Annotated in this window: 82 protein-coding genes, 1 tRNA gene, 7 pseudogenes and 1 riboswitch; of the genes and pseudogenes, 79 read left to right on the forward strand and 11 right to left on the reverse strand. The window is 39.0% G+C overall.

Translation table 11 applies throughout. The annotated features are described in order from the left end of the window. From H8700_RS04830 to H8700_RS04870, 9 genes and pseudogenes are all read left to right on the forward strand, one after another. Positions 1-220, forward strand: a pseudogene (locus H8700_RS04830) (hypothetical protein); the annotation flags it as partial. 28 nt (positions 221-248) lie between these two features. Further along, positions 249-476 (forward strand): annotated as a pseudogene (locus H8700_RS04835) (tRNA (uracil-5-)-methyltransferase); the annotation flags it as partial. A gap of 35 nt (positions 477-511) precedes the next feature. Further along, positions 512-1,405, forward strand: coding sequence for an NUDIX domain-containing protein (locus tag H8700_RS04840; protein WP_249303915.1), 894 nt, complete (start codon positions 512-514; stop codon positions 1,403-1,405). A 21-nt stretch (positions 1,406-1,426) separates the two neighbouring features. Next, a complete protein-coding gene (locus H8700_RS04845) occupies positions 1,427-1,585 on the forward strand; it encodes a class I SAM-dependent methyltransferase (RefSeq protein WP_249303917.1) in 159 nt (52 codons plus the stop codon). 14 nt (positions 1,586-1,599) lie between these two features. Next, complete coding sequence (locus H8700_RS04850) at positions 1,600-1,854, forward strand: methyltransferase domain-containing protein (protein WP_249303924.1); 255 nt, start codon at positions 1,600-1,602, stop codon at positions 1,852-1,854. A gap of 163 nt (positions 1,855-2,017) precedes the next feature. Continuing rightward, the gene (locus H8700_RS04855; protein WP_249303926.1) at positions 2,018-2,356 is read left to right on the forward strand and encodes a helix-turn-helix domain-containing protein; all 339 of its coding nucleotides are present in this window, start codon (positions 2,018-2,020) and stop codon (positions 2,354-2,356) included. 2 nt (positions 2,357-2,358) lie between these two features. After that, positions 2,359-3,216 (forward strand): annotated as a pseudogene (locus H8700_RS04860) (KilA-N domain-containing protein). Beyond that, positions 3,206-3,466: pseudogene (locus H8700_RS04865) on the forward strand (recombinase family protein); the annotation flags it as partial. The pseudogenes H8700_RS04860 and H8700_RS04865, both read left to right, overlap by 11 nt. Before the next feature lie 441 nt (positions 3,467-3,907). Further along, entirely contained in the window at positions 3,908-4,774 is an 867-nt protein-coding gene (locus H8700_RS04870) for an AraC family transcriptional regulator (RefSeq protein WP_249303931.1), read from the forward strand. Between the two features lie 62 nt (positions 4,775-4,836). Here the strand turns inward: H8700_RS04870 and H8700_RS04875 are convergent. Continuing rightward, positions 4,837-5,097: pseudogene (locus H8700_RS04875) on the reverse strand (transposase); the annotation flags it as partial. A gap of 211 nt (positions 5,098-5,308) precedes the next feature. Between H8700_RS04875 and H8700_RS04880 the strand changes: the two are divergent. The 6 genes from H8700_RS04880 to metA all read left to right on the forward strand — a co-directional run bounded on the left by H8700_RS04880 (position 5,309) and on the right by metA (position 12,173). Then, the gene (locus H8700_RS04880) at positions 5,309-6,331 is read left to right on the forward strand and encodes a polysaccharide deacetylase family protein (protein ID WP_249303934.1); all 1,023 of its coding nucleotides are present in this window, start codon (positions 5,309-5,311) and stop codon (positions 6,329-6,331) included. 323 nt (positions 6,332-6,654) lie between these two features. Beyond that, positions 6,655-6,727: transfer RNA gene (locus H8700_RS04885), tRNA-Arg, on the forward strand. A gap of 139 nt (positions 6,728-6,866) precedes the next feature. Continuing rightward, positions 6,867-7,658 carry a hypothetical protein gene (locus H8700_RS04890; RefSeq protein WP_249303937.1) on the forward strand — a complete coding sequence of 264 codons (792 nt, stop codon included), beginning with the start codon at positions 6,867-6,869 and terminating at the stop codon, positions 7,656-7,658. 225 nt (positions 7,659-7,883) lie between these two features. Continuing rightward, the gene (locus H8700_RS04895) at positions 7,884-8,597 is read left to right on the forward strand and encodes a pseudouridine synthase (protein WP_249303939.1); all 714 of its coding nucleotides are present in this window, start codon (positions 7,884-7,886) and stop codon (positions 8,595-8,597) included. Between the two features lie 179 nt (positions 8,598-8,776). Further along, entirely contained in the window at positions 8,777-10,747 is a 1,971-nt protein-coding gene (gene ligA / locus H8700_RS04900) for an NAD-dependent DNA ligase LigA (protein ID WP_249303941.1), read from the forward strand. A 517-nt stretch (positions 10,748-11,264) separates the two neighbouring features. Next, the gene (gene metA / locus H8700_RS04905; RefSeq protein ID WP_022140480.1) at positions 11,265-12,173 is read left to right on the forward strand and encodes a homoserine O-acetyltransferase MetA; all 909 of its coding nucleotides are present in this window, start codon (positions 11,265-11,267) and stop codon (positions 12,171-12,173) included. 170 nt (positions 12,174-12,343) lie between these two features. Here metA and H8700_RS04910 read toward each other — a convergent pair whose 3' ends face one another. Continuing rightward, entirely contained in the window at positions 12,344-14,035 is a 1,692-nt protein-coding gene (locus H8700_RS04910) for a polysaccharide biosynthesis protein (RefSeq protein WP_249303943.1), read from the reverse strand. Between the two features lie 175 nt (positions 14,036-14,210). Between H8700_RS04910 and H8700_RS04915 the strand changes: the two genes are divergently transcribed. Continuing rightward, positions 14,211-15,350, forward strand: a complete 1,140-nt coding sequence (locus H8700_RS04915; protein ID WP_249303945.1) for a cysteine desulfurase family protein — start codon at positions 14,211-14,213, stop codon at positions 15,348-15,350. Positions 15,351-15,499: 149 nt separating this feature from the next. Here H8700_RS04915 and H8700_RS04920 read toward each other — a convergent pair whose 3' ends face one another. Both H8700_RS04920 and H8700_RS04925 read right to left on the reverse strand, forming a co-directional pair. Further along, positions 15,500-16,345: a histidinol-phosphatase HisJ family protein gene (locus tag H8700_RS04920; RefSeq protein ID WP_249303947.1), complete on the reverse strand. Its 846-nt coding sequence runs from the start codon at positions 16,343-16,345 to the stop codon at positions 15,500-15,502. Between the two features lie 116 nt (positions 16,346-16,461). Continuing rightward, positions 16,462-18,246, reverse strand: coding sequence for an Rqc2 family fibronectin-binding protein (locus tag H8700_RS04925; RefSeq protein WP_249303949.1), 1,785 nt, complete (start codon positions 18,244-18,246; stop codon positions 16,462-16,464). 429 nt (positions 18,247-18,675) lie between these two features. Between H8700_RS04925 and H8700_RS04930 the strand changes: the two genes are divergently transcribed. Beyond that, positions 18,676-19,428 carry a lysophospholipid acyltransferase family protein gene (locus H8700_RS04930; RefSeq protein WP_249303950.1) on the forward strand — a complete coding sequence of 251 codons (753 nt, stop codon included), beginning with the start codon at positions 18,676-18,678 and terminating at the stop codon, positions 19,426-19,428. 95 nt (positions 19,429-19,523) lie between these two features. On the opposite strand, the gene nadA is transcribed toward H8700_RS04930, so the two are convergent. Beyond that, a complete protein-coding gene (gene nadA / locus H8700_RS04935; protein WP_022140906.1) occupies positions 19,524-20,429 on the reverse strand; it encodes a quinolinate synthase NadA in 906 nt (301 codons plus the stop codon). 208 nt (positions 20,430-20,637) lie between these two features. Here nadA and H8700_RS04940 point away from each other — a divergent pair, with 208 nt between their 5' ends. From H8700_RS04940 to asnB, 11 genes are all read left to right on the forward strand, one after another. Further along, a complete protein-coding gene (locus tag H8700_RS04940; protein ID WP_249303959.1) occupies positions 20,638-21,846 on the forward strand; it encodes an FAD-dependent thymidylate synthase in 1,209 nt (402 codons plus the stop codon). 110 nt (positions 21,847-21,956) lie between these two features. After that, positions 21,957-23,786 (forward strand): CDP-glycerol glycerophosphotransferase family protein, encoded by a 1,830-nt coding sequence (locus H8700_RS04945; protein WP_249303962.1) that lies wholly within the window; start codon positions 21,957-21,959, stop codon positions 23,784-23,786. Positions 23,787-23,837: 51 nt separating this feature from the next. Beyond that, the gene (leuC, locus tag H8700_RS04950; protein WP_249303965.1) at positions 23,838-25,103 is read left to right on the forward strand and encodes a 3-isopropylmalate dehydratase large subunit; all 1,266 of its coding nucleotides are present in this window, start codon (positions 23,838-23,840) and stop codon (positions 25,101-25,103) included. A gap of 80 nt (positions 25,104-25,183) precedes the next feature. Then, on the forward strand, positions 25,184-25,672 hold the full coding sequence (gene leuD, locus H8700_RS04955) for a 3-isopropylmalate dehydratase small subunit (RefSeq protein ID WP_022140902.1): 489 nt from the start codon (positions 25,184-25,186) through the stop codon (positions 25,670-25,672). Positions 25,673-25,705: 33 nt separating this feature from the next. Further along, positions 25,706-26,422: an IspD/TarI family cytidylyltransferase gene (locus tag H8700_RS04960; protein ID WP_249303967.1), complete on the forward strand. Its 717-nt coding sequence runs from the start codon at positions 25,706-25,708 to the stop codon at positions 26,420-26,422. A gap of 15 nt (positions 26,423-26,437) precedes the next feature. After that, on the forward strand, positions 26,438-27,463 hold the full coding sequence (locus tag H8700_RS04965; RefSeq protein ID WP_022140900.1) for a ribitol-5-phosphate dehydrogenase: 1,026 nt from the start codon (positions 26,438-26,440) through the stop codon (positions 27,461-27,463). 93 nt (positions 27,464-27,556) lie between these two features. Beyond that, complete coding sequence (gene queA / locus H8700_RS04970; protein ID WP_022140899.1) at positions 27,557-28,591, forward strand: tRNA preQ1(34) S-adenosylmethionine ribosyltransferase-isomerase QueA; 1,035 nt, start codon at positions 27,557-27,559, stop codon at positions 28,589-28,591. A 26-nt stretch (positions 28,592-28,617) separates the two neighbouring features. Further along, positions 28,618-29,556: a diacylglycerol/lipid kinase family protein gene (locus H8700_RS04975; RefSeq protein WP_249304032.1), complete on the forward strand. Its 939-nt coding sequence runs from the start codon at positions 28,618-28,620 to the stop codon at positions 29,554-29,556. Between the two features lie 66 nt (positions 29,557-29,622). Continuing rightward, positions 29,623-30,576 (forward strand): tRNA dihydrouridine synthase, encoded by a 954-nt coding sequence (locus H8700_RS04980; RefSeq protein ID WP_022140897.1) that lies wholly within the window; start codon positions 29,623-29,625, stop codon positions 30,574-30,576. A gap of 102 nt (positions 30,577-30,678) precedes the next feature. Continuing rightward, positions 30,679-31,863 (forward strand): phosphopentomutase, encoded by a 1,185-nt coding sequence (locus H8700_RS04985; protein WP_249303970.1) that lies wholly within the window; start codon positions 30,679-30,681, stop codon positions 31,861-31,863. A 75-nt stretch (positions 31,864-31,938) separates the two neighbouring features. Further along, positions 31,939-33,780 carry an asparagine synthase (glutamine-hydrolyzing) gene (gene asnB / locus H8700_RS04990; protein WP_249303972.1) on the forward strand — a complete coding sequence of 614 codons (1,842 nt, stop codon included), beginning with the start codon at positions 31,939-31,941 and terminating at the stop codon, positions 33,778-33,780. A 240-nt stretch (positions 33,781-34,020) separates the two neighbouring features. Here the strand turns inward: asnB and typA are convergent, their stop codons facing one another. Continuing rightward, positions 34,021-35,847, reverse strand: coding sequence for a translational GTPase TypA (gene typA, locus H8700_RS04995; RefSeq protein ID WP_249303974.1), 1,827 nt, complete (start codon positions 35,845-35,847; stop codon positions 34,021-34,023). 331 nt (positions 35,848-36,178) lie between these two features. Between typA and H8700_RS05000 the strand changes: the two genes are divergently transcribed. The 12 genes and pseudogenes from H8700_RS05000 (at position 36,179) to H8700_RS05055 (ending at position 45,876) form a co-directional block, all read left to right on the forward strand. Next, positions 36,179-36,817, forward strand: coding sequence for a single-stranded DNA-binding protein (locus H8700_RS05000; RefSeq protein WP_022140893.1), 639 nt, complete (start codon positions 36,179-36,181; stop codon positions 36,815-36,817). A gap of 245 nt (positions 36,818-37,062) precedes the next feature. Beyond that, positions 37,063-37,563, forward strand: a complete 501-nt coding sequence (locus tag H8700_RS05005) for a cob(I)yrinic acid a,c-diamide adenosyltransferase (protein ID WP_022140892.1) — start codon at positions 37,063-37,065, stop codon at positions 37,561-37,563. A 52-nt stretch (positions 37,564-37,615) separates the two neighbouring features. Beyond that, positions 37,616-38,509, forward strand: coding sequence for a 4-hydroxy-tetrahydrodipicolinate synthase (gene dapA / locus H8700_RS05010; protein WP_022140891.1), 894 nt, complete (start codon positions 37,616-37,618; stop codon positions 38,507-38,509). A 165-nt stretch (positions 38,510-38,674) separates the two neighbouring features. After that, the gene (dapB, locus tag H8700_RS05015) at positions 38,675-39,430 is read left to right on the forward strand and encodes a 4-hydroxy-tetrahydrodipicolinate reductase (protein ID WP_022140890.1); all 756 of its coding nucleotides are present in this window, start codon (positions 38,675-38,677) and stop codon (positions 39,428-39,430) included. Continuing rightward, entirely contained in the window at positions 39,430-39,978 is a 549-nt protein-coding gene (locus H8700_RS05020) for a CvpA family protein (protein ID WP_249303976.1), read from the forward strand. The genes dapB and H8700_RS05020 overlap by 1 nt, the downstream gene beginning before the upstream one ends. A 13-nt stretch (positions 39,979-39,991) precedes the next feature. Beyond that, positions 39,992-40,618: pseudogene (locus H8700_RS12415) on the forward strand (epoxyqueuosine reductase QueH); the annotation flags it as partial. 207 nt (positions 40,619-40,825) lie between these two features. Further along, a complete protein-coding gene (locus H8700_RS12420; RefSeq protein ID WP_249304033.1) occupies positions 40,826-41,242 on the forward strand; it encodes an NUDIX domain-containing protein in 417 nt (138 codons plus the stop codon). 95 nt (positions 41,243-41,337) lie between these two features. Then, positions 41,338-41,465, forward strand: a riboswitch (FMN riboswitch). Between the two features lie 200 nt (positions 41,466-41,665). After that, the gene (gene ribD / locus H8700_RS05035; protein ID WP_249303979.1) at positions 41,666-42,766 is read left to right on the forward strand and encodes a bifunctional diaminohydroxyphosphoribosylaminopyrimidine deaminase/5-amino-6-(5-phosphoribosylamino)uracil reductase RibD; all 1,101 of its coding nucleotides are present in this window, start codon (positions 41,666-41,668) and stop codon (positions 42,764-42,766) included. 4 nt (positions 42,767-42,770) lie between these two features. Beyond that, positions 42,771-43,427: a riboflavin synthase gene (locus tag H8700_RS05040; RefSeq protein ID WP_249304035.1), complete on the forward strand. Its 657-nt coding sequence runs from the start codon at positions 42,771-42,773 to the stop codon at positions 43,425-43,427. Positions 43,428-43,510: 83 nt separating this feature from the next. Beyond that, entirely contained in the window at positions 43,511-44,713 is a 1,203-nt protein-coding gene (locus H8700_RS05045) for a bifunctional 3,4-dihydroxy-2-butanone-4-phosphate synthase/GTP cyclohydrolase II (protein WP_022141224.1), read from the forward strand. A 132-nt stretch (positions 44,714-44,845) separates the two neighbouring features. Beyond that, positions 44,846-45,307: a 6,7-dimethyl-8-ribityllumazine synthase gene (ribH, locus tag H8700_RS05050; RefSeq protein ID WP_022141223.1), complete on the forward strand. Its 462-nt coding sequence runs from the start codon at positions 44,846-44,848 to the stop codon at positions 45,305-45,307. Positions 45,308-45,360: 53 nt separating this feature from the next. Beyond that, positions 45,361-45,876: a YqeG family HAD IIIA-type phosphatase gene (locus H8700_RS05055; protein ID WP_022141222.1), complete on the forward strand. Its 516-nt coding sequence runs from the start codon at positions 45,361-45,363 to the stop codon at positions 45,874-45,876. Positions 45,877-46,077: 201 nt separating this feature from the next. On the opposite strand, the gene H8700_RS05060 is transcribed toward H8700_RS05055, so the two are convergent. Then, positions 46,078-46,884 (reverse strand): hypothetical protein, encoded by an 807-nt coding sequence (locus tag H8700_RS05060; protein ID WP_249303981.1) that lies wholly within the window; start codon positions 46,882-46,884, stop codon positions 46,078-46,080. 321 nt (positions 46,885-47,205) lie between these two features. Between H8700_RS05060 and H8700_RS05065 the strand changes: the two genes are divergently transcribed. The 18 genes from H8700_RS05065 (at position 47,206) to purE (ending at position 68,459) form a co-directional block, all read left to right on the forward strand. After that, positions 47,206-48,375, forward strand: coding sequence for a cell wall hydrolase (locus tag H8700_RS05065; RefSeq protein ID WP_249303983.1), 1,170 nt, complete (start codon positions 47,206-47,208; stop codon positions 48,373-48,375). 202 nt (positions 48,376-48,577) lie between these two features. Then, positions 48,578-50,065 (forward strand): threonine synthase, encoded by a 1,488-nt coding sequence (gene thrC / locus H8700_RS05070; protein ID WP_249303985.1) that lies wholly within the window; start codon positions 48,578-48,580, stop codon positions 50,063-50,065. A gap of 242 nt (positions 50,066-50,307) precedes the next feature. Then, positions 50,308-50,805 carry a ribosome maturation factor RimP gene (rimP, locus tag H8700_RS05075; RefSeq protein WP_022141219.1) on the forward strand — a complete coding sequence of 166 codons (498 nt, stop codon included), beginning with the start codon at positions 50,308-50,310 and terminating at the stop codon, positions 50,803-50,805. A 19-nt stretch (positions 50,806-50,824) separates the two neighbouring features. Beyond that, positions 50,825-51,892: a transcription termination factor NusA gene (nusA, locus tag H8700_RS05080; RefSeq protein WP_022141218.1), complete on the forward strand. Its 1,068-nt coding sequence runs from the start codon at positions 50,825-50,827 to the stop codon at positions 51,890-51,892. 83 nt (positions 51,893-51,975) lie between these two features. Further along, the gene (rnpM, locus tag H8700_RS05085; protein WP_022141217.1) at positions 51,976-52,269 is read left to right on the forward strand and encodes an RNase P modulator RnpM; all 294 of its coding nucleotides are present in this window, start codon (positions 51,976-51,978) and stop codon (positions 52,267-52,269) included. Further along, positions 52,256-52,558 (forward strand): L7Ae/L30e/S12e/Gadd45 family ribosomal protein, encoded by a 303-nt coding sequence (locus tag H8700_RS05090; protein WP_022141216.1) that lies wholly within the window; start codon positions 52,256-52,258, stop codon positions 52,556-52,558. The genes rnpM and H8700_RS05090 overlap by 14 nt, the downstream gene beginning before the upstream one ends. A gap of 16 nt (positions 52,559-52,574) precedes the next feature. Continuing rightward, complete coding sequence (gene infB / locus H8700_RS05095; protein WP_249303987.1) at positions 52,575-55,379, forward strand: translation initiation factor IF-2; 2,805 nt, start codon at positions 52,575-52,577, stop codon at positions 55,377-55,379. 83 nt (positions 55,380-55,462) lie between these two features. After that, positions 55,463-55,837 carry a 30S ribosome-binding factor RbfA gene (gene rbfA / locus H8700_RS05100; RefSeq protein ID WP_249303989.1) on the forward strand — a complete coding sequence of 125 codons (375 nt, stop codon included), beginning with the start codon at positions 55,463-55,465 and terminating at the stop codon, positions 55,835-55,837. Between the two features lie 147 nt (positions 55,838-55,984). Then, positions 55,985-56,935: a DHH family phosphoesterase gene (locus H8700_RS05105; protein WP_249303990.1), complete on the forward strand. Its 951-nt coding sequence runs from the start codon at positions 55,985-55,987 to the stop codon at positions 56,933-56,935. A gap of 18 nt (positions 56,936-56,953) precedes the next feature. Continuing rightward, entirely contained in the window at positions 56,954-57,892 is a 939-nt protein-coding gene (gene truB, locus H8700_RS05110; protein ID WP_249303993.1) for a tRNA pseudouridine(55) synthase TruB, read from the forward strand. Between the two features lie 37 nt (positions 57,893-57,929). Further along, a complete protein-coding gene (locus H8700_RS05115; RefSeq protein WP_249303995.1) occupies positions 57,930-58,808 on the forward strand; it encodes a bifunctional riboflavin kinase/FAD synthetase in 879 nt (292 codons plus the stop codon). A gap of 78 nt (positions 58,809-58,886) precedes the next feature. Further along, entirely contained in the window at positions 58,887-61,541 is a 2,655-nt protein-coding gene (gene alaS, locus H8700_RS05120; RefSeq protein WP_249303997.1) for an alanine--tRNA ligase, read from the forward strand. A 200-nt stretch (positions 61,542-61,741) separates the two neighbouring features. Continuing rightward, positions 61,742-62,932, forward strand: coding sequence for a fibronectin type III domain-containing protein (locus tag H8700_RS05125; RefSeq protein WP_249304000.1), 1,191 nt, complete (start codon positions 61,742-61,744; stop codon positions 62,930-62,932). A gap of 268 nt (positions 62,933-63,200) precedes the next feature. Beyond that, positions 63,201-63,374 carry a 30S ribosomal protein S21 gene (gene rpsU / locus H8700_RS05130; protein ID WP_022142445.1) on the forward strand — a complete coding sequence of 58 codons (174 nt, stop codon included), beginning with the start codon at positions 63,201-63,203 and terminating at the stop codon, positions 63,372-63,374. A gap of 475 nt (positions 63,375-63,849) precedes the next feature. Then, positions 63,850-64,482 carry a rubrerythrin gene (gene rbr / locus H8700_RS05135; RefSeq protein ID WP_283242204.1) on the forward strand — a complete coding sequence of 211 codons (633 nt, stop codon included), beginning with the start codon at positions 63,850-63,852 and terminating at the stop codon, positions 64,480-64,482. Positions 64,483-64,840: 358 nt separating this feature from the next. Next, positions 64,841-66,655 carry a translation elongation factor 4 gene (gene lepA, locus H8700_RS05140; protein ID WP_249304002.1) on the forward strand — a complete coding sequence of 605 codons (1,815 nt, stop codon included), beginning with the start codon at positions 64,841-64,843 and terminating at the stop codon, positions 66,653-66,655. 20 nt (positions 66,656-66,675) lie between these two features. Next, a complete protein-coding gene (gene hemW, locus H8700_RS05145; protein WP_249304005.1) occupies positions 66,676-67,893 on the forward strand; it encodes a radical SAM family heme chaperone HemW in 1,218 nt (405 codons plus the stop codon). 53 nt (positions 67,894-67,946) lie between these two features. After that, positions 67,947-68,459: a 5-(carboxyamino)imidazole ribonucleotide mutase gene (gene purE, locus H8700_RS05150; protein ID WP_022142438.1), complete on the forward strand. Its 513-nt coding sequence runs from the start codon at positions 67,947-67,949 to the stop codon at positions 68,457-68,459. A 394-nt stretch (positions 68,460-68,853) separates the two neighbouring features. Here purE and H8700_RS05155 read toward each other — a convergent pair whose 3' ends face one another. Then, positions 68,854-70,452, reverse strand: a complete 1,599-nt coding sequence (locus H8700_RS05155; protein WP_249304007.1) for a peptide chain release factor 3 — start codon at positions 70,450-70,452, stop codon at positions 68,854-68,856. A gap of 472 nt (positions 70,453-70,924) precedes the next feature. On the opposite strand from H8700_RS05155, the gene H8700_RS05160 reads away from it, so the two are divergent. Then, the gene (locus H8700_RS05160) at positions 70,925-71,881 is read left to right on the forward strand and encodes a hypothetical protein (RefSeq protein WP_249304009.1); all 957 of its coding nucleotides are present in this window, start codon (positions 70,925-70,927) and stop codon (positions 71,879-71,881) included. 253 nt (positions 71,882-72,134) lie between these two features. Here the strand turns inward: H8700_RS05160 and H8700_RS05165 are convergent, their stop codons facing one another. Further along, positions 72,135-73,361, reverse strand: coding sequence for a UTP--glucose-1-phosphate uridylyltransferase (locus H8700_RS05165; RefSeq protein WP_249304011.1), 1,227 nt, complete (start codon positions 73,359-73,361; stop codon positions 72,135-72,137). Between the two features lie 274 nt (positions 73,362-73,635). Here H8700_RS05165 and H8700_RS05170 point away from each other — a divergent pair, with 274 nt between their 5' ends. From H8700_RS05170 to rlmH, 6 genes are all read left to right on the forward strand, one after another. Continuing rightward, a complete protein-coding gene (locus H8700_RS05170; RefSeq protein WP_249304013.1) occupies positions 73,636-74,298 on the forward strand; it encodes a hypothetical protein in 663 nt (220 codons plus the stop codon). Then, positions 74,279-74,677, forward strand: coding sequence for a holo-ACP synthase (gene acpS / locus H8700_RS05175; protein ID WP_249304015.1), 399 nt, complete (start codon positions 74,279-74,281; stop codon positions 74,675-74,677). Before H8700_RS05170 ends, acpS begins: the two co-directional genes overlap by 20 nt. 32 nt (positions 74,678-74,709) lie before the next feature. Beyond that, positions 74,710-76,203: an NAD(P)H-hydrate dehydratase gene (locus H8700_RS05180; protein WP_249304017.1), complete on the forward strand. Its 1,494-nt coding sequence runs from the start codon at positions 74,710-74,712 to the stop codon at positions 76,201-76,203. Positions 76,204-76,327: 124 nt separating this feature from the next. Further along, positions 76,328-77,494: an alanine racemase gene (gene alr, locus H8700_RS05185; protein ID WP_249304019.1), complete on the forward strand. Its 1,167-nt coding sequence runs from the start codon at positions 76,328-76,330 to the stop codon at positions 77,492-77,494. 173 nt (positions 77,495-77,667) lie between these two features. Then, complete coding sequence (locus H8700_RS05190; protein WP_408610848.1) at positions 77,668-78,027, forward strand: type II toxin-antitoxin system PemK/MazF family toxin; 360 nt, start codon at positions 77,668-77,670, stop codon at positions 78,025-78,027. A gap of 190 nt (positions 78,028-78,217) precedes the next feature. Continuing rightward, on the forward strand, positions 78,218-78,697 hold the full coding sequence (gene rlmH / locus H8700_RS05195; RefSeq protein WP_249304021.1) for a 23S rRNA (pseudouridine(1915)-N(3))-methyltransferase RlmH: 480 nt from the start codon (positions 78,218-78,220) through the stop codon (positions 78,695-78,697). 305 nt (positions 78,698-79,002) lie between these two features. Here rlmH and H8700_RS05200 read toward each other — a convergent pair whose 3' ends face one another. After that, positions 79,003-80,298 carry a tyrosine-type recombinase/integrase gene (locus H8700_RS05200; RefSeq protein ID WP_118326635.1) on the reverse strand — a complete coding sequence of 432 codons (1,296 nt, stop codon included), beginning with the start codon at positions 80,296-80,298 and terminating at the stop codon, positions 79,003-79,005. Positions 80,299-80,384: 86 nt separating this feature from the next. After that, entirely contained in the window at positions 80,385-81,014 is a 630-nt protein-coding gene (locus H8700_RS05205; protein WP_004613261.1) for a helix-turn-helix domain-containing protein, read from the reverse strand. A gap of 174 nt (positions 81,015-81,188) precedes the next feature. Here H8700_RS05205 and H8700_RS05210 point away from each other — a divergent pair, with 174 nt between their 5' ends. The 14 genes and pseudogenes from H8700_RS05210 to H8700_RS05275 all read left to right on the forward strand — a co-directional run bounded on the left by H8700_RS05210 (position 81,189) and on the right by H8700_RS05275 (position 89,986). Beyond that, positions 81,189-81,419 (forward strand): helix-turn-helix domain-containing protein, encoded by a 231-nt coding sequence (locus H8700_RS05210; RefSeq protein ID WP_008115699.1) that lies wholly within the window; start codon positions 81,189-81,191, stop codon positions 81,417-81,419. 145 nt (positions 81,420-81,564) lie between these two features. Beyond that, the gene (locus H8700_RS05215; protein WP_118327425.1) at positions 81,565-81,879 is read left to right on the forward strand and encodes a relaxasome subunit MobC; all 315 of its coding nucleotides are present in this window, start codon (positions 81,565-81,567) and stop codon (positions 81,877-81,879) included. Continuing rightward, positions 81,879-82,183, forward strand: a pseudogene (locus H8700_RS05220) (hypothetical protein). Before H8700_RS05215 ends, H8700_RS05220 begins: the two are co-directional and overlap by 1 nt. Next, positions 82,159-83,880, forward strand: a complete 1,722-nt coding sequence (locus H8700_RS05225) for a MobA/MobL family protein (protein WP_118550355.1) — start codon at positions 82,159-82,161, stop codon at positions 83,878-83,880. The pseudogene H8700_RS05220 and the gene H8700_RS05225 overlap by 25 nt, the downstream one beginning before the upstream one ends. Then, positions 83,858-84,568 carry a DUF6040 family protein gene (locus H8700_RS05230; RefSeq protein ID WP_118327427.1) on the forward strand — a complete coding sequence of 237 codons (711 nt, stop codon included), beginning with the start codon at positions 83,858-83,860 and terminating at the stop codon, positions 84,566-84,568. The genes H8700_RS05225 and H8700_RS05230 overlap by 23 nt, the downstream gene beginning before the upstream one ends. A gap of 362 nt (positions 84,569-84,930) precedes the next feature. Further along, the gene (locus H8700_RS05235; RefSeq protein ID WP_249304024.1) at positions 84,931-85,638 is read left to right on the forward strand and encodes a LytR/AlgR family response regulator transcription factor; all 708 of its coding nucleotides are present in this window, start codon (positions 84,931-84,933) and stop codon (positions 85,636-85,638) included. A gap of 1 nt (position 85,639) precedes the next feature. Beyond that, complete coding sequence (locus H8700_RS05240) at positions 85,640-86,896, forward strand: sensor histidine kinase (protein WP_249304026.1); 1,257 nt, start codon at positions 85,640-85,642, stop codon at positions 86,894-86,896. Between the two features lie 95 nt (positions 86,897-86,991). Continuing rightward, a complete protein-coding gene (locus H8700_RS05245) occupies positions 86,992-87,765 on the forward strand; it encodes a hypothetical protein (RefSeq protein ID WP_117947340.1) in 774 nt (257 codons plus the stop codon). 45 nt (positions 87,766-87,810) lie between these two features. Continuing rightward, positions 87,811-88,359: a hypothetical protein gene (locus H8700_RS05250; protein WP_006859190.1), complete on the forward strand. Its 549-nt coding sequence runs from the start codon at positions 87,811-87,813 to the stop codon at positions 88,357-88,359. A gap of 47 nt (positions 88,360-88,406) precedes the next feature. Beyond that, entirely contained in the window at positions 88,407-88,523 is a 117-nt protein-coding gene (locus H8700_RS12425; protein ID WP_243142571.1) for an AgrD family cyclic lactone autoinducer peptide, read from the forward strand. A gap of 85 nt (positions 88,524-88,608) precedes the next feature. Continuing rightward, a complete protein-coding gene (locus H8700_RS05260) occupies positions 88,609-88,767 on the forward strand; it encodes a hypothetical protein (protein ID WP_155177831.1) in 159 nt (52 codons plus the stop codon). 16 nt (positions 88,768-88,783) lie between these two features. Beyond that, entirely contained in the window at positions 88,784-89,611 is an 828-nt protein-coding gene (locus H8700_RS05265; protein WP_117691150.1) for a hypothetical protein, read from the forward strand. 53 nt (positions 89,612-89,664) lie between these two features. Then, positions 89,665-89,802, forward strand: coding sequence for a hypothetical protein (locus H8700_RS05270; RefSeq protein ID WP_249304028.1), 138 nt, complete (start codon positions 89,665-89,667; stop codon positions 89,800-89,802). Beyond that, positions 89,762-89,986 carry a hypothetical protein gene (locus H8700_RS05275; protein ID WP_249304030.1) on the forward strand — a complete coding sequence of 75 codons (225 nt, stop codon included), beginning with the start codon at positions 89,762-89,764 and terminating at the stop codon, positions 89,984-89,986. The genes H8700_RS05270 and H8700_RS05275 overlap by 41 nt, the downstream gene beginning before the upstream one ends. Positions 89,987-90,102 lie beyond the last annotated feature (116 nt).

The following is a 90,102-nucleotide window of genomic DNA, read 5'->3' on the forward strand; positions in this document are numbered from 1 at the left end:
GACACCATCACAGAGACATATGGGATTGGATCAGGAAGTTTTAAGGAAGCGAAAAGAGGTTTACGAAAAAGCGAAAGAAAGACATCCGGAAAGATGGGCAAAAGGAACCAGAGCCTGGAGTTTTTTAGAAGAAGAATGGCTAAATCCAAGACAAGAAGCAGAAACAAAAAAGAGGCGAAAGTCTCGTAAAATTAAAAGAAAGGAAAATCGGGTAGGGTGACAACCACCCGAAAAAATTCCGTTTGGCAGCTGCGGAGAGTAAGGCGACTTATGAGGAGATAAAGAAATATGTTGCTGAACATAATGATGGAATGAAAGTAAGTAATTTATACATTGCGCAGGTGAAGAGAAAGTGTGGAATTGAAGTTGGAGAGAACTTTAATCTGCCTAAGTCGGAGGATTCCAGACAACCACAGTGTCCAAAGGAAAAAGAGGATGCGATTGTAAAGGCGTTAAAAGCATTTAGGATGATTTAACTATTATAAATGATAGATGGGGAGCGGTGTGACGTATGAGAGAAGTATGGGATGTATACACAAAAGATAGAAGACGGACTGGGAAAACTTGCCTTCGAGGAGAACAGGGAACCCTGGAGGAAGATGAATTTCACATGTGGGTCATGGTCTGGATTAAGAATGCCAGGACTGGAAAATACTTGGTATCGCAGCGCTCAGCTGACAAAGACACGGATCCTTTAAAATGGGAAACTGTGGCAGGACATGCGATATCCGGTGACACAAGCTTAGATGCTGCACTTAGAGAAGTTTATGAAGAAGTAGGCATTTCCTTAAAAGCGCAAGATGCCTGTATATTAGCTACGAAGGTTGCGACCGCTTATGATGGTAAGCGTCATAATTGGATAAGAGATTCCTTTTACTTTGAAACAATTGAAGAACCGGATTTAATAAGAGCAACAACCAAGGAAGTTGTACAGACAAAGTGGCTTACTATTGATGAGATTAAGGAAATGTATGATAAAGGCGATTGTTGCCTAAATATGGGGGAGTTGTTTGGATTTGAAGCAAATCCTATACCTGCTGATAGATATAGGAGTATTATTGGTCAGGTTGTAAAAGGAAAAATTGACCGCCCTATGGGTAGTTTCCATCCACGCCATAAGGATTTGTATTATCCGGTCAATTATGGGTATGTTTCCGGGTTATTAGGAGGAGATGGAGCGGAACAGGACATTTATCTTTTGGGGGTAAAATCTGCTGAACAGGAATTTACGGGTAAAGTTATTGCTGTTTATCATCGATACGATGATAATGAAACAAAATGGATTGTAGTTCCATGTGATGATGAAGGCATAGTTCTTGAAGATGTAGAGATTCCTACGGATAATGAAATTTATGCGCAGATTGCATTTCAGGAGCAGTTCTTCTGTGGAGTTTTGGTAAAATGAAGAGAAAAAGGATAGAGAAAGATGCATGATATTACAGATCTTCCCGCATGGGAGAGACTATTTAAGAAAATTGTATGGAAGCAACTTGGAGACATGGAAGGAAAGAAGATTCTTGATTTTGGTAGTGGAGAAGGGATTATGGCGAATCATTTCGCTGAAAAAATGATGTTACTGCTATAGAGCCATCCAAGAAAATGCTTTCTAATGCATGGAAAGATTATGAATACACTCAGATTGTCGGTGATGTTAATGCTTTGTCTGCATTTAAGAATGAGACTTTTGACATGATTATTTGTCACAATGTGCTGGAATATATTGATGATAAATCGGCTGTGGTAAAAGCTTTAGCAAGAGTTTTAAAGAAGGACAGCAAGGGTGTCTATCGTGAGGTAGAATCTGAAGGAAGCTGTAAGCAAATCTCTGGTCCGACGAACAGAAATCACATATAAGGCTAGGTTGCGAGAGATAAGTTGGCACAAAGCAACGAAGTCTAATAATTATCACTTTTGTAGCAGCAGAGTAAATGTGGCGGATATATGGAGAGAAAGAGCGTGCACCTTAAGCGTGGAGGTCTCACAGTATTTTTGTCTTCATAGGGAAAGAATTTTTTATATGATGGAAAAGAAGAACATGACCCAGTTGGAACTTTCAAAAAGGACCGGGATTGCAACAAGTAACATTAGTGACTGGAAGAAGAAAAAGACAAATCCCAAAGCGGACAGTCTGTTGTCTATATGTGATGCATTGGAGATTACTCCCGAACAGCTTTTGACAGGAAAAGGAATTGATCCGGAATATAAAGATGAAGATGCGAATTATGAAGTAACCAGGTCGGATATTAAGATTTTAAAGCAGATTCACAGCCTTGGAGATGAGCAGTATAAAAGACTCATGGCGTATATGAAAGTCTTGCAGAAGTTGGAACAGATGGAGAACGTGGAGGAGGAATAGAGATGGCAAATAAAATAGTTAGGGAAATTATTCACGCAAAAGGAATTGATATTGGGATTTACACGAAAGATTTTGAAAATGAATATATTTCGTTGACAGATATTGCAAAATATAGAAATGATAATGATCCCAGATTTGTCATTCAGAACTGGATGCGAAACAGAAATACAGTTGAGTTTTTGGCTGTTTGGGAAGAACTTCATAATCCAGATTTTAACCGTGTGCAATTCGAGGCGGTTAGAAGTGAGGCAGGATTAAACAGGTTTGTTATGACGCCAACCAAATGGATTGAACAGATCAATGCTATTGGAATAGTGTCAAAAGCAGGCAGATATGGTGGAGGAACTTATGCACATAGCGATATTGCAATGGCATTTGTTACATGGATTTCTCCGGAATTTCAACTGTATATTATGAAAGATTACCACAGGTTAAAACAAGATGAAAATAGTCGACTTTCATTGGACTGGAACTTGAACAGGGCTTTATCAAAGGTGAACTACCGTATTCACACGGATGCGGTGAAGGAAAATCTGATTCCACCAGAGCTAACATCAGAACAGATTGCTTATACATATGCCAGTGAAGCAGATCTTTTAAATGTTGCTTGATTTGGTCAGACTGCAAAGCAATGGAAAAATAATAATCCGGATAAAAAGGGAAATGTGCGTGATGATGCAAATTTAAATCAGTTATTGGTATTGGCAAATATGGAAAGTTATAATACTATTTTAATTGAGCAGGGAAAACCTCAATCAGAAAGACTTATATTGCTTAGAAATTTGGCAATCAGGCAGATGGATACATTAGCTAGTATCAATTTATCAGCGGTTTCAGCACTTCCTGAAGGTGATATATAAATCGAAGAATGAAAAAATCAAAGTATATTTATACACCCGTGTTTCCACAACCACGCAGATAGATGGCTATTCTCTGGACGCACAGAAAACAAAAATGAAAGCGTTCTGCGACTATAATGAATATGAAATTGCCGGTGAGTATGAGGATGCTGGAAAATCCGGCAAATCAATAGAGGGAAGAGTTTCATTTAATCATATGATGGAGGAGATTAAGTCAGGAAAAGATGGAGTATCAAGACAGCTATATTATAATAAAGAGACAATCTTGTCAGATATTTATTCTCTTGATTATGAGGATAAACATTATCAGCAAAGAAAAACAGATTTATGAAGAACGCAAAGAGAATGGTCAGTGGCAGAAATTCATAGAATTTAAATTGCCGATTATAGAAAAAGAGTTTACACTAAGTTTGGACAACGATACACAAAATGAGACTGTGTGCTTATTGTCTAAACTTCATGAAGTGAAGCATCATGTGAATGTGAGACTTCAGACAGCCACAGTGCCCTAAGGAGAATAAAGAAGAAGCAGCTTCTGGAGAGATTTTTATTGGTTGTTGTGAGACAAGAAGTATGTCGATTTTGTCTGACAACATCAAAAGGTTTCGTGGAAACAATAAAATCACTTGTCGAAAAGTCAGCAAACCTTTATAATGAAAGCTGGATTTGTAAAAAGGAGAAACAAAAAGGTATGCGGATTTACAGATTGCGTGAATTTACAAATGAGGAAGATTTTCCTATTTTTGTACAATATGGGTATCATAATGATGATTTTGTGACACATATGCATGAAGACTTCTCGGAGTTAGTGATCATTTTAGAGGGGCATGCTATGCATCGTGTCGGTGAAGAATCTTTTTATATCAAAAAAGGTGATGTATTTGTTATCAATGAAAATACATCGCATAGTTTTTATGATGCGAAGGAATTAAGACTTTGCAATATTATGTTCTCTATGAAAAAAATATTTCAGGGAAGATATGACATTACGCAATGTGCCGGTTTTCATGCACTTTTTCTGTTAGAACCCTATCATGTGCAAAAAGAGCATTTTACAAGCCGTCTGCTTTTAAATGAAAAAGAATTTTTAGAATTAAAATATCATTTAGATGAAATGTTAGAAGAATACCAACAGGACAGGCAGGGAAAAATGACAATGCTACAGGTACAGTTTTTGTATGTTGCCACTTTTTTGTCGCGTTTATATGATTCATCTCAAAAAGAGCAGTCAGACAAGATCATGCCGCTTGCTAATACGATCGTTTATATGGAACAGCATTTTAATGAGAATTTAAGTGTTGAATCGCTGGCTGCATCAGCAGGATATTCGGCAAGGCACTTTACGAGAATCTTCAAAGAAACATATCATGATACACCAAGTGATTATATGATGACATTGCGGATAGAAAAAGCCTGCTATCTGCTAAAGAAAAGTAAGTATCAGATATCTGAGGTCGCAAGGCTTTGCGGATATGACAATGCAAATTATTTCTGGCGTATTTTTAAAAAGAGAAAGGGGATGTCGCCAAGCGAATATATTGCATGTTATCGTATATAAGAATACATTTAGTGATGGTTGTGGATTATTTTATAAAAAAGGAATACAACATAGAGAATCCTGAATTCTCTGAGATGTCTGGAATAATGGAGAAAGATCAGCAAAAGAGAATCTATTGGAATCGAAAAGAGGCGTTGAATAATCAAAGCCCAAAGCATAGCAGTCAAAGGATATTTACGGTTTCTGCCTGTGGATGCATAGTAGTGATGATAAAAAGAAACCGGAATAATTTCATCAAGGTCAATGTGATTTTTGAGCAGAGTAAGGAATTGAGGTTTGTCAGAATCATAAATATTTTTACAATCTTCAAAAATATCTGCCAAAGAGAGTTGTTTTTTGTGGCATCATAGACATGTCTCCTTTCGGGGCGTGGTTTATGGTTTCTGAACAACTCCATGATATCACAAAACGTGAGGAGACTTTTGATTTTAGCAACAAAAAATGCCGTATTCATGCGGCTTGTGGCGTTTCGCAAACGCCTAAAAAGGATATTAGGAGAAAGGAGAATCATCCACTATCTTCAAAAGAGGATGATTGGATTATACGAGAATTATGAGAAAAGAAAATGTATTACGCAAATGTATGATCGGACTGGTGGGCGTACAGGCCGGTCTTACTTTATTTGCTGCGGTTACAACAGTAGGACAGAAAAACAAAAGTTCGATTGATCAAAAAGCAACACAGGCAGTTACAGTGGAAAGCAAACAGTCAGCAAATGAAAAAGAGAATCCAAAAAGTGATAAGAAACATGCGATAAAAGAGAAAGCAGATGTTAATAATAAAGATGCTGTGCCGACACCGGATGCAACTGTGTTGCCTGCAACACAGGCAGGAAAAATGACCAAAAAGACAAACTATAAGAAATATTCGAATACCAGTATCGGCTGGGGTGTGTCTATGCATGCAGACCATACAACACCGGGCGGAAATGTGCCAAAGGGGATATCTTTAAAAAAATATCAGGCATACTATGTAGGAAATACGAAAGAAAAAGTAATGTATCTGACATTTGACTGTGGCTATGAAGGCGGTTATACAAGGAAAATCTTAAAAACATTGAAAAAAGAAAATCTCAAAGCTATTTTCTTTGTGACAAAGCCATTTATTGAGGAAAATCCAAAGCTGGTTAAGAAAATGAAAAAAGAAGGCCATTTAGTAGGAAATCATACCTGCACCCATCCTCAGCTTTCAAAGTGTAATGTTGCAAAGATCAGAAAAGAGATTAACGATTGTGCCAAAACAATGAAAAAACTGACAGGTTATAACATGGATGCATTTATTCGTCCACCGGAAGGCGTTTACAGCCTGAGAGCATTAAAAGTGATCAAAGATATGGGATATAAGACTATCTTATGGAGCATTGCATATTATGATTATGATCCGCAAAACCAGCCATCGGTTGATTATGTTGTAAATAAATTCAAAACCTATTATCATAAAGGAGCTATTCCATTGCTTCATATTGTATCAAAAGCAGACTGCGAGGCACTTCCTAAGATCATCCGTCTGATGCATTCTAAAAAATATCATTTTAAGACGTTAAATGAACTTGATTAGAACAGCTTAACACGAAAAAATTACAAGAATGTTACCGAGGTTTGTCGGTTATAGGCCTGAAAATTCTTGACCATGAATTTTTCTTGTGGTATAATCCCATATGGTTTGTTATCAGTTACACGAATTGATGTAACTATGGTAAATCACCACAAAACTATGGTAAAAGTTTTTTTACCATAATTTTTACCATAATTGCAAGGAATAATAGCGTTGAAAGTCTGATTTTTTTACAAAAATCGGATGAATTATTTGTAGATTATGGAGAAGAAAAAGTTCGTCAAGCTAGGTGAATACCGGATTTATGGCAAATATGGCGGATGTACGCACCTGTAGCTCAGTGGATAGAGCAGTGGTTTCCGGAACCATGTGTCGGGGGTTCGAGTCCCTTCAGGTGTGCTTTCAATATCATTGTATCCCCGAAGTTTGGAAAAGGGGCTAAAGTAAATGGAGTTTATTTATTTTAGATTTGGTGCAAAGACAGAGAAAAATCTGTTATGGATAGTTTGGATTTACTTTGAAAGGATGTGCGCATACAATGCGATTAAAATATAAAAAACTTATTGTTATTTTTTCTTTAGCGATCATGTTGATCGGTCTTGGAACCTTCTCTTTGGTTGCTCCATCGGTTGATTTCTCATTTGGTGGAGGCTCTGCGGCAAACTCAGCGACAGGTAGTGCGATAGCAGCTTTGTCAGATGATGAGATTGAATCCGATATTACCACATTGATCAAGAATTATCTGGATGCGAAACAGAAAGTTTCGATGGACGAGATGAAAGAGTGCGTCAGTGATACAGGTAAAATAGATGAAAAGCGACTCGTTACGGAAGCAGAATATATTGAAGAATATAAAAATATCGAATGTACGATCCGTGATGATGGATTGAGCGATGGTATTTTCCGTGTGTATGTATATTATGAAGCAAAGATTTATGATATTGATACGCTTGTTCCTTCTCTGACGGCTTTGGTCGTAACCGGAACACCGGAAGGAAAATTCCTGATCAATTTAAGTAAGATTGACAGCAAGGATCAGCGTGCGATCGATAAACTGGATAACAGCGATGAGATTAAAAAGAAGATTGATTCGGTACAAAAGAAGTTAGAAGATATCGTAAGCAAGAATGCAGATGTTCGTGATTTCTACCAGATGTTAGAAAGTGCCAATCAGGATTCGAACGAAGAGAATAATGAGAATATCGGTAATGAAGCAGGCAGTGCGGCCCAGCAACAGCAGGCAGCCGATCCAAATCAGGCAGCACCTACTGTTGATCCAAATCAGGCAGCAGCTACTACAGATCCGAATCAGGCGCAGCCTGCACAGTAAAAAGAAAATACAGCTTGCAATCAGATGTAGATGAACAGATACATTTTATGATTTTCAAAGAAATACGAGATGGTTTCAAGAAATATATGGTTTGATAGTATCAAAGCAGAATGTTTTTTAGATCATCTCGGTTTTTCTTATATGGCATGCATGGTGTATGGTTGGAGTATCAAGACATTTATGTGCAGAATGGAATAAAATGTGTGAAAAGAAACGAGGTTTACAATGGAAGGAACAAGAATTAATAAATTTTTAAGTGAAGCAGGAGTATGTTCGCGAAGAGAAGGAGACAGACTATTAGAAAAAGGATGTATTACCATCGATGGTGTAGTTGCTAAAGTAGGAGATCGTGTATTCGAAGGACAGGAAGTGGCAGTAAATGGTAAGGCAGTAACCAAAGAAGAGGAAGAGATCTTTCTTGCTTTTTATAAACCGCGCGGAATTGTCTGTACAACAGCAAAAGAAGAAAATGGAGAAAAAGTATTAAATGTCGTGGATTATATTAACTATCCAAAAAGAATTTATCCGGTAGGACGACTGGATCAGGCTTCCGAAGGACTTCTTTTAATGACAAATCGCGGTGATGTGATGGAAAAGATTTTAAGAAGTCGGTATGATCATGAAAAAGAGTATTACGTCTGTGTCGATCACAAAATAGATGATGCTTTTTTGAAAGGAATGCAAAAAGGCGTGCCTATCCTTGATACAGTTACAAAGCCTTGCAAGATCCGGCAGGAAGATGATAAGAGTTTTCATATTATAATCACACAGGGGTTAAATCGCCAGATCAGACGTATGTGCGAATATTTCGGATATCGTGTTACATTTCTTAGAAGAGACAGGGTGATGAATATTACACTTGGCAATTTAAAAAAAGGCAGGTATCGTCATTTGACAGCAAAAGAAGTTGCAGAATTAAAAAAAGAGATATTGAAATAAAACGTTTTGCAAATGCAAAATGTGCTGAAACGGTAAAAGAGTTGAAATTGTAAAATCGTCAAAACAGCATTAAAATACAAAATTACCGGAAGAAAAAATATCAGAAAGCATAGGAATGTAAGAAAAGCAGAATACATAAACAACATGACATAAGAGCAAGCAATGAAAGGTGAAAAGAAATGGCACAGACAGACAGCAAAAAAAGAATGAAAGAATTGGTAGATCGGTTAAATCTGGCATCCGAGATGTATTATCAGAAGAATAATGAGATCATGAGCAATTATGAATATGATGCACTTTATGATGAACTGAGTGCATTAGAAAAAGAGACGGGAGTGATCTTATCGGGTAGTCCGACACAGCGGGTAGGATATGAGATTTTAAGTGAATTGCCAAAAGAAGTTCATCCAAGTCCGATGTTATCGCTAGATAAGACAAAAGAGGTTGATACACTGGCTGCCTGGCTTGCAGACCAGACAGGCTTGCTTTCGTGGAAAATGGACGGCCTTACTGTTGTATTGACTTACGATAATGGTACACTTGCCAAAGCAGTTACACGTGGAAACGGACAAGTAGGAGAAGTCATTACAAATAATGCAAGAGTTTTTAAAAACATTCCTTTAACGATTCCATGCAAAGAGCATGTCGTATTGCGTGGAGAAGCAGTTATTCCATATTCGGAATTTGAAAAGATCAATGATCGCCTGCCGCAGGAAGAACAATATAAAAATCCGAGAAATCTTTGCAGCGGTTCGGTGCGCCAGTTAAATAATGAGATCACGGCACAGAGAAATGTATATTTCTTTGCGTTTGCGCTGGTAGAAGCACAGGGAGAAGATTTTGCAAATTCGCAGGAGAAAAAATATCTTTTCATGCAAGAGCAGGGCTTCGAAGTCGTTGAATATAAAAAAGTAACAGCACAAAATATTGCCAAAGCCGTGGAATGGTTTTCGGCAAATATTCAAAAGAATGATTTTCCATCAGATGGATTGGTTCTTTTATATGATGATATCGCTTATGGTGAAAGTCTCGGACGTACCGCAAAGTTCCCAAGAAATGCGATCGCTTTTAAATGGGCAGATGAGTTAGCACAGACGACATTGCGTGAGATCGAATGGAGTGCTTCCCGTACCGGTTTGATCAATCCGGTTGCGATATTTGATCCGGTAGAATTAGAAGGAACGACGGTATCGCGTGCAAGTGTGCATAACGTCAGCATTGTAAAGCAGTTAGAACTGGGAATCGGTGATACGATAGAAGTATATAAAGCAAATATGATCATTCCGCAGATAGCAAATAATCTGACAAGATCGGGAAATCCTCCGATTGCCAAAGTCTGTCCGGTCTGTAAAGAAAAAACAACGATCCATAAAGAAAATGGTGTAGAGTCGCTTTTTTGTGAGAATAAAAACTGTCTTGCCAAAAAGATCAAGTCCATTTCTCATTTTGTCAGCCGTGATGCAATGAATATTGATGGAATGTCAGAAGCAACGATTGAAAAGCTGATCGCGATCGGAGCGTTGCACCGTCTTGGAGACCTGTTCCGAATTCAGGAACACAAAGACGAGATCATTGCATTAGAAGGCTTTGGAGAAAAGTCTTATCAGAAACTGCTACAGGCTCTTGTACAGTCAAAGCATACAACAACAGCGCGTTTTCTATACAGTCTCGGAGTGCCAAATATCGGTCCTGCCAATGCAAAAATGATCGTGAAAGCATTAGGACAGGATTTTGAGCGGATTAGGCAGGCATCTGTCGAAGATTTAGTAGAGATCGAAGGTGTTGGTGAAGTGATCGCACAGGCGTTTGTTGCCTTCTTTGAAAATGATGCAAACAAAGAGATGATTGATGATCTTTTAACAGTTGTTACATTAGAAAAAGAAGAGCAGACGAATCAGGTGATGGATATGGAAGGTTTGCAATTTGTCATTACCGGAAGTGTCAATCATTTTGCAAACCGCAAGGAAGTCAAAGAGTTGATCGAACAACATGGAGGCAAAGTGACCGGATCCGTAACCGGTAAGACCAGCTATCTGATCAATAATGATAATCTAAGCCGGTCATCCAAGAATAAAAAAGCAAAAGAACTTGGAATAGAAGTGATCACGGAAGAAGAATTCATCGAAAAATTTCAACTGGATATAGAATAACAGCCAATAGGTTCATCTTTTTTAGAAAAGTCTTTATATTATTTAGAAGAGAAATATCGTATAGATTATTTTTTTAATAGAAAGCTTTCATATATTGATAAAATACCACTTGGCTATTCTTTATAATGGGAAGCCATTATATCGATGGAAAATACTACACAGGCTATTCTTTTTAATGGGAAGCTATTATATCGATGGAAAATACTACACAGGCTATTCTTTTTAATGGGAAGCTATTATATCGATGGAAAATACTACACAGGTTATTCTTTTCAATAGAAAGTTTTCATATATAGAGACGAAATACCATTCGTTTATTTTTTCAGTGGAAATCCATTTTATATAGGAAAAATACCATACAGAACATTCTTTTTATCAGAAAGACTTCATATTCATGATAAAAAGGTGTACAATAAATTTTTAGGACTAAGAGAGTAAATAGGAAAGATTCTTTTGCTAAATGCAAGAGACACTTTCTTAATCTGATCAGAGGATAAAAGTAGAAAGGGGCGATTCGATGCCAATTAAAGTAAAAAATAATCTGCCGGCAAAGAAGATCATGGAAAAGGAGAACATCTTTATGATGGACGAGTCCAGAGCTGTTATGCAGGATATCCGTCCATTGTATATTGCTGTTTTGAATCTGATGCCATTAAAAGAAGATACAGAAGTACAGCTTCTTCGCAGCCTGTCAAATTCTCCGTTGCAGATTGAGATCACTTTTTTAACGACGGCATCTTATATCGGTAAAAATACACCGGCAAGCCATTTAAATGAATTCTATAAAACATTTGAAGAAGTAAAAAACCGTAAATTTGACGGATTGATCATTACCGGTGCGCCAATTGAACAGATGGAATACGAAGAAGTGCAATATTGGGAAGAACTCACAAAGATCATGGATTGGTCAAAGACAAATGTGACGAGTACCATGCACATTTGCTGGGGTGCTCAGGCAGGATTATATTATCACTATGGAGTACATAAACATCTTTTAAAAGAAAAAGTTTTTGGTGTCTATGAGTTTAAAGTACATCACAGAAAAGAACCATTGCTTCGCGGCTTTGATGATGTATTTTATTCGCCACATTCCCGCTATACGGTATGCGATCATGATGAGATCGTCAATAACGAAAACCTTGTTGTGCTGGCAGATGATGAGAAGCTAGGCGAATGCATCGTAATCTCAAAAGACGGAAAACAGATCTTTGTGCTTGGTCATCTGGAGTATGACCGCCTGACATTAGACTCAGAATATAAGAGAGATTTAAAAAAGCATATTCCGATCACGTTGCCTGAGAATTATTATACCAATGATGATCCGAACACCAAACCGCTGCTCCGTTGGAGAGGAGCTGCAAATGCATTGTTTTCCAACTGGATCAATTATTATGTCTACCAGAATACACCTTACGAGTGGGAGTAAATATTGGAAATATGCGATAAAATCGGTGTTCTGGAACATTTTTACTTAAGGAGATTTAAAAGAGAGATGAAACCATTGTGGAATTAAAAAGAATAGGGATCGCCCGCACCCCTAGTGGAGTACGTTCAATTCCTATTCGATTTATTGAAAATGATATAGCATTCCAAAAATCAGGTGTCAAATTTTTCCCGTTTACAAGACGATTTTTTGCCACTCACAAGACAGCCGCTTCCGATTAAAAAGCCAAGATATCCGATCCCAAGAAGAAGCAGCTTGAAAAAGAGCATAGCAATCCGGTGAAGCCGTGACACATTTATCGGTAAAAAGGAAGAGATAAACGGAAAGACAAGCAGGCTTAAAATCAAAAAAAGAAGTGGCAAAAGAAAAGTTTTACAAAAATCGATCCGGATATATGAATGCAAATAGATATATTCGAATAACACCATGATATAATCACTTAATATTGATCCTGCAAGGTAGGCTTTCATGCCATAGACCGGTACGAAAAAGACAAGACTTGCAATATTGATTCCCAGGCTGATGATCGTAATAAAAAAGGTGATCTGTGTAGAGCCAAGTCCATTGATAATGCTTGTAAAAGTAGTTGACAGATATAGGGCAGGACAGATAAAAGAAAGCCATCTGATATACAGCCCGGCTTCTTTGCTTTGAAACAGTAAAGTTCCAAAATCCTGTCCAAAGAGCAGAAAAATACAAGTAAAAAAATAGCCAAGATATAGGCTGTATTTTCCGGAGAGAGAAACGTATTTTTGAATCGTTTCTCTTTTCTTTTGCGCTGCTGCCTGTGCAATGGATGGAAGCAGCATGACGGCAAAAGAGTTTGTGATCGCAGAGGGAAAGAGGATAAATGGCAAAGCGACACCGGATAAAATACCATAGGTACTTAATGCATTGGCAGCAGAATAACCGTATTTCCGTAAGGCGGCGGGAATGAATACAGATTCTGCACTATGTAAGATAGATAGGATTAATTTTGTTCCGGTTAAAGTAATAGCTAAAAAAAGCAAAGAGTTTTTGATAGTATGTTTTTGTTTTAACGTTGCTTTGGCAGGAAAAGAAAGGGAGCGTGAAAGTTTTTGTTTTGTTTTTGGTTCAGTTTCCAAAGGAGTAGTGTCCGGAAAAGAGGATTTTGAAAAAACGGTAGTATGAAATGGTGTATTTTTGTCTGAATGGCACTTTATAAACTCTTTTTGCGCAAGTCCAAAACGGATCATGTTGTAGACAGAAGCCATGATCTCGCCAAATACCAGCCCGCATACAGCAAAATAGGAGTTGATCAAAGCAGAGTATGGCAAAAAAGTACAAAGTAATATCACAATAAAAACGCGGGAAAGCTGTTCAACAATCTGTGAGACAGCTGGGTATTTTGCTTCTTTTTTTCCATAAAAAAATCCGTTGATACAAGCTGAAATTCCACAAAAAGGAAAAAGTGTGCAAAGAATCTTTAAATAGACCGTACAGCTTTTTTCGAGTAACAGATGGCTTGCAATCCGATCGGCAAAGCCAAAGACGAAAAAAGACAGAACAAATGCGAGAAAAAGCGAGGCAAAAAGACCTGTTTTAAAATAAGACAATTCTTTCTTATGACGTTTTATCACAGATGCATCAGAATCTTCTGTGATCGAAGCAATTTTTTGCGAAATAGCTGTCTGGATACCGGAAGCATAAATAGTAAAGCAAATGCCATAAACCGGGAAGATCAGCTGGTACACACCAAGCAGGCGGGAACCGATCGTATCAGACAGATAGACACGATAGACAAATCCGATCAGTCGCGTGATAAACCCGGCAATCGTTAAGATCAAAGTTCCCTGTATGACTTGATTTTTCAGATAACGCATAAAAAGCTCCATTTCCGGAACAGCAGATTGCGTCCTAAACATTCTATAAAAAACATTTTATGCAATTGGGACATAAAAAATCCCTGCTTTTACATACACAAAAATTCCTTGCATTCATAGAATATGATATAGGCATAAAATAATGGTACAAAAAACCAGAAAGAGAGGGATTGTGATGTTATATCTGGACCATGCCGCTACAACAGCGACGCATCCTGAAGTGATAAAAGAAATGCTGCCTTTTTTTCAGGATGTCTATTCCAATCCTTCAGGAAGTTATGAATTTGCAGCTGATTCCCGTCTGATGTTAGAACGTGCAAGGAAAGTGATCGCAGACAGTATTCATGCGAAGCCGGAAGAAATTTTCTTTACCGGTTCCGGTACGGAAGCCGATAATTGGGCATTAGTTGGAATGGCAAGATTAAAAAAAGAACAGGGAAAGCATATCATTACAAGTACGATCGAACATCATGCAATCCTTCGAACCTGCCAATATCTTGAAAAAAAGGGATATGAGATCACATATCTTCCGGTTGATCATGATGGCTGCGTATCGGTAGAAGACGTGGAAAGAAATATCCGGCCGGATACGATATTGATCAGTATCATGTATGCAAATAACGAAATTGGAACACTGCAGCCGGTTGAACGTATCGGAGAATTTGCAAGGAAAAAACATATTGTGTTTCATACAGATGCAGTGCAAGCGTATCTTCATGAACCGATCGATGTCGTAAAACAGTCAATCGATCTTTTAAGTGTAAGTGCACATAAGTTTCAAGGACCAAAAGGAACCGGTTTTTTATATGTAAGAGAAAACATCGCATTGCCTTCACTTTTACATGGAGGAAATCAGGAAAGAAAGAGAAGAGCCGGTACGGAAAATGTAGCAGGGATCGTTGGAATGGCGAAAGCAGTTTCGATCGGAATGCACAATCTGTCAGAAAATCATGAAAAGTTACTTTCGTTAAGAAATTACCTGATCGATCGGATTTTAAAAGAGATACCGGATGTTGTCTTAAATGGTTCATTAGAGAACCGTTTGGATGCAAATGTTTCGTTTGGTTTTCGTGGGATTGAAAGCCAGTCGCTGATTCTTTTTCTTGATATGGAAGGCATCTGTGTGTCAGGCGGATCAGCATGTACTTCTTCTGAAAAAAGCATTTCCCATGTATTACAGGCAATCGGACTCCCTGAAGAGTATGCAAGAGGAACGATCCGTATTTCACTGGGGGTAGAAAATACATTAGAAGAGATGACTTATTTTGTAGAAACTTTAAAAGAGCTTGTTGCACAATTAAGAGAGTTTTCGTAATTGCGTAACAAGCAGAGTGTAGAATCTTTTGCATTGTGAATGCAGGTAAGTAATGATAACTCAAAGATCCAAGTATTGCTTACTTGTCATACGTTGTTCTTAAAAATTGCATTACTTATGTATTCTGCAAAGGAAAACAAGTGAATGTATCATGAGAGTGGCAGGAAGACAGGAGAACGGTCTCTAAAGATCGTATAGTGTGAAAAGCCACATTGCTGTAATAATGCCGGAAGCTTATCAAAAGCATTTCCTAAGTTGATGGCATCGTGGGCATCCGAACCGATCGTTAGAATCTCACCGCCTAAGTCATGATACAAAGCAAGAATCTTTTCATGAGGATTGGGATGAGAAAGACCGGCAAGATAGCCGCCTGAATTGGCTTCAATACCATGACCGCATTTGATCAGTTCTTTTAAAATCTGTTCGATACATTCCATATTATCAGTCATAAACTGCTCGATCAGGGACTCGAGATCTTTCCCTTCTTTTTTCGCTTTTTTTAATGTAGGGGCATAGCGGATCACATAGTCGATATGACCATATACATCAAAATCATAACCACGTAAAACATTTTCGCAAGTAGTTTCGTAATAATGACGTATTCCTTCTTTTTCTCCAAAGTTTTCCCAATAGTCCATATAATAAGGATCGTAATCGTCAATCACATGCGTTGATCCGATCACAAAATCAAAAGGATATTCTTTGGTAAGCGAAAGAGCTTTCGAAAAAATCGAATCTTTTAAGCCAAGTTCGACACCAATCCGGATTTCAAGGTCATTATATTGCTTTTGTAAGTTTCTTAATGTTGCAAAATAATTATCTGGCAAAAAAGTAAATTCAACGTTATTTTCCGGCAAAAAAACCTCATAATCCATATGGTCTGTAAAACAGATGGATGTAAAATGTTTTTCTTTTGCCTTTAGCAAGTGGGATTCGATCGATGCTTCGCTGTCAGCAGAAAAAAATGTGTGTACGTGATTGTCTGATAAGATCATATGCATCCTCTTTTCTATTGGTGTTATCGTGTTATTGTTGCAGTCGAAATTCTTTCGATGTATAGACGATTACTCATGGAGAGTGGATCTTCAATAAAAATGCCTTTTTTGCATTTTTATTCGGCTTCTTCAATTCCGGTAATATCGGTAGAAATCGTCATTGAATAGTTTGTATAATATACAACAAAGCCCGGTTTTGCACCATTTGGCTTCTTAATATGTTTTTTTTGCACGTAATCGATTTCGGCTTTTTCCTGTTCTCTGGCTTTGGAATAATGTGCTGCAAGGCGTGCGGCTTCTTCAAAGGTGCGGTCAGGAAGTTCATTGCCTTCTGTTTTTACAATGACATGAGAGCCGGCAGCCGCTTTCGCGTGAAACCACCAGTCATTACCGGTTGCAAACTTAAAAGTCAACTCGTCATTTTGATAATTATTTTTGCCCACATACATATGAAAACCATCGGAAGAGATATAATGGAGCGGTTTGCTCTTTGGTGCTTTTCTTGTATTTTGTTTTCCTTTTTGGAAATGATGACGGACATATCCGGTATCGCTTAACTCTTTTCGTATCGCTGCAAGATCTTCTTCCTCTCGTGCAATATCCAATGCATTGCTGATCGAGTTTAAGTGGTCAATCTCTTCTTTTGTTTCTTTAGTCTGTTCGGTTAAAGCTTCAAATGTTCTTTTTAATTTGGCGTATTTTTCGAAATAGCGTTTCGCATTTTCAACAGCACTTTTATTTTCGTCCAAAGGAATCGTAATCGGTTCGTTGGTATAATAATTATCACAGGTCAGGCTTTTTTCTCCACCTTTTAATTCATAGCCATAGGTTGTTAAAAGCTCTCCATAAACTTTATATTTGTCCCGCTTTTTCGTATCGTTAAGCTGTTTTAGCTGCAAATCATATTTCTTCTGGCTGCGCTCTAGGGCAGTATGTGTGATACGACGCAGATCGGCTGACTTTTGGTGGATACGTCCTAAAGTTTCTTTTGTATGATAATAATCAAAAAGCATCCGGCTGGCTTCTTGATAAGGATGAATCGTATATTCCCCGGAAGAGGCATATTCTGTCAGGGACAGACTCGCAAACTCAACCGGTGTTTCTTCTTTATAAATGATATTGGGCGAAAAATCACCCGTCTTGATCTGATCGATCATTTCTAAAAAGTTTCGATATAGATGCTTTTTCGCATCGTCGGAAAGCTCAGAAGCATTGGAACAGTCGGATAAAGAAGCACGATATAAAAGTTCATTTGCCATAACAGAACTAAATCCGGTCAATGTCCGATAGATTGCTTTGTCAAGCGGCATAGGACGGGAGAGAACCTTTGCGTAAAAGTCGTCTTCGGAAATCGTCAAAGGATCATATTTATCTAATGTATTTGGAATGAAATACTGTCGTCCCGGAAGTACTTCACGAACTGAGCTGACTAATGCAGAGATATGTTTGATGCTGTCGATGATCTGGTCATTTTCATCGCAAAAAATAATATTGCTGTGTTTGCCCATTAATTCGATATAAAGTTTTTTGCGGCAATAATCCCCCATTTCATTCAGATGCTCTAAATGCATACAAAGGACACGTTCTAAACCGATCTGTTCGATCAGGTTGATCTTGCAATTATTCAAATGTTTGCGAAGTACCATACAAAAAGTCGGTGCCTGTAAAGGAGCATTTTGATTTTCCTGTGTCAGATACAAAAGCGGGAGGCTTGGATTGACAGAGATAACTAAACGGTTCTGTGTACGGATCGTCTTTTGTTCAGGAGAGGAAATACTCTTTTTGATCGTTAAAAGCAGCTTGTCAGATTCTGTCTGTGCGATTTTTGTGATTCGTCCGTCTGCTAATTTATGATTTAACTCTTTTGCGAGATTTGCAATTACAATTCCATCAAATGCCATAAGATTTCATTCAGACATTCCATGTCTGTCCTTTCTGTTACAATATAATTCTTTGCTCATATTATAGCTTTTTTTGAAAGGGAAGTAAAGGAAACCCGGGATATAACAAGGCAGGTTGGTTAGACAATCCGGTTGACGATTGATACAAACGAAAGAATGGCCTGGTAAAAGAGAAAAGAAAATGGCAGATGGTTTTGTGTGTGCTGTATGGAGCGGAATGTAAAAAAAGCGTAAAGAATATGTGATTTGGTTGTAAAAAGGAATGTTGTATGATAGAGTATTCTTTGAGTTTTTTCGGCTTTGAATATTTATTGGCGTTTCTTAAACGGCATTATAGGAGAAGTACGATTCAAAAAGAGTGCGACAGAAGAAAAGAATGCAATATACGTTCAATTAAAAAATGCAAAGAGCAATATATAGAAAGAAAAGGTGAAGAAATTGTTACGTTTTGGTTATGTGATCTTAGGAAATTTATATCGTGCATGGATGATCCCGGTTATGGACTATTATGCAAGACATCCTGAAAAGTATTCTGAAAAGTTTCGATATGAATATGATCAACACGTAATCCGTCTGATGAACCATACAGGCAGAATTCATACAACAGCATATGGCAAAGAGAATATACCTGATTCTGAGAACGGATATGTTATGTTTGCTAATCATCAGGGGAAATATGATGCATTAGGCATTATGCTTTCTCATGAAAAACCATGTTCTGTGGTTATGGATGATGCAAGGTCGCATGGACCGCTTGTTCGCCAGTTTATTGATCTTGTACAGGGAAAACGTTTGAAGTTAGATGATCTTCGGCAGGCTGCAGGGATTATTAATGAGATTGCCAAAGAAGTAAAACAGGGAAGAAAATTTATTATTTTTCCATCCGGTGGATATGAGCATCGTAACCAAAACCGGGTAGACGCATTCAAACCCGGCTGCTTTAAAAGTGCAATGAAAGCAAAAGCACCAATCGTACCGGTAGCATTAGTTGATTCATGGAAGGTATTTGATCTTTGGTCTCTCAGAAAGATTGAAACAAAAGTTGTCTATTTAAAACCGATGTATTATGAAGAATATAAGGAATTGAATTCGAAGACAATATGTCAGATTGTATATAACAGAATATGCAAAGCGGTACAGTATATGGAAAATGGAAATGAAAAAGAGGCATTATTGCAATAAGCAGTAATACCTCTTTTTTGATGGCCATCTATGAATTATAATTCCCTATAGGAAAGCCGGTTTTATGTTTACAATATTTGTGACAGAGAAAAATTTTATTTCGCATAATGTAACATCTGCTCTAAAGGACGTTTTGCAAGATCGGCGATATCCTGATCAAGACAGACTTCCGGTGAAAGATTCCGAAGTGCTAAAAGCACTTTATCTAAGCTGATACGCTTCATATTAGGACAGAACTGTCTGTGACCGACACTGTAAAACTTCTTGTCAGGGTTCTTTTGACCGAGTTCGTAAAAAATACCCATTTCAGTACAGATGATGTAGGTATCATGAGAATCTTTTGTCGCAAAATCAATGATTTCAGAAGTACTTCCGATAAAATCAGAATGTTCTAATACATCCTGTGTACATTCCGGATGTGTTAATATAAGTGCTTCCGGATGTGCTTCTTTAGCAGCAAGCACATTTTCTAAATGAATGCTTTTATGTACATGGCAGAAACCATCATGGAAAATAAATGTTTTTTCGGGAAGCTGCGAGGCAACATAATGACCAAGGTTATTGTCCGGAATAAAAAAGATCTTAGATTGTGGAAGAGCTTTCACAATACGGACAGCATTCGAGGAAGTTACACAGACGTCACTATGTGCTTTGATCTGTGCTGTAGAGTTGACATAACAGACGACACACACATCGGGATTTTCCTGCCGAACCTGTTCAATGGTATCAATATCAACCATATGTGCCATCGGACAGTCAGCATATTCATCTGCCATGATCACTTTTTTCTTTGGATTAAGGAGTTTTGCACTTTCTCCCATGAAATTAACACCGCAAAAGATGATTGTATCCTCAGAAAGCGTTGTAGCAAGTTTGCTTAAATAATAAGAATCGCCCACATAGTCAGCAATTGCCTGTACTTCACCGTCTACATAATAGTGTGCTAAAATAACAGCATTTTTTTCCTTTTTTAACTTTTGGATCTCTTCAATAGTATTCATTATTTTTTCCTGTTTCTTTCCTACATATATATTAATGCAGGTTGTTCCTTTCTGATTCGTTTTTGTATCTTATCATACTTCCATTACACGATAGAGATTATAAAAATTATACATGATTTACAGCGAAAAGCAAGTAAGAGATTGTTGTTAGGGATAAAATTTGATATAATGGAACAATCTTGAGAAAAATTAAGAAGTGAGGATTTGTATGATCAAAATAGAAACAATAGCAGCAACAAAAGAAATCAATAACATGACAGCACAGCAGCTGAATGATGAACAGACTTTGATGAGTGGCAAGTTTGCAGGAACCTGTTATGCAAAAGAAGGATATGCAACGATACGTACCCAGCCGGAAGAAAAAGCCATGAAAAGAGCTTTAGGAACTGCAAAGAACGGACATCATTCCGTTTTTCAGCATGGCATGATCAATATGGAGATCACCTGCCCGAAGATGATTGCGATGCTTTTGAATTCAATTGGTATTTCCAATACATCCGAAAAGAGTGCCCGTTATACAACGATGCATCCTGAGACAAAAGAAGAGAGCCGCCTGTATCAGAAGTGGCATGATATTTTTGTAACCGAGATTACAAATAAATACGGAGAACGCCTAAAAGAAAAAGAAATTGATAAACTGGCATATGAAAATGCACGTTATATGATATCTGTTTTTTGTGAGACAACGATGGTATATTCTTTGCCATTTCGTAATATTTTCTATGTAATGGACTTTGCAAAGAAGATGGAAGCAAAGTTAGAACATATGGAAGGCGGTTTTAACCGGCGTTTGTGTAAAGAAGTGGGTGCTTTATATGAAGCCATGCTTGGTGTTGTAGGAAAAGCGAATTTTCACGATATCAAAAATGATTATTTTCGTTTCCTTCCGGTACAGGCAACCGGAGAATACGATAAGAATGCAGAATATTACGGAGATGTTTATACATCTGTCTTTTATGCAAGTTTTGCACAGGTTGCACAGGAGCAGCGTCATAGGACGACCAGAGTAAAGATCAACTTTGGCGGAAAAGATGCATCCGAATATGGTTTTTTTGTACCACCGATCCTAAAAGGAACCGGCCTTGAGAAAGAATGGCTTGCCGATATGGAACTGATAAAAGAAGTCTATCCGCAGGGAACATTGGTTGAAGTTACCGAGCAGGGACTTTTTGAAGATTTTGTTGTCAAATGCAAAGAAAGAATGTGTGGCAGAGCGCAGCTTGAAATTATGTTAGATACGATGCATATGATCGAGAAGTTTGAAAAAAACCGGCAAAACCTTTCAAAAGCCAATCAGAAGCGATTGGAAAGTATATTAGAGCAGGATCGTCCCTGTGCAAGATGCGGTTTTGATGATTTTCAATGTGTAGAGGGCTGTATCTGGGGAAAGAAAGAGGCATTGACACGCCTGATCTGATTTCAAAAATAAAAGTATAGACATCAAAAAAGAAATATTGTAAAATGATATAATGTGGCATTGAATGATATAATGCCTTATCAAGTTGCGAAATAATGAGGTGAAATTGGATGCAGAATATAAAATTTACAGTGGAGCAGGTTGAATTTGATGGCTGGACTTTATGGATATCTGCCGTTGTAAAAGGAAAATATGACAGCAGGGTACATAATCCAAAAGTGACTGTGATCTTTGACAGCGGAACACAGACACGTCGTGTACCATTGGCTGTGCAGTCGTATACGGAACGAAATGGTGACTTCATGATCTATGCACAGTATCATTATGAAGTACATGATATTTTTTTTGACGAGCCTTTAGGTCAAAAGATTTCTGTTACATTCGAAGTGATGTATGGAGATGATACCTATCAAAATGTACCGTTTGTACTCGGTGATGTTGCAAAAAATCAATATGGAGAATTGACCGGTAAGGGGTTTGAAGGAATGGAGGGAATCTCCAGCCGTCATTATAATATTCTGTTTGAAAGTGAGAATGGAAAGATTGATCTTTGTGCTCGCTTTAGTGCAAAGAAGCCATCGATTGCAAAGAAGGTGATCAAAAGGATCAAAGGTGTTGTTGCCGTGATCTGGCGTCTGATCTTATTATTGATTTCTATCTGTCTGCTTCCTGTCTTTATAATAGATGGACTGTTGACGGTGATTGGTATTCTGCCAAGAGAAGAAAAGATCAACACAAGAAAAAAAATAAAATATTTTATCAAGCATCTTCGTTTCAGAATGGTGCGTTTTTGTAAGATACGTCTTGGTATCCTTCCGGCAAAGTTAGCAATCATGCATGTCGTAAACCGCTTTGCGGCAAGATGTAAGATCAAAGATAACCGTATTGTCTTTTTATCAAACAGACGAACAGATTTAAGCGGTAATTTTGAATTTGTTTATAGGCTGTTAAAGAATGACAAAAATCTGGATATCCGTTTTGTATTGGATGATCGTGATGTGCGTCATATGAGCTTTAAAAATATGCTTGCGATCGGCTATTATCTTGCCAATGCAAAAGTAATTTTAGTCGATGATTATATGGAGCTTTTATTTAAATTGCCACGAAGAAAAGGCAACACTCTGATCCAGTTGTGGCATGCATGTGGTGCATTTAAAACGTTTGGATGCAGCCGTATGGGTAAGAAAGGAGGACAGAACTTAAAGAGTCCGAATCATAGAAATTATGATTATGCGACAGTAAGTTCTGACGAGATCCGAAAGTTTTATGCAGAAGGTTTCGGTCTTCCAATCGAAAAGGTTGTTGCAACCGGTGTGCCACGTACGGACATTTTCTTTGATAAAGCGTATAAAGAAAAAGTTACCAAAGAGTTTTATGAGAAATATCCAAAACTCAAAGACAAAAAGATATTGTTATTTGCGCCGACATTTCGTGGTAATGGAAAGAACAGCGGTTATTATCCGACAGAACTTTTTGATGTCAATGCGTTGTATGAGGCATTAGGAGAAGAGTATGCGATCATCGTGAAGCATCATCCTTTTGTGCACAACCGTAATACGATCGATCCGAAATATCAGGATTATATTATTGATCTGTCAACGAATTCAGAATTAAATGATCTTCTTTTTGTAACAGATCTTTTAGTAACTGACTATTCATCGGTTGTATTTGAAGCTTCTCTGTTAGAAATTCCTATGCTGTTTTATGGTTTTGATCTTGAACAGTATATTGCAACCAGAGGATTTTATTATGAGTTTGAGACATTTGTTCCGGGCAAGATCGTATATCATTTTGATGAATTGATCGAGGCTGTAAAGAAAGGTGATTTTGAATCGGAAAAGATCGCACCGTTTAGAGATCGTTTCTTTGATGGAAAAGATGGTAAGAGTAGTCAGAGAACAGTAGATCTTATTTATAAAAGCCTGAAAAAGCCGAATTAAGATAAGACTATTTATATAGGAAAGTGTTTTATACAGAATGGAGGATATATTATGGGAATGACAATGACGCAGAAAATTTTAGCTGCACATGCCGGATTAGATCATGTAGTGGCTGGCCAGTTGATCGAGGCCAATCTGGATCTGGTACTGGCAAATGATATTACAGGACCGGTAGCAATTCACGAAGTTGAGAAACTGAATAAAAAGACTGTTTTTGACAAAGATAAGATTGCACTGGTGCCGGATCATTTTGCACCGAATAAGGATATCAAATCTGCCGAGCATTGCAAATGTGTCAGAGAATATGCAAAAGAGCATGATATTACAAATTATTTTGAAGTAGGACAGATGGGTATCGAACATGCACTGTTACCGGAAAAAGGCTTGATCGTAGCTGGTGAGACCTGTATTGGTGCGGATTCTCATACTTGTACTTATGGGGCATTAGGAGCATTTTCTACAGGAGTAGGAAGTACAGACATGGGTTGTGGAATGATCACAGGACAGGCATGGTTTAAAGTGCCTTCTGCCATTAAGGTTGTTTTGACCGGTAAGCCTTCAAAGTGGGTAAGCGGTAAAGATGTGATCCTTCATCTGATCGGTACGATCGGTGTCGACGGTGCACTATACCGCTCACTTGAATTTACAGGAGATGGTGTTGCCAATCTTTCTATGGATGATCGTTTTGCAATCGCAAATATGGCGATCGAAGCAGGTGCTAAGAATGGTATCTTCCCGGTAGACGATAAGACGATCGCTTATATGGAAGAACATTCAAAGAAGCCATATACGGTTTATGAAGCAGATGAAGATGCGGTTTATGATGAAACGATCACGATTGATCTGTCAAAGCTTGAACCGACAGTCGCATTCCCACATCTGCCTGAGAATACAAAGACTGTAAGTGAAGCCGGAGAAGTAAAGATCGACCAGGTAGTGATCGGTTCTTGTACGAATGGACGTATCGAAGACCTCAGAGTGGCTGCTAAGATCTTAAAAGACCGTAAAGTAGCACCTGGTATCCGCGTTATCGTGATCCCTGCAACACAGGCAATTTATTTGCAGGCGATCGAAGAAGGTCTGGTACAGACATTTATCAATGCAGGAGCCATTGTAAGTACTCCAACCTGTGGTCCATGTCTGGGAGGACATATGGGTATCCTTGCAAAAGGAGAAAGAGCGGTTTCTACAACAAACCGTAATTTCGTTGGTCGTATGGGACATGTTGAGTCAGAAGTTTATTTGGCAAGCCCGGCTGTAGCGGCTGCAAGTGCTGTAACCGGAAAGATTTCACAGCCATCAGAGCTTGGACTGTAATAGAAGAACATAGCGTGATCTGTAGGAGCAGTGTGGTGCAGATTGCAGAAGAAAAAGACACTGCGGAAAAGAGGTAAAATATGAAAGCATGTGGTACTGTACATAAATATGGTGATAATGTAGATACTGATGTCATTATTCCTGCAAGATATCTGAATTCATCAGATCCTGCAGAATTAGCAAAGAACTGTATGGAAGATATTGATCCTGATTTTGTCAAAAGAGTAAAAAAAGGTGATATCATGGTTGCAAACAAGAACTTTGGATGCGGTTCTTCAAGAGAGCATGCACCGATCGCGATTAAAGCATCCGGTATCAGCTGTGTGATCGCAGAAACATTTGCACGTATTTTTTATCGTAATGCCATTAATATTGGTTTACCGATCATTGAATGTCCTGAAGCCGCAAAAGCAATTGAAGCCGGTGATATCGTAGAGATTGATTTTGATAGCGGAATGATCTATGATAAGACAAAAGGAACGGAATATAAAGGTCAGGCGTTCCCTCCTTTTATGCAAAAGATCATCAAAGCAGAGGGCTTGATCAATTATATTAATGAGAACAAATAGTCTTGTCAGCAGGCAGGATCAAAGGAGGAAAAAATGGTATTCGGAGTAATTTTAGCAGGTGGAATTGGAAGCCGTATGGGCAATGTAGAAAAACCAAAGCAGTATTTAAAAGTAGGAGATAAGCCGATCATCATTCATACGATTGAGAAATTTATTGTACATGATGCTTTTGCCAAGCTGATCGTGCTTTGTCCAAAGCCTTGGGTAGAGAACACGAAGAAGCTAGTAGATAAATACCTTGGAGAAATGGCATCGCAGGTTGTTGTATTAGAAGGTGGCAGTTCACGAAATGAAACAATCATGAATTCCATCCGCTATATAGAAAGTGAATATGGTCTGGATGATGATACTTTGATCGTAACACATGATTCCGTTCGTCCATTCTTAACCTATCGTATTATTGAAGAAAATATCAAATACGGTATTAAATATGGTGCTGTTGATACGGTTATTCCTGCAACAGATACGATCGTAGAGAGCCAGGGAGGAGATGTGATTTCTTCTGTACCGGATCGTTCTAAGATGTATCAGGGACAGACACCACAGACTTTCAAAGCGAAGAAGTTAAAAGATCTGTATGAGTCATTAACAGACGATGAGAAAGAAATCCTGACCGATGCATCCAAGATCTTTGTGATCAAAGGTGAAAAAGTTTATCTGGTACAGGGTGAAGTCTTTAATATTAAGATCACATATCCTTATGATCTGCGTGTGGCAGAATCTTTGATCCAGGATCAGAAAAAGAAATAAACGGAGGGGCAGGCTATGTTAAATACAGTATATCGTCTGGTTGCACCCAGACGTTTTGAAGTAGAATTTAATGATATTGACCTGCATGCAGGACAGATCGTTGTCAGACCAACCCATCTGTCGATCTGTCATGCCGACCAGCGTTATTATCAGGGTGTGCGTCCGGCAGAAGTATTAAAGGAAAAACTGCCAATGGCATTGATCCATGAAGGTCTCGGTGAAGTTTTATATGATCCGACAGGAACCTATCAATGTGGTGATACGGTGATCATGATTCCGAATACACCATGCGAAAAGGATGAAGTGATCGCAGAAAACTATCTGCGTTCCAGCAAATTCCGTGCCAGTGGATTTGATGGTTTTATGCAGGAGCATGTTGCATTGGATATTGACCGCGTTGTGCCTGTAGACGATTCCATCGATAAAGTGATCGCAGCATTTACAGAGTTAGTATCTGTCAGCGTTCATGCAATCCGTCGTTTTGATTCGATCGCCCATAAGAGAAGAAAAGCAGTAGGTATCTGGGGCGATGGTAACCTTGGTTATATTACGGCAATCTTTTTTAAAGCAATGTTTCCGAATACCAAATTATATATTCTTGGTGTGGATCAGGAGAAATTATCCGGTTTCTCTTTTGCGGATGATACTTTTTCCGTATCGGATATCCCGGATGATCTCTATATTGATCATGCATTTGAATGTGTCGGTGGGGCTGCATCACAGCAGGCGATCAACCAGATCATTGATCATATCCAGCCGGAAGGAACGATTTCTATTCTGGGGGTATCAGAATATCCGGTTCCGATCAATACACGTATGGTCTTAGAAAAAGGCCTGCGAATTTTTGGAAGCAGCCGAAGCGGCAGAGAAGATTTCTTAAAGACAGTAGAGCTATATAAGGAACATCCTGAAATTATCGGCTATTTAAGAAATATTGTCGGAGCACAGGTTGAAGTCAGATCTATTGAAGATATGAACAAAGCATTTGAGACAGATATTCATAAGAGCATGGGTAAGACGATCATGCTATGGAATAAATAATAGAAAAATTCTAAAAAGCTGTATACAGGTTCGCAAAATGTACTTGTATATAGCTTTTTTGAAAAATGGTTCAGAAATGAGGAAGAAAAACTTATGAAAACAGCAGATTTTTATTATGATCTACCGGAAGAATTGATCGCTCAGGATCCATTGACAGACAGAGCTTCATCTAAGTTAATGGTTTTAAATAAAGAAACCGGAGAAAAAACACATACCGATTTTCATCATATTATTGATTATCTTCATGAAGGAGACTGCTTAGTGATCAATGATACGAAAGTAATTCCGGCAAGACTGATCGGAGAAAGAGAAGAAACAGGTGGTAAAGTCGAAGTCCTTTTGTTAAAACGAAAAGAAAACAATATCTGGGAAACTTTAGTTAAACCGGGGAAGAAAGCAAGACCGGGAGTGCGATTAAGCTTTGGTAATGGTCTTTTAAAAGCACAGGTTTTAGAAGTTGTGGAAGAAGGCAATCGTCTGATCCAATTTGAATATGATGGAATTTTCGAAGAGATATTGGACCAGCTTGGTCAAATGCCACTTCCACCATATATCACTCATGAATTAAAGGACAAAAACCGCTACCAGACGGTTTATGCCAAATACGAAGGTTCTGCTGCTGCACCGACAGCAGGACTTCATTTTACAAAAGAACTGTTAGAAGATATTAAGAAAAAAGGAATTCGAATCGCTCATGTCACATTGCATGTCGGTCTTGGAACATTCCGTCCGGTAAAAGTCGATGATGTGGCAAATCATCATATGCATACGGAATATTATCGAGTGACAAAAGAAGCGGCAGATATCATTAATGATACAAAGAAAAAAGGAAACCGCGTGATCTGTGTCGGAACGACAAGCTGTCGTACGATCGAGTCTGCTGCAAATGAGCAGGGAATTGTGGAAGCAAAGGAAGGGGATACCAGTATCTTTATCTATCCGGGCTATCAGTTTAAGGTATTGGATTGTCTGATCACAAACTTTCATCTGCCGGAATCAACTTTGTTAATGCTTGTTTCGGCTCTTGCGGGTAAAGAGAATATTATGGCAGCCTATAAAGAAGCTGTTGAGATGAAATACCGTTTTTTCTCTTTCGGAGATGCTATGTTTATTCAAAGTGAGAAGTAAAAAAGGAGGATACCGGCTTGAAAAGAATGCTTTTTATTTATAATCCGATGGCAGGAAAAGAACAGATTAAGAATAAATTATCAGATATTGTTCAGATATTTTGCAAATCCGGATTTGAAATTACGATCTTTGCGACACAGGGACCGGAAGATGCGACAAATATTGTCCAAGAGCGCGGCGAGGAATATGATTATATTGTATGTTCCGGTGGAGATGGAACGATGAACGAAGTAGCAACAGGTTATATGAATATTACAAAAAAACCAATCTGTGGTTATATTCCTGCAGGGACGGTCAATGATTTCGCTTCAAGCTTGAAGATTCCAAAGATCATGAAAAAGGCAGCACAGCTGATTACACAGGGCAGTGTATTCCGCTGTGATCTTGGTCAGTTTAATGATCGTTATTTTACATATGTATGCGGTTTTGGTGCCTTTACGGAAGTATCGTACCAGACACCGCAGGAGTGGAAAAATGCTCTTGGAAAAGCTGCTTATTTTATAGAGGCATTAAAGCATATTGCAGAGATCAAAGCACATCATATGAAGATTATCTATGATGGCAATGAGATAGAGGATAATTTTATCTTAGGACTAGTCAGTAATTCAGTTTCTGTAGCCGGATACAAGGCATACAGCAAGATGAATATTATGATGGATGATGGTAAATTCGAAGCGTTATTTATCAAAGAAATCCATAATCCGCTGGAATTACAGGCAGCATTAAACGGTTTGATGTCAAAGAAATTTGATTCCGACAGAATGCTTCAGTTTAGCAGCAGTGAGATTAAGATCATCTGTGATGATGAAGTACAATGGACTTTGGACGGAGAAGATGGCGGACTTTGCAAAGAGGTAACAATGAAAAACCATCAATATGCGTTACCGATTCTTTGTGATAAATCGGTATCTGCTCAGGTCTCGCACAGAGCAGCTAAAAAGGCAGAAGAAGTAGAGGAAAAATAATTTGCAGAATTTTTGTTTGATAGTTTTACTTTTTATATGACATGTGACAGGAAAGGAGGTATGACTGTGCGGATCACATTTGCTCCGTTAGAAGGGATTACAGGATATATTTACCGTAATACCTATCAGGAATATTATGGTGGGATCGACCGGTACTACAGTCCGTTTCTTGTAACGAGAGATCGGGGGATCATGAAGAAGAAAGAACTTCGTGATATTTTGCCGGAAAACAATCTGAATATCGATCTTGTACCACAATTATTGACCAATAAGACTGAAAACTTTTTACAGGCTGCTGCCCAGTTAAAAGAATTAGGTTATCGAGAGATCAATCTGAATTTAGGCTGTCCATCGGGAACCGTTGTTTCAAAAGGAAGAGGAGCAGGCTTTCTAGACCAGCCGGAAAAATTGCAATCGTTTTTAGAAGAGATTTTTCAAAAAGCGGATTATGCAATCTCGATCAAGACAAGGATCGGAATGTATGAACCCGAAGAATTCCATCGTCTGCTTGCGATATATAATGAATATCCGATCCGCGAACTGATCATACATCCGCGTACCAGACAGGAGTTTTACAAAGAAAAGATCCACCCGGAAATTTTTAAGTATGCCTATGAGCACAGCAAAAATCCGATTACATTTAATGGTGAGATCCGGTCACTTCAGGCGGTTACAGCATTAGAAAAAGAATATCCCGCAATGAAAAATATAATGATAGGAAGAGGCTTGATCGCAAAACCCGGCTTTATCATGCAAGCGGCAGATGGCAGTCTGACAGAGAACAGAACACGTTCGAAAAAGAGATTAAAAGAGTTTTTAGACTGTCTGTTAGAAGAATATCGGAAAGTGATGTCTGCGGATATTCATGCATTATTTAAAATGAAGGAAATATGGATCTATATGGCACCGTATTTTACCAATTATGAGAAATACTTAAAAAAGATTAAAAAGACCGATAAACTGATGGAATACCGGGCATCTGTTTCGAGTCTGATGACCAATGAAGATATTATAGAATAAATGGCTGCTATTCGTATGCAGAAAAGATAGCAGGTCATAACCGATATGATCGGGAGTGGTATATGAAGATATGGTATATTTTACGAGAGGAGGTAGAGAGTAATGTATCAGAGAATTTTTGTGATCGTTCTGGATTCACTTGGGGTTGGTGCTATGCCGGATTCGAAAGAGTATGGGGATATTGGTGTTGATACCTTTGGACACATTGGGGAAAAGATGGGAACCATGCAAATTCCTAATTTGCAAAAACTTGGAATGGCAAATTTGCATTCGATTCCGGGAGTTGAGCCGGTGAAACAGCCACTTGGTGTCTATACAAAGCTTCGCGAAAGAAGTCTGGGCAAAGATACGATGACAGGACATTGGGAGATGATGGGGCTATATATTACAAAGCCTTTTATTACTTTTACAGAGAATGGTTTCCCGGATGAACTGATCAAAGAATTAGAAAAAGAGACCGGAAGAAAAGTCATTGGCAACAAAAGTGCAAGTGGAACCGTGATCTTAGATGAACTTGGAGAAGAAGAAATTCAAAAAGGACATCTGATCGTATATACTTCAGCAGATTCCGTTATGCAGATCTGTGGTAATGAAGAAACAATGGGACTTGAAAATCTCTATCACTATTGTGAGATTGCAAGAAAGCTGACGATGAAAGATGAATGGAAAGTAGGACGTGTGATCGCCAGACCTTATGTGGGCAAGAAGAAAGGTGAGTTTGTACGGACTTCCAATCGTCATGATTATGCATTAAAGCCATTTTCAAAAACGGTGTTAAATGCATTAAAGGAAGAGAAATATGATGTGATCTCGGTAGGGAAGATCTATGATATCTTTGATGGTGAAGGTTTAACAGAATCAAATAAGTCAAAAAGCTCGGTGCATGGTATGGAACAAACGATCGAAAAAGCAAGATCGGACTTTAAAGGTCTTTGCTATACTAATTTAGTTGACTTTGATGCACTTTGGGGACATCGTCGCAATCCGATCGGCTATGGACAGGAGATTGAACGCTTTGATAAAAAGCTTGGCGAATTGTTAGAAGTCCTGAAAAACGATGATCTTTTGATCATTACTGCTGATCATGGGAATGATCCAACGTATACAGGAACGGATCATACGAGAGAAAAAGTACCTTTTATTGCGTATTCTCCATCGATGAAGCAAGGAAAGCCAATTGAGGAGCAGGACACCTTTGCCGTGATCGGAGCAACGATTGCAAAGAACTTTAACGTACCGATGCCGGAAGGCACGATCGGTCATTCGATATTAGAGGAACTTTCCTGATTTTCTTATCACGGATAAACAGGCACCTTCTGTTTGGATTCATCATACAATGAAAAAAAACAGGTGGTGCTTTTTATGTGTGGAATTGCGGGCTTTTTTTCAACACAGAAAGATTATTGTAAAGAGTTTCCCCGATATGATCATATACTAAATCAGATGAAAGTGCGACTATACAGCCGTGGACCGGATGAAAACGGAACTTTTTTAGCAAAAGAGTGTGGCCTGGCACATACTCGTCTGTCGATCAGGGATTTAAAAGCAGGTTCTCAGCCAATGATCCGCCAAAGGAATGGATATCGCTATGTGATTATATATAACGGAGAATTATATAATACAAAAGAGCTTCGTAATGAACTGATACAACGGGGAGAGCAGTTTGAAACAACATCTGATACAGAGGTTGTCTTGCTTTCTTTTTTATATTATGGCACAGATTTTGTCAAAAAGCTGGATGGCATTTTTGCTTTTGCAATCTTTGATGAGTTTCATGAAAAACTGTTATTATATCGTGATTCATTTGGTGTTAAACCGCTTTTTTATACATTTGTAGAAGATACACTTGTTTTTGGATCGGAACCGAAAGCACTTTTTACGTATCCGGGCTGCCGGGCAAGAGTAGACAAAAAAAGCTTTCAGGAAGTTTTTGGGATCGGGCCGGCACGTATACCGGGAAGTGGCATCTTTCAAAATGTACAGGAAGTCAGGCCGGGGTGTTATTTAAGTTTTAGTAAATATGGTCTGCATGAAGTTGTCTATTGGAGATTAGAAAGTCATCCGCATGAAGATTCTTATGAAGATACGATCAAAAAGACAAGTGCATTATTAGAAGATTCGATCGCCAGACAGATGGCATCAGATGTTCCAATCTGTACCTTTTTATCCGGGGGTGTCGATTCGAGTCTGGTTTCTTCTGTCTGTAGCAGGCATTTGCAGGAAAAAGGAGAGAGACTTACGACATTTTCTTTTGATTTTGATGGAAATGAGAAGTATTTTCAGGCAAATGAGTTTCAACCATCGCAGGATCATCCGTTTGTGGAAAAGATGGTATCGTATTTGCAATCCGATCATCATTATCTGTCCTGCGATTATGAGACACAGGCTGCATATCTGAAAGAATCCCTGATAGCACATGATCTGCCCTGTATGGCAGATATAGATTCTTCGTTGTCGTATTTTTGCCATCAGGTCAGTAAGACGCATAAAGTGGTATTGACCGGAGAATGTGCCGATGAAGTGTTTGGCGGCTATCCGTGGTTTCATAAGGAAAAGTTCTTTCAGGATGATATGTTTCCATGGACGCTTGATCTTATGCCAAGGATGGAATTATTAAAAGACGAGGTCAGAGAAGAACTGGATCTTACTGATTTTGTAAAAAATGCATATGAGCAGGCGGTCGGAGAGATTGAGGTGCTGCCGACAGAAAACGAAACCGAGACAAGGCGCAGACAGATTGGATATCTCAATATCCGATTTTTTATGCAAACATTATTAAACCGCATGGACCGGACCAGTATGCGTTGGGGATTAGAAGCAAGAGTTCCTTTTGCAGATCGCAAGCTGGTGGAATATGTGTTTAATATTCCATGGGAGATGAAAGCGAAGAATGGTGTTGTAAAGAATGTATTGCGAAGCAGCAGTATCGGTAAACTGCCCGATGAAATCCTGTTTCGCAAAAAAAGCCCTTATCCGAAAAGTTATCATCCGTTTTATGAAGAATTGCTTGGAAAGAAATTAAAAGAAGTGATACAGGAGGAACAGGCGCCGATTTTGCGTTTGATCGACAAAGAAAAGACACTGCGTTTTATTGCGAGTGTAAAAGATTATGGAAAGCCATGGTATGGGCAGTTAATGGCAGGACCGCAAATGCTTGCCTATCTGTGGCAGATCAATGAATGGATGAATATGTATCAACTGTAACAAGATGACTTTCACAGGATATTTTTAGAAAATAATAGGCATAAAATATTTAGACACATAATGAGTCCGAAAAAAGCAGGTGAAAGCTAAAAACTGCAGTTGCTTTCGTAGATGGAGAAGATAAAAACGCAGAAATATCATTTTGGATATTTCTGCGTTTTTAGGTTTGCTATTTACAAATAGGTTTTTGGGATATTTGTTTTGATTCCGTCTAGAAACACTTTGTATTTGGCATTCAAATTATTTCTTTTTAGAACGATATCTCTGCGTAGAATCAAGGATTTTCTTACGGATACGAAGATTTTCCGGCGTGATCTCTAAGAGTTCGTCTGTATCAATAAAGTCTAAGGCTTCCTCTAAGCTTAATACTTTAGGCGGAACAAGCTTTAATGCATCATCCGCACTCGAAGAACGTGTGTTTGTCAGATGCTTTGTCTTACATACATTTAATTCAATATCTTCGGCTTTACCGTTCTGGCCAATTACCATGCCGGCATATACTTTTTCGCCCGGTCCGACAAAGAGTGTACCACGATCCTGTGCACTGAAAAGACCGTATGCAACCGTTTCGCCGGACTCAAATGCGATTAGGGATCCCTGCTTACGATATGAGATATCACCACGATATGGACCATATTCTTCAAAGACAGTATTGATAATACCATTTCCTTTGGTGTCGGTTAAGAATTCACCACGATAACCGATCAGGCCGCGGGAAGGAATTAAAAATTCCAAACGTGTAAATCCGCCACCGATCGGACTCATTCCCTGAAGTTCGCCCTTACGGTTGCTTAACTTCTCGATAACGCTTCCTGCAAATTCTTCCGGAACGTCAATATAAGCACGTTCTAATGGCTCTAATTTCTGGTTGCGTTCATCTGTACGGTATAAAACTTCGGCTTTACTGACAGCAAACTCATAACCTTCACGACGCATATTTTCAATCAGAACAGATAAATGCAATTCGCCACGGCCGGAAACTTTAAAGCTGTCCATATTGTCGGTTTCCTCCACACGAAGACTGACATCAGAATTTAATTCGCTGAAAAGACGGTCTCTTAAATGACGGGATGTAACAAACTTACCTTCCTGACCGGCTAACGGACTGTCATTTACAAGAAAATGCATAGCGATTGTTGGCTCTGAAATCTTCTGGAAAGGAATGGCAACCGGATTTTCGGGAGAACAGATTGTGTCTCCGATGTGGATATCCGTAATACCGGAGATTGCAACGATCGAACCGATGCTTGCTTCCTGTACTTCGACTTTCTTTAAGCCGTCAAATTCATATAATTTGTTGATACGGACACGGTTGTTCTTTTCTTTGTCATGGGCATTGACGATCACAACGTCCTGATTGACTTTGATCGTACCGTTGTCTACTTTACCGACACCGATGCGGCCTACATATTCATTATAATCGATTGTACTGATCAAAACCTGTGTAGAGGCATCAGGATCCCCTTCGGGAGCCGGAATGTAATCTAAAATCGTATCAAACAATGGAATCATATCTGTTCCGGGTTCTGTCGAACTGTAAGAAGCAATACCATCTCTTGCGGAAGCAAAGATAAATGGACAGTCAAGTTGTTCTTCATTGGCATCCAGATCAATGAAAAGCTCTAAGACTTCATCAACAACTTCATCAGGACGTGCTTCGGGACGGTCGATCTTATTGATACATACGATAACCGGAAGTTCTAATTCCAAAGCTTTCTTTAATACAAACTTTGTCTGAGGCATAGCACCTTCAAACGCATCAACGACTAATACAACACCGTTTACCATTTTTAATACACGTTCTACTTCGCCGCCGAAGTCAGCATGTCCCGGTGTATCGATAATGTTGATCTTTGTATCTTTATATTTGATGGCAGTGTTTTTTGAAAGGATCGTGATACCACGCTCACGCTCAATATCACCGGAATCCATTACTCGTTCCGCAACTTCCTGATTGGAACGGAACGTACCGCTTTGTTTTAATAATTCATCGACTAATGTTGTTTTTCCGTGGTCTACATGGGCAATGATAGCTATGTTTCGCACATCTTCACGTTTCATTTTCATATTCTAACCTCTTTCTGTGCTGCTTTTCGATAATAGGATATTTTTCGGAAAGAAACTACAAAAATACCCACAATATATTAGTATACTATTTCTGAATGAATATACAAGAGAGCAAAATAGACAAAATTTTGTTGGAATTGAGCGAATTATTTCGTAATATGTATAATCCTTATTTTTTTGCGGATTCTAAGGTTAAGAACGTCGAAGTATGTCTGATTTCTTGGGTTTCAAAATGCAATTAACTGTTCTAAGATAGGAGTGTAGCTCGTATAGATATAAAAACAAAATACCCGAAAGAGCGAAAGTTCTTGTGAAAAAGGAAGGAGAAAATATGTTGGATAAGGTTTTTACAAACAACCAGGTTACAGTAGCAGGGGAGGTGGTAAGTACATTTACATTCAGTCATGAAGTATATGGAGAGCATTTCTTTATGGTAAATATTGCGGTATGTCGTTTAAGCAGCTCTTATGATATTATTCCGGTCATGGTATCGGAACGTTTAGTAGATGTAAAGAGTGATTATCGTGGATGCATTATGCAGGCATGTGGCCAGTTCCGCTCTTATAACCGTCATGATGAGGCGAAGAACAGACTGGTATTATCGGTTTTTGCCAGAGAGATCACATTTTTAGAAGAAAATGAAGAAGAGCAGAATCCGAATCATATTTTTTTGGATGGCTATGTATGTAAGAAGCCGGTCTACCGTAAAACACCGCTTGGCAGAGAGATTGCTGATGTGTTGCTTGCCGTCAACAGACCATATGGCAAATCAGATTATATTCCGTGTATCTGCTGGGGCAGAAATGCACGTTTTGTAGAGCAGTTTGAAGTGGGAACACATATTCAGCTCTGGGGAAGAATCCAAAGCAGAGAATATCAAAAGAAAATCGGAGAGGATGAATATGAAAAGAGAGTGGCATATGAAGTGTCAGTAAGTAAACTGGAATATCTTGAAGAAGAGGAAGAGTAAGTAGAAAAGAACGAAAAAATGATCAGAATCTGAAAAAATGATCAGAAAAATAAAAAAGAAAAACAAAAAGTGAAGCTGATTAGGCAGATAAAAGAAAAAAGGATAGATTTTTCTTATAATATGTGATAGAATGGCTAGAGTTGACAATGAAGTAAGTTTGTTACCCTGGCCATTTTTACTGTATGGAAAAGGCTTTTAAATTCTAAAAAATACAGTAAAAAATGTGAGATTAGGAGGTTATTTCGATGGATCGAAAAATAGTACAGGTCTTTTATGGAGCCGGAAAGGGAAAAACTTCTGCAGCTGTGGGGCAGTGCATTCGTGCAGCCAGTTTAGGACAATCTGTTATTATCATACAGTTTCTGAAAGGAAAAGATGCAGAAGAATTCAACTTTTTAGAGAGACTGGAACCTGATATTAAATTATTTCGTTTTGAAAAATCGAATGGTTCATACGATGAATTGCTGGATTCCCAGAAAAAGGAAGAAAAACAAAACATTTTAAATGGATTTAATTTTGCAAAAAAAGTGATCGATACCGGAGAATGTGATGTTTTAGTTCTGGATGAGGTATTAAATCTGTTGGATTGGAACATTGTATCAGCAGATGATATTATCCATCTGATCCGGTCAAAGGATGATTACTGTCGTTTGGTACTGACTGGAAGAAGTCTTCCGGCAGAAATTGCAGAATATGCAGATGTAATTTCCAAAATTGAGCTGGAAAAAGACTTACTTGATTCATAATATGGAATATACTAATTAATAATAAGATAAAAGATACAAGGAGGAGATAGGAATGTCTATTTTTACAGGTGCAGCCGTTGCATTGATCACACCAATGCATGAAGACGGTTCCATAAATTACGAGGAGATGGAGCGAATTGTAAATGACCAGATCAATCATGGTACGGATGCTATTGTTATCTGCGGTACAACAGGAGAAGCTTCTACAATGACGCATGAGGAGCATATAGAAACGATCAAAGCGTGTGTGGAAATGACAAAGAAACGTGTGCCGGTCATTGCCGGTTCAGGATCAAACTGTACAGATACGGCGATCTTTTTATCAAGAGAAGCACAGAAAGCAGGAGCAGACGGTCTTTTAGTTGTATCCCCGTATTATAATAAAGCAACACAGAAAGGCTTAAAACAGCATTTTACAGCTGTGGCAGGCAGTGTGGATATTCCGATTATTTTATATAATATTCAGGGACGTACCGGCGTTAATATCCAGCCAAAGACAATTGCAGAATTAGCAAAGGAAGTTGATAATATCGTAGCTGTCAAAGAAGCTTCGGGAGATCTTTCTCAGATCGCTACATTAATGGCAATGACACAGGGAGACCTTGATGTCTATTCAGGAAATGATGATCAGATCGTGCCGATTACTGCATTAGGCGGTAAGGGTGTTATTTCTGTATTATCTCATGTAGCACCACAGGATACACACGATATTGTGGCTAAGATGATGGCGGGCGATGTGAAAGGAAGCAGCGAGCTTCAGTTAAAATATATTCCGGTTATTCATGCTTTATTCAGTGAAGTGAATCCGATTCCTGTAAAAGCAGCAATGAATATGCTTGGCTATAATGTAGGTTCTCTTCGTATGCCGCTAACGGAGATGGAAGACGAAAACAAGGCAATTCTTCGTCAGGCAATGATCGATGCAGGAATCAAAGTTGTAAAATGATAAGGGTAACACCGGAATGGTGTCAGAAAAACCGGTGGAGTAATCTGCCGGTTTTTCCTTCATAAACGACAAAATCATTACATGCAACGTGCGTTAAACTTAGCATGTAATGTCCGGATTTTGAAGTTATATCATAAGAAAAAGAAAGGTCAGGGACAAAAGAAAATGACAGATATTATTTTAATTGGCTGTAACGGTCGTATGGGACAGATGATCACAGATATTGTAGCAAAAGATGAAGAGGCAAGAATCGTCGCAGGCATAGATCCTTTTACCGGAAAAGAGCAGGAATATCCGGTGTTTGCTTCTTTAAAGGAATGTGATGTTAAGGCAGATGCCATGATTGACTTTTCTTCTGCTGTCGGTGTTGAAGAAAGAATTGATTATGCGATAAAAAAACAGATTCCTCTTGTAGAATGCTCAACCGGTCTTTCAAAAGAACAGACCGATTATCTGTTAGATGCAGGAAAGAAAGTGGCAATTCTTCGTTCTGCAAATATGTCTGTTGGTGTTAATCTGCTGATCAAGCTGTTAAAAGAAGCATCACAGAAGTTGGCAAGTGAAGGGTTTGATATCGAGATCGTTGAGAAACATCATAACCAAAAGTTAGATGCACCGTCTGGAACAGCACTTGCTTTAGCAGATGCGATCAATGAAGCAAACGACGAACAATATGAATATGTTTATGACCGTTCGCAGGTTCGTCAGAAGAGAGGAAATAAAGAACTTGGTATCTCAGCTGTCCGTGGCGGAACGATCGTTGGCGATCATGACGTGATCTTTGCCGGTGAAGATGAAGTTGTTACATTCTCGCATAGAGCATATTCAAGAGCTGTTTTTGCAAAAGGCTCTGTCGTTGCAGCAAAATATATGAAGGGAAAGGGTGCCGGTCTGTATGACATGGCAGATGTACTTTTATAATGCAAATTTCTATTGTTGCAATAGTAGATATTATTTTAATCGTATCTCTTTTATTTGCGCTTATTAAAGGATGGCATATCGGTCTGGCAATGCGTCTGGCACATTTCGTCGCATTGGTCGTTTCCTGTGTCGTCGCTAATCTATGTGCAGCGTCGCTAAAAGTGTATGTGAGCAATAGCTGGATCGTTCCTTTGATGCAGAAAAAGGCAGGAAACTCTGTTTGTTCGATTCCATATGCACAAAATGGTATGGAATTAGCAGCACAGGGGATTGCCTATTATCTTTTGTATGCGATTGTTTTTACGATTGCCATGGTGATATTAGGAAGACTGATCGGTCTGCTTCATATAGTGGATCATATCCCGGTGATTGGAAAGATTAATAAAGCAGGCGGTGCGATCGTTGGATTTTTGATCACTTTGATTATTCTATATGTGGTTGGAAATGCTTTGTTTACATTACTTCCACAGACCATGTTAGATGGATGGGGATTTACAAAGGAAGCAATAGCAAAGACCTATCTGCTTCAGATATTCGCAGATTTTTAAACCGGAAATGAGGATGAGAATGAATAAGATCAATTATCAACTGGCATTAGATAAGATCATTGAAGAAAATCAAAAGCAGCAAAAAGTGCCTTCTTTGTTAATGCATAGCTGCTGTGCTCCGTGCAGTAGTTATTGTCTGACTTATCTGGCACAATATTTTCGGATCACGATCTTTTATTACAACCCGAATATTTCACCGGAAACAGAATACAAAAAAAGAGTCAAAGAACAGATCCGTCTGATCCAATCATTAGATGTGAAATATCCGATCTCTTTTGTAGAAGGAACCTATGAACCGGAAAAGTTTTACGAAATGGCAAAAGGATTAGAAGAAGTTAAAGAAGGCGGTATCCGCTGTTTTGCCTGCTATAAGATGCGGCAAAGAGAAGCTGCGTATTACGCAAAAGAGCATGGATTTGATTATTTTACAACGACGCTTTCGGTCAGTCCTCATAAAAATGCACAGAAATTAAATGAGATCGGACTTTGGTTACAGGAAGAGGTTGGAGTTGCTTATCTGGTTTCTGATTTTAAGAAGAAAGGCGGTTATTTACAATCAATCGAACTGTCTAAAAAGTACGATCTATACCGTCAGGATTATTGCGGCTGCGAATTCAGTAAGAGACAACGAGAGCGGGAACGTATTGCAAAAGAAAAAGATAGTCAAAAAGAACAGAAATGTATTGCAAATGTAAGTGACTGCCCAAAAGAACAAGAATGTATTGCAATGGAAAAAAATAGTCAAAAAGGAGAAGGGATGACAACAGAAGTCTGGGACATCTATGACGAGGAAGGACAGCGTACCGGAGATACGATGGTAAGAGGCATTCCGGCAAAAGGACAATATATGCTGTGTGTGCATGTGTATCTGTATACACCGGACAAACTCTTTTTGTTACAAAAGCGTTCTAAGAATAAGATCTCACATCCCGGAGAATGGGATGTAACCTGTGGTGCAGTCCTTCACAATGAAGAAAGCATTGAGGCGGCAAAAAGAGAGACGCTCGAAGAAATCGGGATAGATCTGTCTGACAGTGTGTTACAATATGCAGGACGTATTAAGAAAGAAAAGCGTTTTATTGATATATATTTTGTGCAAAAAGACTTTTCTCTGGATGATTGTACATTACAAAAAGAAGAGGTAGAAGATGTCTGCCTGGTTTCAGCTGAGCAGTTATTAAACACGCAGGAAACAGATCGGTTACGTGAAGAACATTATATGCGATTATTAAAGAAAGCAATTCAGGATGTATTGGATTCATAAAAAGCATAAAACAGTTCATTTCCCGTAAAGCTGTTATTAAATGAAACTTGCATTTTCAAAAAAAATATGCTAATGTAAAAGAAATAAATAGAACAAAGATTCTTCGGGGCGGGGTGCGATTCCCCACCGGCGGTATTCCTGTAAAGGTAAGCCCGCGAGCCGAAAGGCATGATTTGGTGCGATTCCAAAGCCGACAGTACAGTCTGGATGAGAGAAGATTACATAATAGAAAGCCGTTATTTTAATAGCGGTAAAATCCCCGGATATTTTTGAATATCCGTTTTTTATTTTAAGAGCTGTTATTCCGGAAAGACAGGTCATACGATCCGGTCGCCGAAAGGACAGCTGCATCTTATTAAATTTCTCAGACATTCGTCAGAAAATCCCAAAGAAATCTCTGTTAAAAGAAATGGAGATGATTGATTGAACGAACAGTATATGAAACGAGCGATTGAGCTTGCCAAAAAAGGAACAGGGAAAGTAAATCCCAATCCATTAGTCGGAGCTGTGATCGTAAAAGGCGACCGGATCATTGCGGAAGGTTATCATGCTGCATATGGTGAGCTTCATGCAGAACGTCATGCTTTTTCTAACTTAACAGAGGATGCACATGGTGCAAGTATGTATGTGACTTTAGAGCCTTGCTGCCATCATGGCAAACAACCTCCTTGTACGGAAGCGATCATTGCACATGGTATCAAAAAAGTCTATGTCGGTTCCGATGATCCGAATGCATTAGTAGCAGGAAAAGGAATCAAACAGCTTCGGGATGCCGGTATCGAAGTTGTTACTCATGTGATGCAAAAAGAATGCGACGCACTCAATCCTGTGTTTTTTCATTATATTACAACAAAGACTCCTTACGTTGTAATGAAATATGCGATGACAGCTGATGGAAAAATAGCCTGTGATTCAGGAGCAAGCCAATGGGTGACCGGAAAAGAAGCAAGACTGCATGTACAGGAAAGCCGGAATGCTTTGACAGGAATCATGGTAGGGATCAATACGGTTCTTATGGATGATCCGCAACTTACCTGCCATTTAGAGCAGGGACGTGATCCGATACGGATCGTATGTGACAGTCATTTACAAATACCGTTAGAAAGTAACCTGATACGGACAGCAAAAGAAGTTCCGGTTATCGTTGCTACACTGTCGGATGATGCAAAAAAAGCTGCTGTCTTACAGGAAAAAGGCGTACAGGTTCTTGTAACAAAGGAAAAAGACGGTTGTATTGATCTAAAGAACCTGATGGAAAAGTTAGGAGAGCAAAAGATAGACAGTATTTTGTTAGAAGGTGGAGCTACATTAAATCAGAGTGCATTGCAAAGTCAGATCGTACAACGCATACAAGTGTATATTGCGCCAAAGATCTTTGGCGGCAGTGGCAGATATACACCGGTACGTGGCAACAGTGTAACAAACCCGGATCATGCCTATCAATTACAAAGCAAAGAGATAAAGCAGTTTGGAGAGGATCTGCTTATAGAATATGAAGTCTGCTATGGGAATGAAAGAAGGTGAGAAGATGTTTACCGGAATTGTAGAAGAGAAGGGTACTATAAAAAGTATACAAAAACAGGATTGCTTTGCCGTGTTGACGATTCAGGCAAAAGAAGTTCTAACCGATGCCCGGATCGGAGACAGCATTGCCGTAAATGGGGTATGTCTTACCGTAACAGATAAAACGAATGACAGTTTTATGGCTGATGTGATGGCGGAGACGCTTCGAAGAAGCAGCCTTGGATCTTTAAAAGCTGGCAGTAAAGTCAATCTGGAGCGTGCAATGGCTGCAAATGGAAGATTTGGCGGTCATATCGTATCCGGTCATATTGATGGAACCGGAACAATCGTACAGATGAAGCCGGAAGGAAATGCCACATGGGTACAGATCCGTACACCGGATTCAATCTTAAAATATATTGTGCAAAAAGGTTCTGTTGCGATTGACGGAATCAGTCTGACTGTTGCAAAAGTAACAAAAGACAGTTTTTTTGTCTCCCTGATCCCGCATACCGGTCAGGAGACGACATTGCTTACAAAAAAAGCAGGCGAGATCGTGAATCTCGAAAATGATATTGTCGGAAAATATGTCGACCGGTTGTTACACTTTGATACGGTACCTGCAGATCAGGGGACAACATCTTCGATTACACTGGATTTTCTGACGCAGCATGGCTTTTGAGGTACCACAGTACAATAGAGGTGCTAAGCCGCTAAAATGAAGGACATTACAAATTTATTTGGATACAGGAAAAGAGGAAAAATATGGACAATACATTTCATACAATAGAAGAGATTTTACAGGATATTAAAAAAGGGAAGATTGTTGTGATGCTCGACGATCAGGATAGAGAGAACGAAGGAGATGTAATCTGTGCAGCCGAGTATGCAACTCCTGAAAATGTGAATTTTATGGCAGCCTATGCAAAAGGTCTGATCTGTATGCCAATGGCAGAGGAATACACAAAGAAACTAAATCTTCCACAGATGTGTGATGTCAATACAGATAACCATTGCACTGCATTTACGGTATCGATCGATCATGTGGAGACTACAACGGGTATTTCAGCATATGAGCGTTCACTTACGGCACGAAAGGTTGTAGAAGACGGAATATCAGCAAGAGACTTTAGAACACCGGGGCATATGTTTCCGTTGCTTGCTAAAAAGAACGGTGTGTTAGAACGAAACGGTCATACCGAGGCAACCGTCGATCTGATGCGTCTGGCGGGCTTAAAGCCGGTTGGATTATGCTGTGAGATCATGAAAGAAGACGGTTCTATGGCAAGAAAAGAAGACCTGATCGCATTTGCTAAGAAACATGGCTTAAAGATCGGATGCATTGCTGACCTGATCGCATACCGGAAAGAACATGAAGTTTTCGTAGAATGTGTTGCAAAAGCGAAAATGCCAACCCGCTATGGAGAATTTACGATTTACGGATATGTCAATAAATTAAACGGAGAACATCATGTTGCATTAGTCAAAGGAGATATTACGGATGGAGAGCCGGTGTTATGTCGTGTGCATTCAGAATGCCTGACCGGAGATGCACTTGGTTCTGCAAGATGCGATTGTGGCCAGCAATATGATGCGGCAATGAAACGGATCGCAAAAGAAGGCAGAGGTGTCCTTTTATATATGAGACAGGAGGGGCGTGGGATCGGATTGATCAATAAGATCCGTGCTTATGAATTACAGGATCATGGACGGGATACCGTGGAAGCCAATCTGGAACTTGGTTTTCCGGAGGATGCCAGAGATTATACGATCGGCACACAGATCTTAGTTGATCTTGGAATTCATCAACTCCGCCTTTTGACCAACAATCCGGCAAAGGTATACGGACTGACCGGAAAAAAACTTGAGATCGTTGAGAGAGTACCGATTGAAATGGAACCCGGACAATATGATTTCTTTTATTTAAAAACCAAAAAAGACAAAATGGGACATTTGTTGAAATTATAAAATAAACATAACCTGACCCATCAGGGTGTGATGCATTTCAATATTTTGTTGTAAGGAGCTTTGTTACAGCATAGGGGTTGGTTTTGTAGATGGCTGATAAACTATTTTAAAGAAGAAAGAGAGGATATTATTATGAAGACTTTAGAAGGAAATGTAGTAGCAAATGGAGCAAAGATCGCAATTGTCGGAGCACGTTTTAATGAGTTTATTGTTTCGAAGCTGATCAGTGGTGCAAAAGATGGTCTGGTGCGTCATGGAGTGCAAGAAGAGGATATTACACTTGCATGGGTTCCGGGTGCATTTGAGATTCCGCTTGTAGCTAAGAAACTTGCAATGTCTCAAAAATACGATGCCGTGATCTGCTTAGGAGCCGTGATCCGTGGAGCAACCAGTCATTATGATTATGTATGTGCAGAAGTTTCCAAAGGAATTGCCACTGTCAGTCTGGAATCCGGCATTCCTGTTATGTTTGGTGTAGTAACAACAGACAACATTGAACAGGCGATAGAAAGAGCCGGTACAAAAGCCGGAAATAAAGGGTATGACTGTGCTTTAGGTGCGATTGAAATGATAAACTTAACAAAACAGATATAATGTGTTATACTTGCTTTAACTATTAGTCAAAGCAAGAAAGGATTAGATACTATATGTTTCAAAATTTATATCCGGATGAGGATGTGGACTCGGCGTATCAGATTGATTACCAGAAATATTATGATCAGGGATATCGTGGGATATTATTCGATGTAGACAATACATTAGTAGAACATAATCAGCCGGTTACATTAGTTGCGATTGAACTTTTTCAGACTTTAAATGAGATGGGATTTAAGACTTGTATTATTTCAAACAATCGGGATGAACGTGTAAAACCTTTGGCAGAAGCTTTGGAATCGGACTATGTCTACAAAGCAGGCAAGCCCTCAGCAAGAGGATATGTACAGGGAATGGAACAGATGGGTACGACACCGGAAACGACGCTTTTTATCGGTGATCAGATATTTACGGATATCTGGGGAGCAAATCGTGCCAATGTACATTCTATTTTAGTCAAGCAGATTGCACGTCATGAAGAGATTCAGATCATTTTAAAACGTTTATTAGAAAAGATTGTTTTAATCGGTTACCGCAAACAAAGAGCAAAGAAGAGACAGTGTGTATAAATTCTAACCAATAAAATGAAAAAGAAGGATATATTCCAAACGGATATATCCTTCTTTTTGCAGCATGCTTTTATCGTATGATAAAAAATATTCTGTATGATAGTAATATTTATAATTGTATCGTTTATGATTTTATCATTTGTAATCGTAACATTAATGATTGCATTATTTATGATTGTATTGCATTCTACCGGGAAATTTTTATTCGTTTCTTATATCATAATCTACAATCTTTTTTGAAATAACGATCTGTCTGTAGATCGTTTTATATTCTTCTGTGGAAAGGCTTTCAAGATAGTTCTTTGTAAATGTTTTATAAAATCCCTTTTGCCGCATGCAGTCTGCTGCTTTGTTATATGCGATTGCGGCTTCCGATGAAGTGGCATATTTTCCGATCAGATAATCTCCGTTCAGATGGATCTTTGCCACGTATAAAGGTGGCGTTTTGTCGATCTGTGTTACACCATGATAAGTGTTGAAGATCTCTATATTGCTGTAACGGAAATCTTTCCGGTCACCATTGACAAATTGATAGTCAATGCCTTCTCTGGCAAAATTTTTGATCCCATAACGGGAATGAATATTGGTTTGCATCCCATATTCTGCAACAAACAGATGATTGCCTCGACGCATGATCGAATGCTTTGAATAGTAAAAAAGATCATCAGCATCAAACAATAAAATATCCGAAGGACTCAGATGATAGGAAAAGAATTTCTGGTACAGATAGATCGGTGTCTTAATATAGAAACCGTTATTCTTAAAATTGATCAGACAGATCCATTTCTGATAAGAAAGATGCGGAAAATCGTCAGGATGGTAGTCATCAGGTGAATATAAAGTGTTAGTGTCAAGAAGTTTTCTGGCTTCCCGGTAAGCTGCATTCGCTGCTTCTTCCTTATTATAACTGCCAATACTGATATGTTTGGAATGGTAAGTAATGGAAGTTCTGTAATAGAGCGAACCATCTTTTTTTTTCGCTTCGTAAACACCCGGTAACGTTCCCATGCCTTGTTTCTCCTTTGTTTCATTCTATTTAGTATCATATCGTAAATTTTTTAGAAATACAACTGATAGAACCGTTCTTTTTCAAGCCGATGATCAAGCAATCTCTTTTAGGGCATAGTTTCCACGAAAATTATCTTCTTATTCCAATAAAAATGTATAAATGTTACAAAAAAGTGAAAAATATGAATAAATACAAGCTATACACATATAATTTGTAATATGTTTGTAACATTTGGTTATGCTATCAGAAAAATAATGGACTTTAAAATGTTATAAAAGCAGATAGCATAAACAGCAGGGAAAGAAAGGTATGATTGATCTATGAATAAAAATAAGAAACGTATAATTGCTTTGGCTGGTGTGACAGGTATGATCTTATCGTTATCGTGTCACCTATTGGATATGCCGATACAGGCAAAAGAAGCCAGCATTACTTTGATCAAGGATCCTGTTTATACCGATCATGACAAAGTGGCTCTTTTTCCTGAGACGCAGGATACAAAGGAGGATGTATCGGTGCAGAACCATGATATTGCAACAGATCAAAATGCATCTGCAGAAGCTTTTTGCAGGCTGGATGCATCAAAATTAAAACGTCATCACAACACAGAGAATACTACTGATCAGTCACAAAAGCAGCAAACCGTAATGGCCGGTAATGTAAATACGGATGCAGACAATACAAAAAATAATCCATCAACGGATCAAAACGCTGCAGGCAGTACAACAGATTCTTCAACGAAGGATTCCAAAAAGGATGATTCGGTCAGCACGCTTTTGATTCCGGAACAATGGAATATTGAAATTACTAATTGTATTCAAACAGATAGTGCAACATCTGTACAAGAAAAGCCGGAAACAGATGCATCCGATGAAAAGACTGAGCAGACAAACGGACAGACGAAAGAGCAATCCAATGATCAGACCAGTGACCAAACAGAGACATCCGCTGAGAAAACAACAGAAGCAAAAGAACAGGATGCAGCTAAAAAAGAACAGCAAAAGAAAAAGGCATTGCAAAAAAAGAAAAAGGCATTGCAGCAAAAGAAAAAAGCCGTGGCAAAGAAAAAGAAACAAAAAAGAGCAAAAGCATGTCAGGTTATGGCAGGCAGCACCACGGACAGACAGATCTTAGAGAGGATTGTAGAAGCAGAAGCCGGAGGAGAGAACCGAAAAGGGAAGATTTTAGTTGCCAATGTGATCTTAAACCGCGTTCGGCACAAAGAATTTCCTAATACGATAAAGGGGGTTGTCTTTGCTCACAAAGGAAGCCGTTATCAGTTTTCACCGATCGCAGATGGAAGATATTATAAAGTGCATGTGTCAGGTGATACGAAAAAAGCAGTCAGCCAGGCATTACAGGGGGTGGACGGATCAAAAGGTGCATTATACTTTATGGAGCGAAGAGCAGCCGATTCTTCGAATGTCACATGGTTTGATACTGCATTGACTAAGTTGTTCCGCTATGGCTGTCATGAATTCTATAAGTAAACAGACGTGTTGGATTTTTCCGAATCATAGCATGATATTTCTTCATTGACCTTTACATTATACAAGGAATCATATATAATTAGTTGTGTTTTTGTTTGAAAATTCCTATCCTGATTTTGTACTATGCGTTTTTGCGTGGCAGTAAAAAAGGATAGAGTGTAATTATATTGATTGGTTGCATTGCAACGGAATGGAGGAAATCATGGAAGTAATGTATCAGAGTACACGCAGTACAGGAAAGAAAGTAACAGCTTCACAGGCAATCTTAAAAGGACTTGCTGATGATGGCGGACTTTTTGTGCCGGATGCAATTCCGCAGTTAGATGTCTCTTTGGATGAAATTGCAAAGATGAACTATCAGGAAACCGCATATCAGGTTATGAAGCAGTTTTTTACGGACTTTACACAAGAAGAATTAGAAAAATGTATCGAACGTGCTTATGATGCAAAATTTGATACAAAAGAGATCGCACCTTTGGTAGAAAAAGACGGAGTCTATTATCTGGAACTTTTCCATGGTGCAACGATCGCATTTAAAGATATGGCACTTTCCATTCTTCCACATCTTCTTACGACTTCTGCTAAGAAGAACCATATTACAAACCAGATCGTGATCCTGACAGCTACATCAGGAGATACCGGAAAAGCTGCTTTAGCCGGATTTGCCGATGTAGAAGGTACAAGCATTATCGTGTTCTATCCAAAGAATGGTGTTAGTGCGATCCAGGAAAGACAGATGGTAACACAGAAAGGTGCTAATACAAAAGTCGTTGGTATCACCGGAAACTTTGATGATGCACAAAGCGGTGTAAAAGCAATGTTTAATAATAAGGAACTGGCAAAAGCCATGAATGCAAAGGGATATCAGTTCTCATCTGCAAATTCGATCAACATCGGACGTCTGGTGCCACAGGTTGTTTACTATGTATATTCTTATACAAGACTTCTTGCACAGGGAGTGGTAAAAGAAGGTGAACAGGTAAATTTTGTAGTACCGACAGGAAACTTTGGTAATATTTTAGCGGCATTTTATGCAAAGAACATGGGTGTGCCGGTTGGCAAGCTGATCTGTGCGTCAAATGACAACAAGGTATTATATGATTTCTTTGAGACCGGAGTTTACGATAAAAACCGTGAGTTTATTTTAACAACATCACCATCTATGGATATTCTGATCTCAAGTAACTTAGAACGTCTGATCTATAAGATTGCCGGCGAAGATGCAAAAGCAACTGCTGATATGATGGCAGCACTTGCTAAAGATGGTAAATACAGTATCACAGATGCAATGAAAGAGCAGATGAAAGACTTTATCGGTGGCTGGGCAAGTGAAGAAAAGACAGCTTCTGAGATCAAGAGAGTTTATGACAAGACAGGTTATGTCATGGATACCCATACAGCAGTTGCATCGGCTGTATATCATGATTACAAAGAAAAGACAGGTGACCAGACAAAAACGGTGATCGCTTCTACCGCAAGCCCATACAAGTTTGCAACAAGTGTTATGACAGCGATTGACAATAAATATGAAGGAATGGATGATTTTGCGTTGATCGATGAGTTAAGCAAGACATCAGGCACAACAATTCCAAAAGCAGTAGAAGAGATCCGTACAGCACCTGTATTGCATGATACCGTATGTGAAACAGCGGATATGCAAAAGACAGTAGAGGAAATTCTCGGACTGTAACAGAGTACGAAATTTCAAACAAAAGACTACCGTTATATGTATGATTTTCTTTTAATAAAAAAGCAAATTGGTTTTTTTTAGGAAAAAACTTGCATTTCCTCTTGGAAAGTGGTATTCTTATATAGAAATAGTTAATTAGAGTAAGAGTGGACTGCGAAGTCCACTCTTTCATTTTGTGTTTTACAGGAAATGTTCAGACATGAAATGAGAAAAATATGCGAGAAAGAAAAGAGGTTATGCATTTGTCAAAACGAGAAGAATATGAAGCTCGTGCTGAAAAGCTGTTAGAGCCGATTATGGAAGAAAATCATTTTGAACTGGTTGATGTAGAGTACGTAAAAGAAGCCGGTAACTGGTATCTGCGTGCCTATGTAGACAAAGAAGGCGGTATTACTTTAGATGACTGTGAATTAGTCAACAGAGCCTGGAGTGATCTGATGGATGAAAATGATTTTATACCGGAAGCTTATATTTTAGAAGTAAGTTCACCGGGTCTTGGCAGACAGTTAAAGAAAGAAAAAGATTTCAAACGAAGCATTGGTCAGGACGTTGATGTGAAGTTTTACCAGTCACGAAAAATCCCTGCAGGCAGGAATGGCAAGGAAGTATCCGTAAAAGAGATCACCGGTACATTAAAGGCATACACAAAGGAAAAGATAACGTTAGAAACCGATTTTGCAAAAGAGTATGAGATCGCATGTTCTGACATTTCAACTGTAAAACTGACAATAGATTTTTAAGAAAAGGGAGGCAGATAATATGGCTGCAAGAAAAAAAGCAACAGTAAACGACCGTACAGAATTACTGGAAGCGTTGGATGAACTTGAAAAGGAAAAACAGATCAGCAAGGAGATCATCATTCAGGCAATTGAAAGTTCTCTTTTGGCTGCCTGTAAAGATGAATACGGAAAATCCGATAATATCAAAGTGATTTTTGACCGTGAGACAGGTGCGATCGGTGTTTATGCAGAAATGGAGATCGTGGAAGATGATCTTTTAGAAGATGAAACAACACAGATGGCATTTTCGGTAGCAGATGCAAAGTATAAGAATATCAAAGTCGGTGATGTGATTGATATTGAAGTAACACCAAAGAACTTTGGACGAATCGCTGCACAGAAAGCAAAACAGGTCGTTGTACAAAAGATCCGTGAAGAAGAAAGAAAGGTGCTGTATGTACAGTATTTAGAGAAAGAAAGAGAAGTGATCACAGGTATCGTACAGCGTTACAGTGGAAGAAACGTCTGTATTAACCTTGGAAAAGTCGATGCGATCCTGATGGAAAGCGAGCAGGTTCCGGGAGAACGTTTCCGTCCGACAGAACATATCAAGTTATATGTCGTAGAAGTTAAAGATACACCAAAGGGACCTCGTATTACCGTATCACGTACACATCCTGAATTTGTTAAGAGACTCTTTGAAGAAGAAGTAACAGAGATCCAGGATGGCACCGTAGAGATCAAGAGCATTGCAAGAGAAGCAGGATCACGTACCAAGATTGCCGTTACTACACAGATTCCTGATGTCGATGCGGTTGGTGCATGCGTTGGTATGAATGGTGCGCGTGTCAATGCGATCGTCGAAGAATTACGTGGTGAAAAGATCGATATCGTAAACTGGAGCGAGTCACCGGAAGTATTCATTGAAAATGCGTTAAGTCCTTCGGAAGTAACATCTGTTACGGTAGATGAAGAAGAAAAGACAGCACGTGTTATCGTGCCGGAGAACCAGTTATCTCTTGCTATTGGTAAAGAAGGACAAAATGCCCGTCTTGCAGCAAAATTGACAGGTTACAAAGTAGATATCAAATGTGAAGAAACCCTGTAGGATTTAGCAAAATAAGTTCTGTTTGTTTTGGCAGATGACAATCTGGCAAGGTCGTACCGGAAAGTGGATAGGAGGTGTTTATAATGGGAAATAAAGGTAATGTGCATGTAAAAAAGATTCCGATGCGTCAATGCACAGGATGCAATGAACGCAAAGAAAAAAAGAGTCTGATCCGAATTATTCGTACACCGGAAGATGAGATCGCAGTTGATTTCACAGGAAAGAAAAACGGCAGAGGTGCATATATATGTAATTCGATAGACTGTTTGAAACTTGCACAGAAGAAAAAATCGTTAGAACGCTCGTTAAAGACCACGATTCCGGAAACGGTTTATCAGGAACTGGCAAAGGAGATGAGTGACAATGAAAACGGATAGTGTTCTTCGTATGATCGGTCTTGCGGCAAAAGCAGGAAAAGTAGTAAGCGGAGAATTTATGACAGAAAATGCGGTAAAGTCTAAGGAAGCGTACCTAGTCATTATTGCACAGGATGTCTCTAATAATACCAGAAAGAAGTTCGGAAATATGTGTAGCTATTATAAGGTGGAAATGCGTGAATATGCGGATAAAGATGCATTAGGGCATGCCATCGGAAAAGAATTCCGTGCATCACTGGCAGTAATTGATAAAGGCCTTGCACAGGCAGTTTTGAAGAAAATGAACTAGGAGGTTATAGAAACATATGGCAAAAATGAGGATATATGATATTGCAAGAAGTTTACAGGAAAAACTTCCTGATTTAAAAAGCAAAGATTTAGTAGCATTGCTCCAGAAGAACGGTTTTGAAGTTAAAAGCACACAGTCAAGCATTGAAGATGATGCGATTGGATTTTTATTAAAATATTATCAAAACAAACCGGCTCAGGCAGCAAAGAAAGAAAAGGCTGTAAGTACAGCAACAAAGACAAAAGAAACTGCTCCAAAAGCTGCAAAAGAAGCACCTGCTGCCAAAGAAGAAAAGAAAGAAAAAGCAGTCAAAGAGACTCCTGTGGCAAAAGAGGAGAAAGAAGCTTTAAAGGCTGAGACAAAAAGCGAGGAAAGAAAAGAGACAAAAGCCACAGTTAAAGAAGAGAAGAGAGAAGAAAACAAGAAAGCAGATCCATCTGTAAAGAGAGAAGAAAAGAAGGCATCACCGGATAAAGAACAGGATCGTTCTAAAAATTCATCCCGTGAGACGAATAATAACCGCCAAAATAACAATACTCGTAATCAAGGAGATAACCGTCAGAATAACCGCGATAACCGTAACGGAAACCGTCAGGGCAGTTACAACCGTGATAACCGCAATGGAAACCGTCAGGGTGGCTACAACCGAGATAACAACGGAAACCGTCAGGGCGGTTACAACCGTGACAACAACGGGAACCGTCAGGGCGGCTACAACCGTGATAATAACGGGAACCGTCAGGGCGGCTACAACCGTGATAATAACGGAAACCGTCAGGGTGGTTACAACCGTGATAACAAGAATGGAAACCGCAGAGGCGGTAACGATTCCAGAAGAATGGCACCGGCAATGGATGTGATCACACCGGAAGTAAAACAGTCACGTCAGCAGCGTGCAAACAAAGACTCGAGAAGTGCGAAGCAAAGACATGGTAAGGACAGAAATTATAACAATTATGATGATGATATGTTCAACCAGAGCAAGAACCGCAAGAAGAAGGATCCGAACCGCAAAGGTGCATTTATCAAGCCGGAACCGGTTGAAAAGCCAAAGGAGCCGGATGATGGAATCCGTAATATCATTCTTCCTGAGAAAATGACGATCAAAGAGCTTGCAGATATCATTAAAGTACCTGCATCAACCGTGATCAAGAACCTGTTCCTTCGTGGCGAAGTCGTTACTTTGAATCACGAGATCACATATGAAGAAGGTGAAGAGATCGCATTAGAGTATAACTGTATCGCTGAGATGGAAGAAAAGGTCGATGTGATCGCAGAACTCTTAAAGGAAGATGAAGAAAGCGAAGACTTAATGGAAAAACGTCCTCCTGTTGTCTGTGTTATGGGTCATGTCGATCATGGTAAGACATCCTTACTGGATGCCATTCGTGAAGCCCATGTAACAGATAAAGAAGCCGGTGGAATCACACAGCATATCGGTGCTTATGTGACAGAGATCAATGGAGAAAAGATCACATTCCTTGATACACCGGGACATGAAGCATTTACTTCTATGCGTATGCGTGGTGCACAGTCAACGGATATTGCGATTCTTGTCGTTGCAGCAGATGATGGTGTTATGCCGCAGACAATTGAAGCAATCAACCATGCAAAAGCAGCAGGCGTAGAAATCATCGTAGCCGTAAATAAGATCGATAAGCCAAGTGCTAACGTAGAAAGAGTAAAACAGGAATTAGTAGAATATGGTCTTGTAGCAGAAGACTGGGGCGGAGATACGGTATTCGTACCGGTATCAGCTCATACAAAAGAAGGTATCGACCAGTTGCTCGAAATGATCATTCTGACAGCAGAAGTCAGCGAGTTAAAAGCGAACCCTAACCGTAAAGCAAGAGGTGTTGTGATCGAAGCACAGCTTGATAAAGGACGCGGACCGGTTGCAACCGTACTGGTTCAGAAAGGTACTCTTCATGTTGGAGATAACATTGCAGTAGGTGCAGCTTATGGTAAGATTCGTGCAATGATGAATTCGAATGGACAGCGTGTCAAAGAAGCACTTCCTTCTACTCCTGTAGAAATCTTAGGACTTCATGACGTACCGGATGCCGGTGAAATCTTTATGGCAACCGATTCTGATAAAGAGGCTAGAAATATTGCCGAGACTTATATCAGCACAGGCAGAGAAAAGCTTCTTGATGATACAAAGTCTAAACTTACATTAGATGGTCTGTTCTCTCAGATTCAGGCAGGAAATATCAAAGAATTGAACCTGATTGTAAAAGCTGATGTACAGGGATCGGTAGAAGCAGTAAAACAGAGTCTGATGAAGTTAAGCAATGAAGAAGTTGCTGTTCGTATCATTCATGCCGGAGTTGGTGCAATCAATGAATCCGACGTATCGTTAGCAAGTGCTTCGAATGCGATCATCATTGGCTTTAACGTTCGTCCTGATAACACAGCAAAAGAAACAGCAGAACGTGAAAAAGTTGATGTCCGTCTGTATCGTGTTATTTACAATGCGATTGAAGATATTGAAGCAGCTATGAAGGGTATGTTAGATCCTGAATATGAAGAGAAAGTGATCGGCCATGCAGAAGTACGTCAGACATTCAAGGCTTCCGGCGTTGGTATGATCGCAGGATCTTATGTACTTGACGGTAAGTTCCAGCGTGGATGTAAAGTTCGTATTTCACGTGAAGGCGAGCAGATCTTTGAAGGAAACTTAGCTTCCCTGAAGCGTTTCAAGGACGATGTGAAAGAAGTGGCTGCAGGATATGAATGTGGTCTTGTGTTTGAAAACTTTAATGACATTAAGGTAGAGGATCAGATCGAAGCTTATATTATGGTTGAGGTTCCTCGCTAGTACAGTGTTTTTGACTCTGTATCGTAAATGCTGTACCGGTATAGAAATTGTGCTGTCAAATGGCAGCGGAATGGAGATTTCTTATGAAGAAAAACAGTATAAAATATTCCAGAATGGTAGGAGAAGTGCAAAGAGAATTAAGTAAGATCATTTCTTTTGAAGTGAAAGATCCAAGAATTCATCCTATGACTTCCGTAGTATCTGTAGAAGTGACTCCTGACCTGAAATATGCTAAGGTTTTTGTCAGTGTATTAGGCAGCGATCAGGAAAAAAAGGATACACAGGAAGGTTTAAAGAGTGCAGCTTCTCATATCCGTACACAGTTAGCGAGAACATTAAATTTAAGAAATACGCCGGAATTAACATTTGTGATTGATGATTCGATCGAATATGGTGTTACGATGTCGAAACGTATTGATGATCTTGCAGCACAGGAAATGAAAGAAAAAGAGGATTAGGGTATGAAAAGGGGCTTTTGATACCGTGCCTCTGATGAAATTGCAACGGCGTAATGAAAAGGTTTCATTACGCTGTTTTTGAGGAAAGAAAGGATATAGGATCAAAAGATCTTCCGTCCTTTGTATCAATAGGAGGAGTGCTTAGATATGAATGAATTAAGAATTTTATCCGAAGAGGCAAATGATATTCTGATCGCAGGACATATCCGACCGGATGGTGACTGTGTGGGTGCATGTATAGCGGCATATCACTATCTGCATAACATTTACCCGGAAAAGAATATAGAAGTTTATCTTGAAAATACACCTGAAACATTTGCTTTTATGGACAAAGATAATGCGATTATTTCGCATACCATAACAGACAAACAATATGATCTTTTTCTGGCATTGGATACAAGTTCGCCGGATCGTTTAGGAGAAGCACAAAAGAATTTCTTTCGTGCGAAAATGACAATGTGTGTCGATCATCATATCAGTAACAGAAGTTATGCCGGACAGAACTTTATTGAGCCGGATGCAAGCTCTGCGTGCGAAGTATTGTATGGTCTGATGGCAGATGAAGATATAGACTTTGCGATTGCGGAGGCTTTATACATAGGAATTATTTTTGATTCCGGTGTGTTCCGTTATTCCAATACATCAAAAAAGACAATGGAGATTGCCGGTACTTTGATGGAGAAAGGAATTCCATTCTGGGATTACATTGACAAATGTTTTTATGAAAGAACCTATACGCAGGCACAGCTTCTTGGGCGTACCCTGCTTGCGAGTATGCGTGTTTTTGACGGAAAGTGTATCGTTGCGACGATCACAAGAAGAATGATGGAATTTTATGGTGCAAAGACAGAGGATATAGAAGGAATCGTAGACCAGCTTCGTATTACAAAAGGAATCGAAGTAGCGATCCTGCTTCATGAAACCGATGAACAATGCTACAAAGTCAGTATGCGCTCGAATGATTATGTCGATGTAGGAAAAGTAGCATCTTATTTTAATGGTGGAGGCCATGTTAAAGCAGCAGGCTGTACAATGCTTGGATCTATTCATGATGTGATCAATAATTTAACAGAACAGCTTGCGTTTCAGATGAAATAAAAGGAAGGAACCAATGCAATGGATGGTATTTTAAACGTATATAAAGAAGCAGGCTATACTTCGCATGATGTGGTTGCTAAGCTTCGCGGTATATTAGGGCAAAAAAAGATCGGACATACCGGAACACTTGATCCGGCAGCAACCGGTGTCCTGCCTGTATGCTGTGGGAAAGCAACAAAAATATGCGAGCTTCTGACCAATAAAGATAAAACTTATCAGGCAGTATGCCGTCTGGGTGTGATTACGGATACACAGGATACAACCGGTAAGATTCTTGAGGAACGTACCGTTAAAAATATTACAGTTGAAGAGATTTATCAGGCTGTTGCTTCTTTTGAAGGTGAGATCATGCAGACACCACCGATGTATTCTGCATTAAAAGTAAATGGTAAAAAGCTATATGAGCTTGCAAGAGAAGGCAAAGAAGTAGAACGCAAAGCAAGACCTGTAACGATTTCTAAGATAAAGATTTTACAGGTGAATTTAGAAGAACAGATTTTTTCGATGGAAGTAACCTGCTCAAAAGGCACATATATCCGCACTCTGTGCCATGATATTGGCATGAAGTTAGGAACAGGTGCGGCGATGGAAAACCTGATACGCACACGCGTGGAACGCTTTTGTATTGAAGATGCAATAACCTTAGATGAGATTGAACATCTTGCAAAAGAAGATTCGAATCAGCTTGCAAAAAAAATGATTCCGATCGACCGGATGTTTTTACAATATCCTGCCATGCAGATAGAAAGCGGTATGGCACATTATCTTGCAAATGGCAATCAATTATATGACAAACAGTTAAAACCTTTTATAAAAGATAACGAAGAACTTCAAAAGACAGTAGAAGCTACCCGTAAAGAAGTACAGGAACGATATCGTATTTATGATGAAAATGGACAGTTTCGTGCCATTTATCAGAAAAAAGGCAGAGAATATCATGTTGTGAAAATGTTTTAAAGATGTCTTGTAAAAGGACATGGAGGGAACAGATAGAATGGAAATTATCAATGGATTAGATTTTCAATTGCAAAACAGCAGTGTATCCTTAGGAAAATTTGATGGTGTACACAGAGGACATCGTTTTTTGTTACAGGAGATCCAGAAAAATAAATCGTATATTCCAACGGTTTTTACTTTTGCAATGAATAAAGAAATCCCTAAACTGTATACACAGGAAGAAAAGAATCGTGTATTAGAAGAGATTGGCATTCAAAGAGAAGTCGTATTTCCTTTTAATGAAACAACAAAACATATGTCGCCGGAAGAGTTTGTAGAAGAAATCCTGGTCAAAAAAATGGATGCAAAGCATATCTGTGTCGGAAAGGATTTTCATTTTGGAAAAGACCGTGGCGGCGATATTCATACGTTAGAACGTTTCCAAAAAAAGTATGGATACGAGTTGGTCACAGTTCCAAAACTATATGACGATGGTCAGGTGATCAGCAGTACCAGAGTACGCGCTTTAATGGATCAGGGAAATATGAGAAAAGTCAATGAACTGTTAGAACGTCCTTTCTTTGTACAGGGTACAGTGTGCCATGGAGAAGCACTTGGGAGAACGATCGGTTTTCCGACTGCAAATCTGCTTGCACCAAAAGGAAAAAAACTTCCGCCGTTTGGAGTATATGCAACGAAAGTGCATTGTGGCAAAAAGGTATATGCAGGTGTTACAAATGTGGGAAATAAACCGACTGTTGGTTCATTTGCTACAGGAATAGAAACCTGCATTCTGGATTTTGAGAAAGATATCTATGGAAAAGAAATTCAGGTGGAGTTTTATGAATTTATAAGACCGGAGATGAAATTTGCAACATTAGATGATCTGAAAGCACAGATCGCCAAAGATAAAAGCAAAGCACAAAGAATCGTCTGACCGTCAGTATTGACATCCATTTATGCATACCATATAATTAATAATTGAATGATTTGCAGTAGAAAAGGAGATAATGCAATGGAAAAATACGGTGTAAACGAACTCCGTAGAAAATACTTGGAGTTCTTTGAAAGCAAAGGACATTTGGCAATGAAGAGTTTTTCTCTTGTGCCACATAATGATAACAGTTTATTATTGATCAATGCAGGTATGGCACCATTAAAGCCATATTTTACGGGACAGGAGATTCCGCCACGCAGACGTGTGACAACCTGTCAGAAATGTGTACGTACCGGTGATATAGAAAATGTTGGTAAAACAGCCCGTCATCTTACTTTCTTTGAGATGCTCGGTAACTTCTCTTTTGGTGATTACTTCAAGCATGAAGCACTGGCGTGGTCATGGGAATTTTTAACAAAGACATTAGGAATGGATCCGGATCGTCTGTATCCGTCAATTTACGGAGAAGATGATGAGGCATATGATATCTGGACAAAAGAGATCGGTGTTCCGGGTGAGAAGATTACACGTTTCTATCGTGATGAAAACGGTGAATGTGATAACTTCTGGGAGCATGGTGCAGGTCCTTGCGGCCCTTGCAGTGAAATCTATTATGACCGTGGTGAGAAGTATGGCTGCGGTAAACCGGATTGTAAAGTCGGCTGTGAGTGTGACCGTTTCATGGAAATCTGGAATAACGTATTTACACAGTTTGATGGTGATGGTAAAGGTAACTATACTGAGCTTGAGCATAAAAATATTGATACCGGAATGGGCTTAGAGCGTCTTGCCGTTGTTGTACAGGATGTAGATTCTGTTTATGATATCGATACAATGAAGGCAATCCGTGATAAGATTTGCAGCCTTGCTGGTGTAGCTTATCAGGATGATGAGGCAAAAGATGTTTCGATCCGTCTGATCACAGATCATATCCGTTCGTCAACTTTTATGATCTCAGATGGTATTATGCCTAATAACGAAGGACGTGGCTATGTTCTTCGTCGTCTGATCCGTCGTGCTGTCCGTCACGGACGCAAGCTTGGCATCAAGAAGTCTTTTATGGCAGAACTTGCACAGACCGTCATTGCAGAGTCAAAAGACGGATACAAAGAATTAGAAGAAAAGAAAGATTTTATCGTACAGGTATTAAGCCAGGAAGAAAGCAAGTTTGACAAGACGATTGATCAGGGACTCAGCATCTTATACCAGATGCAGGAAGAACTTGCAAAAGAAGGAAAGAAAGAACTTTCCGGCGAAAATGCATTTAAGTTATATGACACCTATGGTTTCCCTCTTGATCTTACCATTGAGATTTTAGAAGAAAAGGGAGATACTGTCGATAAAGAAGGCTTTGAAAAAGCAATGCAGGAGCAGAAAGCAAAGGCTCGTGGAGCACGTAAGACAACAAACTACATGGGTGCAGAAGAAACGGTATACCAGCAGATCGATCCGGCAATCACAAGTAAATTTGTCGGTTATGACCGTTTGACACATGATTCTAAGATTTCTGTACTGACTACAGAAGATGAAGTTGTTTCTGCATTAACAGATGGTCAGACCGGTACGATCATCGTAGATGAGACACCATTTTATGGAACAATGGGTGGCCAGCAGGGCGATATCGGAACGATCGAAGAAGGCGATAATGTCTTTGAGGTCAAAGATACGATCCATTTACAGGGTGGCAGAATCGGCCATGTCGGAAAAGTCGTTTCCGGTATGTTTAAAGTATCTGATGTTGTGACATTGAAAGTAGACAGTATGAATCGTCTTTCTACAGGAAAGAATCATAGTGCGACACATTTACTTCAGAAAGCACTTCGTAATGTTGTAGGTTCGCATGTTGAGCAGAAGGGATCTTATGTCGATGCAAAACGTCTTCGTTTTGACTTTTCTCATTTCTCTGCTATGACAGAAGAAGAAATTGCAAAGGTAGAAAAGATTGTTAATGAAGAGATTGCAAAAGATCTGAAAGTCGTAACGGAAGAAATGACGATCGATGAAGCCAAAAAGACAGGTGCAATGGCATTGTTTGGTGAAAAATATGGCGATAAAGTCCGTGTTGTTAAAATGGGTGACTTTAGTGTAGAGCTTTGTGGTGGTACGCATGTGGCAAGCACAGGAAGCATATCTTACTTTAAGATTATTTCAGAAAGCGGTGTCGCAGCCGGCGTTCGTCGTATTGAAGCATTGACCGGAGAAGGTCTGATGCAGCATTATGCACAGGTAGAAAAGAATCTTGACGATGCAGCAAAAGCAGCAAAGACAGAGCCGGAAAAATTAGTTAAAAAGATTCTTTCTTTACAGGATGAATTAAAAGCAGCTCAGAGTGAAAACGAGAAGTTAAAAGCCAAACTTGCCAATGAAGCGGTTGGTGATGTAGATAGTCAGATTCAGGAAGTCAATGGAGTAAAAGTCCTTGCAATGCAAGTTCCTGATGTAGATATGAATGGTCTTCGTAATCTCGGTGACCAGATGAAAGAAAAGCTTGGTGAAGGCGTTGTTGTTCTTGCTTCAGATAAAGATGGGAAAGTAAGCCTTCTTGCTATGGCAACAGACGAAGCAATGAAGAAAGGTGCTCATGCAGGTAACCTGATCAAAGCAATTGCTTCTATCGTCGGCGGTGGCGGCGGCGGACGTCCAAACATGGCACAGGCAGGTGGAAAGAATGCAGCCGCTATTCCGGATGCAATCAAAGAGGTTGCAAAAGTATTAGAGGGGCAGCTTTCATAATAAGATCTATCATTTTGCAAAGCAGAATGAATCGTTGTTAAAATGTCATATTTCTTTATGGAATGCAGCTATTTTAACGTTTATGGGATATTCTTATAAAGACAGGAGGTTCCAGGAATGCAACCACTTGTCTTTAGTGAATATAGATCAAGTAAACAAAACATATGCCGGAAACGGCAGGAAAGAATGAGGGATTATTAATGAAGATGTGGAAAAAGGTATTAGCAGCATCTGCTTTGGCATTATGCCTGATCTCAGTATCAAAAGCGGATTCAAAAGCGGCAGGACTGATCTCCGGTGTTGCACAGACGGATGATTCAAGCAGTTCAGTAGGAATTTCATGGAACGCATACCTTGGTACGGATAATTATGTTGTATCGATCAGTAACGATGCTGTAAACTGGGTAGTGGCAGATAACTATAATTATTCACCAAAAACCAGCTTATATGGACTTTCAGCAGGAAGTACATATTACGTAAAGGTAGCGGCTTATAATGATGACAAGGCTCTTCTTGCAGAATCAGCACCATTAGAAGTTGTTACGGCACCAAGTGGTTCATTGAATGCATTCCAGTCAGGAGCTACAACAAGCAGTGTATCCGTTGCAAGTACAGGTTTACCAGGAGCAAACTACTATATTCTTGCAAGAGGATATTCCTCTAACAGCGTGATTCTTGCTCAGTCAAATACACCGGTTGTTACAGCAGGTAACCTTTCAGCAGCAACTTCAGAATATTTATATTACTATGCTGCAAAGAAAGCTTCTACAGGATATGTTGCCGTAGGATCTAATAGTTATATCAGAACAACTACTTTATCAGGTAAATTATCTACAAAGCAGTTTGGTATTACAACATTATATCCATCGATCAATGTATATTACTTTGCTACTGCTGCATTAGGTGACAATGATGGTATCCAGTACCAGTTTGCTACAACATCCGGCAAAGTAAAGAAGACAGTAGATGGTGGAAGTTCTTTAAGAATTGCTGACTTCATCAATGGAACATTTTATAAATTCCGTGTACGTACTTATGTAAACTGTGGTGCAACAAGAGCTTACAGTGCATGGTCTAGTTATAAGTATGTCGGAATGTCTAAGTCGATCAAAGCTACTTTAAGCAAGAACAAAAAAGGTATACGCTTAAACTGGAGCAAAGTAAGTGGAGCAAAGAGTTTTGCGGTATATTCTTCTACAAAAGAAAAATCAGGATACAAAAAGATTAAAAATGTAAGTGCAAAGAAGAGAAGTATCACTGTTACTAAAGTGAATAAAAAGAAGATCAAGAAAAATCATAAATATTACTTCAAAGTTGTTGCTCTTTCTAAATCAGGTAAAAAGACTTTGAAAAGTAGTGTATATTATATTGATGGTGTATCTGTATATTAGAATCTGACAAAGCATTTTTAACGGTATCATATGAAAAACCTGTTTTGTCTTATGGAAAGAGTTTCTAACGCACCTGCTTTGGCGGATGAAAAAGGATAACAAAAAGCAATCCTAAATTCAAAAAAAGCTATTGACCTTTTCAAAAAATATGATATAATGTATTTTGTGCGTATGGGAGATGACGGATTCTTCCATGGTAATAAATTACCCTATACAGTTGTGTATTGATAGCATAATCTACAACTGAGGGGAGGTTAGGTGTGAGACTATGTCAAATGTAATTGTAAAAGAAAATGAGACATTGGATAACGCTTTACGTCGTTTCAAAAGAAATTGTGCGAAAGCCGGAATCCAGCAGGAAATTCGTAAGAGAGAACATTATGAGAAGCCTTCTGTACGTCGTAAAAAGAAGTCTGAAGCTGCTCGTAAGCGTAAGTTTTAATTAGTACCGATTCAGAATAACTGGATGGTATATGCTTGGGAGAATGCTATTTCCCGGCAGTAAAAACGATTATCCTAAAAGAGATTGTATCTTTGATACAGTCTCTTTTTTATTGGATAAGAAATTGCTCACATGGTAGTGGAGCATCGGCAAGAATTGCTTGAGCAATTCTTGGAGTGCAAAGCGCTGGCTTTGCACTTTTTTAATTGGGTAAGAAATTGCTCACATGGTAGTGGAGTATCGGCAAGAATTGCTTGAGCAATTCTTGGAGTGCAAAGCGCTGGCTTTGCACTTTTTTAATTGGGTAAGAAATTGCTCACATGGTAGTGGAGTATCGGCAAGAATTGCTTGAGCAATTCTTGGAGTGCAAAGCGCTGGCTTTGCACTTTTTTAAATGTGTGCATATTTCCAGCCAAACATTGCATACTATATATGATAGTTTTCAAGAAAATGGATATGCAGAGAGGAGATTGGCATGGAATTAAAAGACAGTAAGACAAAAGAAAATCTAATGAGAGCATTTGCCGGGGAAAGTCAGGCAAGGAATCGTTATACATTTGCGGCACAGTTAGCTATGGAAAATAATCTGTATGTGATCAAGGAAGTATTTGATCTGACAGCCAAGCAGGAGACAGAACATGCAGAAGTTTTCTATCGCTTTTTAAAAGAGATTGAAGGAATGGAAGTTGTGATCAATGGTGCCGGATATCCGGTCAATACATCACAGAATGTTGAGCAACTATTAGCAGATGCAATGCATAACGAGACACAGGAAAGTGATGATATTTATCGTGAATTTGGAGATGTTGCATTAGAGGAAGGATTTAACCATATCGCAGGAAAATTCTATATGATCGCAGAAATCGAAAAGTCTCATGCAAAGCGTTTTGAACAATTTTATGAATGGATGCGGGATGGCAAACTTTTTATACAGGAAGAAAAGGCAGGCTGGATGTGCCTGAATTGTGGCTATATAGTAGAAGCAACCGCAGCTCCGCAAAATTGTCCGGTCTGTGACAGCAACCAGGGATATTTTATCCGTGCAAAAATGGCACCGATGTATGTCGATGGTATGGGTGAGGGAAAAGAGCAGGATCTAGGTCGATAAAATCACATGTGGTCAGAATAGGGAAAATTTCATTTTTTATCGTGATACCATTTTATTTGTAACAAAAAACAATTTACAATCAGAATGTAAAAAGGTTGTGAGAAACGCAGCTCTTCCTGATCGGATCAGAATGTCAGATTGATTTTTACCTTGTTTGTCTTTCTTAAATATGCTATACTTTTAAAGATTGTATTTTTATGGAATAGGAAAAAATTCTCTTTCCAGGACACATTATTTTATTTCAAAATAGACTTTTATGTTTTTAGGTCTTATTATTTGGAATTATTATGCAGAAAAAGATGATTTTTTGAAAAAAATAATGGTCATTAGACAGAAAGCATATAGATGGAGGAACAACATGGAGAAAATAGATCAGTCACATATACGAAATTTTTGTATTGTAGCGCATATTGATCATGGTAAATCAACATTGGCAGACAGGATCATAGAAAAGACAGGTTTGCTTACCAGCCGCGAAATGCAGGCACAGGTTCTGGATAATATGGAACTTGAAAGAGAGCGTGGTATTACGATCAAAGCACAGACCGTTCGTATTGTATATCGTGCAAAGAATGGCGAAGAATATATCTTTAATCTGATCGACACACCCGGACATGTGGATTTTAACTACGAAGTATCAAGAAGCCTTGCAGCTTGTGAAGGCGCTATTTTGATCGTTGATGCAGCACAGGGCGTAGAAGCCCAGACATTAGCAAACTGTTATCTTGCATTAGATCACGATTTAGAAATCCTGCCGGTGATTAATAAGATCGATCTGCCCAGTGCAGAGCCGGAGCGTGTGAAAGAAGAGATTGAAGATGTGATTGGTTTGGATGCATCAGACGCACCGTTGATCTCCGCAAAGATGGGAACCAATATTGAAGAAGTATTAGAACAGATCATTACTAAGATTCCTGCACCATCCGGTGATGAGAACAGTCCGTTACAGGCATTGATCTTTGATTCTATCTATGATGCGTATAAGGGTGTTATCATTTTCTGCCGTATCTTTGACGGTTCTGTCAAAAAAGGAGACGAAATCCTGATGATGGCAACCGGAGCAAAGGCAGAAGTCGTAGAAGTTGGAATTTTTGGAGCCGGTCAGTATATTGTATCGGACGAATTAAGTGCCGGTATGGTAGGCTACATCACGGCAAGTTTAAAAGATGTGCATGAAACCAGAGTTGGTGATACGGTTACTTTAGCAAAAAATCCTTGTAAAGAAGCCCTGCCCGGCTATAAGCAGGTACAGCCGATGGTCTATTGCGGTCTGTATCCTGCAGATGGAGCAAAATACAATGATTTAAGAGATGCACTTGAAAAACTCCAGCTTAACGATGCCGCATTGCAATTTGAAGCAGAGACATCGGTTGCATTGGGATTTGGATTCCGTTGTGGATTTTTAGGATTATTGCATTTGGAAATTATTCAGGAACGTCTGGAAAGAGAATATAACTTAGACCTTGTTACCACAGCACCGGGCGTAGTATATCATATCTATAAGACCAATGGAGAAATGGTAGAAGTGACCAATCCGTCTAATCTGCCCGATCCCTCAGAAATTGAACGTATGGAAGAACCGATCGTATCTGCTGAGATCATGGTTACGACTGAATTTGTCGGAGCGATCATGACACTTTGTCAGGAAAGACGCGGTGTTTATCTTGGGATGGAATATTTAGAAGAGACAAGAGCGGTTTTAAAATATGATCTTCCATTAAATGAGATTATTTATGACTTCTTTGATGCATTAAAATCACGTTCCAGAGGATATGCTTCACTTGATTATGAAATGAAAGGATATGCACCATCCCGTTTGGTTAAACTGGACATTTTGATCAACAAAGAAGAAATCGATGCATTGTCTTTTATTCTTCATGCAGATACCGCCTATGAACGCGGCAGAAAGATGTGTGAAAAGTTAAAACAGGAGATTCCGCGCCAGTTGTTTGAAATCCCGATTCAGGCGGCAGTCGGAAGCAAAGTCATTGCGCGTGAAACGGTACGGGCTGTACGAAAAGATGTCCTTGCAAAATGTTATGGTGGTGATATTTCCAGAAAACGTAAACTTCTTGAAAAACAGAAAGAAGGAAAGAAACGTATGCGTCAGTTTGGTAATGTAGAAATTCCGCAAGAAGCATTTATGAGTGTTTTGAAGCTGGATGAGGAATAAAAAAGGAAAGTAGGAATGGGATGAAAAAAAAGCTTGCACTTTATATTCATATTCCATTTTGTGTAAAGAAGTGCCTGTATTGCGACTTTTTATCTGCCACAGCAAATGAGCAGGAAAAAGAGTCTTATGTGCAGGCTCTTTTCTATGAAATGGATCATTGGAAAGACTATTTGCAACAGGAATATCAGATCCAAAGCATCTTTATCGGCGGAGGAACACCGACAGCCCTCCCGGTTAGTCTGTTAGAGCGGATCTGTCAAAAGCTTCGAACCGATTTTTTATTAGAGCAGGCCGAAAATTTAGAATTTACAATCGAAGCCAATCCCGGAACAGTAACCAAAGAATATGTAGAAATGTTTCAAAGAGTAGGAATCAACCGCGTCAGTCTCGGACTTCAGTCTGCACAGTCAAAAGAGCTAAAAGCGTTAGGAAGAATTCACACTTATCAGGATCTGTTAGACAGTGTGGCACTTTTGCAAGAATATGGTATCAGCAATATCAACATAGATCTGATGGAAGATATCCCGTACCAGACATTGGAAAGTTATAAAGATACATTAGAAAAGGTCTGTACACTGCCGATCACACACATTTCGTCGTATAGTCTGATCATTGAACCCGGAACTCCTTTTTATGAAATGGAACAAAAAGGTGAACTTTTGATCGCTAATGAGGATGAAGACCGTAAGATGTATGAATTGACAAAAGAAATTTTAAAAGAGCATGGTTATGAACGGTATGAGATATCCAATTATGCAAAAAAGGGAATGGAATGCCGCCACAATATCACTTATTGGGACTTGGGAGAATATTTAGGCTTAGGCCTTGGTGCCGCTTCTTATCTTGGTGGTTTCCGTTTTGAAAACGAAAGAGACTTTGCCACGTATCAAGAGATCCAAAAAGAACGAAAGCTTCGGTCAGAGGAACGGATCACAGCCTCAAAAGTACCATGTGATGTAACCAAGGAGTATCTTTGGGGATATCAGGAGATCCATCGGGAAAGCTGTCAGGATGAAATGGAAGAGTTTATGTTTCTGGGACTTCGGATGTGCTGTGGAGTATCAAGAAAAGCATTTTATAAGCGTTTTGGAATCGAATTGCAGGAAATATATCATGATGCACTCAATCGGCTTTTTAGACAAAAACTCTTGGCAGAAGACAAAAATCATGATAGAATTTATCTGACTGATCTTGGAATTGATATCAGCAATACAGTGCTTGCAGAATTTCTTCTATAAAGGTAATGGAAGAAATTTTGATTTATACATTTTCTATAGGGAGGAAACAAAAAATGGCAAAAGTTGGAATTTTAATGGGCAGCGATTCAGATTTACCGATTATGAGTAAAGCCGCAAAGCTGTTAGAGGAATTTGGAATTGATTATGAGATGAAGGTGATCTCGGCACACAGAGAGCCGGATGTCTTTGTTTCTTATGCACAGAGTGCAGAGAGCCGTGGTATTGAAGTGATCATCGCAGGAGCTGGTGGAGCAGCACATTTGCCGGGTATGTGTGCAGCAATGTTTACACTTCCTGTCATTGGAGTTCCTATTCATACAAAATCATTAGGCGGTGTAGATTCTTTATATTCTATTGTTCAGATGCCTTCGGGTATTCCGGTTGCAACCGTTGCGATCAATGGAGCTGCTAATGCAGCAATTCTTGCCGCAAAGATGTTAGCGATCACAGATACAGAACTTCGCCGGAAACTAGTGGATTATAAAGAAGATTTAAAAGAACAGGTCGTTGCAAAAGACGAGAAGTTAAATAAAATCGGATATGATGCTTATTTAGAGCAGATGTAAAGAATGAGAAATTTGCAATTTGCAAAGCAGAAAGAAAAGTTTGCTAAGAGGAGATTTGTGAGTGAAGTCAAAGTCTAAAAGAACAGCAAATTTTGCTGCATTCTAAATGGATAATCAATCAAAAAAGAACACAAACTCTTTTGCATTGTAAATGGATGCATCATCAAACATAAAAAGAACAGATCGTTATTTCATGAAGAGCGATAGATCCCCGGAATTTCAGTTATCTATCAAAAGTAACGATCTGTTCTTTTTTATGGAATAGGAAAATGCTCGTACAGTAGCGGTACACATAGCAAAGCACTGGCTTTGCACTTTTTAATTTTACTCCAAAAAAAATATACATTTTTTTTAATATAACGTGCTGACGTTGTATATTCTCTTATAGGGTTTGTTAGTTCTTTTTGAATTCCAATAATTCTAATCCTTCATTATCTTCTAAGACCATGCGGATCATCCAGTCATTGACAAAGAGAAGCAATGGATTGCCTTTCATATCTTTTACTGCTTTTACATTATTCATACGTTTGAGCTTTGTCACATCAGTAGAAGGATCCTTTACCCAGCGGATAAAGCCATATGGAAGAGGTTCTAAGCGGATCTCACAGCCATATTCATTTTCAAGGCGGTATTTGAGTACATCAAACTGTAAAACACCAACGACGCCTACAATGATCTCTGACATTCCGGCAGTATATTCCTGAAAGATCTGGATCGCACCTTCCTGTGCAATCTGTGTGATTCCTTTGACAAACTGTTTTCGTTTCATTGAATTTAACTGAACGACACGGCTGAAATGTTCCGGTGCGAAAGTCGGAATGCCTTCGTATTCGAATTTCATTCCGGGAGCTGTGATCGTATCTCCGATTGAAAAGATTCCCGGATCAAATACACCGATCACATCACCGGCATAAGCTGTCTGGATGACCTGGCGATCCTGCGCCATGATCTGCTGTGGCTGCGAAAGCTTTAATTTACGTTTGCTCTGTACATGGTAAACATCTTTATTGGCATCAAACTTACCGGAGCAGATTCGCATAAATGCGATACGGTCACGATGTGCTTTATTCATGTTTGCCTGAATTTTAAATACAAAAGCAGAAAAATCATTCTCGATCGGATCAATCAGTCCTTCATCGGACATACGAGGCAGTGGAGAAGAAGTCATTTCCAAAAAGTATTTTAAAAAGATCTCGACACCGAATGTTGTCAGTGCAGAACCAAAAAAGACCGGTGATAATTCACCCTTTTGTACTTTTTCGATATCCAATGGATCACTTGCTCCGTCTAAAAGTTCTATTTCTTCGATCAACTGGTCATATAATTCTTCTGACGCAAGTTCTTTTAATTCCGGATCATCGATATTGTAATCCGTTTCGGCTGCTGACTTGGCACCACCGGTAGAAACTGATTCAAATGTACGGACTGTTTTTGCTCTTCTGTCATAGATTCCTTTAAAACGTTTTCCCGAACCGATCGGCCAGTTGATCGGACAGGTATGGATTCCGAGTACGGTTTCAATATCATCTAATAATTCAAAAGAATCCTTGGCTTCACGATCCATTTTATTAATAAATGTAAAAATAGGAATATGACGCATTACACAGACCTTAAATAATTTGATCGTCTGTGCCTCGACACCTTTGGATGCATCGATCACCATGACAGCGGAATCGGCAGCCATTAATGTTCGGTACGTGTCCTCAGAAAAGTCCTGATGTCCCGGTGTATCCAGAATATTGATGCAAAAACCATCGTAGTTAAATTGCATAACAGATGAAGTAACGGAAATACCACGTTCTTTTTCAATTTCCATCCAGTCGGAAACAGCATATTTTGAATTTGCTTTTCCTTTTACAGAACCGGCAGTATTGATAGCACCTCCATATAATAGAAATTTCTCTGTTAATGTAGTTTTACCGGCATCAGGATGTGAGATGATAGCAAACGTTCTTCTCTTTTTGATTTCTTCTGAAATAGTTATATCAGCCATAAGATCCTCCCATTGTTGTATATTTGATCATCTAACAGAAAAACAGAATGTAATATAGTCTTTCCTGATAGATAGTGTAGTCACAATCTATTATTATAATTTATCTTGTCTCTTCTTTCAAGTAGGAGTATTTTTTGAGATCCTGTTGTAAAGGGATTTTCTGAGAGTCTGTAGTGAAGTGTATTTTGAAGTATCATTTTTGCGTTCTGTTAATGAAGTAGTTTTTGAAGTATCCATTTTCATGTCAGAAATAAAGTGTTCATTAAGACATCTGTTTTCCATGCCAGCAATGAAGTGATCACTAAGACATCTGTTTTTTTATGTTAGTAATAAAGTTTTTTTGAAGTATTATTTTTTACATACCTATAATAGTAGTATATCATTTTTATTCTGTGTATCTTTTGTGATGTCTATTGTTTTTTTTGATATAATATGCTACGATTGTAAAGAATTTGAAAAGGAGGAGAAACGCATGTGGTGTCCAAAATGTAAAACAGAATACCGTGATGGTATTACTGAATGTGCAGACTGTGGTGCAAAGTTAGTAGAGCGGGATGAACTTTCAGATAATGTCAATGTGTGTGAGATCAATGACGAAGCAAGTGCTGATGAAATTTTAGAATATTTACAATATTCCGGAGTAAAAACAGCTGCAAAAGAAGAAAGTGACGACAAGATCGGCTTTAAGATTACAGTATCCAAAGAGGAAGAAAAGCAGGCTGAAAAGCTTTTTCAGGGCTATCTGACAGCAAAAGAAGAGGATAGTGAGAACCAGTCAGAGCAGGAAGCGGAAGCAGGCGATACGGAAGATGAGGAGCTTGTCGAAAAGGATGATGCTATGGAAGAAGATTCTGAAGTAGATGATGCCAAAGAAGATATTGAAAATATGGATGATGATGATGATAATCTTTTAGTAAGTGATAAGATTATGGAAGATACTTCAGAACTTTTATTGACATCGGACAAGAAAGAATATGTCAAAAAGGCAGATGAATATCGTGATATGAAATATTCCGGTATTACTTTTATCGTATTTGGTATTATTGGTCTGATTTATCTGGCATTATGCAAATTAGAAGTGCTTCCGATCACATATAATAATGTAATCTTTGTTATTATCGTAATCTTATTCGTTATCTTTGTTATATCCGGTATTGTATCAATACATAAAGCCGGAAAGATCAAACTTCTGATATCGGAAGAAGAAGCTAAAACAAAAGAGATCAAAGAGTGGCTTGATCAGAACTTAACACAGGATATGATCGATGGATGGCTTGATTCACAGGTTACGGATATGGAAAACGATCTGATCCTGACAGCCCGTATTAAAAAAATGTTAGAAAAGGAATTTGACGATCAGTCAGAAGAATATATAGAAATGATCGCAGATGAATACTTTGAAGAACATTTTATGGAAGAGGACGAATAAAAATATAACGTCGATAGTTGGAAAAGGCTTAAAGCATGGCATAACCGGTTGCTTTTGAAAAGATTCCTTTTGTAAATTTTAAAGCAACAGAAGTTTTTGACAATTTGAATAGTATAGGAAAGAAAAACAGGTTAGAATCTAATTTAACGGTTCTAACCTGTTTTTTGTTTTTATAAAAGTGAGGATTCCTTATAAACGAAATGACGCATTCTGTTTTTTATCATCTGTTCCCGTTATATTTTAGAAGGAATTCTTATAATGTAATACCATTTTCTTTTAACAATTCTCTTGCACTATCGATCGAATCGACACCGGTTTTATTTTTGATCGGTGCGAATTCTTTGTTGCGTTCTACTTCGAATGGAAGACAATTATCAAAAAGGCGGATCAGATCTAAGATCAATGATTCGAATTTATATCCGTTGACATCTTCAGGCTTTTGTAAATTGCCCTGCTCATCCAGATAAGGGATCTTTTTTTCTACAATATGCAAAGGAAGTTCATTATTTGCAATCTTTTCTAAATGTCCGATCTCAAAGAGATAGTTTAAGATCACACCGAAATTATAAGCAGGCTCCCCTTTTGCATTTTTTGCATCACGCATCGCTTCTGTTAATTCATAATATTCTACGATCGAAGGATGACCGTTTTCAAGGCACATCACACCTACTTTTTCATCAGGACTTGCCTTGCGTACCACTTTGGAACCGCAATCGCATTTTTTAGCGATCGTTGCACCGATAAAAGTCGGATCAGCGATCCGCTGTAAGACGTTATCAACCGCAAATACATTGATCCAGGTGATTCCTTCCTTGTGCATCAGATCAATCAGACCGGCATTTTGTAAAGAAGAGAACCAGCCGCCATTTCCGTTTGGCGAAGTGGCAAGTTTTCCTTTTTCTTCAAGAAAGATCTTTCCGTTGTAATCCGATGCAGGTGCCATATCCTGGCGGAAAAAATGAATATAATTTTTGTCATAGCCGAAATAATTCATCTTTTCAAAAAAGGAGGTCGTATCTTCGTGGTTTTTATCACTCGTCATAATAAAAAGATGAATCCATGTGTCTGCTTCCTTTACCACATCAAAAAGATTTTCGATAATGCGTTGGAAGATATATACCGGTTTGGTAATACCGATATCATACATTCCCTTTGGGTGGTCGGAGCCAAGACGTGTTCCCATACCTCCTGCTAATAACACAGCACCGACTTTATGAGCCTTGATCGCATCCAGTCCGATATTGTGTATTTCCTCTTTTTGTGAAGCAATTTCATCGAGTGTCATAGCTTCAATTGGAGTAATATTGCTTTGCGTGTCTTCTGTCTTTGGTGCATGGATCTTTGCTAATACAGAAAAGTCAGTTGTATCGATCTGCTCTAAGAGTGCTGCTTTTTGTGCATCATTTAATTCATCATAGTAACGCAGTAAATGAGACTGCTGGTATTGATCCAGTTTTTGTTTTGCTTTTTCTAAATTCATTGTTTTCTCCATTCTTTTTTATTGTAGCAGAAGTATCATATCCCCGGTTGTCTGTCTGCTTTTAGTCCGATCCTTTTGCTTATGATATTGCAGTTATTATAGCGTAAAACAGACAATAGGGCAACTTCATTGACGAATATAAGATAAATATATTATACTGTAAAGAAGACAAAATAACGCAAATATGCATCCGGAAAGAACGGATGTGATCGTTTATCTGCATTGGTATCTTAATTGATATAGCGAAAAATGCATGGACAGGGGGCATTTTTAGATGTTTCAAAAGAATAAAAAACAAGATGAAGAATATATGGGACGGTATTGGGAAGCCGTTAAGAAAAAATATGTCCCTCTTCTTACGTTAGATCCGCGCTGGCATCAGCTTTTCCCGGATCATATGAAAACGAAGCGGATGATACAGCTTGAGAAGAAGTTAAACAAACTGATCAAAAAGCAGGGACAGACAAACAATGATCTGAAAGATTATGAAAAGACCAGAAAGGTCCTGATGGACAATATCATCAATAACATGACGGATGGAAGTGAAACAGACAGCCCGATCCGGAGTATGAAGCAGGATAAGAATCAGAAACTTTTAGATGAGCTTCATCAGAAAATAGCACAGGCGCATGATCTGCAACAACAGCTTCCGCAGGAAATTCAGGATGTGAATCATGCTTTGATGATCGAAAGTTTAAAGAATTGTTATGAGACATTGGTTTATAACACACAAGAGATCGAACAGGAAGAAGAATGGATCGCCAATGCCCGCAAAGAACTGACAGAACATGTTCTTGCCAAGCAGGAAATGGAGATCCGTAATACTGATACCTATCGTTTTATGCATGATCTTTTAGGTGCGGATATTTTAGAAATCTTTGATAAAGATTATGATGTCTGGAAAGGAGAGATCAACCGTGAGCATAAACAGGTATGATCAGGAAGAAATGTATGGGCAGGTGCTCGGAATCGGCATTGACCAGATCGAATGTGACCGTGTGTTACGTTCCTGTGAGAAAAAAACTTTTTTAGAACATTGTTATACAACAAAAGAGCTGGAAATGATCAGCAAGCATAAAAGAAGTAGTGCTACTAATTTTTGTGGGAAAGAAGCTGTTGTAAAAGCTTTTGGAACAGGATTTCGAAAGATTACACCCAATGAGATCGAGATTCTTCGGAATGAATCAGGTGCACCTTATGTCTTGCTGTATGGCAGGGCAAAAGACAAAGCAGACCAGATCGGTGTAAAAAAGATCCTGATATCATTAGCAGATACCAAGACACAGGCGATCGCTTTTGTTGTTTTATTAGGATAACCGGATCAAAAAGCATAGAAAAGGGGAGTTGTATGCAATATATAGCAAATGCAAAAGAAGCAAAAAAGATAGATGGGATCTCGATAGAACAGATAGGGATTCCATCTCTTGTTTTAATGGAACGGGCAGCACTCGCTGTTGCAAAGCGTGTAGAAGAACTGGCAAAAAAAGAGGATTCTGTTTTGATCATATGCGGTGTGGGTAATAATGGTGCCGATGGTGTCGCTGCAGGCAGAATGCTGTCAGAACATGGTTATCGCGTTACCTTTTTATTGCTTGGCAATATGCAAAAAGCGAGTGAAGAGATGCGTGTACAGCTTGCGATCGTAAAAAATCTCGCATTGTCCGTAAGAACAACCGATGACTTTTTAAAAGAAGAGTTAGAGCAATATACTTTTGTGATCGATGCGATCTTTGGCATTGGGCTTTCAAGAGAGATTACCGGGAAATATGCACAATGGATCCAAGCGGTTAATGCGATGCAAAAACCGGTTGTTTCGGTAGATGTTCCATCCGGTATTGATGCGACAAACGGACAGGTGCTTGGAATTGCGATCCGTGCAAAAGAAACCATAACATTCGGAACATTAAAAAGCGGTCTGCTTTTCTTTCCGGGAGCAAAATATGCCGGAGTAGTTCAGTTGGCAGATATCGGTTTTCCAAAAAGTGCATTAAAAGAAGTCTGCTTGCAAACAATTTCTTATGACCGAGAAGATGTAAAAAAACTGTTCCCTCAAAGAATACCATACAGTAACAAAGGAAGCTATGGAAAAGTATTAGTCATAGCAGGTTCTAAAAATATGGGTGGAGCTGCCTATTTTGCAGCCAGAGCAGCTTATGAGATGGGATGTGGACTTGTCAAAGTGATCACACATCAAAACAACCGGGATATGCTGTTAGAAAAGCTACCGGAAGCATTATTAGAATGTTATCACGAAGAGACAAAAGAAGAAGAGATTTCTGATATGCTGACAGATGTAGTGCAATGGGCAGATGTAATCGCCTGTGGTCCGGGACTGGGAACATCCCCGACTGCCCGATCGCTTTTTGAAACGGTTATAAAAGAAGAGAATAAGCCGGTTGTTTTAGATGCGGATGCGATCAATCTTGCATCGACCTTGTCAGATAATATTTTTCAAAAGAACAAAATATTGACACCGCATTTAAAAGAAATGAGTCGTTTGATCGAGACACCGGTTGCAACGATTCAAACAGATCTGATGCATTATGCGGATATGGCAAAACCGGCAACGATCGTCTTAAAAGATGCAAGAACCGTTGTTGTATCAGACGAAAAAAGATATATCAATCGTTCGGGCAATCATGCCTTGGCAAAAGGCGGTTCAGGGGATGTTTTATGTGGTATGATCGCAGGATTATTGGCAAGAAAGACAGAACCTTTTTTAGCTGCGAGTCTTGCAACCTATCTTCACGGATTGACAGCAGAAGAATATGTTAAAAATAGGAGTTCTTCTTCTATGTTTGCTTCTGATATTTTAGATATGCTGTCAACGATTTTGCCATAACAGTTGGATCGGCAGAGTGATTATTCTGCTTGCTTAAATAATTAGACGGGATTAGAATAGATAAGAACACGAAAGAAAGGATTTGTCTTTGTGTCCTTAAATGACAGGAAGGGAACAACCAAAAATGAAAGAATATTACAGAGTGTATGCTGATATTGATCTGGATGCAATATATGAAAATGTAAAAAATGCAAAAGCATTATTAAAAAAAGATACCAAGATGATGGCAATTGTCAAAGCGGACGGTTATGGTCATGGAGCCGTTGAAGTTGCCAGACAGATTGATGAACTTGTCGATGCCTATGGTGTGGCAATCTTAGAAGAAGGGATCGAACTTCGAAAAGCCGGTTTTACAAAACCGATCCTGATCTTAGGATATACCCCGAAACCTTTATATCCGGCAATGATTTGCTATGATATTGCAACAGCCGTTTTTACAATGGAAATGGCAAAAGAAATATCAGATACAGCCGTTGCAATGCATAAAAATGCAAACATTCATATCAAATTAGATACCGGGATGAGCCGGATCGGTTTTGCCATCACAAAGGAAAGCAAAGAGATAATCGAGCAGATCGCGAAGCTTCCGGGCATTGAGATCAAAGGCTGTTTTTCTCATTTTGCACGTATGGATGAAAAAGATAAGACAAAAGCAAATGAACAATTTGCAAAATTTACAAAAATGGTAAATGCATTAGAAAAAGATGGTGTGGATCTTGGAATCCGACACATTTCTAATAGTGCCGGTATCATGGAAGCACCGGAAGTACAGATGGATATGGTGCGTAATGGTATCTGCCTGTATGGTTTATATCCATCCGAAGAAGTACAAAAAGAACGTCTGCCACTAAAACCGGCTATGGAATTAAAAGCCTATGTATCTTATGTGAAAACATTAGAACCCGGTGTGGAGATCGGCTATGGCGGAACCTATACGACAACGAAGAAAACAAGGGTAGCAACGATCCCGGTAGGTTATGCGGATGGTTATTCAAGATGTTTATCAGGAAAGGGCAGTGTCTTGATTCATGGGAAAAAAGCTCCGATTCTTGGAAGAGTCTGTATGGATCAGTTTATGGTTGATGTAACGGATATTGATAATGTCTGTGTCGGTGACCGTGTAACGCTTTTTGGAAAAGACGGTGACAGCTGCATTACGATCGAAGAAATATCTGCCATGGCACATTCATTTAATTATGAATTTGTCTGTGATATCGGAAAGCGTATTCCAAGGGTGTATTACCGTCATGGAAAAGTCATTGAGACAAAAGACTATTATCCTGACTATTGATCGGAAATCCGATCTATTCCGATCGGCAGGTGGCAGACAGGAGCATAGTAAATAGCGATTGAAAGAGAAAAAAGAGGAACGTTTGCGAATACTTTTTGAAAAAATGGCAAAGATAGGAAAAGAGAAACCTGTAGTACATACTTCAAAGAGTAAGGAGAGTGAACGTTTTGAATATTAGACGTGGAGATATCTTTTTTGCAGATTTGCGTCCGGTAGTCGGTTCAGAACAGGGAGGAATCCGACCGGTCTTGATCATACAGAATGATGTAGGAAATCGTCACAGCCCAACCGTTATCTGTGCTGCGATCACATCAAAAATGAATAAGGCAAAGCTGCCGACACACATTGCTTTGGAAGTCAGCAGATATGATATGGTAAAAGATTCTGTGATCTTATTAGAGCAGATCCGCACGATCGACAAATCCCGTTTGCGGGAAAAAGTATGCCATTTGGATGACGATATTCTTGATAGGATCAATCAGGCACTTTGCGTCAGTCTGGCACTGGATGAACGTCTTTTGATGCATAAATAAGAGGATTGTTTTCAACCAAGATGGAAAAGAACAGGAACATAAATGTACACATTCATTTTATAGGAATGGTATCGGTTACCGGAACGTGAAGTTTTGACCTCGTAATTAAAAAACAATTTGTCGAATTATATCAGTATTAGAATCATTAAGAAAACTATTATAAAAAGAATACTACAGAACAGGAAGAAAAATGAAGATCACGATTTTAACAGTAGGAAAAATAAAAGAAAAGTATTTTACAGATGCAATCAAAGAATATACAAAACGTCTGAGCCGTTATTGCAAACTTGAGATTATAGAAGTAGCAGATGAAAAAACACCTGACAATGCAAGTGAGCATGAAGAAGATCTGATCCGCCAAAAAGAAGGAGAACGTTTGCAAAAATATATCAAAGAAGGAGCTTATGTGATTTCTCTTGCAATCGAAGGAAAGCAATATCCTTCAGAAGACTTTTCAAGAAAGATACATAATCTTGGATTACATGGTGAAAGCCATCTGGTCTTTGTGATCGGTGGCTCGATCGGCTTAGACAAAAAGATCTTGCAAAATTCGAATGAACTTTTAAGCTTTTCGAAAATGACATTTCCACACCAGTTGATGCGTGTGGTGCTTTTAGAGCAGATCTACCGGGCGTACCGGATCATGAATGGGGAACCATACCACAAATAGGATGCAGGACATCCGGTGGATGTCCGTTTTGCACCGACCGTAGTGGAACGAAGAACGGAGCGGAGACATTGAAAATCTCAGAAGTGTAGAATTGACCGAGCTCTTTAGAGCGAGGGATGCCTCTTGGCCGAAGGGCAAGAAGATGGAAATTGAAGTAAACGTAACAAATCGGAATTTGTGGAGAGATTTCTTGAACTTTCCTTATTTTACGGGCTTTCCAGCCCCTTAAATAGTGAAATGATATGTATTTTCCCTTATTTTTGCCCTTATGCGGAATCAGCAAGGGAAATAAGGGAATTTTTTATTTAGTCGTTGCCTGCCACTTTATCAAGAAGTCTGGCGGAGTTCCGCTTTGCCTTTCTTGTAGAGTGGGCGTAGACATTCATTGTGGTACTGACATCAGAGTGTCCTAACAGTTCCTGCACATCTTTTGGGGCAGCTCCGTTTGAGAGGAGGTTGCTTGTGTAGGTGTGTCGCAACTGGTGGAAATGGAAATTCTCAAATCCGTCCAGTCGTTTCGCAACTGACCGGCAGGCAATGCTGAGTGTGCTTGGAAGTTCCAGACATCCGTCTGGTCTCAAGCAGACAAAGGAGATTTCCTTGTAATCTGCCGGGATTTCTTCGGTTCCGTCCAGATGATAATATTCATAATACACTCTGTTTTTGTCCTGTACTTCCTTGTAGAAATTGCGGTGGTAAAGTTCACCATACTGCATCCGGCTTTTAAGCTGTTCTTTTCTGGCGGTTTTCAGTATTTCGGTCAGAGTATTGCCAAAATCAACAATCCTTACTTTCTTTCGCTTGGTTGGTCCGATGATGTTTTTATGTTTTGTGCCATCATAGCGGATACTTCTTTTAATGGTCAGGCATTGTTCTTCAAGATTGATGTCCTGCCATGTCAATCCGCAAACTTCACCGATACGAAGTCCCGCATAGTATGCGATCTGGATTGGCAGGATTGCAGGTGGATTCTTTACTTTGAGGTATTCTATCAGTCTCTCATAATCTTCATGGGAAATAGGCTGTATGCCTTCTTCTACCTCATCATCTGAGAATAAATCCACATCCTCTGCCTGTTTTTTCAGCTTAATATACTGCATAGGATTAAAAGTAATCAACTGTTTTGGAAATACTGCAAACCGGAAAGCCTGCTGTAATACTGCTGAAAAGGAATGGATGTAATCTTTACTGTATCCTTTTCTCACTTTTCCATCTGGAAATTCCCCACCGAATGTAAGCAGATCGAGAAATGTCTGTAAATGTTCAGCAGTAACGGTTTTTAATTTGCGTTCTGCAATCGGATGTTTCTGGATACAACGGATTGCACCAAGATAATTTTCCACTGTACCATTGCTGAGTGTTCCGACTTTCAGTTCTTCTTCCGCCCACATATCAAGAAGTTCTCCTACAGTAAGATTATCTGTCTTTGCGACAAATTTCTTGCTTTCGTAATCATCCATTGCCTGACGGAGCATTTTTTCCGTTTCACTTTTACTTTCTGTTCCAGCGTATTCTTTCTGAACCAGATTGCCGCTTGCATCTTCTACATAGAAGCGGTAGTACCATTTCTTTCCTTTTTTTCTTACAGATCCTTTTGCCATAATTGTATGTCTCCTTTCGACATCGGACAATCGGAACTGATGAAATGCTTCTTGCGTGTAAGTATATCATAACTCCGATTATCTTACTATACCGATTCAGAATCCTCATACAAAACTTCTGATAAAAGATTTGCAAGCCTTTGTTCTGCCATTTCTGGTTTCTTGGAATAGAGCCTTACAATATCTGCCATGTCATTAAAGGCATTAACAGTATGGGTGATCTCCCGGAGAAACATAATCTCGTTATATTCATCATTCGATTCAAACCCCATTACTTTTGCAATATCAGCTTCATTCGTGTTGCCCTTGTAATTCTTGCAGGCAAACTGGAATGATTCCAGAAACAGGTTATATTGCTTTAACATCAACAGCAGTAAATCTTTGGAAAAAGCATCTTCCTTTTTACTAAGGTCGAGAGGTAACTGTTTGAGAATATCGCCCATTGCATCACGAATCTGTAATTCTTTCTTATCCGTAATATCGGTTTCGTATTCATCGGTTTCCCCTCTGAGCCATTCAATAGATACATGAAGTGCTTCCGAAAGACCTTCCAGCACCATCTTTTTGGTATTGTCAATCGAACCATTCTCATAACGCAGGATTGTGGAAGCGGTAACTCCCATCTTCTCTGCAACATAAGGCTGTGTCAGATTTAATTCCAGACGACGCTGTTTTGCCCTGCTGCCTATCAGCTTGCGTAGTTCTTTATCTTTCATGCTGATTGCCTCCTTTTTCGGTATGTATGAATTATAGCATGTACCTCACATAATTGCAATATGCAATATAATAATTATTTTTAAAATTTCATAACGCTTGACAACACAATATAAAACCGCTATACTAACAGCACAACAGAAATTGCATAATGCAATTCATAAGGAGGTGACAAGATGACGGAAAGAAAGATTGCATTATCCATCGAGGAAGCAGCCGACTATACAGGAATTGGCAGAAACACTTTGAGAAAGCTGGTTGAATGGAAGAAACTTCCGGTATTAAAAGTCGGAAGAAAAGTCCTTATTAAAACTGACATTCTGGAAAAGTTCATGGAAGCCAACGAGGGGCGAGATCTGAGGGATAAAGGAAATGTAAAAACTGTCACAAGAAATGTGGCAACTTAAAAAGGCGGCTTCCTACGAAACCGCCAAAGGTTCTATCAGACCGAAGCCATGATATACCTACACGCAAGAGGATTATACCATGTGCTTCTCCTGATATGCAACCGGGAACTAATGTTTATCAGAAAAAAGAGAGGATGAAGACGATATGGCGAAATCAACAAAGACTTATGAAGAAAGAATACTTGCATTAGAGAAAAAGGAACAGGAAAGCATCGAAGCTACCAAAAAGCTCATTGCACAGCGAAAGGAACTGGAAAAACGAAAGAAAGCCGAGGAAAGTAAAAAACGAACCCATAGGCTCTGTCAGATTGGCGGTGCGGTGGAATCGGTTCTTGGCTGTCCGATTGAGGAGGAAGATTTACCAAAACTGATCGGCTTCTTAAAAAGGCAGGAAACAAACGGGAAGTTTTTCTCAAAAGCGATGCAGAAAGAACCAGTTACAGACATGGAGGAAGTGTAATGGCGGAGGGAGTGGGTTTTCCATTCCCTTCATTGCCTTTGAATGAAGGGCGCACTTATGGACAACCAGAGGTCGTCCTTATAAGTTTGCCACAAGTGGCAACCGGTCTGCGCTTACGCTTGCCGGGCTCGTTCCGTCGGCGGGCATTTCATGCAGACCTGCTCATGCCGCAGGGGCACTCTTGCGCAGAGGGCGTTCCGACAGTTCTACTCCTGCTAAATCAGAAGAAGACACTGTCGGAAATCAATGCCGGATACGGCAGAAAGGGGGAATCGTATCATGGCTATATTTCATTTTACAGTAAAGATTGTCGGACGCAGTAAAGGAAAATCTGTCATATCCGCATCGGCATATCTTAATGGAGATGTGATGAAGAATGAGCAAACAGGCAGAATCAGCTACTATACTTCCAAAAAGGAAGTCGTCTACACCAGTCTGATGATGTGCGAAAATGCACCTCCTGAATGGCTGCATGTACCGGAAGAAAATATAAAAAGGTTTCAACAGTCTATCCGTTATAAAAAAGCGGATGATAAAGAAGCCGCACTGGAAAAGTTTAAAATCACATTTCAGAAACAGCGGCTATGGAATGAGGTATTGAAGATAGAAAAAAATGCAGATGCACAGCTTGGACGCTCATTTGAATTTTCCCTGCCGAAAGAATGGAGCAGACAGGAACAGATTGATTATACAACCGAATATATTCAAAAAACTTTCGTGGACAAGGGAATGTGTGCTGACTGGAGCATACACGATAAGGGTGATGGAAACCCACATGTGCATTTACTTGTAACCATGCGACCATTCAATCTGGATCACTCATGGGGCAACAAAGAAGTCAAGGACTGGGATTTTGTCAGAGATACTGACGGAAATATCGTAGTTGATGAAACCCACCCGGACTGGTGGCAGGATAAGAAAAATCCTGACCGTCATGGAATCCGTATTCCAGTACTTGATGAAAACGGAGTACAGAAAGTTGGGGCAAGAAACAGAAAACAATGGAAACGGGTTCTGACCGACGCTACCGGCTGGAACAATCCAAAGAATTGTGAGTTATGGCGAAGCGAATGGGCAAAGACGTGTAACCGGCATTTATCCATAGACAATCAGATTGACCACCGCTCTTATGAAAGACAGGGCAAATTAAAAGTCCCTACTATCCATGAGGGTGCAGACGCAAGAATGATTGAGGAAAAATATCTCACCGGACAGATAAGGAAAGGTTCATGGAAGGTCGGAGAAAATCAGATGATTAAAAAACAAAATGCACTACTGCAAAAGGTAATTGCAACCTTTGGTAAGGTATCCGGTGCATTGTCGATGTGGAGGGAGTGGTTGAATGACATTAGAAGAAAGCAAAGAAGTAATTCCCATGATGGAAGCAATGATTACACGGATAGAGGAACAGCAGAATATCATGGCAGAGATGCTTCAGGAGATACAGGAAAAGGACGAGAAGCTGATGTGCTTTCAGGAGCAGGAAGAACGATTGCAGCAATTAGAGAGCGGATTGTCAGAGCTTCTTCAAATCTTGCCGGATACAGAAGAACTGCTGACACTGTTGGAGAAACAGGCAGACAGGATAGGGAAACTCACGACAGAAAATCAGCAATGGCAGGAATTAGCACAGAAGTTAAACAACGAGAATCGATTATTGCAGAAACAGAACAGCGAATTACTGAACTTGAACAGCAATTAGAGAAAGGAAGGTTGATTGATGAACGAATTAAGAAACTCAAAGAGCGACGATCAACTGGAAGAATTGCTACTGCTGACGGAGCAGATGCAGGAAGAACTCGACCAGAAAGACCGGACTATCCGGGAACTGAAAGTGCAGCTCGACGAATCGCTGACCTTGAACGAGAAGTTAAACAGCGAGAACAAAACAGAGAACATTCAAGCCTTAAAGAACGACTTGAGGAAAACAAAAGAATTATTGCAGAGCGAGAAAGAGAAAACGCACACCGTTCAAGCCATGATAGAGGAATGTCGAGATAAGCAGAGACAGGCAGAACAGGAACGGGATTATGCACTCTCCCATCAGAAAAAAGTAGAGATACCGGTTGAAAAGCCGGTGCTCTATCAAAAGTGCGGGAATTGTAAACAGACAGCTTATCTGAAAGCTAAGGAAAGGTATGATACACAGAGAAAAAAACTGGCAGGCAGATATAAAACAAAAACTGCCATGTATGAAGCATTGATGTTTCTGCTGATATGGTATTCCGTATCAACTACTCTTTTTCAGATGATACGGTCAAAAATATTTATTTCTGATTGCGTGGTATTCTTTGCTACAATCGCAACTTTTACACAGACCATTGCTGGCTGGGTTGTACTGACAGGAAAGAACATGGCACAGATTAGTGATGGAATATCCAATCCAGTCATTGCCGGAATTGTATATTGGCTGATAAGAATACTGGTTTGTGGTGGATGTCTGGTGGGTGCGGGAATACTTTTGGCATTCATCGGAATAAAGATTGCAGGGCTATATAAGAAATACTGTTGGGATATGATTACCATAATGGTGATACTTGTAAGTATGGCAATAGCTATCTACTTTGGGGATTGGATAAAGGCAGTATTGCCAATCAATCTGCTATTTCTCTTATTATTCGTGCAACTGGTATATGTTGGAATCAGGTGGTATGTAAAGGGATGGCGGGAAAACAGAGGTTATGTTTAAAAATAAAAAAATTGTCTGAGACGCAACGAAGTAAATAAAATGAATAATATAGGAAGTCAGTAGTGCGTGAATAAACTGCTGGCTTCTTTTTTGATAGATACAGTCACTCCCAGAGAGTGTGTTGGATAGTAAAGTAATAATATCAACATGACGATATAGAAAATGCAGGGAAGCATTGTATTTCAAAGAGTTTGAGATACAGTGCTTCTGCGTTTCTATAGGAGATAGTCGTTCTATGCGCAAAATAGTCATTTGATGCAGAGAATGATCGAGTGAAAGATTTGTTTGATATAATAAAGAGTGCTAGGTGAGACTTGTATGGTTTACAGGCATGAGAGCAATCAAAGACAGGAATGAAAAATATGAACATTATTATTTGTGATGACAGGATATCTGACAGAAAAAATCTGTCAGATTTGCTGTCAGACTATGGTGAAAAAAAGAATTATGAGTTTGCTATTACAGAATATGATTCTGGAGAACAGTTATGCGAAGAACAATCGGCTTTGGAAGCGTGTCAGCTATTATTTCTGGACATCAATATGCAGGGGATGGATGGGCTGAAAACAGCTATGAGGATCAAAGAAAAATACCCAAAACTTCCGGTTGTACTTGTGACGGCATACATGAATTACGCACTGGATGGATATAAGGTGAAAGCAAGCCGTTTTCTGCTGAAAGATAACCTTGCAGATACTATAGAAGAATGTATGGATGATTTGATAGCAGAAATTAATAAAAACAGTAGGATTCTCGAATTTCGTTTTGTGGAGGGAACGATAAAACTCTATGTAGATGACATCATTTATATAGAAACAGAACTTCACAAAAATGTATTTTATACTGAAAAAGGTACGTTTCAGATTTATAAAAAACTGGATGAACTGGAAAATGAATTCAAGGATATGGGATTTGTGCGGGCGCATTTAAGTTTTCTTGTAAATATGAAATACATTACCAAAATCAGCAGTTATGTGATGACACTTACGACAGGAAAAAAGATTCCGGTTCCCAAGGCACGATATGCACAGGTAAAGAGGGAATATATGCTGTATAAGGGAGAAGAATAACATGACATTCTGGGTATTGACATTTATTGCGGAAATGCTGGAAGTAAAAGGAACGCTATACTTTTTTGATACTTTTATGGAAAAAAGAGATGGCGGATATAGGAACAGATACAGATTTTTTGTTTATTGCGGAGTGCTTTATCTGGCAGCAGTCACAGGGGTATGGATCGGAATGTTAAAATGTATCCTGATTATACTGGTTATGTCTTTCCTAAATCTGGCTTATTATGAGGTCTCCTTCCGGCAGAGTTTTTTATTTTCAATCATCAACTATACAATGCTTGTATTGATTGATTATGTGACTGTTTTGCTGGGAAGAGGAGGTTCAATCCAAGAAAAATGGTTTTTACAGGCACTGATATCAAAGACGGCTTTTATCATTCTGATGTTGTTTATCAGAAGATTTAGCAAGACAAGAAAAAGCTGCGGTCTGATTACAGGAAAAGAATGGTTACAGTTTTTCTGTGTTCCTGTATTTACGGTGGTCGGTTTCATTCTTATGTTTTATTCAGAAAACGATGATATGCAGAATGTATTTTTATTTCTTTCGGTGGGACTGGTTGCGATTAACCTTATCCTTATGGAGTTCATGCAGAATACCATTGAAAAAGAAGAGAGAATAAAAATTGCGGTACTTACGGAACAAAATCAGAAAAATCGTATTGCAGATTATCAGGACCGGGAAGAAATCTATGAGCGTCAGCGAAGAAAAATGCACGATTATAAAAATCAGCTTTCCACGATCCAGACATTGATAAAGAATGGACACACAGATGAGGCACTTTCATTTACGCAGAAACTGACAGAGAGCATAGCTGTCGAGATGTCGGCAATCAACACGAACCATCCGGTGGTCAATGCTGTTTTAAACCAGAAATACCGCAGCATGCAGGAGAAGCACATAGCAGTGATCCTAAAAGTAGGGGATCTGCAGGAGATTTGTCTGGAAGAGGAAGAGATTGTGATTCTGCTTTCCAATTTATTGGATAATGCAATCCGGGAGAGTGAAAAGGTACTGAAAAATACCGGAAAAGCGGTCATTCATCTGAAATTAGAGTGCGAAGATCATAAACTGATATTTGCGGTGAGAAATCCGGTGACAGAAAAGGTGGAAATTGAAAATGACACGATAAAGAGCAAAAGAGGGGATCATCACGGTATTGGATTGTTAAATGTAAAAGCAGTTGTGGATAAATATGGCGGTGATATGGTGCTTTCCTGCGATGAAAATGAATTTAAGGCAGTGGTCATCTTGTAAAGAGATGGTCTTTGTGTGCGTAATATGGTCGTTTGATGATATGGGACTAGGAGAACAGGTTATTTTATCCGATAAAGAAAGCAAAGGAGGTTACTATGAGTAATGCAATTAATGTGAACTATATGACACGGGCTTACAATCAGTACCAACAGAAAAATGCGGCTAAAGATCAGGAGAAGGAAGATACAAGGTTTGCGGATAGTGTAAGAGAAAAGAGCGAAGCTAGTGGAAGTATAGTGGGCAATTCAAAAATAGGTTCTGTGTCTGCTAAAGATATGACGATGGTGGAATACAAGCAGTACATTTACAATAAAATATCTCAAATTCCAATGCACCCCACAAGAGCAGGCGAGTCAATATCTGTTACAATTTCAGAGGCGGGTTTTGAAGCAATGAAGAATGATCCAGAGTATGAAGCATGGGTATTAAATGATTTGCAAGTGGGTTGGTCACAACCAGATAAATGGTCCGGTATATGCGGAGGAGCGTTTTCTACAATATATTATGGAGCATCAAAAGAAGAATGTCATGCTGAGATGTGGAGTGCTGGTTATAACAATGGGAATGGTGGGAAGATTTTTAATGATAAGTCAAAAAATAGTTTTTGGGAGCGCAGAATAGAAAATAAAAAGAGAATAGAAAATCAGGTAAAGAAACAACAGGAAAAAAAGCGGATTCAGAAAAAACAAGCGGAAAGAACAGCTTATGAAGAATATGCGCAAAATAAAAGGTTATCTGCTCAGGATGCCAGAACTCGATTGGTGGCTGAGAGTAGTTCGTCTGCTAAGACTGTCACAATAAGTCAGGCAGTAGCTTCTTATGAGGCAAATTTTACAATGGCAGTAAGCGTATCGAACAAAACCCAATAGCCTGCAAATAAAAAATCAAGGCTAAATAGAAAGGAGAGATGCAGTATGGGAATTAATGGAGTATCATCGTATGCCAATACATACACATACGGAAATGTAAAAAATGAAAATGTAAAGCCATCAAAGAATAGTGAAAAGAATTATTATGCAGGATACACTATGAATTCAGCCAATAAGTTTAAAAATGTATCAGACTATTCAAAGTATTTGACTAACAAGTATAAATGTTTGACTCCATGCAAAAATGCTTCTGTATTGATTGACAGAAGTGTAATGCAAAAGGCATGTGGAGATGAAAAAACTGCGAAATGGCTTGAGGAAAATTTAGCAATTATGCCAGATGTTATACGAAATGCACAGAAGGCGGCAATAAGTCATGGTAGTAAACTGATATCAGTGGAGTTTAAGTTTACGAATAATGGAACCGAAATGACAACCTGTGGCATTTTTGGAGAGACTGGTACGGATTCAGAAATTGACAAATGGCTGGAGAGAATGAAAGAGGATAAAGAAAAAGAAGATAAAAAAACAGAAAATATGATTGCTATAGAAGCGACAACTAAAAATAAGGTAGGTTTTGATACATATGCATAGTATCAATTTCTATAATTTTGAAGAAAGAAAAGATTACAAACAAGGTATTGAAGGTAGTGGAGAGAATTGCCCGGAATGAAGTGGAAAAAACAGTTCTTGGCAGGACGGCAGAGTGTTCAGCGATTTATCACCAGCCGAAAAGACCGAAGAAAAGGGAAAACTAGGTCAGAATAATGAAATATTTTGTGGAGTGTTGCGGTTGTGATTATCGTAATGGCAAAACAAAAGGAGTTAATATGGGATTAGGCGTTGAAAATTCAGTTAAATCCGGGCGGGAATCTGACCTATCAGTATTACGCAAGTGATATCCGGGAAATTTTAGCATATAACCGGACACAGCACAAAGATATTATGTCTGAGTTGAATGTACAGTTTGTTATAGCAGACGGTACAATTCAGATAAACTGATTGGAGAAATAGAAGTATGCACATTGGTTTTGGTCAGAATACCGTATCTTCATTGTACGGTCATCAAAAAGGCGATCATATGAAAACTATAGAGCTTTCTCATAAAAAGCATAAGGCAAATGAATCGCAAGAAAAAATGACCGTAACATCCGGCAAGGACGTATGCCGGAGGATAGGGCATTCAGATGAAGCCGATGGGGAAAATCAGGAAAACGCATATATACATGATAGGTTTGCCTTAGACGCTGGTTACGCAAATTATATTAGAGAAACAGTGCCTAAAACTACTTGGTCAAAGGATTATCTTCAAGAATTATGGGATGAAGAGACTAAATATTTAAAGAGTATCCGTGAAAGTAAAAATGGATATGGTTTCGATGATATTGGAATGGGAGCTGCATATGCCTATTCTACTATGTATCAAAAAATTGTAGAAGGATATAGGAATGGAACAAGAGAAGTGTATGTATGCGATAATCCAGAGAGTGGAAAAAGACGTCTGTTGTCAATGGATGAAGAATTGGAAAAGCTAAATAAAGGTTTTGAGGAACTGATAAAATGGGACAAAATGGTTGCCAAAAGTCAAAAGCAAAATGCAGAAAATAAGCAGAAATTTCAGAATACAAAATTGGATGAATCGTTTGATGCCTTTGATATAAATCAGGCATGTGACTATATTCAAGATTCTTATTTAGAGTTCCGTTCACTTTATCTGGAGCAATATGAAAGAACGGGAGGAAATATAGATATAAAGTCTTTGTTTTCTTATGTTTTAAGAAGCGGAAATCAGGATATGCATAAATATTGTGAATTTCTGTTTGAAAAAATTGGTTTTATTGTTTAATGCGGGCATTAAAATGTTTGAGAAATATTGAAATAATAAGGAAAAAGCATGAGATGGCGGTTGCAAAGCAACAGAGTGAAGCGTGGAGAAAAGCGTTAGATGGAGTGCCGGATAGTTTAAGAATGTTGTTGGAAATAAATAATACTGAAAATGTGCCGGAATATTCAGAAAAACAAAAAAAAGCAATATAACGATGCAATCAAGGCTTATGATCATACCGGTAACGGTGTAAGCTGGTCGCAGTTTGAATGGAAAACTTACGATACACAGATGACAGTCACATTTGAGGATTCGGTGAAAGTTGAAAGCATTTCAAAAAATGGAAAGTTTAAGTGTATTATGGAGCCATATCCGGGTAATGAATTAGATTTTTAAAAAGTATTTCATGTAGGAGTCAGAGCATATTACTGACTCCTATGCAGAAAGGAGAACAATTTTATGAGTATAACGAAAGTTGGAAGTTCCTATAATTTCATTTATAACACAAAGAC

Source organism: Jutongia hominis (genome assembly GCF_014384965.1).
Classification (GTDB): domain Bacteria; phylum Bacillota; class Clostridia; order Lachnospirales; family Lachnospiraceae; genus Butyribacter; species Butyribacter hominis.

Coding starts and splice junctions, on each gene's coding strand:
- H8700_RS04840 (WP_249303915.1), top strand. CDS start 512: ATGAGAGAAGTATGGGATGTATACACAAAAGATAGAAGACGGACTGGG.
- H8700_RS04845 (WP_249303917.1), top strand. CDS start 1,427: ATGCATGATATTACAGATCTTCCCGCATGGGAGAGACTATTTAAGAAA.
- H8700_RS04850 (WP_249303924.1), top strand. CDS start 1,600: ATGCTTTCTAATGCATGGAAAGATTATGAATACACTCAGATTGTCGGT.
- H8700_RS04855 (WP_249303926.1), top strand. CDS start 2,018: ATGATGGAAAAGAAGAACATGACCCAGTTGGAACTTTCAAAAAGGACC.
- H8700_RS04870 (WP_249303931.1), top strand. CDS start 3,908: ATGCGGATTTACAGATTGCGTGAATTTACAAATGAGGAAGATTTTCCT.
- H8700_RS04890 (WP_249303937.1), top strand. CDS start 6,867: ATGCGATTAAAATATAAAAAACTTATTGTTATTTTTTCTTTAGCGATC.
- H8700_RS04895 (WP_249303939.1), top strand. CDS start 7,884: ATGGAAGGAACAAGAATTAATAAATTTTTAAGTGAAGCAGGAGTATGT.
- ligA (WP_249303941.1), top strand. CDS start 8,777: ATGGCACAGACAGACAGCAAAAAAAGAATGAAAGAATTGGTAGATCGG.
- metA (WP_022140480.1), top strand. CDS start 11,265: ATGCCAATTAAAGTAAAAAATAATCTGCCGGCAAAGAAGATCATGGAA.
- H8700_RS04910 (WP_249303943.1), bottom strand. CDS start 14,035: ATGCGTTATCTGAAAAATCAAGTCATACAGGGAACTTTGATCTTAACG.
- H8700_RS04915 (WP_249303945.1), top strand. CDS start 14,211: ATGTTATATCTGGACCATGCCGCTACAACAGCGACGCATCCTGAAGTG.
- H8700_RS04920 (WP_249303947.1), bottom strand. CDS start 16,345: ATGATCTTATCAGACAATCACGTACACACATTTTTTTCTGCTGACAGC.
- H8700_RS04925 (WP_249303949.1), bottom strand. CDS start 18,246: ATGGCATTTGATGGAATTGTAATTGCAAATCTCGCAAAAGAGTTAAAT.
- nadA (WP_022140906.1), bottom strand. CDS start 20,429: ATGAATACTATTGAAGAGATCCAAAAGTTAAAAAAGGAAAAAAATGCT.
- H8700_RS04940 (WP_249303959.1), top strand. CDS start 20,638: ATGATCAAAATAGAAACAATAGCAGCAACAAAAGAAATCAATAACATG.
- H8700_RS04945 (WP_249303962.1), top strand. CDS start 21,957: ATGCAGAATATAAAATTTACAGTGGAGCAGGTTGAATTTGATGGCTGG.
- leuC (WP_249303965.1), top strand. CDS start 23,838: ATGGGAATGACAATGACGCAGAAAATTTTAGCTGCACATGCCGGATTA.
- leuD (WP_022140902.1), top strand. CDS start 25,184: ATGAAAGCATGTGGTACTGTACATAAATATGGTGATAATGTAGATACT.
- H8700_RS04960 (WP_249303967.1), top strand. CDS start 25,706: ATGGTATTCGGAGTAATTTTAGCAGGTGGAATTGGAAGCCGTATGGGC.
- H8700_RS04965 (WP_022140900.1), top strand. CDS start 26,438: ATGTTAAATACAGTATATCGTCTGGTTGCACCCAGACGTTTTGAAGTA.
- queA (WP_022140899.1), top strand. CDS start 27,557: ATGAAAACAGCAGATTTTTATTATGATCTACCGGAAGAATTGATCGCT.
- H8700_RS04975 (WP_249304032.1), top strand. CDS start 28,618: ATGCTTTTTATTTATAATCCGATGGCAGGAAAAGAACAGATTAAGAAT.
- H8700_RS04985 (WP_249303970.1), top strand. CDS start 30,679: ATGTATCAGAGAATTTTTGTGATCGTTCTGGATTCACTTGGGGTTGGT.
- asnB (WP_249303972.1), top strand. CDS start 31,939: ATGTGTGGAATTGCGGGCTTTTTTTCAACACAGAAAGATTATTGTAAA.
- typA (WP_249303974.1), bottom strand. CDS start 35,847: ATGAAAATGAAACGTGAAGATGTGCGAAACATAGCTATCATTGCCCAT.
- H8700_RS05000 (WP_022140893.1), top strand. CDS start 36,179: ATGTTGGATAAGGTTTTTACAAACAACCAGGTTACAGTAGCAGGGGAG.
- H8700_RS05005 (WP_022140892.1), top strand. CDS start 37,063: ATGGATCGAAAAATAGTACAGGTCTTTTATGGAGCCGGAAAGGGAAAA.
- dapA (WP_022140891.1), top strand. CDS start 37,616: ATGTCTATTTTTACAGGTGCAGCCGTTGCATTGATCACACCAATGCAT.
- dapB (WP_022140890.1), top strand. CDS start 38,675: ATGACAGATATTATTTTAATTGGCTGTAACGGTCGTATGGGACAGATG.
- H8700_RS05020 (WP_249303976.1), top strand. CDS start 39,430: ATGCAAATTTCTATTGTTGCAATAGTAGATATTATTTTAATCGTATCT.
- H8700_RS12420 (WP_249304033.1), top strand. CDS start 40,826: ATGCTGTGTGTGCATGTGTATCTGTATACACCGGACAAACTCTTTTTG.
- H8700_RS05040 (WP_249304035.1), top strand. CDS start 42,771: ATGTTTACCGGAATTGTAGAAGAGAAGGGTACTATAAAAAGTATACAA.
- H8700_RS05045 (WP_022141224.1), top strand. CDS start 43,511: ATGGACAATACATTTCATACAATAGAAGAGATTTTACAGGATATTAAA.
- ribH (WP_022141223.1), top strand. CDS start 44,846: ATGAAGACTTTAGAAGGAAATGTAGTAGCAAATGGAGCAAAGATCGCA.
- H8700_RS05055 (WP_022141222.1), top strand. CDS start 45,361: ATGTTTCAAAATTTATATCCGGATGAGGATGTGGACTCGGCGTATCAG.
- H8700_RS05060 (WP_249303981.1), bottom strand. CDS start 46,884: ATGGGAACGTTACCGGGTGTTTACGAAGCGAAAAAAAAAGATGGTTCG.
- H8700_RS05065 (WP_249303983.1), top strand. CDS start 47,206: ATGAATAAAAATAAGAAACGTATAATTGCTTTGGCTGGTGTGACAGGT.
- thrC (WP_249303985.1), top strand. CDS start 48,578: ATGGAAGTAATGTATCAGAGTACACGCAGTACAGGAAAGAAAGTAACA.
- nusA (WP_022141218.1), top strand. CDS start 50,825: ATGGCTGCAAGAAAAAAAGCAACAGTAAACGACCGTACAGAATTACTG.
- rnpM (WP_022141217.1), top strand. CDS start 51,976: ATGGGAAATAAAGGTAATGTGCATGTAAAAAAGATTCCGATGCGTCAA.
- H8700_RS05090 (WP_022141216.1), top strand. CDS start 52,256: ATGAAAACGGATAGTGTTCTTCGTATGATCGGTCTTGCGGCAAAAGCA.
- infB (WP_249303987.1), top strand. CDS start 52,575: ATGGCAAAAATGAGGATATATGATATTGCAAGAAGTTTACAGGAAAAA.
- rbfA (WP_249303989.1), top strand. CDS start 55,463: ATGAAGAAAAACAGTATAAAATATTCCAGAATGGTAGGAGAAGTGCAA.
- H8700_RS05105 (WP_249303990.1), top strand. CDS start 55,985: ATGAATGAATTAAGAATTTTATCCGAAGAGGCAAATGATATTCTGATC.
- truB (WP_249303993.1), top strand. CDS start 56,954: ATGGATGGTATTTTAAACGTATATAAAGAAGCAGGCTATACTTCGCAT.
- H8700_RS05115 (WP_249303995.1), top strand. CDS start 57,930: ATGGAAATTATCAATGGATTAGATTTTCAATTGCAAAACAGCAGTGTA.
- alaS (WP_249303997.1), top strand. CDS start 58,887: ATGGAAAAATACGGTGTAAACGAACTCCGTAGAAAATACTTGGAGTTC.
- H8700_RS05125 (WP_249304000.1), top strand. CDS start 61,742: ATGAAGATGTGGAAAAAGGTATTAGCAGCATCTGCTTTGGCATTATGC.
- rpsU (WP_022142445.1), top strand. CDS start 63,201: ATGTCAAATGTAATTGTAAAAGAAAATGAGACATTGGATAACGCTTTA.
- rbr (WP_283242204.1), top strand. CDS start 63,850: ATGGAATTAAAAGACAGTAAGACAAAAGAAAATCTAATGAGAGCATTT.
- lepA (WP_249304002.1), top strand. CDS start 64,841: ATGGAGAAAATAGATCAGTCACATATACGAAATTTTTGTATTGTAGCG.
- hemW (WP_249304005.1), top strand. CDS start 66,676: ATGAAAAAAAAGCTTGCACTTTATATTCATATTCCATTTTGTGTAAAG.
- purE (WP_022142438.1), top strand. CDS start 67,947: ATGGCAAAAGTTGGAATTTTAATGGGCAGCGATTCAGATTTACCGATT.
- H8700_RS05155 (WP_249304007.1), bottom strand. CDS start 70,452: ATGGCTGATATAACTATTTCAGAAGAAATCAAAAAGAGAAGAACGTTT.
- H8700_RS05160 (WP_249304009.1), top strand. CDS start 70,925: ATGTGGTGTCCAAAATGTAAAACAGAATACCGTGATGGTATTACTGAA.
- H8700_RS05165 (WP_249304011.1), bottom strand. CDS start 73,361: ATGAATTTAGAAAAAGCAAAACAAAAACTGGATCAATACCAGCAGTCT.
- H8700_RS05170 (WP_249304013.1), top strand. CDS start 73,636: ATGTTTCAAAAGAATAAAAAACAAGATGAAGAATATATGGGACGGTAT.
- H8700_RS05180 (WP_249304017.1), top strand. CDS start 74,710: ATGCAATATATAGCAAATGCAAAAGAAGCAAAAAAGATAGATGGGATC.
- alr (WP_249304019.1), top strand. CDS start 76,328: ATGAAAGAATATTACAGAGTGTATGCTGATATTGATCTGGATGCAATA.
- rlmH (WP_249304021.1), top strand. CDS start 78,218: ATGAAGATCACGATTTTAACAGTAGGAAAAATAAAAGAAAAGTATTTT.
- H8700_RS05200 (WP_118326635.1), bottom strand. CDS start 80,298: ATGGCAAAAGGATCTGTAAGAAAAAAAGGAAAGAAATGGTACTACCGC.
- H8700_RS05205 (WP_004613261.1), bottom strand. CDS start 81,014: ATGAAAGATAAAGAACTACGCAAGCTGATAGGCAGCAGGGCAAAACAG.
- H8700_RS05210 (WP_008115699.1), top strand. CDS start 81,189: ATGACGGAAAGAAAGATTGCATTATCCATCGAGGAAGCAGCCGACTAT.
- H8700_RS05215 (WP_118327425.1), top strand. CDS start 81,565: ATGGCGAAATCAACAAAGACTTATGAAGAAAGAATACTTGCATTAGAG.
- H8700_RS05225 (WP_118550355.1), top strand. CDS start 82,159: ATGGCTATATTTCATTTTACAGTAAAGATTGTCGGACGCAGTAAAGGA.
- H8700_RS05230 (WP_118327427.1), top strand. CDS start 83,858: ATGATAGAGGAATGTCGAGATAAGCAGAGACAGGCAGAACAGGAACGG.
- H8700_RS05235 (WP_249304024.1), top strand. CDS start 84,931: ATGAACATTATTATTTGTGATGACAGGATATCTGACAGAAAAAATCTG.
- H8700_RS05240 (WP_249304026.1), top strand. CDS start 85,640: ATGACATTCTGGGTATTGACATTTATTGCGGAAATGCTGGAAGTAAAA.
- H8700_RS05245 (WP_117947340.1), top strand. CDS start 86,992: ATGAGTAATGCAATTAATGTGAACTATATGACACGGGCTTACAATCAG.
- H8700_RS05250 (WP_006859190.1), top strand. CDS start 87,811: ATGGGAATTAATGGAGTATCATCGTATGCCAATACATACACATACGGA.
- H8700_RS05265 (WP_117691150.1), top strand. CDS start 88,784: ATGCACATTGGTTTTGGTCAGAATACCGTATCTTCATTGTACGGTCAT.
- H8700_RS05270 (WP_249304028.1), top strand. CDS start 89,665: ATGGCGGTTGCAAAGCAACAGAGTGAAGCGTGGAGAAAAGCGTTAGAT.
- H8700_RS05275 (WP_249304030.1), top strand. CDS start 89,762: ATGTGCCGGAATATTCAGAAAAACAAAAAAAAGCAATATAACGATGCA.